The sequence below is a fragment of the Bradyrhizobium sp. SZCCHNR1017 genome (genome assembly GCF_032381375.1).
Lineage (GTDB): Bacteria > Pseudomonadota > Alphaproteobacteria > Rhizobiales > Xanthobacteraceae > Bradyrhizobium.
This window is the reverse complement of the sequence record NZ_JAUHIR010000003.1, coordinates 113,360-226,438: the sequence shown is the minus strand read 5'-3', so window position 1 is coordinate 226,438 and position 113,079 is coordinate 113,360. Positions and strand designations below refer to the sequence as shown.

104 protein-coding genes, 1 tRNA gene and 1 pseudogene (1 of these 106 running past the window's edge) are annotated in these 113,079 nt (G+C 66.5%); 48 read left to right on the top strand and 58 right to left on the bottom strand.

Annotated elements, in window-relative coordinates:
• A protein-coding gene (argG, locus tag QW863_RS09955) for an argininosuccinate synthase (protein WP_315716760.1) crosses the window boundary here: on the top strand, positions 1–173 show its 3' end. It extends 1,165 nt beyond the left edge of the window; 173 of the gene's 1,338 nt are visible here — the last part of the coding sequence; its start codon lies beyond the left edge, outside the window; it ends in the stop codon at positions 171–173.
• Positions 174–363: 190 nt separating this feature from the next.
• Here the strand turns inward: argG and QW863_RS09950 are convergent, their stop codons facing one another.
• From QW863_RS09950 to sdhC, 10 genes are all read right to left on the bottom strand, one after another.
• Positions 364–2,568: an OmpA family protein gene (locus QW863_RS09950; protein WP_315716761.1), complete on the bottom strand. Its 2,205-nt coding sequence runs from the start codon at positions 2,566–2,568 to the stop codon at positions 364–366.
• 244 nt (positions 2,569–2,812) lie between these two features.
• Positions 2,813–3,031 (bottom strand): hypothetical protein, encoded by a 219-nt coding sequence (locus QW863_RS09945; protein WP_315716762.1) that lies wholly within the window; start codon positions 3,029–3,031, stop codon positions 2,813–2,815.
• Positions 3,031–3,516 carry a pyridoxamine 5'-phosphate oxidase family protein gene (locus QW863_RS09940; RefSeq protein ID WP_315767654.1) on the bottom strand — a complete coding sequence of 162 codons (486 nt, stop codon included), beginning with the start codon at positions 3,514–3,516 and terminating at the stop codon, positions 3,031–3,033. Before QW863_RS09940 ends, QW863_RS09945 begins: the two co-directional genes overlap by 1 nt.
• Positions 3,517–3,598: 82 nt before the next feature.
• Positions 3,599–4,426, bottom strand: a complete 828-nt coding sequence (locus QW863_RS09935) for an FkbM family methyltransferase (RefSeq protein ID WP_315716765.1) — start codon at positions 4,424–4,426, stop codon at positions 3,599–3,601.
• A 118-nt stretch (positions 4,427–4,544) separates the two neighbouring features.
• Positions 4,545–6,500, bottom strand: coding sequence for an ABC transporter ATP-binding protein/permease (locus QW863_RS09930; protein WP_315716766.1), 1,956 nt, complete (start codon positions 6,498–6,500; stop codon positions 4,545–4,547).
• A gap of 64 nt (positions 6,501–6,564) precedes the next feature.
• On the bottom strand, positions 6,565–8,715 hold the full coding sequence (locus QW863_RS09925) for an ATP-binding protein (protein WP_315716767.1): 2,151 nt from the start codon (positions 8,713–8,715) through the stop codon (positions 6,565–6,567).
• 121 nt (positions 8,716–8,836) lie between these two features.
• Positions 8,837–9,619, bottom strand: coding sequence for a succinate dehydrogenase iron-sulfur subunit (locus tag QW863_RS09920; RefSeq protein ID WP_315716769.1), 783 nt, complete (start codon positions 9,617–9,619; stop codon positions 8,837–8,839).
• A 48-nt stretch (positions 9,620–9,667) separates the two neighbouring features.
• Positions 9,668–11,506, bottom strand: coding sequence for a succinate dehydrogenase flavoprotein subunit (gene sdhA, locus QW863_RS09915; RefSeq protein ID WP_315716770.1), 1,839 nt, complete (start codon positions 11,504–11,506; stop codon positions 9,668–9,670).
• 3 nt (positions 11,507–11,509) lie between these two features.
• Complete coding sequence (gene sdhD, locus QW863_RS09910) at positions 11,510–11,884, bottom strand: succinate dehydrogenase, hydrophobic membrane anchor protein (RefSeq protein WP_315716954.1); 375 nt, start codon at positions 11,882–11,884, stop codon at positions 11,510–11,512.
• 20 nt (positions 11,885–11,904) lie between these two features.
• Positions 11,905–12,303 (bottom strand): succinate dehydrogenase, cytochrome b556 subunit, encoded by a 399-nt coding sequence (gene sdhC / locus QW863_RS09905; protein ID WP_315716771.1) that lies wholly within the window; start codon positions 12,301–12,303, stop codon positions 11,905–11,907.
• Positions 12,304–12,859: 556 nt separating this feature from the next.
• Between sdhC and QW863_RS09900 the strand changes: the two genes are divergently transcribed.
• On the top strand, positions 12,860–13,117 hold the full coding sequence (locus QW863_RS09900) for a hypothetical protein (protein ID WP_315716772.1): 258 nt from the start codon (positions 12,860–12,862) through the stop codon (positions 13,115–13,117).
• Positions 13,118–13,124: 7 nt separating this feature from the next.
• Here QW863_RS09900 and QW863_RS09895 read toward each other — a convergent pair whose 3' ends face one another.
• A complete protein-coding gene (locus QW863_RS09895) occupies positions 13,125–14,651 on the bottom strand; it encodes a malonyl-CoA synthase (RefSeq protein WP_315716773.1) in 1,527 nt (508 codons plus the stop codon).
• Between the two features lie 186 nt (positions 14,652–14,837).
• On the opposite strand from QW863_RS09895, the gene QW863_RS09890 reads away from it, so the two are divergent.
• Positions 14,838–15,596, top strand: coding sequence for an SDR family oxidoreductase (locus QW863_RS09890; RefSeq protein WP_315716774.1), 759 nt, complete (start codon positions 14,838–14,840; stop codon positions 15,594–15,596).
• A 1,165-nt stretch (positions 15,597–16,761) separates the two neighbouring features.
• Here QW863_RS09890 and bamA read toward each other — a convergent pair.
• Entirely contained in the window at positions 16,762–19,263 is a 2,502-nt protein-coding gene (bamA, locus tag QW863_RS09885; protein ID WP_315716775.1) for an outer membrane protein assembly factor BamA, read from the bottom strand.
• Here bamA and QW863_RS09880 point away from each other — a divergent pair.
• From QW863_RS09880 to QW863_RS09865, 4 genes are all read left to right on the top strand, one after another.
• Positions 19,214–19,402 (top strand): hypothetical protein, encoded by a 189-nt coding sequence (locus tag QW863_RS09880; protein WP_315716967.1) that lies wholly within the window; start codon positions 19,214–19,216, stop codon positions 19,400–19,402. The genes bamA and QW863_RS09880 overlap by 50 nt on opposite strands.
• Positions 19,403–20,072: 670 nt before the next feature.
• The gene (locus tag QW863_RS09875; protein ID WP_315716776.1) at positions 20,073–21,287 is read left to right on the top strand and encodes an aminotransferase class I/II-fold pyridoxal phosphate-dependent enzyme; all 1,215 of its coding nucleotides are present in this window, start codon (positions 20,073–20,075) and stop codon (positions 21,285–21,287) included.
• Between the two features lie 11 nt (positions 21,288–21,298).
• Positions 21,299–23,770 (top strand): DNA translocase FtsK, encoded by a 2,472-nt coding sequence (locus tag QW863_RS09870; RefSeq protein WP_315716777.1) that lies wholly within the window; start codon positions 21,299–21,301, stop codon positions 23,768–23,770.
• Between the two features lie 196 nt (positions 23,771–23,966).
• The gene (locus tag QW863_RS09865; protein ID WP_315716778.1) at positions 23,967–24,728 is read left to right on the top strand and encodes an outer membrane lipoprotein carrier protein LolA; all 762 of its coding nucleotides are present in this window, start codon (positions 23,967–23,969) and stop codon (positions 24,726–24,728) included.
• A gap of 19 nt (positions 24,729–24,747) precedes the next feature.
• Here the strand turns inward: QW863_RS09865 and QW863_RS09860 are convergent, their stop codons facing one another.
• The gene (locus tag QW863_RS09860) at positions 24,748–25,818 is read right to left on the bottom strand and encodes a DUF2336 domain-containing protein (RefSeq protein WP_315716779.1); all 1,071 of its coding nucleotides are present in this window, start codon (positions 25,816–25,818) and stop codon (positions 24,748–24,750) included.
• A 233-nt stretch (positions 25,819–26,051) separates the two neighbouring features.
• Between QW863_RS09860 and QW863_RS09855 the strand changes: the two genes are divergently transcribed.
• The 3 genes from QW863_RS09855 to QW863_RS09845 all read left to right on the top strand — a co-directional run bounded on the left by QW863_RS09855 (position 26,052) and on the right by QW863_RS09845 (position 30,544).
• Complete coding sequence (locus QW863_RS09855) at positions 26,052–27,590, top strand: YifB family Mg chelatase-like AAA ATPase (protein ID WP_315716780.1); 1,539 nt, start codon at positions 26,052–26,054, stop codon at positions 27,588–27,590.
• Positions 27,591–27,693: 103 nt separating this feature from the next.
• The gene (locus QW863_RS09850) at positions 27,694–28,173 is read left to right on the top strand and encodes a hypothetical protein (protein WP_315716781.1); all 480 of its coding nucleotides are present in this window, start codon (positions 27,694–27,696) and stop codon (positions 28,171–28,173) included.
• A gap of 136 nt (positions 28,174–28,309) precedes the next feature.
• A complete protein-coding gene (locus QW863_RS09845; protein WP_315716782.1) occupies positions 28,310–30,544 on the top strand; it encodes a PAS domain-containing hybrid sensor histidine kinase/response regulator in 2,235 nt (744 codons plus the stop codon).
• 48 nt (positions 30,545–30,592) lie between these two features.
• Here QW863_RS09845 and coaA read toward each other — a convergent pair whose 3' ends face one another.
• From coaA to hisB, 7 genes are all read right to left on the bottom strand, one after another.
• A complete protein-coding gene (gene coaA, locus QW863_RS09840) occupies positions 30,593–31,549 on the bottom strand; it encodes a type I pantothenate kinase (protein WP_315716783.1) in 957 nt (318 codons plus the stop codon).
• A gap of 33 nt (positions 31,550–31,582) precedes the next feature.
• Positions 31,583–31,906, bottom strand: coding sequence for a phosphoribosyl-ATP diphosphatase (locus QW863_RS09835; RefSeq protein ID WP_315716784.1), 324 nt, complete (start codon positions 31,904–31,906; stop codon positions 31,583–31,585).
• 77 nt (positions 31,907–31,983) lie between these two features.
• Positions 31,984–32,760, bottom strand: a complete 777-nt coding sequence (gene hisF / locus QW863_RS09830; RefSeq protein ID WP_315716785.1) for an imidazole glycerol phosphate synthase subunit HisF — start codon at positions 32,758–32,760, stop codon at positions 31,984–31,986.
• Positions 32,761–32,771: 11 nt separating this feature from the next.
• On the bottom strand, positions 32,772–33,506 hold the full coding sequence (hisA, locus tag QW863_RS09825; protein ID WP_315716786.1) for a 1-(5-phosphoribosyl)-5-[(5-phosphoribosylamino)methylideneamino]imidazole-4-carboxamide isomerase: 735 nt from the start codon (positions 33,504–33,506) through the stop codon (positions 32,772–32,774).
• 60 nt (positions 33,507–33,566) lie between these two features.
• Complete coding sequence (hisH, locus tag QW863_RS09820) at positions 33,567–34,217, bottom strand: imidazole glycerol phosphate synthase subunit HisH (RefSeq protein ID WP_315716787.1); 651 nt, start codon at positions 34,215–34,217, stop codon at positions 33,567–33,569.
• Positions 34,214–34,738 (bottom strand): DUF2628 domain-containing protein, encoded by a 525-nt coding sequence (locus tag QW863_RS09815; RefSeq protein WP_315716788.1) that lies wholly within the window; start codon positions 34,736–34,738, stop codon positions 34,214–34,216. Before QW863_RS09815 ends, hisH begins: the two co-directional genes overlap by 4 nt.
• Before the next feature lie 27 nt (positions 34,739–34,765).
• Complete coding sequence (gene hisB / locus QW863_RS09810) at positions 34,766–35,359, bottom strand: imidazoleglycerol-phosphate dehydratase HisB (protein ID WP_315716789.1); 594 nt, start codon at positions 35,357–35,359, stop codon at positions 34,766–34,768.
• 195 nt (positions 35,360–35,554) lie between these two features.
• Here hisB and hslV point away from each other — a divergent pair, with 195 nt between their 5' ends.
• From hslV to QW863_RS09790, 4 genes are all read left to right on the top strand, one after another.
• Positions 35,555–36,115: an ATP-dependent protease subunit HslV gene (gene hslV, locus QW863_RS09805; protein ID WP_315716790.1), complete on the top strand. Its 561-nt coding sequence runs from the start codon at positions 35,555–35,557 to the stop codon at positions 36,113–36,115.
• Positions 36,116–36,118: 3 nt separating this feature from the next.
• The gene (locus QW863_RS09800) at positions 36,119–36,718 is read left to right on the top strand and encodes a DUF2585 domain-containing protein (protein ID WP_315716791.1); all 600 of its coding nucleotides are present in this window, start codon (positions 36,119–36,121) and stop codon (positions 36,716–36,718) included.
• A 51-nt stretch (positions 36,719–36,769) separates the two neighbouring features.
• Complete coding sequence (gene hslU / locus QW863_RS09795; RefSeq protein WP_315716792.1) at positions 36,770–38,074, top strand: ATP-dependent protease ATPase subunit HslU; 1,305 nt, start codon at positions 36,770–36,772, stop codon at positions 38,072–38,074.
• A gap of 234 nt (positions 38,075–38,308) precedes the next feature.
• Positions 38,309–39,430, top strand: coding sequence for a hypothetical protein (locus QW863_RS09790; protein WP_315716793.1), 1,122 nt, complete (start codon positions 38,309–38,311; stop codon positions 39,428–39,430).
• Positions 39,431–39,433: 3 nt separating this feature from the next.
• Here the strand turns inward: QW863_RS09790 and QW863_RS09785 are convergent, their stop codons facing one another.
• From QW863_RS09785 to QW863_RS09775, 3 genes are all read right to left on the bottom strand, one after another.
• Entirely contained in the window at positions 39,434–40,009 is a 576-nt protein-coding gene (locus tag QW863_RS09785; protein ID WP_315716794.1) for a Smr/MutS family protein, read from the bottom strand.
• 12 nt (positions 40,010–40,021) lie between these two features.
• The gene (locus QW863_RS09780) at positions 40,022–41,602 is read right to left on the bottom strand and encodes a murein transglycosylase A (protein WP_315716795.1); all 1,581 of its coding nucleotides are present in this window, start codon (positions 41,600–41,602) and stop codon (positions 40,022–40,024) included.
• Positions 41,603–41,771: 169 nt separating this feature from the next.
• On the bottom strand, positions 41,772–42,473 hold the full coding sequence (locus tag QW863_RS09775) for a Tim44/TimA family putative adaptor protein (RefSeq protein WP_315716796.1): 702 nt from the start codon (positions 42,471–42,473) through the stop codon (positions 41,772–41,774).
• A 385-nt stretch (positions 42,474–42,858) separates the two neighbouring features.
• Here QW863_RS09775 and secB point away from each other — a divergent pair, with 385 nt between their 5' ends.
• Positions 42,859–43,347, top strand: coding sequence for a protein-export chaperone SecB (secB, locus tag QW863_RS09770; RefSeq protein WP_315716797.1), 489 nt, complete (start codon positions 42,859–42,861; stop codon positions 43,345–43,347).
• A gap of 57 nt (positions 43,348–43,404) precedes the next feature.
• Here secB and dnaQ read toward each other — a convergent pair whose 3' ends face one another.
• The 4 genes from dnaQ to QW863_RS09750 are packed head-to-tail and all read right to left on the bottom strand — an operon-like array spanning position 43,405 to position 46,243.
• Entirely contained in the window at positions 43,405–44,103 is a 699-nt protein-coding gene (dnaQ, locus tag QW863_RS09765; RefSeq protein WP_315716798.1) for a DNA polymerase III subunit epsilon, read from the bottom strand.
• Positions 44,104–44,145: 42 nt separating this feature from the next.
• Positions 44,146–44,745 carry a dephospho-CoA kinase gene (gene coaE, locus QW863_RS09760; protein WP_315716799.1) on the bottom strand — a complete coding sequence of 200 codons (600 nt, stop codon included), beginning with the start codon at positions 44,743–44,745 and terminating at the stop codon, positions 44,146–44,148.
• A 38-nt stretch (positions 44,746–44,783) separates the two neighbouring features.
• Complete coding sequence (locus QW863_RS09755; protein ID WP_315716800.1) at positions 44,784–45,392, bottom strand: Maf family protein; 609 nt, start codon at positions 45,390–45,392, stop codon at positions 44,784–44,786.
• Positions 45,393–45,403: 11 nt separating this feature from the next.
• On the bottom strand, positions 45,404–46,243 hold the full coding sequence (locus tag QW863_RS09750) for a pyruvate, water dikinase regulatory protein (protein ID WP_315716801.1): 840 nt from the start codon (positions 46,241–46,243) through the stop codon (positions 45,404–45,406).
• Between the two features lie 414 nt (positions 46,244–46,657).
• Here QW863_RS09750 and hemJ point away from each other — a divergent pair, with 414 nt between their 5' ends.
• The 7 genes from hemJ (at position 46,658) to QW863_RS09715 (ending at position 54,821) form a co-directional block, all read left to right on the top strand.
• On the top strand, positions 46,658–47,080 hold the full coding sequence (gene hemJ / locus QW863_RS09745; RefSeq protein ID WP_315716802.1) for a protoporphyrinogen oxidase HemJ: 423 nt from the start codon (positions 46,658–46,660) through the stop codon (positions 47,078–47,080).
• 239 nt (positions 47,081–47,319) lie between these two features.
• Entirely contained in the window at positions 47,320–48,585 is a 1,266-nt protein-coding gene (gene rho, locus QW863_RS09740; RefSeq protein WP_008965552.1) for a transcription termination factor Rho, read from the top strand.
• A 179-nt stretch (positions 48,586–48,764) separates the two neighbouring features.
• Positions 48,765–50,102: a tRNA uridine-5-carboxymethylaminomethyl(34) synthesis GTPase MnmE gene (gene mnmE, locus QW863_RS09735; protein WP_315716803.1), complete on the top strand. Its 1,338-nt coding sequence runs from the start codon at positions 48,765–48,767 to the stop codon at positions 50,100–50,102.
• Positions 50,103–50,331: 229 nt separating this feature from the next.
• Entirely contained in the window at positions 50,332–52,209 is a 1,878-nt protein-coding gene (gene mnmG / locus QW863_RS09730; protein WP_315716804.1) for a tRNA uridine-5-carboxymethylaminomethyl(34) synthesis enzyme MnmG, read from the top strand.
• Between the two features lie 10 nt (positions 52,210–52,219).
• Positions 52,220–52,888: a 16S rRNA (guanine(527)-N(7))-methyltransferase RsmG gene (gene rsmG / locus QW863_RS09725; RefSeq protein ID WP_409977904.1), complete on the top strand. Its 669-nt coding sequence runs from the start codon at positions 52,220–52,222 to the stop codon at positions 52,886–52,888.
• A 34-nt stretch (positions 52,889–52,922) separates the two neighbouring features.
• A complete protein-coding gene (locus tag QW863_RS09720; protein WP_315716805.1) occupies positions 52,923–53,774 on the top strand; it encodes a ParA family protein in 852 nt (283 codons plus the stop codon).
• A 153-nt stretch (positions 53,775–53,927) separates the two neighbouring features.
• Positions 53,928–54,821, top strand: coding sequence for a ParB/RepB/Spo0J family partition protein (locus QW863_RS09715; protein ID WP_315716956.1), 894 nt, complete (start codon positions 53,928–53,930; stop codon positions 54,819–54,821).
• Positions 54,822–55,234: 413 nt separating this feature from the next.
• On the opposite strand, the gene holA is transcribed toward QW863_RS09715, so the two are convergent.
• Genes holA through leuS form a run of 3 tightly spaced genes read right to left on the bottom strand, consistent with a single transcriptional unit; the run spans position 55,235 to position 59,444 of the window.
• Complete coding sequence (holA, locus tag QW863_RS09710) at positions 55,235–56,263, bottom strand: DNA polymerase III subunit delta (RefSeq protein ID WP_315716806.1); 1,029 nt, start codon at positions 56,261–56,263, stop codon at positions 55,235–55,237.
• Positions 56,264–56,281: 18 nt separating this feature from the next.
• Positions 56,282–56,833, bottom strand: coding sequence for an LPS assembly lipoprotein LptE (lptE, locus tag QW863_RS09705; protein ID WP_315716807.1), 552 nt, complete (start codon positions 56,831–56,833; stop codon positions 56,282–56,284).
• Positions 56,820–59,444, bottom strand: a complete 2,625-nt coding sequence (gene leuS / locus QW863_RS09700; RefSeq protein ID WP_315716808.1) for a leucine--tRNA ligase — start codon at positions 59,442–59,444, stop codon at positions 56,820–56,822. The genes lptE and leuS overlap by 14 nt, the downstream gene beginning before the upstream one ends.
• 324 nt (positions 59,445–59,768) lie before the next feature.
• Between leuS and QW863_RS09695 the strand changes: the two genes are divergently transcribed.
• Positions 59,769–60,755, top strand: a complete 987-nt coding sequence (locus tag QW863_RS09695) for a GGDEF domain-containing protein (protein ID WP_315716957.1) — start codon at positions 59,769–59,771, stop codon at positions 60,753–60,755.
• A 21-nt stretch (positions 60,756–60,776) separates the two neighbouring features.
• Here the strand turns inward: QW863_RS09695 and QW863_RS09690 are convergent, their stop codons facing one another.
• Positions 60,777–62,474 carry a diguanylate cyclase domain-containing protein gene (locus QW863_RS09690; protein WP_315716809.1) on the bottom strand — a complete coding sequence of 566 codons (1,698 nt, stop codon included), beginning with the start codon at positions 62,472–62,474 and terminating at the stop codon, positions 60,777–60,779.
• A 109-nt stretch (positions 62,475–62,583) separates the two neighbouring features.
• Here QW863_RS09690 and QW863_RS09685 point away from each other — a divergent pair, with 109 nt between their 5' ends.
• Complete coding sequence (locus tag QW863_RS09685; RefSeq protein ID WP_315716810.1) at positions 62,584–63,270, top strand: YggS family pyridoxal phosphate-dependent enzyme; 687 nt, start codon at positions 62,584–62,586, stop codon at positions 63,268–63,270.
• A gap of 24 nt (positions 63,271–63,294) precedes the next feature.
• Here the strand turns inward: QW863_RS09685 and QW863_RS09680 are convergent, their stop codons facing one another.
• Together QW863_RS09680 and QW863_RS09675 are read right to left on the bottom strand one after the other, a co-directional pair.
• Positions 63,295–64,080 (bottom strand): 2-keto-4-pentenoate hydratase, encoded by a 786-nt coding sequence (locus QW863_RS09680; RefSeq protein WP_315716811.1) that lies wholly within the window; start codon positions 64,078–64,080, stop codon positions 63,295–63,297.
• Between the two features lie 23 nt (positions 64,081–64,103).
• Positions 64,104–64,625 carry a L,D-transpeptidase gene (locus QW863_RS09675; RefSeq protein ID WP_315716812.1) on the bottom strand — a complete coding sequence of 174 codons (522 nt, stop codon included), beginning with the start codon at positions 64,623–64,625 and terminating at the stop codon, positions 64,104–64,106.
• A gap of 274 nt (positions 64,626–64,899) precedes the next feature.
• Here QW863_RS09675 and QW863_RS09670 point away from each other — a divergent pair, with 274 nt between their 5' ends.
• Both QW863_RS09670 and QW863_RS09665 read left to right on the top strand, forming a co-directional pair.
• Complete coding sequence (locus tag QW863_RS09670) at positions 64,900–65,586, top strand: response regulator transcription factor (RefSeq protein ID WP_315716813.1); 687 nt, start codon at positions 64,900–64,902, stop codon at positions 65,584–65,586.
• Positions 65,587–65,652: 66 nt separating this feature from the next.
• Positions 65,653–66,096 (top strand): cyclic nucleotide-binding domain-containing protein, encoded by a 444-nt coding sequence (locus tag QW863_RS09665; protein ID WP_315716814.1) that lies wholly within the window; start codon positions 65,653–65,655, stop codon positions 66,094–66,096.
• Between the two features lie 22 nt (positions 66,097–66,118).
• Here the strand turns inward: QW863_RS09665 and QW863_RS09660 are convergent, their stop codons facing one another.
• The 4 genes from QW863_RS09660 to rsmI form a co-directional block, all read right to left on the bottom strand.
• Positions 66,119–66,937 (bottom strand): exodeoxyribonuclease III, encoded by an 819-nt coding sequence (locus QW863_RS09660; protein WP_315716815.1) that lies wholly within the window; start codon positions 66,935–66,937, stop codon positions 66,119–66,121.
• 115 nt (positions 66,938–67,052) lie between these two features.
• The gene (gene gshB / locus QW863_RS09655; RefSeq protein ID WP_315716816.1) at positions 67,053–67,994 is read right to left on the bottom strand and encodes a glutathione synthase; all 942 of its coding nucleotides are present in this window, start codon (positions 67,992–67,994) and stop codon (positions 67,053–67,055) included.
• 33 nt (positions 67,995–68,027) lie between these two features.
• Entirely contained in the window at positions 68,028–68,438 is a 411-nt protein-coding gene (locus QW863_RS09650; RefSeq protein ID WP_315716817.1) for a YraN family protein, read from the bottom strand.
• Positions 68,425–69,384, bottom strand: a complete 960-nt coding sequence (gene rsmI, locus QW863_RS09645; RefSeq protein WP_315716818.1) for a 16S rRNA (cytidine(1402)-2'-O)-methyltransferase — start codon at positions 69,382–69,384, stop codon at positions 68,425–68,427. Before rsmI ends, QW863_RS09650 begins: the two co-directional genes overlap by 14 nt.
• Before the next feature lie 300 nt (positions 69,385–69,684).
• Here rsmI and QW863_RS09640 point away from each other — a divergent pair, with 300 nt between their 5' ends.
• A complete protein-coding gene (locus QW863_RS09640; RefSeq protein WP_315716819.1) occupies positions 69,685–70,893 on the top strand; it encodes a penicillin-binding protein activator in 1,209 nt (402 codons plus the stop codon).
• A gap of 13 nt (positions 70,894–70,906) precedes the next feature.
• On the opposite strand, the gene hemW is transcribed toward QW863_RS09640, so the two are convergent.
• From hemW to rph, 3 genes are read right to left on the bottom strand one after another with little or no spacing between them, the layout of a single operon-like run.
• Positions 70,907–72,064 carry a radical SAM family heme chaperone HemW gene (hemW, locus tag QW863_RS09635; RefSeq protein WP_315716820.1) on the bottom strand — a complete coding sequence of 386 codons (1,158 nt, stop codon included), beginning with the start codon at positions 72,062–72,064 and terminating at the stop codon, positions 70,907–70,909.
• A complete protein-coding gene (gene rdgB / locus QW863_RS09630) occupies positions 72,051–72,695 on the bottom strand; it encodes an RdgB/HAM1 family non-canonical purine NTP pyrophosphatase (protein ID WP_315716821.1) in 645 nt (214 codons plus the stop codon). Before rdgB ends, hemW begins: the two co-directional genes overlap by 14 nt.
• A complete protein-coding gene (gene rph / locus QW863_RS09625) occupies positions 72,692–73,405 on the bottom strand; it encodes a ribonuclease PH (RefSeq protein WP_315716822.1) in 714 nt (237 codons plus the stop codon). The genes rdgB and rph overlap by 4 nt, the downstream gene beginning before the upstream one ends.
• Before the next feature lie 164 nt (positions 73,406–73,569).
• Between rph and hrcA the strand changes: the two genes are divergently transcribed.
• Positions 73,570–74,658, top strand: a complete 1,089-nt coding sequence (hrcA, locus tag QW863_RS09620; protein WP_315716823.1) for a heat-inducible transcriptional repressor HrcA — start codon at positions 73,570–73,572, stop codon at positions 74,656–74,658.
• 132 nt (positions 74,659–74,790) lie between these two features.
• Positions 74,791–75,411 (top strand): nucleotide exchange factor GrpE, encoded by a 621-nt coding sequence (gene grpE / locus QW863_RS09615; protein ID WP_315716824.1) that lies wholly within the window; start codon positions 74,791–74,793, stop codon positions 75,409–75,411.
• Between the two features lie 156 nt (positions 75,412–75,567).
• Here the strand turns inward: grpE and QW863_RS09610 are convergent, their stop codons facing one another.
• Together QW863_RS09610 and QW863_RS09605 are read right to left on the bottom strand one after the other, a co-directional pair.
• Entirely contained in the window at positions 75,568–76,503 is a 936-nt protein-coding gene (locus QW863_RS09610) for a hypothetical protein (protein ID WP_315716825.1), read from the bottom strand.
• Between the two features lie 208 nt (positions 76,504–76,711).
• Positions 76,712–78,220, bottom strand: coding sequence for a hypothetical protein (locus QW863_RS09605; RefSeq protein WP_315716826.1), 1,509 nt, complete (start codon positions 78,218–78,220; stop codon positions 76,712–76,714).
• Positions 78,221–78,640: 420 nt separating this feature from the next.
• Here QW863_RS09605 and dnaK point away from each other — a divergent pair, with 420 nt between their 5' ends.
• The 8 genes from dnaK to QW863_RS09565 all read left to right on the top strand — a co-directional run bounded on the left by dnaK (position 78,641) and on the right by QW863_RS09565 (position 85,910).
• Positions 78,641–80,536, top strand: coding sequence for a molecular chaperone DnaK (gene dnaK, locus QW863_RS09600; RefSeq protein ID WP_315716827.1), 1,896 nt, complete (start codon positions 78,641–78,643; stop codon positions 80,534–80,536).
• Between the two features lie 145 nt (positions 80,537–80,681).
• Positions 80,682–81,812, top strand: a complete 1,131-nt coding sequence (gene dnaJ, locus QW863_RS09595) for a molecular chaperone DnaJ (protein ID WP_315716828.1) — start codon at positions 80,682–80,684, stop codon at positions 81,810–81,812.
• Positions 81,813–82,048: 236 nt separating this feature from the next.
• Positions 82,049–82,651, top strand: a complete 603-nt coding sequence (locus QW863_RS09590; RefSeq protein WP_315716829.1) for a class I SAM-dependent methyltransferase — start codon at positions 82,049–82,051, stop codon at positions 82,649–82,651.
• Between the two features lie 45 nt (positions 82,652–82,696).
• Positions 82,697–83,275, top strand: a complete 579-nt coding sequence (locus QW863_RS09585; RefSeq protein ID WP_315716830.1) for an NAD(P)H-dependent oxidoreductase — start codon at positions 82,697–82,699, stop codon at positions 83,273–83,275.
• 6 nt (positions 83,276–83,281) lie between these two features.
• Positions 83,282–84,013, top strand: a complete 732-nt coding sequence (pyrF, locus tag QW863_RS09580) for an orotidine-5'-phosphate decarboxylase (RefSeq protein ID WP_315716831.1) — start codon at positions 83,282–83,284, stop codon at positions 84,011–84,013.
• 33 nt (positions 84,014–84,046) lie between these two features.
• Complete coding sequence (locus QW863_RS09575) at positions 84,047–84,349, top strand: DUF1330 domain-containing protein (protein ID WP_315716832.1); 303 nt, start codon at positions 84,047–84,049, stop codon at positions 84,347–84,349.
• A 94-nt stretch (positions 84,350–84,443) separates the two neighbouring features.
• Positions 84,444–85,262 (top strand): 4-hydroxy-tetrahydrodipicolinate reductase, encoded by an 819-nt coding sequence (gene dapB / locus QW863_RS09570; RefSeq protein ID WP_315716833.1) that lies wholly within the window; start codon positions 84,444–84,446, stop codon positions 85,260–85,262.
• A gap of 24 nt (positions 85,263–85,286) precedes the next feature.
• On the top strand, positions 85,287–85,910 hold the full coding sequence (locus tag QW863_RS09565; protein WP_315716834.1) for a 2,3-bisphosphoglycerate-dependent phosphoglycerate mutase: 624 nt from the start codon (positions 85,287–85,289) through the stop codon (positions 85,908–85,910).
• Positions 85,911–86,512: 602 nt separating this feature from the next.
• Here QW863_RS09565 and QW863_RS09560 read toward each other — a convergent pair.
• Together QW863_RS09560 and QW863_RS09555 are read right to left on the bottom strand one after the other, a co-directional pair.
• A pseudogene (locus QW863_RS09560) lies at positions 86,513–87,414 on the bottom strand (bifunctional helix-turn-helix domain-containing protein/methylated-DNA--[protein]-cysteine S-methyltransferase).
• Positions 87,415–87,734: 320 nt separating this feature from the next.
• Complete coding sequence (locus QW863_RS09555; protein WP_315716835.1) at positions 87,735–88,268, bottom strand: DUF2244 domain-containing protein; 534 nt, start codon at positions 88,266–88,268, stop codon at positions 87,735–87,737.
• Positions 88,269–88,290: 22 nt separating this feature from the next.
• Between QW863_RS09555 and nth the strand changes: the two genes are divergently transcribed.
• The 4 genes from nth to QW863_RS09535 all read left to right on the top strand — a co-directional run bounded on the left by nth (position 88,291) and on the right by QW863_RS09535 (position 92,496).
• A complete protein-coding gene (gene nth / locus QW863_RS09550) occupies positions 88,291–89,115 on the top strand; it encodes an endonuclease III (protein WP_315716836.1) in 825 nt (274 codons plus the stop codon).
• A gap of 209 nt (positions 89,116–89,324) precedes the next feature.
• Positions 89,325–90,377 carry a type III polyketide synthase gene (locus tag QW863_RS09545; protein ID WP_315716837.1) on the top strand — a complete coding sequence of 351 codons (1,053 nt, stop codon included), beginning with the start codon at positions 89,325–89,327 and terminating at the stop codon, positions 90,375–90,377.
• Positions 90,374–90,880, top strand: a complete 507-nt coding sequence (locus QW863_RS09540; protein ID WP_315716838.1) for an isoprenylcysteine carboxyl methyltransferase family protein — start codon at positions 90,374–90,376, stop codon at positions 90,878–90,880. Before QW863_RS09545 ends, QW863_RS09540 begins: the two co-directional genes overlap by 4 nt.
• Positions 90,877–92,496 carry a DHA2 family efflux MFS transporter permease subunit gene (locus tag QW863_RS09535; protein ID WP_315716839.1) on the top strand — a complete coding sequence of 540 codons (1,620 nt, stop codon included), beginning with the start codon at positions 90,877–90,879 and terminating at the stop codon, positions 92,494–92,496. Before QW863_RS09540 ends, QW863_RS09535 begins: the two co-directional genes overlap by 4 nt.
• On the opposite strand, the gene QW863_RS09530 is transcribed toward QW863_RS09535, so the two are convergent.
• Positions 92,434–93,186, bottom strand: coding sequence for a sulfate transporter family protein (locus QW863_RS09530; RefSeq protein ID WP_315716840.1), 753 nt, complete (start codon positions 93,184–93,186; stop codon positions 92,434–92,436). The genes QW863_RS09535 and QW863_RS09530 overlap by 63 nt on opposite strands.
• 76 nt (positions 93,187–93,262) lie before the next feature.
• Positions 93,263–95,740, bottom strand: coding sequence for a heavy metal translocating P-type ATPase (locus QW863_RS09525; RefSeq protein WP_315716841.1), 2,478 nt, complete (start codon positions 95,738–95,740; stop codon positions 93,263–93,265).
• Here QW863_RS09525 and QW863_RS09520 point away from each other — a divergent pair.
• Complete coding sequence (locus tag QW863_RS09520) at positions 95,739–95,987, top strand: hypothetical protein (protein WP_315716842.1); 249 nt, start codon at positions 95,739–95,741, stop codon at positions 95,985–95,987. The genes QW863_RS09525 and QW863_RS09520 overlap by 2 nt on opposite strands.
• A 15-nt stretch (positions 95,988–96,002) precedes the next feature.
• Positions 96,003–96,278: a metal-sensitive transcriptional regulator gene (locus tag QW863_RS09515; RefSeq protein ID WP_315716843.1), complete on the top strand. Its 276-nt coding sequence runs from the start codon at positions 96,003–96,005 to the stop codon at positions 96,276–96,278.
• A gap of 12 nt (positions 96,279–96,290) precedes the next feature.
• Here the strand turns inward: QW863_RS09515 and QW863_RS09510 are convergent, their stop codons facing one another.
• Positions 96,291–97,268: a YiiX/YebB-like N1pC/P60 family cysteine hydrolase gene (locus tag QW863_RS09510; RefSeq protein WP_315716844.1), complete on the bottom strand. Its 978-nt coding sequence runs from the start codon at positions 97,266–97,268 to the stop codon at positions 96,291–96,293.
• A 193-nt stretch (positions 97,269–97,461) separates the two neighbouring features.
• On the opposite strand from QW863_RS09510, the gene QW863_RS09505 reads away from it, so the two are divergent.
• A complete protein-coding gene (locus QW863_RS09505) occupies positions 97,462–98,874 on the top strand; it encodes a flavin monoamine oxidase family protein (RefSeq protein ID WP_315716846.1) in 1,413 nt (470 codons plus the stop codon).
• A 139-nt stretch (positions 98,875–99,013) separates the two neighbouring features.
• Here QW863_RS09505 and QW863_RS09500 read toward each other — a convergent pair whose 3' ends face one another.
• The 7 genes from QW863_RS09500 to rpmI all read right to left on the bottom strand — a co-directional run bounded on the left by QW863_RS09500 (position 99,014) and on the right by rpmI (position 105,564).
• Positions 99,014–99,958 (bottom strand): MBL fold metallo-hydrolase, encoded by a 945-nt coding sequence (locus tag QW863_RS09500; protein ID WP_315716847.1) that lies wholly within the window; start codon positions 99,956–99,958, stop codon positions 99,014–99,016.
• Between the two features lie 33 nt (positions 99,959–99,991).
• On the bottom strand, positions 99,992–100,768 hold the full coding sequence (locus QW863_RS09495) for a sulfite exporter TauE/SafE family protein (RefSeq protein ID WP_315716848.1): 777 nt from the start codon (positions 100,766–100,768) through the stop codon (positions 99,992–99,994).
• The gene (gene pheT, locus QW863_RS09490) at positions 100,765–103,173 is read right to left on the bottom strand and encodes a phenylalanine--tRNA ligase subunit beta (protein ID WP_315716849.1); all 2,409 of its coding nucleotides are present in this window, start codon (positions 103,171–103,173) and stop codon (positions 100,765–100,767) included. The genes QW863_RS09495 and pheT overlap by 4 nt, the downstream gene beginning before the upstream one ends.
• 16 nt (positions 103,174–103,189) lie before the next feature.
• Entirely contained in the window at positions 103,190–103,609 is a 420-nt protein-coding gene (locus QW863_RS09485) for an endonuclease domain-containing protein (RefSeq protein WP_315716850.1), read from the bottom strand.
• A gap of 92 nt (positions 103,610–103,701) precedes the next feature.
• Positions 103,702–104,784, bottom strand: a complete 1,083-nt coding sequence (gene pheS / locus QW863_RS09480; RefSeq protein ID WP_315716851.1) for a phenylalanine--tRNA ligase subunit alpha — start codon at positions 104,782–104,784, stop codon at positions 103,702–103,704.
• A 143-nt stretch (positions 104,785–104,927) separates the two neighbouring features.
• The gene (rplT, locus tag QW863_RS09475) at positions 104,928–105,287 is read right to left on the bottom strand and encodes a 50S ribosomal protein L20 (RefSeq protein ID WP_012040570.1); all 360 of its coding nucleotides are present in this window, start codon (positions 105,285–105,287) and stop codon (positions 104,928–104,930) included.
• A gap of 76 nt (positions 105,288–105,363) precedes the next feature.
• Positions 105,364–105,564 (bottom strand): 50S ribosomal protein L35, encoded by a 201-nt coding sequence (gene rpmI / locus QW863_RS09470; protein WP_008539890.1) that lies wholly within the window; start codon positions 105,562–105,564, stop codon positions 105,364–105,366.
• Between the two features lie 261 nt (positions 105,565–105,825).
• On the opposite strand from rpmI, the gene QW863_RS09465 reads away from it, so the two are divergent.
• Positions 105,826–106,197 (top strand): hypothetical protein, encoded by a 372-nt coding sequence (locus tag QW863_RS09465; RefSeq protein WP_315716852.1) that lies wholly within the window; start codon positions 105,826–105,828, stop codon positions 106,195–106,197.
• A gap of 93 nt (positions 106,198–106,290) precedes the next feature.
• Here QW863_RS09465 and infC read toward each other — a convergent pair whose 3' ends face one another.
• Entirely contained in the window at positions 106,291–106,830 is a 540-nt protein-coding gene (infC, locus tag QW863_RS09460) for a translation initiation factor IF-3 (protein ID WP_315716960.1), read from the bottom strand.
• Positions 106,831–107,157: 327 nt separating this feature from the next.
• On the opposite strand from infC, the gene QW863_RS09455 reads away from it, so the two are divergent.
• A complete protein-coding gene (locus tag QW863_RS09455) occupies positions 107,158–107,943 on the top strand; it encodes an alpha/beta hydrolase (RefSeq protein ID WP_315716853.1) in 786 nt (261 codons plus the stop codon).
• 11 nt (positions 107,944–107,954) lie between these two features.
• Here QW863_RS09455 and queG read toward each other — a convergent pair whose 3' ends face one another.
• Positions 107,955–109,139, bottom strand: coding sequence for a tRNA epoxyqueuosine(34) reductase QueG (queG, locus tag QW863_RS09450; RefSeq protein ID WP_315716961.1), 1,185 nt, complete (start codon positions 109,137–109,139; stop codon positions 107,955–107,957).
• On the bottom strand, positions 109,088–109,780 hold the full coding sequence (locus QW863_RS09445) for a glutathione S-transferase family protein (protein WP_315716854.1): 693 nt from the start codon (positions 109,778–109,780) through the stop codon (positions 109,088–109,090). Before QW863_RS09445 ends, queG begins: the two co-directional genes overlap by 52 nt.
• 357 nt (positions 109,781–110,137) lie before the next feature.
• Here QW863_RS09445 and QW863_RS09440 point away from each other — a divergent pair, with 357 nt between their 5' ends.
• On the top strand, positions 110,138–110,944 hold the full coding sequence (locus QW863_RS09440; protein WP_315716855.1) for an undecaprenyl-diphosphate phosphatase: 807 nt from the start codon (positions 110,138–110,140) through the stop codon (positions 110,942–110,944).
• Positions 110,945–111,068: 124 nt separating this feature from the next.
• On the opposite strand, the gene QW863_RS09435 is transcribed toward QW863_RS09440, so the two are convergent.
• Positions 111,069–112,037, bottom strand: coding sequence for a complex I NDUFA9 subunit family protein (locus QW863_RS09435; RefSeq protein WP_315716856.1), 969 nt, complete (start codon positions 112,035–112,037; stop codon positions 111,069–111,071).
• 222 nt (positions 112,038–112,259) lie between these two features.
• On the opposite strand from QW863_RS09435, the gene QW863_RS09430 reads away from it, so the two are divergent.
• Positions 112,260–112,346: transfer RNA gene (locus tag QW863_RS09430), tRNA-Leu, on the top strand.
• Positions 112,347–113,079 lie beyond the last annotated feature (733 nt).

Here is a 113,079-nt window from a genome sequence, read left to right as displayed (position 1 = left end):
TGGAGAAGGTCGAGGACGCCGCGTTCACGCCTGCCGACCGCATCGGCCAGCTGACGATGCGCAATCTCGACATCACCGACACCCGCTCCAAGCTGAAGCTCTATTCGGACACGGGGCTGCTGTCGGGCGCGGACGGCGCTCAGATCTTCCAGCTCGGCCACGACAAGGGCTGAAGCGAGGTCTCTGGGCGAGACGCGCACCCGCTTTCGCCGGTGTCGTCCCTGCAGCTCGCGCAAAACTCGATCCTGTGAGTATGGGTCCCCACGTTCGCGGGCACGAGATCGAGTTGGCCGCGACAGATTGCCACCAACAAAAAATGGCCGGGATCGCTCCCGGCCATTTTCATTTTCGCTCAGTCGCGTCTCACCGCGGCGGCGCGACGCCCGGAGGTGGCGGCGGCAGGGCGGCCTGGCCGCCATTGAGCAGCGGCGTGATGCGGCGGACCGTGACGCGGCGGTTGATGCGGCTCGGCCCCTGCGTCTGCTCCTTCAGGTACTGCGCGCCGTAACCCTGCGAGGTCAGGTTCTCGGCCGGCACGCCGAACTGCTGCGTGAGCAAGGTGGCGGCCGACTCGGCGCGGCGATCCGAGAGCGACAGATTGTCGGTGTCGTTGCCGACCGCGTCGGTGTGGCCCTCGATCAGGAAGACCTCGCGCGGGTTGCGCTGGATCGCCTGGTTGAGGCCGTCGGCGATGACCTGCAGCTTCGCCACCTGGTCGGGACTGATCTCCCACGATCCGGTCTCGAAGGTAATCGTGTTGAGATCGATCGACGGCATCAGCTGTCGCACCGATGGGGAGTAGCGGACCTCGTCGAGCGAGTAGCGGCGCTGGACGCGCTCCACCGGCGGCGCGATCAGCGTGTCGTAGATGACATCCGGCTCGGCCTCATCCGCGTCGACGATGTAGCGGTTGTAGGGGATGCGGATCTCCGGCGGCGGCAGGTCGACGTAGAAGCCGCCGACCGCCTGGGGATCGCGGTAGGTGTTGTCGATGATGATGATCTCGCGGCCACCGATGTCGCGGCGGATGCGGCGCAGCAGCCGGCCGTCCGGCGCGGTGATCGTGACGATCTGGCTACCGTCGGGACGGATCACCACCGTGCGCGTCTCTCCCCGCTCCTGCTGGACGCGGATGTCCCGCGCGCCGTAGCGGAAGCGCTCAAGCTCGTCATGACGCACGAACTCCTGACCGCTCGGATCGCGCACGATGACGCGGCCCGGCTCGTAGATCAGCGTGCGACCGCCCTCCTGGACCTCGCGGCGCTGGCCGCGGAAATCGTCCAGCCGCTGCGGCCCCGCTAACGGCGCGCCGGGCGCGATCGGCGTGAGCTGCTGTGCCGTCGGCGGCGGCGGCGCCGGGATGGGCGCAGTGACCTGCGGCGGCGGCCGATTGGACATGGCCGGAGGGCCGGCGGGCGGCACAGCGCCAGGACCGGCCTGCGGCGCGCCGGCGGGTCCCGGACCGGGTCCGGCAGCACCAGGACCTGCCGCCGGAGGCGGACCACCCGGGGCTCCTGGGGGCGTCCCCGGACGTCCGCCGGGCGGGCTCCCGGCTGCGGGCGGCGTGCCTTGCTGCGACGGCGTCTGGGTGGCCGGAGGCGCGGGTGGCGCCGGCGGAGTTCCCGGAGCAGGCGCGACGGTTCCGGCCGGCGGCGTCGGCGCGCCGCGTGGCGGGGGTGCTCCCTGGGGAGCACCAGGCGGCGGGGCGCCGGCACCTGGCTGTGTCGGCGGCCGCTGCCCGGGGCCAACCGGAGGAGTCGGAGCCGGCGTCGGCTGCGGAGACGGCGCCGCGGACGGAGCCGGCGAGTGCGCAGGCGGCGACGCGTTCCCGGCCGCTGGCGACGAAGGCGGGGGTGTCACGGCTGACGGCGGCGTTCCCGGCCGCAGGTTCGGTGCCGGACTCGGCGGAGGTGGCGGGGCGGGCGTGACCACGGGCGGCGTGGGCGGCGTTGGACGCGCGGGAGCAGCCGTCGGCGGGGACGCAGGCGGAGTCGCAGGACGTGCCGGCTCACGCGGCGGCCCCGGCGGAGGCGCTGGAGGCGGCGGCGTATGCACCGGCGGAGCCGCAACAGGTGGCGCAGGACGCGCCGGCGGAGGTGCAGGCGGCTCGGCCCGTGGAGGCGGCGGCGCCGAATGTGGCGGCTCAGCCCGCGGCGGCGGTGGGGGCGGCGGCGGAGCAGCCGGACGTGGTGGCTCGGCCCGTGGCGGTGGGGGCGCCGGACGCGGCGGCTCGGCCCGCGGCGGAGCAGGCGGTGGTGGAGGGGGTGCGGGACGCGGGGCCGCTGCCGGTGGCGGCGCGGGCGGTGGAGGCGCTGGGCGTGGAGCAGCGGCCGGCGGCGGCGCGGGAGGCGGCGGAGGCGCAGCCTGATGCGGTGGCGGCGCGCCTGGGCCAGGTCGCTGCGGCTGCCCCTGCGGCTGCTGTTTCGGCCGGCCGTCTGGACCGACTTCGCCGCCGCCCGGGCCTTGGGCGACGATCATCGGCGCCCCCTGCGCATGGGAGCCGGAGCTCATTAGTTGCATCGCCGACAGCGCAGTCGTCGCCAGCAGCAGGACGCGAAGTTTGCTCATGTGTCTTGTTTTCCCGGAACGATCTTTTTCAAGCACGGAGAGATCAACAAGTATGCGTTAGGCCGGATTGTGGCGCAGTTCAAATCCGCAGGGGGATTTATTTCGACGCGAAGCCACCCCCGCAGGGCCGCCATTCAGGTTTCATTCAGCCTTGATTTTCAATGGCTTGGCGCGGCCGCAGGGCTGCGGGACCGGCCAGCGACCAAGCCCCTGGCAGGCGATCATCATGACCGTCCAATCGCGGTCAATCCGTGGCCGGATTCGGTGTGGTCGGACCGAGCGGCCCCCGGCCGGGGATTTCGTCCGGCGTCTGCCCCGGCAGCTCGCGCGGCGGCTCCGGCGCATCGGGTTCGTAGACCGGCGGCGGAATGTCGGGCTGCGGATTGCCGACAGGATCCTCCGGTGGCGGTTCGAGCGGGCGGCCCGGCGTCGCCGGCGGAATCTCTGGCGGTTCGATCGGCATCACATCGCGACCTTTCGATTGTCGCCGAGAACGGGACGCGTGCCTGTCACCGCCGCCGCCGCCATCTTGACGTAGCTTACGACCGTGCCGGGGGAATCCCAGAATTCAGCGTCGTCGGGCGTGATCTTCAAGAGGCGGATGTTCGGATCCTCGGCGCTGTCCCACCAGGCCTTGGCCGGCGTCGAGAACAGCTCCCGGATCTTGCCGCGATCGTTGGAAATGGCCGCCGTACCCGTGAGCGACACGTATTTCTGGTTGCCGGCGTCTGCGAACGACAGATTGACCTGCGGCGATCGCGCGATCTCCTCGTCCTTGTGATGCCGCGCGTCGGTGAGAAAATAGATCGTGTTCTCGTCGCGCGCGAAATACGCGCTCATCGGCCGTGCCCGCAGCCTGTCACCATCGCGGGTGACCAGCATCGCAAAGCCGATCTTCTTCATCAGGTCCCAAACGCGGTCCTGGTCGCGCGCGTCGTCATTGCTCATGGTCGGCTCCCTCAATGTCAGGGGCGACAACGCCGCGTGGGGCGCCGATGTTCCGGACGCGCCCGGGGAAAGCGAACGCCGTTCAGCCGCGCAGCAGCAGCGTATTGCTGCGCGTGCGGCCGCTCTCACGGTAACCGCGACCGAGCATGTCGGCGAGACAATCGTTCTGCCATTCGTCGCGCGACAGGTGTTCGATGACGACGGCGCGCGGCCATAACGCGGCAGGCGCATCACGGAAGAAGCCGGTCAGCACGCGGTCCTCAAAACCTTCCACGTCGATCTTCAGCGCATCAACCCTGGCCGCTCCGGCCTGTGCGAGAATGGTCTGCAGCCGCAACGACGGCACCTTGAACGCCTCCGCTCCGGCCTCGCCGGTCACGATGTGACTGGCGCCGAGATTGGCCCCATCGGTCTCGATCATCACCTCGCCATCGCTCTCACCCGCTGCCACCGCGAGCAGCCTGACCTGGGGCAGCGCGGACGCAGCACGGTTGAAGCTAAGCCGCGCATGCGTGACCGGATGCGGCTCCACTGCGATCACGAGGCCATCAGGCCCGACGTGACGGGCAAGCGGCAAGGCGAACGTTCCGACATTGGCGCCGACATCCACCACCACGCCGCCCGGCGGAACGTGGCTGCGCAGGAAATCCAGCTCCTCGCGATTGTAGTCGGGATTGAACAGTGCACCGCGTTCGGTCGCACTGACCTGATGGTAGAAGCGGAAATTGGCGCCCTGATAGCCGACGTCGACAGGCCCTGCTCCGAGCATGTTGACGACACGCGTCAACATCGGCCGGAACGCGCCGCGCTTCAGCCCGGAGCCGTGCGCCATGCGGATCACCAGCGCCTGGGCGGCATTCGGAGCAAAGGCACCAAAGGGGGGCGGAGAAGGATCGTTGTCGGGCGTCAAGGTCGCGTCCTGGGCTGAGGGCGACGTGTGATAGCCGGTTTCGCCGCGATCTCCAATGCAGGCGGCGTGGCCGCATTGTGTCGTCGCCAGGACCGCGCTGAGGCAACGTCCGAGCCGTTCAGGCCGCCTTGCGCTGACGCAGGAAGCGGCCGATGAGGCGACGCTTTCCCTTGCGCGGAATGAGATCGATGTCGCTGACGAGCTTGGCGCCGCCCTTGCGCCGTTCGAGCACGATCTTGCGGCTGTGGAAGGCCTCGAGCTCCGCCCGATGCGCCACGCTGACGATGGTCGCCTTCGGCAGCTCGCTCGTCACCATCTCCATCATCTTGTCCTGGCTCTTCTCGTCGAGCGCGGAGGTGGCTTCATCGAGCACGACGATGTCGGGGCTGTGGAGCAGCAGGCGCGCGAAGGCGAGACGCTGCTTCTCGCCGCCGGAGAGCGTCTGATCCCAGGGCGCGTCCTCCTCGATCTTGTCCTTGAGATGGTCGAGACCGACCTTGTGCAGGGCTTCGCCGACCTGCGCCACGCTCCAATCCTCGGCAGCCCCGGGATAGGCGACGGCCCGGCGCAGGGTGCCCGATGGCACGTAGGGTCGCTGCGGCAGCATGAACAGCTTGCGGTCGGGGTGGAAGTTGATGCTGCCGCCGCCCCACGGCCACAGCCCGGCGATGGCGCGCACGAGCGTGCTCTTCCCGGTGCCGGATTCGCCCGCGACGAGCAGGCGCTCGCCGGGATCGACCACGACCTCGGTCTCGCCGACCACGGCGGTGCCGTCGTCGAGCGTCACCTGCAGATCATTCAGACTGAGCATCGCGTCGCCGGTGGTCTCGCCGCGCTTGATGCGGCCGATGCCGTCGCCTCTCTCGGCACGTTCCAGCGCATCGAGCGACATCATCAGCGAGGCGATGCGGCGGGCACAGGCATTCCAATCCGCGAGCCGCGGATAGTTGTCGACCAGCCAGCCGAACGCGGTCTGCACGATCGTGAACGCGCTCGCCGCCTGCATCACCTGCCCGAGCGTCATGCTGCCGTCGAGGAATTTCGGCGCGCACAGCAGCAGTGGCACGACAGGGGCGATGAGGCTGGAGCCCTGCGACACCAGGGTGGTGCGCATGTGCTGGCCGGCGAGCCGCGCCCATTGCTGCAGCACGTTACCGAACGTCCGGTCGATGCCGGCGCGCTCTTCGGTCTCGCCGCCGAGCAGGGCGATGCTCTCGCCGTTTTCGCGGACGCGGGTCAGGGTGTAGCGGAAATCGGCCTCGGCCTGGTTCTTGTCCTCGGAGACCTGCACGAAGCGGCGGCCGATCGTCATGATCGAGCCCGAGGCGATGGCGGCGTAGGCGATCGCGGCAATGACCAGAAAACCGGGAATGGTGATCTCGGTGGCGCCGAGATGCAGCGTCAGCGCGCCGCCGATGGTCCAGAGCACGACGATGAAGGTCGCAGCCGACAGCAGCGCCGAGGTCACGCCGGCGATGAAGTCGACCGGCGAATCCGTCGCGATGCGCAGGTCCTCGGCGATCCGGTATTCCGGATTCTTGTGGTCGCCGCTGACGAGATTGAGCTGATAGTAGCGCCCGCTGGCCAGCCAGCGGGTGACGACGCTGTTGGTCAGCCACGCCCGCCAGCGCCGCTGGATCGACATGCGCGCATAGACCTGGGCGACGCCGAGAATGACGCTGCCGATCGCGAGCGGGAAGAAGATCGCGGTGAGATGAAAGACGGTCGCCGAATCGCGTTTCTCGATCGCATCGAAGATCGACCGATTCCAGACGTTGATGCCGTACTGAAATCCGACAGTCGCAACGATCAGGAACAGCAGCCCGATCGTGAACGCCCACGCCAGACGGTCGCCGCTCTGGCCCCAATAACCGCGGGCGCTGATCCAGAACCGCGTCAGCAGATAGCGCTTGCGCAGCTGCTCTGCCTCTTCGGGCGACAGCTCCGGATCAGGCTCCACCAGTTCGGGCGGCGGCGGCTCAACCTGGCCGCCATTCTCGGCCGCGATCTCGATGATCGGCGCCTTCTCGGGCGCCTGTGCCGGCGGCCGCGCGGTGTCCTGAACCTGTCCCATCGCGCGATAACAGCAGTGCGAACAGAAGGTTCCCGGCTTGGTTCCCGCGCAATGCGCGCCGGATTCAGGGCACCTGCGTATTCGGCGCCATTGGTGGGGCGCGATACAGCGGCACCGGAACGACCTTGTTCAGCACGCGCGACAATTCCTCGATCGAATAGGGTTTGCGCAGCAGCTCGAAGCCATGCGTGCCCTGCTGCGCCAGCACATGGCTGTAGCCACTCGCGAGCACGACCGGCACGTTGAGCTCGAGCCGCCTGATTTCCTCGGCAAGTTCCAGCCCAGTCATGCCGGGCATCACGACATCGGTGAAGACGACGTCGAACCGGCTGGTGCCGCTGATCAGCTCCTCCAGCGCGTCTCTGGCGTTGTCGACCAGCGTGGTCCGATAGCCGAGCTCGGCCAGCGCTTCGGTCGCCGACCTGCCGACGTCGATGTTGTCCTCGACCACCAGCACCGACATGCCTCGACCGTCGATCGGCTCCGCATGGCTGCCGTCCTCGCCGCGCTGCACCTGGGCTGGAGCGACGCGCGGCAGATAGAGCGTGAACGTCGCGCCGCGGCCCGGCTGGCTCATGACCCCAATTTCGCCGCCGGACTGCTTCGCGAAGCCGAAGACCTGCGAGAGACCGAGGCCGGTGCCCTGGCCGATGGTCTTGGTCGTGAAGAACGGCTCGAAGATGCGTCCGAAATGCTCCGACGGGATGCCGACGCCGGTGTCCTGGACGGTGATGGCGACATAGCCCAGCGGCGGACGGTCGTGCGGCGCCGCCGGCGTCGGCAGCGCCGCTGCAGGGGCGACGGTGATGCTAAGACGTCCCTGGCCGGCCATCGCATCGCGGGCATTGACGGCCAGGTTGATCAGTGCCGTCTCGAACTGGCCAGCGTCGCAATTGACGTAGCACGGCTCGTCGGGAACGGAGACCGCGACCTCGACGCGGGACCCGACCAGGGTCTTGGTCATGTCGCGCAGGGCGACGACGCTGCGGCAGATGTCGAAGACCTCCGGCTTCAGCGTCTGGCGACGGGCGAACGCGAGAAGCTGCGACGTGAGCTTCGATGCGCGCGCCACCGTATCCGAGATCGCGTCGATATAGCGCTGCCGCCGTTCATCAGCCAGATTCGGCCGGCGCAACAGGTCGGCCGAGGCCCGGATCACGGTCAGCAGATTGTTGAAGTCGTGCGCGACGCCGCCGGTCAGTTGTCCCAGCGCCTCCATGCGCTGACCGTGCTTGAGCGCATCCTCGGCCTCGAGGCGGCGGGCGGCCTCGACATGCAGGCGCTCGGTCCGCCGCTGGGCAAGGGCCAGGAAGACGATGAGCAGCGCGGTTGCCGGGATGCCGAAGATGAGATGCCGGCCGATCGTGCCGAGCCAGCGGTTGCGGATGGTCGACGTCGCAAGCCCTGCCGAGACGTAGACCGGATAGCCGCCGAGCCGCTGATACCCGACGAGACGCTCGACGCCATCGACCGGCGAGATCTCGGTGACGAGCTGCTCGGTATCTGCGGCCCGGGCGGGGATGTCGCTGGGCCCCGCAGCCGCGCTTCGCCCGCCGGCCGGGAAGCGCGCCAGAACGAGACCATCGAAGCGGCGCAGCGCGAAGTAGCTGCCGGGCGCCCGGCCGATCCGGGCATAGAAGTGCTCGAAATAATCCGGAAGCACCGAAGCCTGGATGATACCGGTGAAGCTGCCGTCGTCGCTCTGGCGGCGGCGGCTGATGCTGAAGAACGGCGCGCCTTGATAGGGCGGCCGAGGCGTCAACTGCGCGCCGATGAAGGTGCCGATGCTGTCCTTGACGTGGGCGCTGAAGTAGTCGCGGTCGAGGAACGTCATGTCCGGCGCCGGATAGATCATGCTGTTGACCAGCGGCCGGCCATTGGCGTCGAACACCCAGGCGGACTTCATCTGCGGGAGCGCGTCCGACAATTGTCGCAACCGGGCATGCAGCACCTGCTCGCGCGCCTTGATGTCGGCATCCGACAGGTCGCGGACGACCTCGTCGATCTCCGAGAGGCTGCGCTCGATCGTCTCGAACACCTTCAGCGCGTGCTCATGGACGATTTCGAGCGAGCGGCGGATCTCGCGATCGGCCTCCTCATTCGTCGTGCCGTGGGATACGTAGGCCGTGATCACGAACAGCGCGACGGGAAGCGCGAGGGACGCGACCATCATCCAGCGCAGCATCGTCATCGATTTGCGTTGTGCGGTCTGCACGGTCGCTCCGGCTTCAAAGGGCCACGAGCTTAACGCAATCGACGGCAGCTACAAACCAGCCGCGCCCGAAACTTGCACCGGTATCGGGCGCGGAAGGTGAGATCGAAAGCCGCCCGTCAGGCTAGATCTGCCGCTCGACCAGCTTGAACTTGAGTTCCGCGATCGCCTCGGCGGGGTTGAGCCCCTTCGGGCAGGCCTTCGCGCAGTTCATGATGGTGTGGCAGCGGTACAGCCGGAACGGGTCCTCGAGATTGTCGAGCCGCTCGCCGGTGGCTTCGTCCCGGCTGTCCTTGACCCAGCGCGTCGCCTGCAGCAGAGCGGCGGGTCCGAGATAGCGCTCGCTGTTCCACCAGTAGCTCGGGCACGAGGTCGAGCAGCAGGCGCACAGGATGCACTCGTAAAGGCCGTCGAGCTTCTCGCGGTCCTCGTGGCTCTGCCGCCATTCCTTCTGCGGCGTCGGCGAGGTCGTCTTCAGCCACGGCTCGATCGAGGCATACTGCGCGTAGAAATTGGTGAGGTCCGGCACCAGGTCCTTCACGACAGGCTGATGCGGCAGCGGATTGATCTTGACCGCGCCGTCCTTCACGTCGTGCATCGACTTGGTGCAGGCGAGCGTGTTCTGGCCGTCGATATTCATCGCGCAGGAGCCGCACACGCCCTCGCGGCAGGAGCGGCGGAAGGTGAGCGAAGGATCGATGTGGTTCTTGATCCAGATCAGCCCGTCCAGCACCATCGGGCCGCAATCGTTGACGTCGACGTAGAAGGTATCGACGCTCGGATTCTTGCCGTCGTCCGGATTCCAGCGATAGACCTTGAACTCGCGGACCTCGGTGGCGCCGGCCGGCTTGGGCCAGGTCTTGCCGCCGGTGATCTGAGAATTCTTCGGAAGTGCGAACTCAGCCATTTCGGAAGGCCTTTTTGGGTTTGACGGACGGGCTCAGGTCACACGCGATCAGTACACGCGCGCCTTCGGCGGGATGTACTGCACGTCGTTGGTCATGGTGTAGTTGTGCACCGGGCGGTAATCGATCGTGGTTTTGCCGTCCTTGCTGTCGATCCACGCCAGCGTGTGCTTCATCCAGTCCTTGTCGTCGCGATCCGGGAAATCCTCGCGCGCATGGGCGCCGCGGCTCTCGGTGCGATTGACGGCCGAGTCCATCGTCACGACCGCCTGCGCGATCAGATTGTCGAATTCGAGCGTCTCGATCAGGTCGGAATTCCACACCAGCGATCGGTCGGACACCGCGATGTCGCCGATGCCGCCATAGACCTTGTGGATCAGGTTATGGCCTTCCTGCAGCACCTCGCCGGTGCGGAACACGGCACAGTTGGTCTGCATCACGTTCTGCATGCTCTCGCGCAGCTTCGCGGTCGGCGTGCCGCCGGAGGCGTAGCGATAGTGATCGAGCCGGCTCAGCGCCTTGTCGGCGGAGTCCTTCGGCAGGTCCGGCTGCTTGCCGTTCGGCGTCAGCTTCTCGGCCAGCCGCAGCGCCGCCGCGCGGCCGAACACCACGAGGTCGATCAGCGAGTTCGAGCCGAGCCGGTTGGCGCCGTGCACGGACACGCAGGCCGCCTCGCCCACCGCCATCAGGCCGGGCACGATGGCGTTGTCGTCGCCGTCCCTCTTGGTCAGCACCTCGGCGTGATAGTTGGTCGGGATGCCGCCCATGTTGTAGTGCACGGTCGGCACGATCGGGATCGGCTCGCGCGTCACGTCGACATTGGCGAAGATCTTGGCCGATTCGGAGATGCCGGGCAGACGCTCGGCCAGCACCTTCGGATCGAGATGGTCGAGATGCAGGAAGATGTGGTCCTTCTTCCGGCCGACGCCGCGGCCTTCGCGGATCTCGATGGTCATCGCGCGGGAGACGACGTCGCGCGAGGCGAGGTCCTTGGCGGACGGCGCATAGCGCTCCATGAAGCGCTCGCCCTCGGCGTTGACGAGATAGCCGCCCTCGCCGCGCGCGCCTTCGGTCACCAGACAGCCGGAGCCATAGATGCCGGTCGGGTGGAACTGCACGAACTCCATGTCCTGCAGCGGCAGGCCGGCGCGCAGCGCCATGCCGCCGCCGTCGCCGGTGCAGGTATGCGCCGAGGTGCAGGAGGCGTAGGCGCGGCCGTAACCGCCGGTGGCCAGAATCGTGGTCTGGGCACGGAAGCGGTGCAAGGTGCCGTCGTCGAGCTTCAGCGCGATGACGCCACGGCAGACCCCCTGGTCGTCCATGATCAGGTCGATGGCGAAGAATTCGATGAAGAACTCCGCGGCGTGGCGCAGCGACTGGCCGTACATCGTGTGCAGCATCGCGTGGCCGGTGCGGTCGGCGGCGGCGCAGGTGCGCTGCGCCTGTCCCTTGCCGTAGTCCAGGGTCATGCCGCCGAACGGCCGCTGGTAGATCTTGCCGTCCTCGGTGCGCGAGAACGGCACGCCCCAATGCTCGAGCTCGTAGACGGCGTCGGGCGCGTTGCGCACCATGTATTCGATCGCGTCCTGGTCGCCGAGCCAATCCGACCCCTTGACGGTGTCGTACATGTGCCAGCGCCAGTCGTCCTGGTGCATGTTGCCGAGCGAGGCCGAGATGCCGCCCTGCGCCGCCACCGTATGCGAGCGGGTCGGGAACACCTTGGTGATGCAGGCGGTGCGCAGGCCCGCCTCGCTGCAGCCGACGACGGCGCGCAGGCCCGCGCCACCGGCGCCGACCACGACGACGTCATAGGTGTGGTCCTCGATCGGATAGGCTTTTCCGTTCGTCGCGGGCGCGCCATTCGCGCTGCCATTTGCTCCGCCGGCCATAGGCTAGACTCCAGTGGACAGTTTGATGAGGGCGTAGATCGAGGCGAGCGCCACGGTCACCGCGAAGAAGTTGTTGGCCATGATTGCGACGAGCTTGAGCGGCTCGCTGTGCACGTAGTCCTCGATCACGACCTGCATGCCGATCTTCATGTGCCAGCAGCTCGCGATCACGAACAGCAGCATGATCACCGCAATCGGAATCGAGCCGAGGATCTGCGCCGCGCCGGCCTGGTTGCGGCCGAGCAGCATGATCACGACCACGACGACCGGCACGATCAGCAGGGTCATGGCGACGGCGGTGAGCCGCTGGCGCCAGAAATCGCCGGTGCCGGAATGCGCTGCGCCGAGGTTGCGGACCCTGCCGAGCGGGGTGCGCATCGATTTCGCGTGTGCGTTGCTCATCGGCCGCCTCCCACTGCGTAAGCCACGATCCACACCAGGACGGTCAAGGTGATACCGCCGATCAGGGCGCCCCAGGTGAGCGCCTCGCGCTCATTGGCCTTGAAGCCGTAGCCGAGGTCCCAGACGAAGTGGCGGATGCCGGACAGCAGGTGGTGCAGCAGCGCCCAGGTGTAGCCGAACACGATCAGGCGGCCGAGGAAGCTGCCCATGAAGCCCTGGACGTAGGAGTAGGCGCTGGGACCGGACGCGGCGGCGATCAACCACCAGGCCAGCAGCAGCGTCCCGAAATATAATGCAACCCCGGTGGCGCGATGGACGATCGAGAGGATCATCGTCAGCGTCCAGCGGTAGGTTTGCAGATGCGGCGAAAGCGGTCGTTCGATCCTGGCTGTCATTGGTTGCTTTGATGATTTCTTGTGGGCCGTGAACGGAAGGGGCTTGCGGCCGTGTGGATCGGCAAGGCGGGCTTTATTTACGGAGAAGGAACAGGCGTTGCAACGAACAAATCGCCCAAATCCGAACAGCGATTCAGTCCTAGGCGACCGATCGCAAAAGGATCAATGGCCGCCGTGGTATACCAGAAACCGATCGCGCCCGGATGCGGCGAACTATTATTCATTCCTAAGTCCTCACCAAGGCCATGACCAACGCGGCGAGACTGTCAAATAGCGCCGACTGTCGAGCATTGATTCACCGCTTAGCTACGGTCCTGACCAAGCCGGTTTCGCGGCAAGCGCCAGCGCCATCTGTTGATTCTGCAAACCTGCCCGGAGCGATTCGCGGAGCAACAACCTGCGTTGCGACCGCCTGCGCTGCAGCAAATCTCCCTCGATCTCCCGCGTTCCTCGCCGCGCACGGGCCCCTCCGCCGGTCGTTTTTGCCGCATGTCGCCGCCCGGCGAAGCGGCCTAGTCTCAGGCGAGTTGCAACAGACGCGGTGCAGGGAGCCTCGATGCCGCTGCCGACGGTCCGACCGACAACCACTGAACGCCCGGCGGCGCTGCCGGCGCGCAAGGTGTCGTCGCACGAGCCCGTCGAGGAGCCCCTGACCTGCGTGCTCGGCTTCACCGCCGCCGGCCTGTTCGCCGCCTGTCTCGCGCTGGCCATCCAGCATGAGATTGCCTCGCTCGCCGTGCTCGAATTCGTGCTGATCTGCGCCGCGCCGCCGCTCGCCGCGCTTGTAGGACTGGCGATCGGGCGCCGGCGCTAGGCCGCCGTCACTTCGTATAGATGTCCTTGTACTGATCACGCAGCACGTTCTTCTGCACCTTGCTCATCGCATTGCGCGGCAGCTCGTCGACCACGAACACGCGCTTGGGCATCTTGAATTTCGCCAGTCGGCCGTCGAGACCCTTGAGCACGCCGGCCTCGCTGACATCGGCCCCCGGATGTCGCACCACGACCGCCGTGACACCTTCGCCGAAATCAGGATGCGGCACACCGATGACGGCGGACTCGACCACGCCCGGCATCGCGTCGATCTCGCTCTCGATCTCCTTCGGGTAGACGTTGAAGCCGCCGGAGATCACGAGGTCCTTGCCGCGGCCGACGATGTGGACGTAGCCCTGCTTGTCGATCTTGCCGAGATCGCCGGTGATGAAGAAGCCATCGTCGCGGAATTCCGACTTGGTCTTCTCCGGCATGCGCCAATAGCCCTTGAACACGTTCGGGCCCTTCACCTCGATCATGCCGATCTCGTCGCGCGCGAGCTCCTTGGCCGTCTCGGGATCGGTGACGCGCACCGAGACTCCGGGCAGCGGGAAGCCGACCGCGCCTGGCACCCGCTCGCCCTCGTAAGGATTCGACGTGTTCATGTTGGTCTCGGTCATGCCGTAGCGCTCGAGGACGGCATGGCCGGTCCGCGCGAACCATTCGCGATGGGTATCGGCGAGCAGCGGCGCCGAGCCGGAGATGAACAGCCGCATGTGGCTGGTTGTCTCCTTGGACAGCCGCGGGTTCTGCAACAGCCGGGTGTAGAACGTCGGCACACCCATAAGCACGGTGGCGCGCGCCATCAGGTCGATGATCAGGTCCGGATCGAGCTTGGGCAGGAAGATCATCGACGCCCGCGCAAACAGCGTGACGTTGCTGGCCACGAACAGACCATGGGTGTGATAGATCGGCAGCGCGTGGATCAGCACGTCGTCCTTGGTGAAGCGCCAGTAGTCGATCAGGGTCAGCGAGTTCGAGGCGAGATTGTCGTGAGACAGCATCGCGCCCTTGGAGCGACCGGTGGTGCCGGACGTATAGAGAATGGCGGCGAGATCATCGGCGCCGCGTGGCACCGTGGTGAACGCCTTGTCGGCCTTGTCGGCCGCCTCGGTCAGCGAGCCCCTGCCCGACGCATCGAGCGTTTCCACCTTGGCGCCGACCTTGGCCGCCAGCGCGCCGATGCCCTCGGCCTTGGCCGGATCGCAGACGACGACGGTCGGCTCGGCGTCGCCGATGAAATAGTCGAGCTCGTTGAGCGTATAGGCGGTGTTGAGCGGCAGATAGACGCCGCCTGCACGGACCGTGGCGAGATAGAGCACGAGGCCGGACACCGACTTCTCGGTCTGCGCCGCGACCCGGTCGCCCGGCTTGACACCGCGAGCCGCCAGCACATTCGCCATCTGCCCTGCCCGCGCGATCAGGTCGCCGTAGGTGATGCGCTGGCCGTCATGGGTCTCGATCGCCAGGCGGCTGGGATCGTCGAGGCCATCGAACAGGCGGGAGAACAGATTGGCGTTGGCGGCTTGGTTCATGCAACATTCCCCTGGGAGCATGGGCAGGCCGGCAGTGCCAGCCGGCGGAACATCATGCTCGACGAAGACGAAAAGGGCCGGGACAGCGAACAAGACCGGTGACATCGCCATCACCACGGTCGCCATCTCTGATCGAGGCTGCTCTAGCAAAAACGCCCTTTCGAAGGCAACGGGAGACGCTGGGATATGGTCAAGGGAAAACGGATCGCGTGGATCACCGGCGGCGGCACCGGAATCGGCGAGGCCGGCGCACTGGCGCTCGCGGCCGACGGCTGGACGGTGATCGTCTCGGGCCGGCGCACGGCCGCGCTCCAGGCCGTAGTGGCCAAGATTGCCGCGGCGGGCGGCACGGCCGAGGCCGTTGAGCTCGACGTTGCCAAAGCCGCCGACGTGCAGGCCGCGGCCGATGCCATCCTGGCGCGGCATGGCCGCATCGATCTGCTGGTCAACTCGGCCGGCGTCAACGTGCCGAAGCGGCGCTGGGACGACCTGACGATCGAGGGCTGGAACCAGCTGGTCGAGATCAACCTCAACGGTGTGCTCTACTGCATGAAGGCGGTGCTGCCGGCGATGCGGGCGCAGCAGGACGGCACCATCATCAACGTCTCGTCCTGGGCCGGACGTCATGTCTCGAAGATGCCGGGACCGGCCTACACCTCGACCAAGCACGCGGTGCTGGCGCTGACGCACTCGTTCAACATGGAGGAATGCGTCAACGGCCTGCGCGCCTGCTGCCTGATGCCCGGCGAGGTCGCCACGCCGATCCTGCAGCAGCGCCCGGTGGTGCCGAGCGCCGAGGAGCGGGCGCGGATGCTGCAGCCGGAAGACCTCGGCCGCACCATCGCCTTTGTGGCGAACATGCCGCCGCGGGTGTGCGTCAACGAGATCCTGATCAGTCCGACGTGGAATCGGGGATTTATCCAGACGCCGGGGAACCGGGATTGAGCGGGGCTGGATATCGGTTGCGGCAATCGTGTCGGCGCGGGTCATGAAGATCGAGGTGATGCCCAGCTACCGGTGTCGTCCCTGCGAACGCAGGGACCCATACCGCGTGATTGTTGTAGGAGGCAGGCGGCGAGTCCCGTGCAAAACAACTGAACCCTGTGGTTATGGGTCCCTGCGTTCGCAGGGACGACGGCGGAGGTTGGCGTTGGCAGCGTTGCCTTCAAGACAGAGTTGAATACGTATGTGTTCACCCCGCGACGCATCCGCGCCCGAGCTGTGCTGAATTTGGTCGCCCCTCAAACAGAGGGCGCAGGGAAGGCCGGGCGCTGGCCGCGCCCGTGGCCCGCCTGCGAAAGAAAATGCAGGCGGCAGGTACCACAGGTCTGGCCGAGAACGCCCGGCCTTCCCCGCGCAACGGTTTTAACGGCTGCTTCGCGTTCTCCCTGGTGCGCCGGGCTGTCTGGCCACCATCCCCACGCGAAGCAAAGCCTCAACGTGAGTTGACATCAGCATCGGGATGTCAGGACCGCGCGACTTGACCGTGCGTGCATCACCGTTCGTCCGCGCAGACTGATCCACGCTGCGGCGACACACGCCCATCGCATCCCACTGCCAACGATCCGTGACGGTCGCGAAGCGCCCCTCATGCGGCAGCAGGGACGTGCGGAAATGTGCAGGTGATTTGCCCGACGGTGCAAGCCTTATTGCTGCGGCAGACTAACACGACGGGCAATTTGCGCATGGGAGGGATGCTGGCAGCCCCACCGTCATTGCGAGCGAAGCGAAGCAATCCAGAGTCCCGCCGTAGCTCTGGATTGCTTCGTCGCTTGGCTCCTCGCAATGACGGTGGCGAGCAACACGCTATCGACCGCCGGCATGATCCCCAGCCGCCTCATCATTCTGGTCGAGCTATCACCACGACAGCAGTCTGCTCCCTCCCCCTTGCGGGGAGGGGTTGAGGGTCCGCGGGCGTTGAATTCGGTGGCGTGCGTGACCTCGAACAACAAAGTGCGATGAACACGATCGACGGATTATTGGCTGGGGGGCTCGGACTCCGATTGAGAGCGGACTCGTGTACCCGCCCCGCTCCCCACAGGGGGAGGGGAGCGCACCGCCCGCGTGGTGAGCGTCTCGCACCTCTGGGAGAGCGCAGTCGCTATGCGCCTCAGAACGACGTGCCGCCGCCGAACCTGAACTCCTGGACGGTGTCGTATTTGCCCTTGGACAGCGGCACCGCGTAGTCGAAGCGGAGCGGGCCGAACGGCGAGGCCCAGATCAGGCCGACGCCGACGGAGGAGCGCACCACCTTGCTGTCATCGTACAGCAGGCCGCATTTGCAGGTCGCGGTGTTGACCTCGCCGGTCGCCGCCCAGGAGGTCGGGCCCTGATAGCCCCACAGCGAACCGGCATCGGCATAGACGGCGCCCTTCAAGCCCACTTCCTTCGGCAGGAACCAGAACGGCATCTGCAGCTCGGCCGAGGCGCCCCAATATTTGGTGCCGCCGAGCGCATCGCCGGTGGCACCGAGGCTGCGATAGGTGATGTCCCGCGCCCCGATTCCGTTCGAGGCGAAGCCGCGCACCAGGCTCGGTCCCATCTGGAAGTGGTCGAGCATCCGCAGATCCTTGTCGCCGATCTTGTTCAGCATGCCGCCCTGCAGATGGATGATGCCGACGATGTCGGCCACCAGCGGCGAGTAATATTTCGCGTCCACCGCCGACTTGAGGTAGCTGACATTGCCGCCGACGCCGGCGAAATCCTGCTTCCAGTCGATCAACAGGCCATCGGTCGGGTTCTTGTTGTTGTCGAGCGTGTTGTAGCTGAGCGTGTAGCCGAGCGCAGAGGTCAGCGCGGCGCCGTCGCTCAGCTCCTTGCGGACCGGCAGGCTCGACTCGCCATCGCCGTAGCAGCCCCAGCCATAGTAGCCCGAGCTGGTCGAATTGGTCGGATCGACGCCGCCGAGCACGCTCTTGATGTAGGCCGGGGTCGGGTTGAAGGCGAGCAGGCTGTTGGCGGCGTTGTTGTTGCAGTTCTTGTAGTAGGACGGCAGCGATATCTCCTGGCGATACAGCGAGTAGCGCAACTGGAGCGACAGGTCTTCGCGCAACTGGAAGCCGAGCCGCGGACTGAAGCCGATCGTCGTCACACCATAGCTCGTATAGCTGTTCGCCAGCTGCTGCTTGTAGTAGACATCCAGGCCGAGCGCGATCCGGTTGTCGAGCAGATAGGGCTCGACGAAGGACAGCGAGACGCCCCTGCTGTATTGGCCGTAGCTCACGGACGCCTTGGCGTACAGACCGCGGCCGAGGAAGTTGCGCTCCGAAACCGAGACCTCACCCAGCGCGCCATCGGTGGTCGAATAGCCGCCGGAAACGGAGAGGTCGCCGGTCGACTTCTCCTCCAGATTGACCACGAGGATGACGCGGTCGCTCGACGAGCCCGGCTCGGCCGCGATCTTCACGTCCTTGAAGAAGTCGAGATTCTTCAGCCGGCGCTCGGCGCGGTCGACCAGCGCGCGGTTGTAGGCGTCGCCCTCGGACAGATCGAACTCGCGCCGGATCACGTACTCGCGGGTGCGGGTGTTGCCGCGGATGGTGATGCGCTCGATATAGGTGCGCGGGCCCTCGTCGACCTGGAATACGATCGCGACCGTATGCGCTTCCAGATTGCGGTCGCCGCGCGGACGCACGACGGCGAAGGCAAAGCCGCGACGCGAGGCCTCGATCTGCATCTCCTCGACCGACTTCTCGAGCTGCTCGACGTTGTAGAGCGCGCCGACATTGACGCGCGAATAGCCGCGCAGCGTGTTGGCGTCGAGCGCCGCGACGCTCGACTGGAACTGCACCGAGCTGACGCGGTATTGCTGGCCCTCCTCGATCTGGAACGTGACCAGGAAGCCCTTCTGGTCCGGGTCATATTCGCTGAGCGCCGCGACGACCTGAACGTCGGCATAGCCGTTCTTCAGATAGAAGCGGCGGATCAGGTCGCGATCGGCCTCGACGCGGTCGGGGTCGTAGACGTCGTTGTTGCCGAGGAAGCTGAGCCAGTTGGTTGCGTGCGTCTTGATGACGTCGCGCAGCCGCGCGGCGGAATAGGCGTTGTTGCCGACGAAGCTGATCGACTTCACGCCCGTCTTGACGCCCTCTTCGATGGTGAAGACGAGGTCGACGCGGTTGTTGGGCTGCTCGATGATCTCGGGCGTGACGCGGACGTCGTAGCGGCCGGAGCGGCGGTAGATCTCGGCGATGCGCTGCGCGTCCGACTGCACCATCGGACGGGACAGCGTGCCGCGCGGCTTCGATTGCACTTCCGCCGAGAGCTGCTCGTCCTTGACCTTCTTGTTGCCCTCGAAGGCGACGCGGCCGATCACGGGATTCTCGACCACGCGCACGATCAGCCGGCCGCCCTGCCGGTCGATCTTCACGTCGGCGAACAGGCCGGTCTGGACCAGGGCCTTGAGGCCGTCGTCGACCTGGCCGGCATCGAGCGTGCCGGCGGGACCCGGCTTGAAATAGGAGCGGATGGTGTCGGATTCGACGCGCCTGTTACCCTCGACGGTGATCGCGCTGGCGACGGCGGGTGCCGCCGCGGCCATGCGGGGCAGCGAGGAAACGGGCATGGCCAGCAGCATCAGGGCAAGCACGCCCGGCAGTCTCAGACGCATCATCGACGCTCTTTCGAAAGTCAGAGTCCTCGGCGCGCAGACGTTCGTCGGCACGCCACCGGAATCGCTGATGCCCGTCAAAGATGGTCGCGATGCGCCGATCTCGTTTCGTGAAATGTCTGATGATGCTGGATGTGACTGAGTGTTTCCGGTCAGACAAGATTCTCGGGCCAACCGAGCGGCAGAGGGCATGAGCAGCTAATAAGTGCGTCGCCCGCGCTGCGACCGGAAAGCCACGGCTGAGACGGACATCTCCGTTAAGCAATCGGCCCGGCCTCGCCGCATTCGGTGGCTTCCGAAATCAAATTCTACAAATCTTCGGAAATTGGCAATACGAGGGAAAAACGAGGGTGCTAATTGATCGTCATCCGAACTAAGCCCCCAAGTAGTTCGGCCAAGGCCCGGTGCGCGTAGATTCCCATTTATATTCCGGCGCACCGGGCCGCCCGTTTTCCCTCGCGCGCGAGCCGATGGCCCGTAGGATGGGCGGAGGCGGTCGTGCCGCGGCTCCATCCGAGGTCGCGGCAGCGCCATGCCCACGGTCTGAGCGCGAATGCGCGGCGCGGCGGTGTGCAGGCCGCCGCCGTCGGCGGCCGCCTTGCCCTCCTACGGTTCCCGCCGCCCCACCCGAATCACCACAATGTCCGCCGCTGTTGCGAAATTGCCTCTGGATCGGGGCGGGAAAACCGATCAAAACGGGCGGCAGCGCCGATGGTTAATCGCGTCTTAACCTCGCCCCACCTATGGTGACCAGACAGGCACCGGTTCATGGGCGATCGGCGGCTTCCACTGGTTTGGCGCGCGTTTTACGTATGGCAATGACCGCTTCATCCCCCGCGCCCGCTGGCGCCAGCCATTCGGAGAGCGAACGCTCGCCGTTTGCGCGGCTGAACGAGCTGCTCGCCCCTTACAAGCCGGGCAAGCCGATGATCACACTCGCCGTTGGCGAGCCGCAGCATCCGGTGCCGGACTTCGTCGGGCCTGTATTGGCCCAGCACATCGCCGAGTTCGGCCGCTACCCGGCCGCCAAGGGCATCGAGCCGTTCCGCAAGGCGGCCGCCGGCTGGCTGGCGCGGCGATTCGCGCTGCCGCGCGCTGTTGATCCCGAGCACGAGATTCTGGTCCTGAACGGCAGCCGCGAGGGCCTGTTCTTCGCCGCCCATGCGGCGCTCCGCCATGTCGGCCCGCGCCGCGGACGGCCCGCGATCCTGATGCCGAACCCGTTCTATCCGGTGTATGGCGTCGGCGCCCGCACCGCCGGCTGCGACTCCATCTATCTGCCGACCACGCGCGACAACGGCTTCCTGCCCGATCTCGATGCGATCGACGAGGCGACCCTGGCGCGCACGATCGCGTTCTACCTCGCGACGCCGGCCAACCCGCAAGGTTCGGTGGCATCAGCGGACTACATGCGCAAGCTGGTCCAGCTCGCCAACGCTTACGGCTTCCTGATCTTCAGCGACGAATGCTATTCGGAGATCTACACGAAGGCGGCGCCCGGCAGCATGCTCGAGCATGCCGGACCCGACTATACCAACGTGGTCGCGTTCCAGTCGCTGTCGAAGCGCTCCAACGTGCCGGGCATGCGGATCGGCTTCGCCGCCGGCGACCGCCGATTCCTCGCGGGCTTTCACGAGCTGCGCAACGTCGCGGCGCCGCAGGTGCCGGTGCCGCTGCAGCACGTGGCCGTCGCCGCCTATGCCGACGAGGCGCATGTCGAGGAGAACCGGCGGCTGTACCGCGCCAAGTTCGATCTCGCCGACCAGATCATCGGCAACCGCTATGGCTACAAGCGTCCCGATGGCGGCTTCTGCGTCTGGCTCGACGTGGCTGATCGCGGCGGCGACGAGGACGTGACGTTGCGGCTGTATCGCGACGCCGGCGTGCGCGTGGTGCCCGGCAGCTACCTGGCGCGGCCGCAAGCCGACGGGTTCAATCCGGGCCTGGGCTACATCAGGCTGGCGCTGGTGGCGGATGCCGGATCCACCGGTGAGGCGTTGCACCGGCTGGTCGAGGTCCTGGGATAATCGCGGGGCTGATGCAGATGCCGGCGATCGAACGAGTCATCCCTCTGGTCAACCACCTGCCGACGTCGCTGCGCGACGCGCTGGTGCGGCGGCTGCGCGAGCTCGCGGGCCTCTGCCTGATCGCGCTGTGCGGCGTGGCCGCGGCGGCGCTGATGACGTGGTCGGTGCAGGACCCCAGCCTGAGCCACGCCACCTCGCGCGCCATCCGCAACATCGTCGGCTATCCCGGCGCGATCAGCGCCGATCTGCTGATGCAGATCCTCGGTCTCGGCTCGATCATGGCGATCCTGCCGCTTTCGATCCGCGGCTGGCGGATGATGACGCACCGGCCGTTCGACCGCGAGGCGCTGCGCTTCGGCGCCTGGATTCTCGGCGCCGTCATCGCCGCCGGCTTTGCCAGCTGCTGGCCGCGCTCGCACGCCTGGCCGCTGCCGACCGGTCTCGGCGGCGTCGTCGGCGACGCCCTGGTGCGCGCACCGGCCGTGGTGTTCGGTCCGCCCGGTGTGATCTATCGGCTGGTGCTCGGCGCCCTTCTTCTGGTTGCGATGATCGGCTGCCTGCTGGTGGCCGGCGGCATGGGCGCGAAGGAAGCCGATCCGAGCCTGCTCGCGGATGAGGACGACGACACGCCGCTGGCCGACCCCGAGGACGACGACGACCGCAAGGCGATCCGGCTCGGCTGGGTGTTCCACGCCATCATGAGCGCCAAGGCCCAGGTCGTCTGGTTCCTGAGCACGGCCTATCGTGCGCTGGTCTCCTCCGGCCCGCAGCCGCGCGCCGCCGCCGCAGGCCGGCAGGAGCCCAGCCTGGGTCGCGGCAAGCCGACGCTCGCGCCCGAGATGGACGAGGACGGCGGCGACCAGGACGAGGCCGACGAAGGCGAGGACGAAGAAGAGGAGGAGGAGCCCGCTCCCCGCGCCCGCAAGAAGCCCGCGGCCAAGACGCCGGCGCGCAAGGCCAACGACAAATACGACCTGCCCTCGGTCTCGATGCTGGCGGCGCCGAAATCCTCCGACCGCCAGCCGCTGTCGAAGAGCGAGCTGGAGGCCAATTCGCGCGCGCTGGAAGGTGTGCTGCAGGACTTCGGGGTGCGCGGCGAGATCGTCAAGGCGCATCCCGGCCCGGTCGTCACGCTGTACGAGCTGGAGCCGGCGCCGGGCATCAAATCGTCCCGCGTCATCGGTCTTGCCGACGACATCGCCCGCTCGATGAGCGCGCTGTCGGCGCGCGTCGCGGTCGTGCCCGGCCGCAATGCCATCGGCATCGAGCTGCCCAACGCGCATCGCGAGAAGGTGTACCTGCGCGAGCTGCTCGTCGCCAAGGAGGCGACCGAGAGCGTCGCCAAGCTGCCGCTCTGCCTCGGCAAGAACATCGGCGGCGAATCCATCATCATCGATCTCGCCCGCACCCCGCACATGCTGATCGCCGGCACCACCGGCTCGGGCAAATCGGTCGCCATCAACACCATGATCCTGAGCCTGGTCTATCGCCTCAGGCCCGACCAGTGCCGGCTGATCATGGTCGACCCGAAGATGCTCGAACTGTCGGTCTATGACGGCATCCCGCATCTCCTCACGCCGGTCGTGACCGATCCGAAGAAGGCCGTCGTCGCGCTGAAATGGGCCGTGCGCGAGATGGAGGAGCGCTACAAGAAGATGGCCAAGCTCGGCGTGCGCAACATCGACGGCTACAACGCCCGCCTGGGCGAAGCGCGCGCCAAGGGCGAGGAGCTGACGCGCACCGTCCATACCGGCTTCGACAAGGAGACCGGCAAGGCGATCTACGAGGAAGAGAAGCTCGACCTCGATCCCCTGCCCTACATCGTCATCATCGTCGACGAGATGGCCGACCTGATGATGGTCGCCGGCAAGGACATCGAGGGCACGGTGCAGCGCCTCGCGCAGATGGCGCGTGCCGCCGGCCTGCACGTCATCCTGGCAACGCAGCGCCCGTCGGTCGACGTCATCACCGGCACCATCAAGGCGAACTTCCCGACCCGCATCTCCTTCCAGGTCACGTCCAAGATCGACAGCCGCACCATTCTCGGCGAGATGGGCGCCGAGCAACTGCTCGGCCAGGGCGACATGCTCTACATGGCCGGCGGCGGCCGCATCAGCCGCGTACACGGCCCGTTCTGCTCCGACGAGGAGGTCGAGAAGGTCGTCAAGCATCTCAAGGCACAGGGCTCGCCGGAATATCTCGAGGCGGTCACCGCCGAGGAGCCGAGCGAGGAGGATGGCGCCGTGTTCGATGCCACCGGCATGGGCGGCGGTGGCGGCGGCGACGACCTGTTCTCCCAGGCGGTCGCCGTGGTCAAGCGCGACCGCAAGGCCTCCACCAGCTACATTCAACGCCGGCTGCAGATCGGCTATAACAAGGCCGCTTCGCTTATGGAGCGGATGGAACAGGAAGGCATCGTCGGCCAGGCCAACCACGCCGGCAAGCGCGAGATCCTGGTGCCCGAGGAGGAAGGCGGGTTCTGACGGCCCCGATGGCCGCAGAAACGCCGCTTCGGTGCCCGATCTTCACGCGATTACGATCACGCTGCCCGGCCGAACCGGGATAGAACGCGTAAAACCTCAGGACGTCGTTTTGAAAAGCTCCTTGTTGAACAGCACGTTTTCGTATCACGCAGCTTGGCGCGGGCGCCGGATCGGCGCTTGGCTGGTCGCCTGCGCCGTGACGATATGCTCTGTCGCCGGTGCGTCCGGTCACGCCGCCGCGCAGGGCACGCCGGCTCCGAAATCAGGCCCGAAGAGCGGCTCCCAGCTCAGCGCCTCCGACCAGCAGCGGGCCGGCCAGAGCCCCTCGACCACCCAGACGGCCCCGCCCAACCCGGTCATTCCCGATCCCCGGCGCAACGTGCCGGCCAGCATCTTCACCTCGTTCGACGCCAACCAGAAGGCGCAGGCGGCCAAGGTCAGCGCCTATCTGTCGTCGCTGCAGACCCTGGTCGGGAACTTCGTCCAGGTCGGCCCGGACGGCAGCAAGACCAAGGGCGATTTCTACATCCAGAAGCCCGGCAAGGTCCGCTTCGAATACGAGCCGCCGACGCCGATCGACATCATCGCCGACGGCTCTTCCTTGGTGGTGCGCGACCGCAAGCTCGCGACCCAGGACGTCTATCCGCTGTCGCAGACGCCGCTGCGTTATCTGCTGTCCGACCGCATCGACCTGTTGAAGGACACCAACGTGATCGCGGTCGCCGCCGACGACCTCTACGTCACGATCACGATCGAGGAGAAGCAGGCCCTGATCGGGACCAGCCGGCTGATGCTGATGCTCGGCGCCAAGGACGGCCAGCTCAAGCAGTGGACCGTGACCGATCCGCAGGGCTACGACACCACGATTGCCGTCTACAATCTGGATACGACCAAGAAGCTCGATCCGGCGATGTTCAAGATCGACTTCACGGCCTATCCGAGCACGCCGCCGGGCTGACGCCGCTTCTCGCGCTCGCTCAGCGCGATTCGAGCCCGCGCACCTTCCATTGCGCTTCTGACAGTGCGAGCTTCTCGAAGCGCTTGCGCGCCTCCTCGAGGTCATCGGCCGGAAGCGCGTCGCAGCCGGGCCGGTCGCGCAGGATCATCGACGTCGTCGCCCAGCTGAGCCGCGCGGCCTTGCAGGCCAGCAGCAGGTCCGTGATGCGGTCCTCCTCCAGCAGCGATTCGATCGTCTCGATGGTGACGACGCAGAGCAGCGCCAGCGCTGCGATCACGGCAGGGAAATCGCCGGTGGCGCAGAAGCGGTTGACGGCGGAGTCGCCGAGCTTGCCGGTCCGGCTGAGGGCGGCAACCTCGGCCTTGACCTGCTGATAATCCCAGATCGCGCGCATTGCCGCGCCGGGCGAGCGGGTCGGCGTCGCCTGCAGGGTGGCGCGGGTCGCCGGCGGCGCGGCCTTGATGAAGCGGGCGCGGGCGCCCTCGCTGGCCGCGGCGACGAAGGCCCGCGACAGCTTGGCCGGCAGGTCGGTGCGCAGCGCCAGCTTCTCGGCGAGATCCTCGTCGCGCTCGGCGATCTTGAACAGGCTGCGATAGCCGTCCTCGGACAGCCGGGCGGAAAGATTCTGCGCCAGCGCCATGCGCACCGCCGGAAAGCCGCGCGCGATCAGCTGCGTCGTGAGGCTGTCGCCGATGCCCCTGCGGCTGGCGATCGCGACGAGATGCGCCGGGCTGCCGGTGCGGATGAACTCGGCGAGATCGCGCTCGGTCAGCACCGCCGCCTTGGCCAGCATCGGCCCGGCGACGCGCAATTCGGGGTGAACGGCGAGCATCCGCGCCGTCGCGTAAGGCGCGCGCTCGACGCCGGCGAGCGCCATGCTCAGCTCGGCGAGCAACTCGGTCGCGACCTGCGGCATCAGCCGGGCGAACATCTGATCGTAGAGATCGAGCTGCTCGGCGGACGCCGGCCGCGGACCGGCCAGGAACAGGCTGGTGGTCCGGCGCAGCATGTCGGTGGCGAGCTCGGACACCGTCCGCGCATCACCGGCGGGCGTCTTGGCGGTCGGAGCTGCCGCAGGCGCTGGAGGCATCGCACGTCCCTCGTTGGGCGCCTCCCTCGGCTGTGACGGAGGCGCGGGTCGATCATCAATTGAGGAAGAATGCGAAGGCCGGACTAAAGGGGCGTTAAGCGCAGCGGGCGGAGCTGAAACCCCACGCGGCTGTCGTTAATGGATTGCGGCAGAGCGCGGCAACAACGATGTTCCCGTATTGTTCTTGCGAACGATGCCGGCTTCCGCTAGCCTCCTTGTCCGGGAGGGGCATCATGGTCCAGCGCGTTTCCACCGTCGCCTTCGAGGGGATCGAGGCCCGCGCGGTCGACGTGCAGGTCCAGGTCGCGCCGGGGCTGCCGGCGTTTGCGATCGTCGGATTGCCGGACAAGGCCGTGTCCGAGGCGCGCGAGCGGGTCCGTTCGGCGCTGATCGCTTCGGGCCTGGCGCTGCCGGCGCGGCGCATCACCGTCAACCTGGCGCCAGCCGACGTGCCCAAGGAAGGCAGCCATTACGATCTGCCGATCGCGCTCGGCCTGATGGCCGCGATCGGGGCCATTCCGCCGGATGCGCTCGGCGGCTTCACGGTGCTCGGCGAGCTCGGACTCGACGGCTCGATCGCGCCGGTTGCTGGCGTGCTGCCGGCGGCGATCGGCGCCAATGCGCGCGAGGAAGGATTGATCTGCCCGGCCGCCTGCGGCGCCGAGGCGGCGTGGGCGAGCCCGGACCTGCAGATCATCGCGGCGAGCTCGCTGATCCAGATCGCCAACCATTTCAAGGGCACGCAGGTGCTGTCGCGGCCGCAGCCGAAGATCCAGGAGGCACCCGCCAGTCTGCTCGATCTGCGCGACATCAAGGGCCAGGAGAGCGGCAAGCGCGCGCTCGAGATCGCGGCCGCCGGCGGGCATCATCTGCTGATGATCGGCTCGCCCGGCGCCGGCAAGTCGATGCTGGCGGCGCGGCTGCCCTCGATCCTGCCGCCGCTGTCGCCGGCGGAGCTCTTGGAAGTCTCGATGATCGCCTCGGTCGCCGGCGAGATCGAGGGCGGCGCGCTGACGTCGCGACGGCCGTTCCGCAGCCCGCATCATTCCGCGAGCATGGCGGCGCTGACCGGCGGCGGCCTGCGCGCCCGCCCCGGCGAGATCTCGCTGGCGCATCAGGGCGTGCTGTTCCTCGACGAGCTGCCGGAGTTCGATCCGCGCGTGCTGGATTCGCTGCGCCAGCCGCTGGAGAATGGCGAGGTCTCGATCTCGCGCGCCAACCACCGCGTCACCTACCCTGCCCGCTTCATGCTGGTCGCGGCGATGAATCCGTGCCGCTGCGGCAACGCCTTCGAGCCCGGCTACGCCTGCAAGCGCGGCCGCATCGACCGCTGCACCGCCGACTACCAGATGCGCATCTCCGGCCCGCTGATGGACCGCATCGACCTGCGCATCGAGGTCCCCGCCGTCACCGCCGCCGACCTCATCCTGCCGCCCGCCAAGGAAGGCTCGGCCGAGGTCGCCGCCCGCGTCGCCGCTGCACGCGACCTGCAGCGCGAGCGCTATGCCAAGGCCGGCCTGCCACACATCCGGACCAACGCCGAGGCCCCCGCCGCCGTGCTCGACGAGGTCGCCAGGCTGGATGCGCCCGGCCAGAAGCTGCTTCGCGAAGCCGCCGAGACGATGCGGCTGTCCGCCCGCGGCTATCACCGCGTGCTGCGCGTGGCGCGGACGCTCGCCGATCTCGACCACACTGATGCGATCGGCCGGCTGCATCTGGCCGAGGCGCTGTCGTATCGCGCGCTGGCGGAGGACAATCGCCACGCGGCGTAAGGGCGCCCCCTCCCCCTCAACACTCTGGTAACGACTTCTCTTTACGCTCCGACAACCATAAGGCCCGCGTTCCGTCATTAGGCCTGCCCCGTCGGTGCGTATCATGTTGCGTTTCAAGGTCCTTGTCTCGGCCGTGCCGCTGATCGCGGCCGCAGTCATCGCCAGACTCGAATTGGCGCCCTCCCCGCAGCCCTGCATTGCCGTCGGCGCCGACAGCATCTCGCGCGGCTCGGCGCCGTTTACCGCCGATCTCCATGTCGACTTCACCGATGACCCGGCGCTCGCCACTATCAGCGTGGCGCTGGCCGACAGTCCGGAGACGGCCGATTTCGTCGTGGTCGACGATGTGCTCGCCAAGGAGGATCGTGGCTGCGGCATGACTGCCGCGACCGCGGTCGTCGCGATCGCCGCCGATCCGCATCCTGACGTGCCCCGAATCCATCTCGCCAAGGACAGCGCAGCAGATGCTCACGCCGACGATCGCATCCACGTCCGCTCCAGCCACGCCACGGCGCGAGACGCCGCCGCGCTCATCGTCTCGGCCCACGGCCATGACTCACCGCCCGCCGATCCGGTTCTGTGAGTCGGGCTAACGCCCGGTTCACCATCTCAGCACGGCTTCATCGCGCGTGCAGACCTTTCAAAGTCTCAGCAATACCGACGCCGCATGGTGCGGGCCGGCCATGACATTGGGATCGAAATCGTCGGGGGTGATCGAGATGGGACCGATTTTTCACGTCAGGCTGCGCCTGCGCCGGTTCATGCGCCGTCACCGCACCATCTTCGCCATCCTGCGCTCGCTGATGATCTTCTCCGCCGGCTTCGGCGGCGCGTACGGCTTCATCAAGGCCAGCATCTCCGACAACTCCGGCTATAACCCGCACACGTTCGCGATCGGCGCCAGCTTCCTGTTCGCGCTCGCCTGCGTCGGCCTGGCCACGCTCAGCATGCGGCTGCGCTTCGTCGCCAGGAAGATGCACAAGATTGCGCTCCACAACGAGGTGCTGGCCGACCGGAACTGGGAGCTGCAGGAAGCCGAGCAGCGCGCCCGCAATCTGTTCGAGCAGCAGGGCGACCTCATCGTCATGCGCGCGCGCGACGGCAGCATCATCTTCGTCAACGACGCCTATTGCCGGATGGCGGGGATAGATCGCGACAACCTGCTCGGCAGCGCGTTCACCTTTGAGCTGATCGAGCAGGGCGACAGCGCGCTGGAGCCGAACGGCACGCGCGTCCACGACCAGCGTATCGAGAGCGCGATCGGGCCGCGCTGGATCGCGTGGCGCGAGGCGCTGGTGCGTTCCGACGCCGGCCAGCCCGCCGTGCTGCAATGTGTCGGCCGCGACGTCACCGACCGCACCGAGACCGAGCGGGCGCTGGCGGAGGCGCGCGACCAGGCCAATGCCGCGAACCGCGCCAAGTCGCGGTTCCTGGCGATGGCGAGCCATGAGATCCGCACGCCGCTGAACGGCATCCTCGGCATGAGCGGGCTGCTGCTCGAGACGCAACTGACGCCGGAGCAGACGACCTACGCCAAGGCGGTCCGCACCTCGGGTGAGGCCTTGATGTCGCTGATCGACGAGCTGCTCGACTATTCCAAGATCGAAGCGGGCAAGCTGGCGCTCGAGGCGCAGCCGTTCTCGCTGGCGGCGCTGATCGAGGAGATCACCGAGCTGCTGGCGCCACGGGCACAGGCCAAGCAACTGGAGATCGCGGCCTATCTCGACGAGCGGCTGCCGACCTGGGTGACGGGCGACGCCGCGCGGCTGCGCCAGGTGCTGCTCAACCTCGCCGGCAACGCCATCAAATTCACCGCGACGGGCGGCGTTGCCCTGATCGCCGAGCCCGGCATCTGGCCGAACGAGATCAGCTTCCAGGTGTGCGACACCGGCATCGGCATCGCAGCCGACGCGCAGGAGCGCATCTTCCGCGAATTCGAGCAGGCCGACGACAGCGTGGCGCGCAGCTTCGGCGGCACCGGGCTTGGCCTTGCGATCTCGGACCGGATCGTCAAGCGGATGGGCGGCCGCATCGCGCTGCAGAGCGCGCTCGGCGCCGGCTCGACCTTCGAGGTGTCGGTGCCGCTGCCGCCGGCGCTGGAGCGCGGCGAGCAGAACAGCTTCCGCGGCCCCGATCTCGCAGGACGGTCGATCATGCTGGTCGCGCCGGCCGGGCTGCAGGCCGAGCTGATCGAGCGGCGCTTGCAGAACTGGGGCGCGCAGACCTGCCTGGTCGCCGAGGCCGAGGTGGCGGAGGCCCTGCTGCCCGAACGCGCCTGGCACGCCGTGCTGGTCGACGACAGCATCGGCGGCGATGAATCGCTGCGTGTGGGCGGGGTCGCGCGACATCATACGACGCGGCTGATCGTGCTGGTGACACCGGCGAGCCGCCACGAGCTGGCGCCAGGGGCGCCATTCAACGGCTATCTCGTCAAGCCGCTGCGGGCCGCCTCGCTCGCCGCGCGCGTGAGCTTCGACACCGACGGCACGGTCATGGCCGACGATCCGATCCCGACCATCGCGCCGCCGATCGCGGCCCAGGCCGGCGCGGGACTGTCCATCCTGGTCGCCGAGGACAACGACATCAACGCACTGCTGATGCGCTCGCTGCTGAGCAAGCTCGGCCACCACGCCGACATCGCCGTGCATGGCGAAGCCGCGCTGGACTCCTGGCTCGCGGCGCGCTCGGCCGGCGCGCCCTATGATCTGATCCTGATGGACGTGCAGATGCCGAAGCTCGACGGCATTGCCGCCGCCAGGCGCATTCGCGCGATCGAGGCCAGCGAGCCCGGCGGGCGCACCCCGATCCTGGCGCTCACGGCCAATGCCCTGGTCGAGGACCGTTACGCCTGCTTCGAGGCGGGCATGGATGGGTTCCTGGTCAAGCCGATCGATCGCGACAAGCTCGACGAGGCGCTGGCGAATCTGGCGGCGGCGCGACAGGTGCCAGCGTAGGTCATTAGTTGGAGCGGATCAGCTCGGCGCCGCGCTCGCGGGCCCCGCTCACAACCGCCTGAGCGCCACCGTCTCGATCTCGTGATCCGCGCCCTTCTTCAGGATCAGGGTCGCACGCGGCCGTGTCGGGAGGATGTTGTCCTCGAGATTGGCCAGGTTGGTGCGCTCCCAGATCGCGATCGCGGTGGCGATGGCCTCCTCGTCCGACAGCAGCGCGTAGCGGTTGAAGTAGGACCGCGGATCATGGAACGCCGTGTCGCGCAGCGACAGGAAGCGCTTGACGTACCATTTGCGCAGGATCGCCTCGTCGGCGTCGATGTAGACCGAGAAGTCGAAGAAGTCGGAGACGACCGGTACGGCCTGGCCATCGCGCGGCAGCGGTCCGGTCTGCAGCACGTTGACGCCTTCGACGATCAGGATGTCCGGCTGGTCGATCTCGGCCCACTGATTGGGGACGATGTCGTAACTCAGATGGGAATACACCGGTGCGCGCACGGGATGGCGGCCGGCCTTGATGTCGGAGAGAAAACCGAGCAGCCGCGGCAGGTCATAGCTTTCCGGAAAGCCCTTCTTCTGCATCAGGCCCTGCCGCTCCAGCACCGCGTTCGGATACAGGAAGCCGTCGGTGGTGATGAGATCGACCTTGGGCCGCGGCGACCAGCGGGTCAGCAACGCCTGCAGCACGCGCGCAGTGGTCGACTTGCCGACCGCCACCGAGCCGGCGACGCCGATGATGTAGGGCATCTTACGGTCGCGGATGCCGAGAAACTGGCGCTGCGCGTAGTACAGCCGCTGCGCCGCATCGACATACATCGACAGCAATCGCGACAGCGGGAGGTAGATGTCCTCGACCTCCTGAAGGTCGAGACGATCGTGCATCGACCGCAGCTTGGAGAACTCGCCGGGCTCCAAGGTCATCGGCGTGTCGTTGCGCAGCTCGGCCCATTGTTCGCGCGTGAAGACGCGGTACGGATTATATTGTTGTTCGGTGGTGCGCATGTCCATGACGCTGCCCTTCGTTTCCCCCGCCGTCGCGCCCTACTCCGTCTTGCGCGACGCCTTTTCTTCCAGCCCCGATTGGCCGGTCCGCTTGCCAAGCGCCGCCTCGACCTCCTCGAGCCGGACGTCGCGCGACTTCAACAACACCAACAGATGAAACAGCAGGTCGGCGCTTTCGGAGATCAGATGCTCACGGTCGGTGCCAAGTGCGGCGATGACCGTCTCGACCGCCTCCTCGCCCATCTTCTTGGCGCATTGCGGCGGGCCCTTGTCGAGCAGCTTGCGCGTATAGGACGCCTCACCGCCCGCCGCGGCGCGCGCGTCGATGATGGCAGCCAGGTCGTGAAGCGTGAAGCGGGACATCAGCCGGTACTCGGAACGCCTGCCCGACCACGGCGGCCGGACCAGCGTTCATCTAACATTTTTGCGACGCAATGTCGTCAGGGATCGAGCCGCATCGGCAGCCCCTGGCGCACCATGTGCTCCTTGGCCTGCCGGATGGTAAATTCCCCGAAATGGAAGATTGACGCCGCCAGCACCGCGGTCGCGTGGCCCTCGCGGATGCCGTCCACCAGATGATCGAGGTTACCGACACCGCCGGAGGCGATCACCGGCACCGGGACGCTGTCGGCGACTGCCCGGGTCAGCGGCAGGTCGAAGCCCTGGCGGGTGCCGTCGCGGTCCATCGAGGTCAGCAGGATCTCGCCGGCACCGAGCGCGACCACCTCCTGGGCGTATTCCAGGGCATCGATGCCGGTCGATTTGCGGCCGCCATGGGTGAAGATCTCCCAGCGGCTGCCGCCGCCCGGCCGCGACACGGACTTGGCGTCGATCGCCACCACGATGCACTGCTCGCCGAACTTCTCGGCCGCCTCCTTGACGAATTCGCGCCTGCTCACCGCGGCCGAATTGATCGAAACCTTGTCGGCGCCGGAACGCAGCAGGGTCTTGATGTCGTCGATGGTGCGCACGCCGCCGCCGACCGTGACCGGCATGAAGCAGGCCTCCGCCGTGCGCCGGACGACGTCCAGCATGATGCCGCGGTTCTCATGGGTGGCGGTGATGTCGAGGAAGCACAGCTCGTCGGCGCCGGCCGCGTCATAGGCGATCGCGGCTTCGACCGGATCGCCGGCATCGCGCAGATTGACGAAGTTGACGCCCTTGACGACTCGTCCGTCCTTGACGTCGAGGCAGGGAATGACACGGACCTTGAACATCCTGTTTCCTCCTACGCACGCGCCGCGCGGATCAGCGCCAGTGCTTCCGCGGGATCGAGGCGGCCGTCATAGAGCGCGCGGCCGGCGATGGCGCCTTCGAGCTTTTTCGCCCGCGGTGTCAGCATCGCCTTGACGTCCTCGATCGAGGCCAGGCCGCCGGAGGCAATCACGGGAATCGAGATGGCGTCACCTAGCGCGATCGTGGCATCGAGGTTGAGGCCCTTGAGCAGGCCGTCGCGCGCGATGTCGGTGAAGATGATCGCGGCGACGCCGGCGTCCTCGAAACGCTTGGCAATGTCGAGCGCGGTCACTTCGGATGTCTCGGCCCAGCCCTCGACGGCGACCTTGCCGTCGCGCGCATCGAGCCCGACGGCGACGCGGCCGGGGAAGGCCTTGGCTGCGGTCTTCACCAGCTCGGGATCGCGCACCGCCGCGGTGCCGATGATGACACGGGTGATGCCTTTGCTGAGCCAAGCCTCCACCGTCTTGAGATCGCGGATGCCGCCGCCGAGCTGCACCGGCATCTTGACGACTTTCAACATCGCTTCCACGGCGTGCGCATTCATCGGCTTGCCGGCGAAGGCGCCGTCGAGATCCACGACGTGGAGATAGTCGAACCCCTGGTCGGCGAAGCTCTTGGCCTGCGCGGCGGGATCGAGGTTGAACACGGTGGCGCGCGCCATGTCGCCCTGCTCCAGGCGCACGCACTGGCCGTTCTTCAGATCGATGGCGGGAAACAGGATCATGTCAGTTGTCTTTCAAGAGCGCGCCCTGCCCGCCTGTTGCGGCGAACAGGACGAAAGCGCTCACGGCTTCCACTTCAGGAAGTTGGAAATGAGGGCGAGACCGAAACGCTGGCTCTTCTCGGGATGGAATTGGGTGCCGATCGCGGTGTCCTTGCCGACGATCGCGGTGACCGGTCCGCCGTAGTCGGCGCGTGCCAGAACGTCGCTCTCGTTGACGGCATTCAAGTGATAGGAGTGCACGAAATAGGCGTGCAGGCCCTTCGGTCCGAGCGGCAGCCGCTCCAGCACCGGATGCTCCTGCACCATATCGAGCGTGTTCCAGCCCATATGTGGGATCTTCAGGCTCTCGTCACGAGGGGCGATCTTCTCGACGTCGCCGGCGACCCAGTTGAAGCCGTCGGTGGTGACGTGCTCCTTGCCGCGCGTCGCCATCAGCTGCATGCCGACGCAGATGCCGAAGAACGGCCGCGCCTTGTGGCGTACGGCTTCGGTCATCGCCTCCAGCATGCCGTTGACGGAGTCGAGGCCACGACGGCAGTCGGCGAAGGCGCCGACGCCGGGTAACACGATGCGATCGGCGCGATAGACCGTATCGGGATCGCGCGTCACGACGACCTTCTGCGGATCCGCCATGCCGCGCGCGGCGCGCTCGAACGCCTTGGCGGCGGAATGAAGATTGCCAGAGCCGTAATCGATGATCGCAACACTCATCGTCCACCTCCGGGTTCGGGAAACAAGCCAATGATGCTGGCATGCGGCAGCGGCGGCGGGTGCTGCCCATTGCCATTGTCGCGTGTCGGCGGCGCCGCGCCGCGATCGACGGTGTGATTGTCGTAGCCGAGCGTGCTGCGCCGGGCGGCCCAGCGCTCGAAGAAGCGGCGCTCGGCGGCATCGAGATCGTCGGCGACGACGACGTCGATCTGGCGCCAATTGCCGCGCGAGTAGCTCCAGCGCTTCAGGCTCGAGGCTTCGAGCCCGAGCAGGATCGCAAGCAACAGATCGATGCCGGCAATCGCGCCGCCGCTGACGCCGACGCGCGCCAGGATGACGTCGAGCGCGATCATCAGCACGGCCCAGACGAGCATCGCAAGCCAGAGACGATGCCAGGCCAGCCAGACGGCGCCGAGCACGGCGGCCCAGAAATGGAAGCCGTCGCGGATGAAGACAAAGCGATCGGTCGAACGCAGATCGACCCCGGCGGCCAGGGGAGCGTGAACCGTATAGACGGGCATGTCGATAATCCCTTGGGAGGAGGGAGGTCAGCCGCCGAGCTGACCCTTGGTGGATGGCACTTCGCCCTGATTGCGAGGATCGATCGCAAGGGCTGCGCGGAGGGCCCGCGCCAGACCCTTGAAGCAGGATTCGGCGATATGATGGGCGTTCTCGCCGTACAGCGTCTCGACATGCAGGGTGATGCCGGCGTTCATGGCAAAGGCGTTGAACCACTCGCGCACCAGCTCGGTGTCGAACTCGCCGATCTTGTCGCGCGCAAAGGTCGTGCGGAATACCAGCATCGGCCGGCCCGATACGTCGATCACGACGCGCGTCAGGGTCTCGTCCATCGGCATGTGGATCGAGGCGTAACGGGTGATGCCGGCCATGTCGCCGAGCGCCTGACGCACGGCCTGGCCGAGGGCGATGCCGACATCCTCGGTGGTGTGGTGGAAATCGATATGGAGGTCGCCGACCGCCTTGACGGTCATGTCGATGCGGGAATGCCGGGCCAGCAGATCCAGCATGTGATCGAAGAAGCCGATCCCGGTCGCGATGTTCACGACGCCGGTGCCGTCGAGGTTCACGGACACCTCGATCTCGGTCTCTTTGGTCTTGCGCTTGATGGTCGCGCTACGCATGGGGTCAGCTTTCCCTTGAAAACGCGGCCCTTTTATCAGGCGGATGACACCTTAGCTACTGCGGGATGACCCCCATGAGGCCTGATCTCGGGCCATGGTGAGCGGATTTCAAGACCGGGTCGGGCAGGGCAGGGACCCGGTAATTGTATCCCGACGCCTGAGCGCCTAAATCAGGGCATCAACCAGGGATCCCCCATGCACGCATCCTCGAACGAGCCCACCGTCTGGCACGGCACCACGATTCTGACCGTCCGCAAGGGGGGCAGGGTGGTGATCGGTGGCGACGGCCAGGTCTCGATCGGCCAGACCGTGATCAAGTCCAATGCCAAGAAGGTGCGCAAGCTCGGCAAGGGCGACGTCATCGGCGGCTTCGCCGGCGCCACCGCCGACGCGTTCACCCTGTTCGAGCGGCTGGAGAGCAAGCTCGAGCAATATCCGGGTCAGCTGACCCGGGCCGCGGTCGAGCTCGCCAAGGACTGGCGCACCGACCGCTATCTGCGGCGGCTCGAAGCCATGATGATCGTGGCCGACAAGGAGGTCTCGCTGGTGCTGACCGGGACGGGCGACGTCCTGGAACCGGAGGCCGGCGTGATGGCGATCGGCTCCGGCGGCAACTATGCGCTTGCGGCCGCGCGTGCGCTGATCGACACCGACAAGGACGCCGAGAGCATCGTGCGCCGCTCGCTCGACATCGCCGCCGACATCTGCGTCTACACCAACCGCAACATCACCATCGAAGCGCTGTCGGCCGAGTAGACGATGACCGCGGACGAGATCGGCGCCCCGTCCCGGCATTGGTCCGGACCCTGGCTCATCCTGGCGCTCGGTCTGCTGGCGCTGCAGGCCGCACTGTTGTTCGCGATGGGCCGGCTGCCGATCTGCGCCTGCGGCACGGTCAAGCTGTGGCACGGCGTGGTGCAGAGCTCGGAGAACTCCCAGCATCTCGCCGACTGGTACACGTTCTCCCATGTCATTCACGGCTTCCTGTTCTATGCGCTGACCGCGCTGGTTCTGCCGTTTCTGCCGTGGCAGGGGCGGCTGATCATCGCGATGCTGATCGAGGGCGCCTGGGAGCTGGTCGAGAACTCCAGCTTCATCATCGAGCGCTATCGTGCCGCCACGATCTCGCTGGACTATTTCGGCGACAGCATCGTGAACTCGGTCGGCGATACGCTGGCGATGATGACCGGCTTCCTGCTGGCGCGGGTGCTGCCGGTCTGGCTGACCGTCGTGATTGCAGTCGCGTTCGAGATCGGGGTGGGCCTGCACATCCGTGACAACCTGACCCTGAACATCTTGATGCTGATCTATCCAACCGAGGCGATCCGGCAGTGGCAGGCCGGACCGCCGCTCCTGTGACGGCGGAAATCCGGCTTGCCCTCATCCCCGTCCGACCCTAGCTAGAGCCTCATGACCGACTTTTCACCCCGCGAAATCGTCTCCGAACTCGACCGCTACATCGTCGGCCAGGCCGACGCCAAGCGGGCGGTGTCCATTGCCTTGCGCAACCGCTGGCGCCGGCTGCAGCTCGATGCAGGCCTGCGCGAAGAGGTGCTGCCAAAGAACATCCTGATGATCGGGCCGACCGGCGTCGGCAAGACCGAGATCGCCCGGCGGCTGGCCAAGCTTGCGGGCGCACCGTTCCTCAAGGTCGAGGCGACCAAGTTCACCGAGGTCGGCTATGTCGGCCGCGACGTCGAGCAGATCATCCGCGACCTCGTCGAGGTCGCGATCGCCCAGGTCCGGGAGCGCAAGCGCAAGGACGTCGCCGCCCGCGCGCAGCTCGCCGCCGAGGAGCGCGTCCTCGACGCGCTGGTCGGCGCCAATGCGAGTGCTGCGACGCGCGACTCGTTCCGCCGCAAGCTGCGTGCCGGCGAGCTCAACGACAAGGAGATCGAGATCGAGACGCAGTCCTCCGGCGGCGGCTTGCCGATGTTCGAGATCCCCGGCATGCCGGGAGCCCAGATGGGCGCGATCTCGATCGGCGACATCTTCGGCAAGCTCGGCGGCCGCACCAAGACGCGGCGCGTGACGGTCGAGGCCTCGCACGACATCCTGATCGCGGAAGAATCCGACAAGCTGCTCGACAGCGAGCAGTTGGTGCAGGAAGCAATCAGCGTGGTCGAGAACAACGGCATCGTGTTTCTCGACGAGATCGACAAGATCTGCGTGCGCGAGAACCGCGCCGGCGGCGACGTCTCGCGCGAGGGCGTGCAGCGTGACCTGCTGCCGCTGATCGAGGGCACGACGGTCTCGACCAAGCATGGCGCCGTCAAGACCGACCACGTCCTGTTCATTGCCTCCGGCGCGTTCCACATCGCCAAGCCCTCGGACCTCTTGCCGGAGCTGCAGGGACGATTGCCGATCCGGGTCGAGCTGCAGGCGCTGACGCGCGACGACATGCGGCGCATCCTGACCGAGCCGGAGGCATCGCTGATCAAGCAATATGTCGCGCTGATGCAGACCGAGGGCGTGACGCTCGACATCACCGACGATGCGATCGACGCGCTCGCCGACATCGCGGTCGCGGTGAATTCGACGGTCGAGAACATCGGCGCGCGCCGGCTGCAGACGGTGATGGAGCGCGTGCTCGACGAGATCTCCTTCACGGCGTCCGATCGTAACGGCGAAACCATGCGCGTCGACGCTGCGTATGTGCAGCAACACATCGGCGACCTCGCCAAGAACGCGGATCTCAGCCGGTTCATTTTGTAGTCGGCTGCGCCTAGCAAGCGCTGAGCTTCTTCGCTCCGGCGCGGCGTCAAAATCCGCTGTCGTCCCCGCGAACGCGGGGACCCATAACCACCAAAGCTGATTGTGACTCACGATGGCGGCTCCAGCCTTGCCTCACCACGAACGGCGGCGGCTATGGGTCCCGGCTCAAGGCCGGGACGACAGTGGTGGACGGGGCGACGACCTCGTCTCCATCTATCACCGCTCGGACGCCGCATGACCGCCGCCTCCAGCAAACACTGGCGCCTGATGCTCGCCGTCAACGCCGCCGTGATGCTCGGCGTGTTCCTGCACAAGATCACGCTGCCGCCCTACATTCCGTACATCCATCTGCTGGTCGACTATCACTTCGGCTTCATCAAGCGCGCGCTGATCGGTGCCATGGTCGGCCTGTTCGCCGCGAAGGTGCCGGTCTGGCTGGTTTTCGCGCTGGCCGGTTGCGTCTGGCTCATCACCCTCGCACTGTTCGCACAGCTCTTCCGCCGCACGTTCGGCTTTGATCGCGCACGGCTGCCGCTGTTCATCTTCACCGCCTGCTCGCCGTTCGTGTTCAAGAACTTCCTGTTCACGCTCGGCCATTTCGACATCTATGGCTGTCTCGGCGCGATCGTCCTGCTGCTGGTGCCGGCGCGCACGCTGGCCTACGTGCTGCTTGCGGCATTGATCTCGGCTCTGCTCGTGCTGATTCATCACATCCATCTGCTGATGTACGTGCCGACCATCACCGCGATCGTCGTGCTGCGCTACTACCTGACACGTCCCCTCACTCGCCTGGATATTGCAGTCGGCGCTAGCGCGCTGCTCGGCCTCGGCGCGCTGTTCCTCGCGGCGCAATTCCTCGGCACCATGCCGCTGCCCGAGGTCGACTTCATGTCCTACTTGCGCTCCCGCATGGTCGATCCGTCGCGCACTGAGCTCTTGCAGTTCGCCTATGTCTGGTATCAGCCGCTCGCCAAGGAGGTGCAGGACACCTGGGCGCGGCTGCCGTCGAACCTGCTGGGCCTGCCCATCTATGCGCTGCTGCTGTGGCTGCACGCGCCGCTGTGGCGGAATCTCAAGGATCTCATCGGCGCCTTGGCTGACAAGCGCCATCGCCAGATCGTCATCGCCGCGCTGATCGTCATCAGCTCCGCTTACCTCGTCATGTTCGCCATGGTGTTCGACTATTCGCGCTGGATCTCGAGCTGGGTGGTCTGCATGGTACTGATGCTGCACGCGCTGAAGACGCTTCCTGCGACCAAGCCGATCACTCCGATCGACGCCGACGACCGCATGACGACGATCCTGGGCTGGATCGTCACCGCCGTACCGCGGATCGGGATCATCCGCCCGTTCTGACGCTCAGCCGCGGGCGCGCCTGATCCGGACATAGAGCGCGCCGGCGCCGCCATGGCCGACATGAGCCTCCTCGAAGCCGACGATGAGCGAGCGGAATTCCGGCAGGCTAAGCCAATGCGGCACCTGCCGCCGGAGCACGCCGCGTTCGGGATCCGCCCCGATGGTGCCCTTGCCGGTGATGACCAACACGAAGGTGAGACCGTCATGCTGGGCGCGATGCAGGAAATGATGCAGCGCCTGATGCGCCCGACTCTGGGTCATGCCGTGCAGATCGAGCCGCGCATCGATCTCGCTGCGGCCGCGCGACAGCTTCGACCGCTCCTTGCGGCCGAGCGAGACCAGCGGCGGGATCGCCGGCCGGGCCGGCTTGGGCACGACCACCGGCGCGACCGGCCGCGGTGTCATCATCGGCTTGTCCGGCTGCGGCTCGGCCGTCACCATCGGCGGATGCGGCCGCACCGGACGGTGCGTCTTGCGCAGCGGCTTGACCTGGCGCGCCACCGTCTCCCACAGGGTGCGCTCGTCCTCGGAGAGGCCACGCTTGCGACGGCCGCGCGGCGGCTCGGGATCTTCAGACATGGAGACGGCTTGTCATCGGCGGTTGCGATGGCGCCTGCCATAACGCAATCGGCGGATATTGCGATCACTTTCGATACGGGGGCGGGCCTCGGGCAGGGGCACGGGCTGCGGCGCCACAACGTTCTGCGCCACCGTGGTCGCCGGGATTGCGCTCGCGGCGGAAGCAGGGGCCTTCGCATCGTTGACCGAGGAGGCGGCGGCTTTGGCGGCCTCCTTCGGCAGCACCTGCGGAAACAGTTTCGCGATCTTCTCCGACGGGCGTGCATCCGGCAGCGGCATCTTGCGGCCACGCGCGACCGGATCGAGGCTCTTCGGCACCAGCATCACGAACTGGATGCTGTGCTTGAGACGGCCGGAAACCTTGCCGGCGTCCTGGCCGGCGCCGAAATAGAGATCGGCGCGCGCAGGTCCGACGATCGCCGAGCCTGTATCCTGCGCAATCATCAGCCGGTGGAACGCGGTCTTCGACTTCTCGGATTCGATCGGCAGCTCGCCGGTGATGAAGAACGGCGTGCCATAGACGTGCAGCGACTTGTCGACCGCGATCGAACGGCCGGGCGTCAGCGGGATGCCCTGCGCGCCGACCGCCTCGTCCTTCTCCGACAGCTGCACCTCGCGGAAGAAGATGTAGGAGCGGTTCATCCGCCGCAGCTCGTTGGCACCTTCCGGATTCTGCTCCATCCAGTCGCGGATACGCTGCATCGACATCTGCTCGCGCGGAATGATGCCGCGTTCGATCAGGATGCGGCCGACCGGTGTGTAGGGAAGGCCATTATAGGCATCGTAGTTGATGCGGATGGTCGAGCCGTCGTCGAGACTGATGCGCGCCGATCCCTGGATCTGGGCAAACAGCAGGTCAGTCTGATTCCTGAGCCACGCGATCTCCAGGCCGCGGCCCTCGATGGCGCCGTCCTCGATCTCCGCGCGGTCGTAATAGGGGACCAGCTTGCGCCGTCCGATCTTCCGATAGACGGGACCCTTGTTGGGCAGACTCGTCGCGTCCTGCTTAAAGCCACGGACGAACAGATTGGAGGGGCGACGATAGACCGGAACGTTGTAGACCTCGTTCTGGGTCCGCGAGCCCTCGATGACGGGTTCGTAGTAGCCGGTGACGAAGCCATCGGCATCGCCGAGCTTGGAGATCTTCAGCGGCTCGAAGTGCCGTTCGAAAAAGGCCCTTGCCGCAGCATTGTCGGCGAGATCGGTGGCCCGAGCGTCGCGACAGGGATCGCGCAGGGAATCGCCCAGCGGCTTGCCATCCGCCTTGGCATCCGGCGCTGCATCCGTCTTTGCGGCGATCGGCTTGCAGCTGGCGCGGAACGTCCGATAGGCCGCAAGCTGGTCGTCGTCGTTCCAGCCGGGCACGTCGTTCCAGGCCAATGGCAGGTACTGGCTGTTGCTGATCTCGAGCGGCCAGTCGAGTTGCGGGTAGGGCAGGTGGCGCACCGGGGGCGTCGCCGCCCGGTGGCGCGAGCGCACCGCCTCGGCCGCATAAGGGGCGAGCGCCACGGCGGCGACGCTCAGGGCGAGCGCCGGCGTCCAGTATTTCAGGCGATGAGCGGTGAAACCCCGCTTCCAAATTTCGCGAACCATGCTTGCACCATCAAAGTACCACTCAACGCGAAATTCAGAGAAAACGGGATGCTGAAAAGATCCGGGTCAAAAAGCCGAGGATGGACCTCGTCGTCCTCCTTGCAGAACTGGGTCGACATCGAGAGCGGGCGATCTCCCGATGTAGCGCCGGCGGCGGCAACCTATTCCATCAATGGCTGCCGGTGCCGACCAGCTTCCAATTGGGATCGCGCGAGCCGGTATCGCGGGCGAAAGTCCAGATGTCGGTGATGTCGGCGACCTTGTCCGGATTGCCGTCGACGATGTTGCCCCCCTTGTCGCGTGTCACCGAGATCATTTGCGAGACGAAGCGCACCGTCACCTGTGCGGTGCGGTCGCGCAGCTCGGCACCGACCAGTTCGGCGGTATCGATGGAGACGAAGCGGGTTTCGGTCTTCTGCTCCTGCTTCTCACGCTCCTTGATGACGGCGTCGAAACTCTCATAGACCTCGGACGACAACAGGTCGCGCAATGCGCGGCGATCGCCATTGGCGAACGCCAGCACGATCATCTCGTAGGCACTGCGCGCGCCGGTCAGGAAATGGCGCGGATCGAACGACGAGTCGTCGGCGACGATCGCGTCGAGGCCACGGGCGAGCGGTGTGCCCGGCTCGGCTAGGCCGCGCCAGCGATCGCCCGGCGCCGGCATCTCGCCGCCGGGGACCGCAGCCGAGGGATCGATGGGCTTGTTGGGAACCGGCATGACGTGGTTGTCCGGCGCGCCCTGGACCGCGTTTCGGGCGGCATGATCGAACGGCGTCCGCTCGCTCCCGGTGCGCTGCCCGAGCACGGCGCGCAGGCGGATGAAGATGAAGACCGCCAGCGCCAGGAAGATGATGGTATAAATGTCCACTTCGTGTTCGCTTTCTGACTTGTCGAGCCGAACGCGGAGCCCGGCCACCGGGCACCCGTTCTACAGGATCCAGGTAAAGACCCGTGAATCCCTCGGTCGACCCGGATGTAGTCATCGAATTGGGCCCGGCCAATGGCACATTGTGGCCCGGTGATCCTAACCCTTTTCCCTCTCAAGGGGAAATCCGATCGACCTTGGATTGGAACAGAGTAGGACGGTCGCTGGTTCCGCCCCCGGGCCGATGCGACAAATAGAGGCATGGCGGCCCGATCAACCGTCTGCCTCGGCCTTTCGCGGCGTCCGTGCCTCGTCCTTGTGGAACAAGCCGGCCCTATGGTAGCCACGCGCCGCAACGACCCGCCCTTTTTGCCTGGAGAACACTGCGATGACCAACGGTAACGGCGCCACTCCCGAGGCGGCTCCTCCTCCTCAACTGAACGTGCTGGCGCAATACATCAAGGATCTCTCGTTCGAGAATCCGAACGCTCCGCAGTCCCTGGCGCCGCAGGGCCAGCCGCCGCAGATCAACATCCAGATCAATGTCGGCGCCAATGCTCTGAATGACACCGAGTACGAGGTGACGCTGACGATCGAGGGCAAGGCCGAGAGCGGCAGCCAGGTGATGTTCAGCTTCGAGTTGGTCTATGGCGGCGTGTTCCGGCTGGTCAACATTCCGCGCGAGAACCTGTCGCCGATGCTGCTGATCGAATGCCCGCGCCTGCTGTTCCCGTTCGCCCGCGAGATCGTCGCCAATTCGGTGCGCGACGGCGGCTTCCCGCCGCTGATGCTGGACCCGGTCGATTTCGTCGGCCTGTACCGCCAGAACATGGAGCGCCAGGCGGCGGCCCAGGGCGGCCAGGTGCTGTCGAGCTGATCCGGTTCAGCTTACGATTGATGCTTGCCGGGCGTGATCCGCTGCCGATCAGGCGGATCACGTGCCGGCGAGAAACTCCGTCCAGATCGGCTTGTCGCCGAGGGTGGCGATGAAGGCGCGATGCGCCTCTCGCTCCGCATCCGTGACCCGCGGCAACAGCGGCTGCTCGCGCTGACGGCGCGGCGTCTCGCCGGCAGATCCGATGCGGATCTCCTGGCTGTCCTGGGTCAGGATCAGCTGCGACTGCCGCGCCCCGACCAGATCGACATAGACCTCCGCCAGCAGCTCGGCGTCGAGCAACGCGCCGTGCTTGGTGCGGCGTGAGTTGTCGATCGCATAGCGCGAGCAGAGGTCGTCGAGGCGGTTCGACACGCCGGGATGCTTGCGACGTGCCAGCAGCAGCGTGTCGACCAGACGGTCCCTCGGAATGGCCGCGCGCTTGACCCGGTCGAGCTCGGCGTTGATGAAGCCGATGTCGAACGAGGCGTTGTGGATCACCAGCGGGGCATCGCCGATGAATTCCAGGAACTCCTCCACGATCTCGTGAAACAGCGGCTTGTCCGCGAGGAACTCGCTCGACAGTCCGTGAACCGCGAACGCTTCCGCCGGCATGTCACGTTCGGGATTGATGTAGCGGTGGTAGACTTGGCCGGTGGGCATGCGGTTGATGATCTCGACGCAGCCGATCTCGACCAGGCGGTCGCCGCGCAGGGCGTCGAGGCCGGTGGTTTCGGTGTCGAGAACGATCTCACGCATCTGATTTGATCCGTCGAATTCCGCGCGGCCGGCGTTCGCGAATCAGCCCCGGCGCTGTGGCATTCTAACGACCTCCGCCAGGATGTCGCGGATGCGTGCCCGCACCGGATCGAGCCCGTGCGAGGTATCCACGACGAAATCGGCGCGCTTGCGCTTCTCGGCATCCGGCATCTGCCGTGCGAGCAGCGCATCGAGCGCTTCTTCCGTCATCGTGCCGCGCGCCAGAATGCGCTGACGCTGGATCTCGGGCGCGGTCGACACCACCACCACGGCATCGACGCGCTTGTCGCCGCCGGTCTCGAACAGCAAGGGGACATCGACGACGGCAACGGGCACGCCGGACTGCTCGGCGTCGTCGAGAAACTTCTGATGATAGGAGCGCAGCATCGGGTGCACGATCGCTTCGAGCCTGCGGATCGCGTCGGGATCGCCGACGACCTTGGCGGAGAGCCTGGCCCGATCCACCTTGCCGTCCACCGTGGTCCCGGGAAATTCGGCTTCGATCGCCGGCGCGGCTTCGCCCTCATAGACCTTATGAACGGTCGCGTCGGCGTCATAGACCGGGACGCCGGCTTCGGCGAACAGCTTTGCGGTCGTCGACTTGCCCATGCCCATCGAGCCGGTCAGACCCAGCACTCTCATCCGCGGTCACTCCCCCTTGCGCGTGGCTGCGGTCGGCCTCAGATCCTGAGCAGCTTCGCTTCGCGAAAATAGGCGAGCAGCGGCAGCAGCGGCAGGCCGAGGATGGTGAAGTGATCGCCGTCGATGCGGTCGAACAGGTGCACGCCGAGCCCTTCCAGCTGGTAGGCGCCGACGCTGGATGTGACGGTTTCGCCGGCGGCATCGAGATAGGCTGCGATCTCGGTTTCGGTGAGGGCACGCATCGTCATCCAGGCGACGGCGACGTGCGAGAACAGCACCTCGCCATTGCGGACCACGGCGATGGCCGAGTGCAGCGCATGGGTGCGTCCGCCCAGCGCCAACAGTTGCTGCATGGCATGCTGGCGGCCGGCCGGCTTGTTGAACATGCGCTCACCCAATGCCAGCGTCTGATCCGCGCCCACCACATATGAATTGGGCCTGTTTGCCGAGACCGCTGCGGCCTTCGCGTTGGCAAGGTGCAACGCAATCTCGTAGGGCGCGACCAGGCCGGCTTCGGCCTGCACCGCGCGTTCGTCGATATCGGCGGGAAGCGCCTCGCACGCGAGTCCTGCGTTTGCGAGCAGCATTCGCCGCGCGCGGCTCTGCGATGCCAGAATCAGAGGCTCGTCACTGCACCAGATGGACATTGATCCGCTCACTAGTCCGGAAGCCGCTGCCGCTGCCGGTCGGTATAGAGTTTCAGGATCGCGGCGGCCGTCTCCTCGATCGAGCGCCGCGTCACGTCGAGCATGACCCAGTTGAACTTCGCACTCAGCTTGCGTGCATAGGCGACCTCGTCCGTCACCGACTGCTTGTCTACATAGTTCTCATTGCCGGATTCCGCACCCATGCTGAGCAGGCGATTCTGCCGCACCTGGATCAGCCGCTCCGGGGTCGCATGCAGGCTGACCACCAGCGGCTTCTTCAATGTCTCGAGCTGATGCGGGATCGGAATGCCCGGGACCAGCGGCACGTTGGCTGTGCGCACGCCGCGGTTGGCGAGATAGATCGAGGTCGGAGTCTTCGACGTCCGGCTGACGCCCACCAGCACCACTTCGGCGTCTTCGAGGCCGTCGACCATCTGCCCGTCATCGTGGAGCATCGTGTAGTTCAGCGCATCGATGCGGGCGAAATATTCGGCATTGAGTACGTGCTGCGCACCGACGCGGCCGGCGGTCGATGCGCCGAGATAGGCCTCGAACAGCTGCATCACCGGACCGATGATCGACAGGCTCGGGATGTTGATCTGCTGGCACTTGGCTTCGAGCCGGCTGACCAGATCCTTCTCGAGCAGCGTGAACAGCACGATGCCGGGCGCTTCCTCGATCTCGTCGAGCACGCGGTCGAGCTGCTTCTGGCTCCGCACCAGCGGGTACACGTGCTCGACCGGGGTCACGTTGGTGTATTGCGCGGCGACCGCACGCGCGACCGTGATCAGGGTTTCGCCCGTCGAATCGGAAACCAGATGGAGGTGAAAGTAGTTGCCGGTGGTGGGCATCAAATCCTTAACGATCTGTGAATCCCTGTGAAGGATGGGGCCAAAAAGCCGCCTCGGACCGCTCCCTTTGTATAACCCCGATTGTTCTGCACATGGTCGCCGTCCGGGACAACGTCAGGCAGCAGCGCGATGATATCGGGACGAGGCCCATTTGTCTCTGGATAAGCTGTCGAAGGATTTCGACAAGCGTCTGAATCACATCAGACTCTGGGGCGATCCGGCGTGCGCAGCTCGCATGTTGAGGGATGTGAACAAGCTGCGGGCAGACTGCGGATGACATTGCATGAGTCCAATCCACCGCTACCTAGACTCAAACCTTAAGATTCTAAAATTATTTGGTTTGGAGGGGACTGAGCGAGCGGATATGTCTCGACACGCAAGCTGATCGCCAGCCGAGAGGATCACGCGTTTCCGATGTATGAGTGGATCAAGGCCCTTCACGTCATCGCTGTCATCGCGTGGATGGCCGGCATGCTGTATCTGCCGCGGCTGTTCGTCTATCATTGCGACGCCGAGATCGGCTCGAAGCAATCCGAGACGTTCAAGGTCATGGAACGGCGCCTGCTCAAGGCGATCATCAATCCGGCGATCACCGTGACGTGGCTTGCCGGACTCTATCTGGCCTGGGCCGGCCACTGGTATACCAGCGGTTGGTTTCATGCAAAATTTCTGCTGGTGCTGATCATGTCCGGGGTCCACGGACTGTTCACCCGCTGGGTCAGAGAATTCGGCGCCGACAAGAACACCCGCAGCCAGAAATTCTACCGGTATATCAATGAGGTACCAACGGTGCTGATGATCGGCATCGTGATTCTCGTCATCGTCAAGCCGTTCTGACCGCTTCCCACGGAATACCGCTCCGCTGCAGATGCCTTGCAGACGACGGCGCGATTTTCTATATTATGGATATCCCACCCCACGCAGGCGGATGTGGTTGCGTTCCGGCTTGACCGGCCGCCGCATCAGGTCTGGTGCCTCATCGGCGCCAACCTTGCTCAGACCTGCGGACCTCATTTCGTCCGCCTTCCCACAGCCACCTCGCATCCCTCCCAAGTCGCTTCCACAGGACCACCCCAATGCGGGAAATCAAACTACAGGACCTCAAGTCAAAGACGCCGGCCGAGCTCGTCTCCTTCGCGGAGGAAAACGGGGTCGAGAACGCCAGCACGATGCGCAAGCAGGAGCTGATGTTCGCCATCCTCAAGCAGCTCGCGATCCAGGAAACCGACATCATCGGTGAGGGCGTCGTCGAGGTGCTCTCCGACGGCTTCGGCTTCCTGCGCTCGCCGGATGCGAACTACCTGCCCGGTCCCGACGACATCTATGTCTCGCCGTCGCAGATCCGACGCTTCGGCCTGCGCACCGGTGACACGATCGAAGGGCATATCCGCAGCCCGAAAGAAGGCGAACGCTATTTCGCGCTGCTCAAGGTCAACACGCTGAACTTCGAGGATCCCGAGAAGTCCAAGCACAAGGTCAATTTCGACAATCTCACGCCGCTGTTTCCGGACGAGCGCTTCCGGCTCGAGCTGGAGGATCCGACCCGCAAGGATCTGTCGCCACGCGTCATCGACATCGTCGCGCCGATCGGCAAGGGCCAGCGTGCGCTGATCGTCGCGCCGCCGCGCACCGGCAAGACGGTGCTGATGCAGAACATCGCGCACTCGATCACCGCCAATCATCCCGAGTGCTATCTGATCGTGCTGCTGATCGACGAGCGCCCCGAGGAAGTCACGGACATGCAGCGCTCGGTGAAGGGCGAGGTCGTGTCCTCGACCTTCGACGAGCCGGCCGCCCGTCACGTCCAGGTCGCGGAGATGGTGATCGAGAAGGCCAAGCGTCTCGTCGAGCACGGCCGCGACGTCGTCATTCTCCTGGACTCGATCACCCGCCTTGGCCGCGCCTACAACACCGTCGTGCCGTCCTCCGGCAAGGTGCTGACCGGCGGTGTCGACGCGAACGCGCTGCAGCGTCCCAAGCGCTTCTTCGGCGCTGCCCGCAACATTGAGGAAGGCGGCTCGCTCACGATCATCGCGACCGCGCTGGTCGACACCGGCAGCCGCATGGACGAGGTCATCTTCGAGGAGTTCAAGGGCACCGGCAACTCCGAGCTCATCCTCGACCGCAAGGTCGCGGACAAGCGGACCTTCCCGGCGATCGACATCGCCCGCTCCGGCACCCGCAAGGAAGAGCTCATCACCGAGCCGCAGAACCTCAAGAAGATGTACGTGCTCCGCCGCATCCTCAATCCGATGGGCACCATGGACGCGATCGACTTCCTGCTCGACAAGCTCCGCAGCACCAAGAGCAATGCCGAGTTCTTCGAGTCGATGAACACCTGATCGAGGCACTGCTTCAATCTGTAAAGGGCGCTCTCCGGAGCGCCCTTTTTGTTTGACGTGTTTGTCGCTGCGCTCGGCGTGAAGACCTCGATGCTTATCCGCCCGCCATGGTTCGCCGGCGTAAAGCATGCCGCTGCAAACCGATTGTCTTTCGCTGCCGGTGAGCCCAACTGAGGATCATGCATCCACACGACCAGACCATCTTCGCGCTGTCCTCCGGACGCCTGCCGAGTGCGATTGCGATCGTCAGGCTCTCCGGGCCTCACGCCGGCATCGCCCTTCAGATGCTTGCGGGGAAACTGCCGCTGCCGAGGATGGCGACGCGCGCCTTGCTGCGGGATGGTAATGGCGAGCCGATCGACGATGCCGTCGTGCTGTGGTTTCCCGGACCCGCAAGCGCCACCGGCGAAGATGTTGCCGAGCTGCATGTGCACGGCAGTCGAGCCGTCGTGGCGACAATGTTCTCGGTGCTGTCGACGATGCCGCAGATGCGCCCTGCTGAGCCGGGCGAGTTCACGCGGCGCGCGTTCGAGAATGGCAAGATCGATCTGACCGAGGCCGAAGGTCTCGACGACCTCATCCACGCCGACACGGACCGCCAGCGGCGCCAGGCGTTGCGGCAGCTGAAGGGTCTGTTGGGCGACAAGGCGCGGAGCTGGCGTGAGCAGATCATCGAGGCGGCGGCGCTGATCGAGGCCGGGATCGATTTTGCCGATGAAGGCGACGTGCCAATCGAGCTGATGGCGCCGGCGCTCGCCCGGATCGGCCAGCTGTTGACCGAGATCGAGTCGGTGCTGTCGGCCCAGGGCCGGGCCGAACGTCTGCGCGACGGCCTGACGGTCGTCATTGCCGGACTGCCGAACGCGGGCAAGTCGACCCTGATGAACCAGCTTGCGCGTCGCGAGGTCGCGATCGTCTCTCCGCAGGCCGGCACCACGCGCGATCTCATCGAGGTCCAGCTCGATCTCGACGGCTATCCAGTGACGGTGATCGACACCGCGGGCATTCGCGAGACGGACGATCCGGTCGAGCAGGAGGGTGTTCGGCGCGCGCGAGACCGAGCGGCGCAGGCGGATCTGGTGCTGTGGCTGTCGGAGGATGAGCAGGCCGAGGTTGAGCGCCAAAGCGAGGCTCCCGTCTGGCTCGTTCGTAACAAGATCGATCTGAGCAGAGGTCGGGAGGGGAGTCGTCCATCGTCCAGGGGAGATAACCCGGTCTTTCAGATCTCCGCGCGAAGCGGGGCAGGGCTGGTCGAGCTGCTGGATGCGCTGGTTGGCTTTGCCCGGGACTATTTTGGATCAACTGAGAGCGGCCTGATCACACGGCAGCGGCAGCGGACTCTGCTCGCCGACACCGCCGCTGCGCTTCAGCGTAGCATCTCGGCGATCGACCTGGGCGAGGAGCTTGCTGCGGAGGAGCTGCGGATTGCCGCGCTTGCGCTCGGGCGTCTTTTGGGACGAGTGGATGTCGAAGACCTGCTCGACGTGATCTTTCGCGAGTTCTGCATCGGCAAGTAGCCGCGGCCCCACGAACCGGGTCGAATATACTTAATGAAGCGTTGCTTGGTTAATCGATCGTCAATTGTTTCACGTGAAACAGGATGTGCGGACGCCGTCAGGGATGTTTCACGTGAAACACGATGGGACCGCTGGTCGTGTTTCACGTGAAACAACGAGGATTCGACGTCGGCGAATGTTTCACGTGAAACGTCTTCCGAGCATTGTCTGCAGGCGTTAGATAAGCCCCATGATCCAGCATCTGACATCCTACGACGTCGTCGTCATCGGTGGCGGCCACGCCGGCTGTGAAGCCGCGGCGGGCGCGGCGCGCATGGGCGCCCTAACCGCGCTGATCACCCATCAGTTCGCGACGATCGGGGCCATGTCCTGCAATCCGGCCATCGGAGGACTGGGAAAAGGACATCTGGTTCGCGAGGTCGACGCTCTCGACGGCTTGATGGGTCGCGTCGCCGACGCCGGCGGCATCCAGTTTCGCGTTCTGAATCGCCGGAAAGGACCGGCCGTTCGAGGTCCACGCGCCCAGGCCGACCGCAAGCTCTACGCCGCGGCGATGCAGTCGGCGATCCGGGAGACCCCAAACCTCACCGTCATTGAAGGCGAGGCGGACGAACTGATCGCTACCGGCGGACGGGTGGCAGGGGTGCGGTTGGCTGACGGCCGGACCTTCATCTGTGGCGCTGTCGTCATCACGACCGGCACGTTCCTGCGTGGTCTGATCCACCTGGGTGAGAGGACCTGGCCGGCCGGCCGGGTCGGCGAGGCGCCGGCGCTGGGGCTGTCCCAGTCTCTCGAAGCCATCGGATTTCGGCTCGGCCGCCTCAAGACCGGCACGCCGCCGCGCCTGGATGGATCGACGATCGACTGGAGCGCGGTCGAGATGCAGCCCGGCGACGATCCGCCGGAGCCGTTCTCCGTCCTGACCGACAGGATCACCACCCCGCAGATCCAATGCGGCATCACCCGGACGACGACCGCAACCCACGAGGTGATCCGCGCCAACGTCCATCGCTCGCCGATGTACTCCGGGCAGATCAAGTCGACCGGGCCGCGTTACTGTCCCTCGGTCGAGGACAAGATTGTCCGCTTCGGTGACCGCGACGGTCACCAGATCTTCCTGGAGCCCGAAGGGCTCGACGATACGACGGTCTACCCGAACGGCATCTCGACCTCGCTGCCGGAGGAGGTCCAGCTCGCGCTGCTGCCGACCATCCCGGGTCTCGAACGGGTCCGGATGATCCGGCCGGGCTATGCCATCGAGTACGACCACGTCGATCCGCGTGAGCTCGAGCCGACCCTGCAGACCAAGCGGATGAAGGGTCTGTTCCTCGCTGGCCAGATCAACGGCACGACCGGGTATGAGGAGGCCGCAGCTCAAGGTCTGGTCGCGGGCCTCAATGCCGCGCTGGCCGCGGGCGGCGGCGGGCCGGTCGTATTCGATCGCGCCGATGGCTATCTGGGGGTGATGATCGACGACCTCGTCACGCGGGGGATCACCGAGCCGTATCGGATGTTCACCTCGCGCGCCGAGTATCGGCTGACGCTGCGGGCGGACAACGCGGACCAGCGGCTGACCGACAAGGGCATCGCGCTCGGCTGTGTCGGCATTGATCGTGCGCGTTTCCATCGAAGCAAGATGGGCGCGTTGGAGGCTGCCCGCGCGATGGCGAGGTCGCTGACGATCACGCCCAACGAGGCGGCGAAGCATGGCTTCACGCTCAACAAGGATGGCCAGCGCCGCTCGGCCTTCGAACTGATGGCCTATCCGGAGATCGGTTTTTCCGAGGTGAGGGCGATCTGGCCGGAGTTCGGCGCGATCGATCCCGCCATCGTCATCCATCTTGAGATCGATGCCAAATATGATGTCTATGTCCGCCGGCAGAGCCAGGACGTCGACGCCTTCCGGCGCGACGAAAGCCTGGTGCTCGGTGACGTCGACTATGCGCTCGTCCCAGGTCTCTCCAATGAGGCGCGAGCGAAGCTGACGGCGGCCAGGCCGTGGACGATCGGGCAGGCCGGCCGGATCGATGGCATGACGCCGGCGGCGCTCGGGATCCTTGCGGCTTATCTCCGCCGCGAAGCGCGTCGAAGCAAGGCCACGGGTTGAGGCGTTTCACGTGAAACAGGCATCGCCAGCGGTGGCATCCAAGATGATCGAATCGGACAAGGCGGCAGCGCTCGCGCTGACTCCCGTTTCACGTGAAACGGAGCAGCGTCTCGATCGCTACGTCGCACTGCTGCTGGAGTGGCAGGCGAAGACCAATTTGATCGCGCCGTCGACCTTGCCGCATCTCTGGACGCGCCACATCGCCGACTCGCTTCAGCTCCTGGACCTCGCGCCCGACGCCCGGATCTGGATTGATCTCGGCAGCGGCGGCGGCTTCCCGGGCGTCGTCCTCGCCTGCGCCCTGGCCGAGCGGGATGGTGCCCAGGTCCATCTGGTCGAGCGCAACGCCAAGAAGGCCGCCTTCCTGCGCGAAGCAATTCGCGTCACCGGCGCTCCGGGAATCGTGCATTTGTCAGAGATCGGGGATATCGTGGAGAAGTGGAGCGGGCGAGTCGATTGCGTGACCGCACGCGCGCTCGCTCCGCTACATCAACTCATCGGCTTTGCGGAGCCCCTGGTGAAAAAAGGCGCGAGAGCGCTGTTTCTCAAGGGTCAAGATGTAGAAGCGGAATTGACCGAATCTACTAAGTATTGGAAAATTGAGTCGAAACTTCACTCCAGCCGGACGGGCGGGCAGGGCTGGATCGTCGCAATCGATTGCATCGAGCGACAGAGCTGAATTCCGTCAAGACGACAACCAATGGCGATCGCGCATGGCCGTAATTGATCAGATTTATCAAGAAGATAGGGCTCCGCACCCGGAGGGGCATCCGCGCATCCTGGCGCTCGCCAATCAGAAGGGCGGGGTCGGCAAGACCACGACCGCGATCAACCTCGGCACGGCGCTGGCCGCGATCGGCGAGCGGGTGCTGATCGTCGATCTCGATCCGCAGGGCAACGCCTCGACCGGCCTCGGCATCGACCGTGGCAGCCGCAACTGCTCGACCTATGACGTGCTGATCGGCGAGGCCTCGCTGCGCGACGCCGTCGTTGCGACGGCCGTGCCGCGGCTGCACATCGCCTCCTCGACGATGGACCTGTCGGGGCTCGAGCTCGAGCTCGGCTCCACCGCCAACCGCGCCTTCCGTCTGCGCGATGCGATCGCCGGTCTCAACAACAACGTCTCGCCGGAGAACGACTACACCTACGTGCTGGTCGACTGTCCGCCGTCGCTGAACCTGCTGACGGTCAATGCGATGGCGGCGTCGGATGCGATCCTGGTGCCGCTGCAGTGCGAGTTCTTCGCGCTCGAAGGTCTGTCGCAGCTGTTGCAGACCGTGGAGCAGGTGCGCTCGACCTTGAACCCGAACCTCTCGATCCACGGCATCGTGCTGACGATGTTCGACTCGCGCAACAACCTGTCGAACCAGGTGGTCGCCGACGTTCGCCAGTTCATGGGATCGAAGGTCTATAACACGATGATCCCGCGCAACGTGCGCATCTCGGAAGCGCCGTCCTACGGCAAGCCGGTGCTGGTCTACGACTTGAAGTGCGTCGGCAGCGAGGCCTATCTCAAGCTCGCGACCGAAGTCATTCAGCGCGAGCGTGACCTGCGCACGAACTGATTTTGCCTCTGCTCCGGGGGACCTCGTCGCCCGGATCTCATTCGAGGACGGCAGCGGATTCCGAAATGAATCCGCTCCCTCGTTCATTGTGCCGACGGGACCGATCGGCAGCAGACGCAAGCGGAGCGTGACGTGAATCCAAAGGAGAAGGCGATGGCCGACGAGTCGCGATCGCGATTGGGCCGGGGTCTCGCGAGTCTGATCGGTGACGTCGGCCGCGAGGCGGGCGCTCCGCCGGAGCGGCCGCGCAATCAGCGCAAGGTGCCGATCGAATTCCTCAAGCCGAACCCGCGCAACCCGCGTAAGACATTTTCCGACGGCGAGCTCGCCGAGCTCTCGGCCTCGATCAAGCAGCATGGCGTGATCCAGCCGATCGTGGTGCGTCCGGTGAAGGGCCAGCACGACCGCTACGAGATCATCGCCGGCGAGCGGCGCTGGCGCGCCTCGCAGGCCGCCGGTCTGCACGAGGTGCCGATCGTTCCGGTCGATGTCAGCGACAGCGATGCGCTGGAGCTCGCGATCATCGAGAACGTGCAGCGCGAGGATCTCAATCCGATGGAGGAGGCGCAGGGCTATCACGCGCTCGCCAACGAGTTCAAACGCAACCAGGAAGACATCGCCAAGATCGTCGGCAAGAGCCGCAGCCACGTCGCCAACATGATGCGGCTGACCAAGCTGCCGGCCGAGGTGCAGGGCTTCATCGCGACCGGGCAGATCTCGGCCGGCCATGCGCGGGCGCTGATCAACCTGCCGGATCCGATGTCGGCGGCGAAGAAGATCATCGCGGAAGGGCTGAACGTCCGGCAGACCGAGGCGCTCGCGCATGAGGAGGGCGTGCCGGAACGCAAGCCGCAGAAGCCGCGCAGCAGCGGCAGCGCGCCGGCGGAGAAGAAGGACGCCGACACCATCGCGCTGGAGAAGCGCGTCGGCGATGCGCTCGGTCTTTCGGTGTCGATCAGCCACCGCGACCCCGGCGGCACGGTGCAGATCACCTACCGCAGCCTCGAGCAGCTCGACGAGGTGATGCGCCGGCTGGAGCAGGGCTAGGTTGTTAGGTCGTGGCGCTCATTGCGCCGCCGCGGCTGTGCCTCGGGCCTCCATGAGTTCGTTGCTCCGCTCTCACCTACGTCACGGCCGGGCTTGACCCGGCCATCCATTTTTTTGGACGAAGCGGATGGATGCCCGGGTCAAGCCCGGGCATGACGAGCTAATAATTTGGAAGAGCTACGGCTGTGTTTTTCGTCGCGATTGCCAAAGCGAGCACACGACTCTCTCCTCCGTCATTCCGGGGCGTGCGAAGCACGAACCCGGAATCCATCTCTCAGCAGATCCTGTAGCCCGATGGATTCCGGGCTCGCCCTTCGGGCGCCCCGGAATGACGGCTGAGGTTGGAGAGCGATCTCGGGTCCGCTCGGGCTGGAGTTCTCGACGCCGTATTCAGGGAGCCGGCGCACCGACCATCACCCCTTGCGCCGTGCCGCGACCGCGATCGACAGCAGCGTCCGCTGCGCGATCGCTGCCGCCAATCCCGGCTGCTTGCGCATGTCGAGCGCGGCTGTCGCCAGCTGGTCGATGATCGGCAGCAGGCGGGCAGGGGAGAAATTGCGCAGCGCCGTCTCGGCGCTCGGCTTGCGCGAGAAGTGCAGCCGGGGGAAGCCGCCTTCGAGGATGGACGAGACTGGCGTGCCGGAAGCGACGGCGAGCGCCGATTTGTGCAGCCATGCGGCATGTCGCTGCGCGGCGGAGATGATGACGCCGGGATAGGTGCCCGCGATCATCGCCTTGCCGAACTCGGTCTCGACCATTTCCGGCTTGCCGCCGAAGGCGCCGTCGACGATCGGATCGAGCTTCATCTCCGAGGCGTCGGCGACCACGGCCATCACATGGTCGAGCGTCACCTCGCCTTCGCCGTGGGCGAACAGGGTCAGCTTGCGCAGCTCGTTGCGGGAGGCCTGGCGGTCGCCGCCGAGCAGCGCCATCAGATAGGCGCGGGCCTCCGGAGAGATGCGCAGCGAGGCCAAGCGCAATTCGTCGTCGATCAGCTTGGCGAGATCGCGCTCGGTGTCCGGGTAGCAGCCGATCGCCACCGCCGTTCTGGCCTTCTCGCAAATCTTGCGCAGTGGCGAATCGGGGCGGATGTCGCCGGCCTCGATCACGACGCGGCAGTCCCGCACGTTCATCTCGCTGAGCGTCTCGACGCCGCTGGCGAAATTGCGCGAGCCGGCGCGCACCCGGATGGCCCGGCGGCCGCCGAACAGCGGCACGGTCATGGCTTCGTCGACGAGGCGCGACGGCTCCGCGGAGAGCTCGTCACCGTCGAGCCTGACCACGGAGAAGGGATCATCGGGGTTGTCGACGGCCGAAGCGATGAGGGCCTCGGCGCGCTCGCGAACCAGGCCAGTATCCGGACCGTACAACAGGATCAGCGGACGAGCGGCGTCCGGTTTGGCCAGGAAGGCATCGATGTCTCGTCCGCGCAGCGCGACCACGGCGATGTCAGCCGTGCGTCAGGTGCCCGCGGTGAAATAGGCCGCGAGCCGCGTTTTGATCTTTTCGGCGACCTCCTCGGAGGCGCGATCCTCGGCGTCACGGAAGGCCCGCTGCCGGGCGAAGCGCTGGTACGAGCCGGGGATGTCATAGGAGGTGCGTGCGAAGGTCGTTCCGGTCATGACCGATTTGTTGGTCGCCAGCTCGACCAGATTGTACTGCACGTCGAGGCCGACATTCTCGGTGGTCGGCAGGCCGGTGGTCTGCGAGACGATCAGCGAGGACCGGCTGGTCTGCAATCGCAGGACCAGCTTGTGGGTCGGCGCCGTGCCGGTTGCGGTGCCGTACAGCTTGAAGGCGAGCGCGTTGCGGATGCCGACGCCGATGCGCGCCTCGGGCGAGGCGTTCGGCTTGTCGACCGGCGGCAGCTCGATGCCCATCAGCTTTTCGCGCAGGCCGGGCGTGCCGTCGGTATGCTCTGCATACATCGGCTGGAAGCAGCCTGCCGTCAGCGCGGCCAAAGCGGCCACGGCAACAAGCCGAGCAGCGATCCGAAACCTAGCCGACGACATTCACGATCCTCTTGGGAACAATGATCACCTTGCGGACGGGTCTGCCATCCAGCGCCAGTTTTACTGCATCGAGGGCCAAAACGGCAGCCTCAATTTCCGGATTCTGCGCGTTGCTGGCGACTGTGACTTCTCCGCGCTTCTTGCCGTTGACCTGGACGACCAGGGTCATGCTGTCCTCAACCAGCAAATCTCGTTCGATTTGCGGCCAGGAGGCCTCCGAGATCAGCCCGGTCTGGCCCAGCACCTGCCAGCATTCTTCGGCCAGATGCGGCATCATCGGCGAGAACAGCTGCACCAGGATCCCGGCGGCCTCGCGAATCGCCCAGGCCAGGTCGGCCGCCGGCTTGGCCGGCCGCGCCAGGACGTCGGCCAGCGCATTGGCGAACTCGCGGATATGCGCCAGGCAGACGTTGAAGTGCAACCGCTCGATGCCACCGGTCACCTTGTCCAGGGCGCCGTGGGCAGCCTTGCGCAGCGCCAGCGCGTCGGGGCCGAACGCGGCCGGGCGGGAGGAGGGGGCCTCGGCCGCTGCCGCGACCGATTCGTTGACCAGCCGCCACAGCCGCTGGACGAAGCGCGCCGCGCCCTGCACCCTCTCGTCGCTCCAGATCACGTCGCGGTCCGGCGGCGAGTCCGACAGCATGAACCAGCGCGCGACGTCGGCGCCGTAGCTCTCGATGATGTCGTCGGGGTCGACGGTGTTCTTCTTTGACTTCGACATCTTCTCGATCGGGCCGATCGTGATGTCCTCGCCGGTGGCGGCCAGCACGGCGCGGCGGCCGTTGCCGCCGATCTCGATCTTGACCTCCGCCGGGTTGACGTAGGTGCCGTCGGCTTTCTGATAGGTCTCGTGGACCACCATGCCCTGTGTGAACATGCCGGCGAACGGCTCGTCCATCGCGACGTGGCCGGTGGCTTTCATCGCGCGGGTGAAGAACCGGCTGTAGAGCAGATGCAGAATCGCGTGCTCGACGCCGCCGATATACTGATCGACCGGCATCATCCGGTTGGCCACGGCCGGCGTCGTCGGCGCGGTCTCGTTCCATGGATCGGTGAAGCGCGCGAAGTACCAGGACGAATCCACGAAGGTGTCCATGGTGTCGGTCTCACGCTGCGCCTTGCCCCCGCATGCGGGGCAGGTGACGTGCTTCCAGGTCGGATGGTGGTCGAGCGCATTGCCCGGCTTGTCGAAGGTGACGTCGTCCGGCAACACCACGGGCAGGTCCTTGGCCGGCACCGGCACGACATCGCAGGTCGGGCAGTGGATCACCGGGATCGGGCAGCCCCAATAGCGCTGGCGCGAGATGCCCCAATCGCGCAGCCGGAAATTGACCTGGCGCTCGCCGACGGCGGCGCCAGCGCGCTGCTCGGTCTCCAGCCGCCTGGCGACCTCGTCCTTGGCCTGCGCGATCGTCATGCCGTCGAGGAAGCGCGAATTGATCAGGCGGCCGTCGCCGTCGAACGCGGTGTCGGTGATGACGAAGCTCGCCGGGTCTTGACCCTCGGGGCAGACCACCGGCGTGTTGCCGAGATTGTATTTGTTGACGAAGTCGAGGTCGCGCTGGTCATGCGCCGGGCAGCCGAAGATGGCGCCGGTGCCGTACTCCATCAGCACGAAGTTCGCGACATAGACCGGCAAGGTCCAGCTCGGATCGAACGGATGCACGGCGCGGATGCCGGTGTCGAAGCCCTGCTTCTCCGCGGTGTCGATCGCCTCCTGCGCGGTGCCGATCCGCTTGATCTCGGCGATGAACGCGGCGAGCTCCGGGTTCTTGGCGGCCGCGGCTTGCGCCAGCGGATGGTCCGCCGAGATCGCCATGAACTTGGCGCCGAACAGCGTGTCCGGCCGCGTCGTGAAGATCTTCAATTCGGTCTCGCCCGCCGGCGTCGTCTTGGGATCCAGCGCGAAGCGGATCAGCAGGCCTTCGGAGCGGCCGATCCAGTTGCGCTGCATCAGCCGCACCTTGTCGGGCCAGCGGTCGAGACCATCGAGCGCGTCCAGCAGCTCCTGCGAGTACTTCGTGATCTTGAACACCCATTGGTTCATCTCACGCTGTTCGACCACCGCACCGGAGCGCCAGCCGCGACCGTCGATGACCTGCTCGTTGGCGAGCACGGTCATGTCGACCGGATCCCAGTTCACCTTGCGCTTCTCGCGCTCGACCAGCCCTTCTTGCATGAAGTCGAGGAACATCTTCTGCTGGTGCTTGTAGTAGGATGGATCGCAGGTCGCGAACTCGCGCGCCCAGTCGAGCGACAGGCCGATCGAGCGCAGCTGCTTCTTCATCGCCGCGATATTGTCGTAGGTCCACGCCTTCGGCGCGACCTTGCGCTCGATCGCTGCGTTCTCCGCCGGCAGGCCGAACGCGTCCCAACCCATCGGATGCAGCACGTTGAAGCCCTTGGCACGCATGAAGCGCGCCAGCACATCGCCCAGCGTATAATTACGGACATGGCCGATATGGATGCGTCCCGACGGATAGGGAAACATCTCGAGTACGTAGTATTTCGGACGCGGATCGTCGTTCCTGGTGGCGAAGATCGCCTTTTCGTCCCACTGGCGCTGCCAGCGCGGCTCGGCTTCACGGGCGTTGTAGCGTTCGGATGTCATGGAATCGCTTGTAATTTTCGAGGATTCGCGTCGTTTGAAGACGGCGGACTAGGCCACAAAAGCGGCAGCCCGGTCAATGGGGCGACAGATGATGATACCATTTTGGGCATCCGCTAAGCGACGGTAATCGTGAGTTTTTTTGCAGCCTCTGCCGGCAGTGTCGAAGGTCCGATTGAGGCACGGTTAAGACTTGAATGGGAGACTGAGTGCATACATCCAGGCATCAGCCCGCATCTGGGATCACTCCACATCGTGTCCGGCGCTACGTTCGACGAGCTTGACTTCGAGTACGCGACGACGGTCGCGGAAAAGGCCATGAAATCCATGGCTCAACAGCGCGTGCCACCGACGCCTAACAACTTCCATCTGTGGTTCAAGTACTCACTGGGCTCGGCGTCGGATCTCAAGCGCGCCGTCGACATCCTGGTCAGCAACAAGCGCAAGTTCGACAAGACCACCAACCAGGCGCTGTTCGACACGTACATCGGCCAGCAGGGTACGGAAGCGGCTGTCGTCCACAAAGTCTCGCAGCAGTTGCATGGCGTGATGGACTCCGCCAAGCAGTATCTGACGGCCGCGATCGCCGACAACCGCACACACATGGCGGCGATCGATGGCGTCGCCGAACGCAGCGAGCAGGGCGTCGATCCGAAGATCCTGATCGAGAACCTGGTCAGCGAGCTCGCCCAGGCGACCGCGCGTGCGGCGAAACTCGAAGCGAGCTTTGCCGAGAAGTCACGCGAGCTCGACACCATCCGAGACTCGCTCAACAAGTCGGAGCAGCGCGCACGCACGGACACGCTGACCGGATTGCCGAACCGGCGCGCGCTCGAAGAGTTCTTCCGCCATGCGCAGGTCGAGGCGATGGAGCGCGACGAACCGCTCAGCGTCCTCCTGATCGACGTCGACCACTTCAAGAAGTTCAACGACAATTACGGCCATGGCGTCGGCGATCAGGTGCTGCGCCTTGTCGCCAAGGCATTGCGCGAGCGCGTTCGCGACAAGGATCTTCCCGCACGCTACGGCGGCGAGGAACTGATCGCGGTGCTTCCGCAGACCGACCTCGAAGGTTGCACCGTCATCGCCGAACGCATCCGGCGCACCATCGCCGATTGTCAGTTCACGCGGCGCTCGACCGGCGAGGTGTTGCCGCAGATCACGGTGTCAATCGGCGTCGGCCAGTTCCAGTTCGGCGAATCGATGGCTGATCTGATCGACCGTTGCGACCGCTCGTTGTATCTCGCCAAGAAGCTCGGCCGCAACCGCGTGGTCAGCGAGCTCGAGCTCGACCAGAAGCTCGCGGTCGGCTGATCGCAGGCCGCCGCCGCAGCCCTATCCTGCGCGTGCCACGCCGCTCCTGTCATCCGCGACATCCGCGAAGCCATGCGCGATGACCGTGTTGCGGCCGCGATGCTTGGCCGCATAGAGCGCGGCATCGGCGGCTTCGATCAGGTCGGAGGGCGTCAGCGACTCGTTCGGCCGGGTCGAGGCGACACCGACGCTCACGGTGACGCACCGATGCGCCGACGTCGCGTGCGGCAGCTCGAGCTCGAGAACCGTGGCGCGTACCTGCTCGCCGACCGCGAGCGCCTCTCTGGCGCCCATGCCCGGTAACAACAGGCAGAACTCCTCACCGCCATAGCGGCCGGCGAAAGCCGTCATTGCGCCGGCGATCTGCGACAGCGTCTCGCCGAGACGTGACAGGCAGGCGTCACCCTCAGGGTGCCCATACGTGTCGTTGTAGAGCTTGAAGTGGTCGACGTCGATCATCAGCAGCGACAGCTCGGTGCCGGCCTGCTGCGCGCGGCTCCATTCGACGTCGATGCGGTTCTGGAAGCCGCGGCGGTTGGCGAGGCCCGAGAGCATGTCGATCGACGCCATCACCGTCAGCCGGTCATTGGCGGCGACCAGCTCGCGCTCGCGCTGGCCGAGCTTGGCGGCCATCGCATTGAAGGACTTTGCCAGCGGAACGAACTCCGACGGCAGATGCTTGGTGGTGACGCGCGCCGACCAGTGGCCGTGGCCGAAGCGCTTGGCGGTCGCCGCGAGCATGCTGACGGGCTTCACGATCAGCTTCTCGGCGGCGATCAGCGCGCCGAGCAGCACGATCAGGCAGACGAGGCCAGCCTGCAGATAGGCGTTGCGGATCTCGCGGTCGATGGCGGCGGTGACGCGGGTCTCATCGATGCTGACGATCAGCCGCGATCCGGTGTCGGCGATCCGAGTGAAGGTGATCGCGCGCTTGGAGCCATCCGCCGCCGTGAAACTCATCGTCTCGGTCGGCTTCCCCGAACTCAGGGCGGTCTCGGCAACGGCCGACAACAACGGCACGCTGTCGAGCGGCCGGCCGATCAGCTCGTTGCGGTCGGCGGGCGCCGCCAGCACGGTTCCTTCGCTGTCGACCAGCACCGCCGTGATGCCGGGGCGGCCGCCAAGATTGTTCATGATCTTGGACATCCATTCCAGGTTCACGCTCGCCAGCATCACCGCGTCCGGCTCGCCGGTGATCGCGCCGACCGGATAGGCGGCCATGACGATCGGCACGTGCGACGGCTTCGACAGCAGGTAGTCGCTGAACACGAAATCACGTGATTCCTGGGCGCCACGGAAATACGGCCGGTCGCTGAAATCGAGCCCGACATATTGGTTGTTGGTCGAGCACTGGATGCGGCCGTCGCGGCCGGCGATCATCAGGGTGCGGATCCACGGCAGGGTCGCCGGCAGGCTGGCGCGCATCATGTCGCAGCTGCGGCTCACGCCGGTGCTCGACGCCCGGACATAGGCCGTCGACTTCAGTACCGTCTCCACCGACATGATGACCTCGCGCTGCATGTCGGCGCTTTGCCGGGCGAGGCCGGAGAATTCCTCCGATGCGAGTGCGATCTGCCTTGTCCTGGCGCTTTCCAGCGAGCGCGCGCGTTCCAGCATCAGCGGCGCGACCAGGATCAGGGCGAGCAGCGCCAGCCGGGCGCGGATCCCCATCAGCCGGTTCAGCTTCACTCTATTGCGATTGAACCGGATGCTTGGCATTTCTTCCCCCTACCCCCGGCCGTGAAGGGTAAGGAGAAGGGCTCAAGAACCCTTTCTCGAACTCTGTAAAATTGCAGCCAAACCCGTAAATCTACCGACGGACGCCATCGTGCCTGATGAATCGAACGCCTCAACCTCGTCCTCGCCGTCCGCGCTCGCCGCCGTCGAGCAGGAGATTCTGCGCGCCTGCCGCGACGCCAAACGCGATCGCGGCTCGGTCACGCTGATCGCTGTGTCGAAGACCTTCGATGCCGACGCGATCGAGCCGGTGATCGCGGCCGGACAGCGCGTGTTCGGTGAAAATCGCGTTCAGGAAGCCAAAGCCAAGTGGCCGCCGCTGATGGCCGCGCATCCGGGGCTCGCATTGCACCTGATCGGGCCGCTGCAATCCAACAAGGCCAAGGAGGCGGTCGCGCTGTTCGACGCCATCCATTCGGTGGACCGGCCAAGCCTGTGCGTGGCGCTTGCCAAGGAGATTTCCGCCCAGGGCCGGCATCCGCAGCTGTTCGTCCAGATCAATACCGGCGAGGAGCCGCAGAAGGCGGGCATCGCGCCCGGCGACGCCGACGCCTTCATCGCCGCCTGCCGCACGGATTACGGGCTCGCGATTTCAGGGCTGATGTGCATTCCGCCGGTCGACGAAGCACCGGGGCCGCATTTCGCGCTGACCGCCAAGATCGCCGCCCGCAACGGCCTCGCGCATCTGTCGATGGGCATGAGCGCCGATTTCGCCACCGCCATCCAGTTCGGCGCCACGCATGTCCGGGTCGGCTCGGCGATCTTCGGGCATCGCTGAAGGGGGCGCGGTCGCGGCCGCTCCCTACTCGAACCGCACCGATACCTGCCCCAGATCGCCGAAATCGGCCTCCATGTGGTCCCCGCGGCCGATCGGCAGCGGCGGATGACAGGTGCCGGTCGTGACCACCTGCCCTGCCCGCGCGGGCACGCCGAGCGCGCTGAGCTCGTTGACCAGCCAGGCCAGCGCTATCAGCGGATCACCGAGCACGTTGCGGCCGTGGCCGATGAAGGTCTCGCCACGCAGCGCGATGCGCGGCCGCTCCGCGGTCAGGTCGCGGCCGCGCCAGTCGGCGGTGCTGGCCTCGCCCAGCACGAACAGATGCGCGCAGGCATTGTCGGCGATCAGTTGCGCCTCGCCGGCGCTGACGAAGTCGGCGAACCGCGAATCGGGAATTTCGATCGCGGGGTGCAGCGTGTCGACCGCGGCCAGCACCTCCGCGACATCATAAGGTGTCGGTCTGGGCGGCAGATCGCGTCCGAGGCGGAACGCGAATTCCGGCTCGGCGACCCGCATCGCGTTGCCGGCCATCGACGCGGTGCCGCCGACCGGCAGCACCGTTTCGGCCAGGATCCGCCCGGCCATCGGACCGGCGACATTGATATGGCGCTGGCCGGCCTCGCTGGTCGCCGCAATCTTCCAGCCAAATAATGGCTTGGGCGAGTGGCGCTCGAGCTCGGCCTGGATGGCATAGCCTTCGGCGCGGTCTCTCGGACGCAGCTCCGGCGGCAGCTCTGCCAGCTTGCTGCCTTCGCTCCAATGCTGGCGCAGGATGCCCGCGGCGCTGGCTGGCTGATCCGGTGCGCGCATGACGTCCTCCCCCAACTCGCTTCTCATTCGATGACGATTCTGGTGCGCGGACCGATTCTTTGCAACAGACGCAGCATCGCCGGCCGGGTCATGGCCACGCAGCCTGCGGTCGGGCCGAAATTCGGCCGCGCCAGATGCAGGAACACGGCGCTGCCGCGGCTGGCGATCCGCGGCCGCGTGTTGTGGTCGATCTCGATGATGAAATCGTACAGATGGTCCTGGCGCGCCAGCCGGTCTCCGGGATGGTCGCCGTGCAGCCGGATCGCCTGGTTGTAACGCCGGTCGGCCGGGTCCTCGCACCACGCATCCTCCGGGCCAATCGGCCGGACCGGCAGAAAGGTGCGCGGACGCGAATGACGATCGGCCCGCCACCACAGCCGCCGGGGCCGGGAGGTCCCCCGGGGGGTGCCACCATCGCCCTCGCGCTTGTTGGCCAGGATGCCGCCGCGACCGAGCGCCACCGGAATGACATGGCCCCAGACATGGAGCCAGCCGCGCTGCCGCGACCCGGCTTTGGCGCGAATCGAGATCCGCGATGCTGGCATGCCAGGCTTCACCTTCGCTAACGACATGAAACAACGTGCCTTTTCATTGCCATGGATTGCCCGGTAATTGCCTTAATGTCGGCAAATGGTCCGCCGCGAGGGTCGAACAGGACAATCATCTCAATCCCTGCTCAATTCTGGAGTAGAGTCTCGGGCGCTTGTGAATCGGTAACAGCCCCCTACTTCAAGACGGAACAGGGCTGATGAGCCTGTTTGCCCACCGTTGACGGCGCCACCCATCCGATCCCGCCGGCGCCACCTAGAGGATTGTACAATGGCCAATGCCCGCAAGATCCTGATCGTGGATGACGACACCGATCTGCGCGATGCCCTGATGGAGCAGCTCTCGCTGCATGACGAGTTCGAAGCCCAGGCCGTCGATACCGGCGCCAAAGGCGCCACCGCCGCAAAGGCCAATTCACCCGACCTGGTTCTGATGGACGTCGGCCTGCCCGACACCGATGGCCGCGAAGTGGTGCGGTCCCTGCGCAAGGGCGGCTTCAAGGCGCCGATCATCATGCTGACCGGGCACGATACCGATTCCGACACGATTCTCGGGCTCGAATCCGGCGCCAACGACTATGTCGCCAAGCCCTTCCGCTTCGCCGTGCTGCTGGCCCGCATCCGGGCCCAGCTTCGCCAGCACGAGGCCAGCGAGGACGCGGTGTTCTCGGTCGGCCCCTACAGCTTCCGGCCGGGCTCGAAGATGCTGACCGGCGCCAACGCCCGCAAGGTCCGCCTGACGGAGAAGGAAACGGCGATCCTGCGCTTCCTGTACCGCGCCGGCCAGCAGCCGGTGTCGCGCGAGACGCTGTTGCAGGAGGTCTGGGGCTACAATTCCGGCGTCACCACCCACACGCTGGAAACGCACATTTACCGTCTGCGGCAGAAGATCGAGAAAGATGCCGCGAATCCGGAGATTCTGGTGACGGAGGCCGGTGGCTACAAGTTGGTACCGTGATAGGTTCGGGGATGGCGGTTTCGCCATTTATGATATTGGTTCCATTCAGCCTTCCCCGGGCCCTTGATGTCGATCGAAGACGATATTGCGCTATTGGAGCGCGTCCCAACATTGCGCCTGCTGGGAAGCGACTCGCTGCGCATGATCGCCATCGGCTCCGAGCAGCGTAACATCCAGAGCGGAGAGACCCTGTTCCGCGAGGGGGACACCGCCGATTGCGGCTATGTCGTGCAGCGCGGGTCGTTGCGCATCAGCGACGAGGTCGGTGCCGAGATCGTCGCCACGCCGACCATGCTGATCGGCGAGCTGGCGCTGCTGGTCGAGATGCGGCGCCCGGCGACCGCGACGGCCCTGGAATATTCGACCGTGGTGCGGATCTCGCGCAGCCTGTTTCAGCGTGTGCTGGAAAGCGACGCCAAGGCGGCGCGCCGGCTGCGCGACGAGTTCGCCCACCGCGCCAGCCGAATCGCCAACGACATCATGGCGGCCGGGGCCAAGCTCACGTCGTGATCTTCGTGACCGCGCGGGTCCGCTACGACACGTCCAGAGTCACCGTGACCGGCACGTGATCCGACGGCCGCTCCCAGCTGCGGGCGTCGCGCAGGATCCTGAAATCGCTGACCCGGTCCTTCAATGCGCGTGACACCCAGATGTGGTCGAGCCTTCGGCCGCGGTCGCCGACGGTCCAGTCGGCCGCGCGGTAGCTCCACCAGGTGTAGACCTTCTCCGACATCGGGATGCGCTCGCGAGCGACATCGACCCATTCGCCATGGGTCTGCGCCGCCAACAGCTTTTCACATTCGATCGGCGTGTGCGACACCACCTTCAGGAGCTGCTTGTGCGACCAGACATCGTGCTCATGCGGCGCGACGTTGAGATCGCCGACCAGGATATGCCGGTCGTCGCCGCGTGGATGCAGCGGCTCGCACGCCTTCATTTCGTCGAGGAATTGCAGCTTGTGCTCGAATTTCGGATTGAGCGCGGGGTCGGGAATGTCGCCGCCTGCGGGCACATAGAAATTGTGCAGCACCAGCGGCTGCGCGAGCTGCGCCTTTTCGCCGAACGCCACCGTGATGTGGCGCGAATCCACCTTGTCGCAGAAGGTGCGGACGTTGGTCTCCTCGAACGGCCATTTCGAGATCACGGCGACGCCGTGATAGCCCTTCTGCCCGTTCAGCGCGACGTGCTCATAGCCGAGCCGCTTGAAGCGCTTCAGCGGAAAGGCGTCGTCGATGCACTTGGTCTCCTGCAGGCACAGCACATCGGGCCTGACCTGCTTGATGAGCTTGGCGACGAGGTCGATGCGCAGGCGCACCGAGTTGATGTTCCAGGTGGTCAGGACGAGACGCATGAGACCCGCGTCATACCATGAATTGCGGCGATGTCAGCGATTCCGCATCGCCTCGGACGCATCGGACTGACCGCGTTGGTTGGCCTTATCCCCAGCCATGTGGGACGGCGCCTGATCAGCGCCGTTTGCTCTCGATGACGTCCCATACGCGGGCGGCGATGTCGGGTCCGCCGAGCCGCGAGATCGCGCGGATGCCGGTCGGCGACGTCACGTTGATCTCGGTGAGGTTGCCGTCGATCACGTCGATGCCGACCAGCAGCAGGCCGCGCGCGCGCAATTCCGGACCGAGCGTGTCGCAGATCTCGCGCTCGCGTGCGCTGAGATCGGTGGCCTGCGCGGCGCCGCCGCGCACCATGTTGGAGCGCAGATCGTCTGCTGCCGGCACGCGGTTGACGGCGCCGGCGAACTCGCCGTCGACCAGGATGATGCGCTTGTCGCCGTGCTTCACCTCGGGGAGGAAGCGCTGGATCACCCAGGGCTCCTTGAACGTCACCGAGAACATGTCGAACAGCGAGCCGAAATTCATATCCTGCGGCATCACCCGAAACACCGCCGCGCCACCATGGCCATGCAGCGGCTTCATCACGACAGCGCCGTGCTGATCGCGGAAGGCGTTGATCTCGTCGAGATCGCGCGAGATCAAGGTCGGCGGCATCAGTTGCGGGAAGTTCATCACGAACAGCTTTTCCGGCGCGTTGCGGACGCTTGCGGGATCATTGACCACCAGCGTCTTCGGATGGATGCGCTCGAGGAAATGCGTCGAGGTGATGTAGGCGAGATCGAACGGCGGATCCTGCCGCAGCAGCACGACATCAAAGGATGTCAGCGCGGTCGGTTTCGGTTCGCCGAGCGTGAAATGGTCGCCGACCTGGTCGCGCACCGTCAGCGCCTGCACCGGCGCATAGAGCTCGCCGCCGCGCAGCGACAGCTTGTCGGGCGTATAGTAACACAGGCCATGGCCGCGCCGCTGCGCTTCGAGCAGCATCGCGAAGGTCGAGTCGCCGCGGATGTTGATGCGCGCGATCGGGTCCATCTGGACGGCGACGTTCAGTTTCATGGGCAGGTCCCTGCTCTCTGCAATCAGTTCATGTCAGGTGCTGGCGTCGAACGCCGCTACCAGATGGCGCGGCAGGCTGCGCGGCGCAACCAGAATCGCGTCGAAGCGCAGCTCCAATTCGGCATGGTCGGGATGCGCCATCAACCAGGCCTGCGCGGCATCGATGATGCGCTGCTGCTGGCGCGGCGTCACCGCATAGGCGGCATCGTCGAGCGAGGCACGCGCCTTGACCTCGACGAAGGCAACCAGGCCGCGCCTGCGCGCGATGATGTCGATCTCGCCTTGGGGCGTGCGGAAGCGTTTGGCGAGGATGCGATAGCCCTTGGCGATCAGCAGCGCTGCGGCGCGGGCTTCCGCCGATAATCCGGTGCGGAAGGCGGCGACGCGTTCGGGTGCCGCCGTCTTCGCCGGCTTGTCAGGGGAGACGCGCTCAGTCTTCGCCATCGGCCGACCCTGACCGCGCGTCCTTCACCAGCTCGAGCGCGCGCGCATAGACTTCGCGGCGCGGCCGGCCGGACAGCTCGACGGCATGCATCACGGCATCCTTGACGCTCGATCGCTGCAGCAGATCCTTCAACACGGCGTCGAGCGCATCCGGCGTCAGCACCCCGGCGCCGCGCGGCGGCGGACCGATCACCAGCACGAACTCGCCGCGCGTTTCGAGATCGCCGGCCTCCGCAGCGAGATCGCCGATGGCGCCGCGCAGCACCTCCTCGTGCAGCTTGGTGAGCTCGCGGCAGATCGCGGCCTGACGTCCCGCCATGGCATCGGCGAGGTCGGCCAGCGTCTCCTGCACCCGGTTGCCGGCTTCGAACAGCACCAGCGTCGCGTCGATCCGCGCGAGCTCGGACAGCCGCGTACGCCGCGCCTGCTGCCTGGCCGGCAGGAACCCCTCGAAGAAGAAGCGGTCGGTCGGAAGCGCGGCCACGCTGAGCGCCGCGAGCACGGCGGAAGGTCCCGGCAGCGCGGTGACAACATGCCCGGCCTCACACGCCTCGCGCACCAGCTTGTAGCCGGGATCGGAGATCAGCGGCGTGCCGGCGTCGGACACCAGCGCGATGGCCGCGCCTTCGGCGAGGCGCTGCAGGATCCTGGGTCTGACGGCTTCGGCATTGTGCTCATGATAGGCTGCGAGTTCCGCGCTGAGGCCGTAGCGCTCGGTCAGGCGCCGGGTGATTCGCGTGTCCTCGCACAAGATGAGGTCGGCGCCGGCCAGGGTTTCCAGCGCGCGCAGCGTGATGTCGCCGAGATTGCCGATCGGGGTCGCCACCAGATGCAATCCAGGCCGCGCCTTGGGCGCCGCAACGATCTGCCCCGCCACCAGATAGGTCGACGTGGTGGAAGATTTGCCGTCATCCGGCGACGTCTTGGGGATTGCCTTCGCGCCCATCGAGGTAATTTAAAGGGCCTGCCGCGGGATTGCCACAGGGGAACAGCCGCGCAGCGATTTTGAAGTGCCGATCGGCACGGGGGGGCCGTTCATCGCAGCTTCAAGTTCGAAGCTGCACCTCGATGAGGGTGTGTACGAGCAGGGGATAGGCCGTGCAAAACGTCGAATTGATCGGCTGTGTGGCGCTGACAGCCTTTTGTTTTGCTTAACTATTCGTCGACAATATGAGTGAATCTGCACGGCCTGCGGGACGTGCGTTTGGGGAACTTCTGGCCGGACTCGGCCGAACGAAGAGATGCCATGGTGGGCCCGCGTCATCCCAACTCTCTCGGTCCGGGATCCCATGGGGTCGCCCGGCGAACGGCGCTGGGCCTGATCGTCGGCGCGCCGCTGCTGTCGGCGTGCTCCAACGTCCAGCAGGGCTTCAATCCGTTCGAGCAGCCGACCGCGCCGGCGGGACCGCCGCAGCAACCGGCGGTGGCCGGCAACGGCCAGGTCAAGGTCGGGCTGATTCTGCCGCTGTCGGCGTCGGGCAATGCCGGCGTCGCCGCGCAATCGATGAAGAACGCCGCCGAGATGGCGCTGGCCGAGTTTCAGAACCCCAACATCCAGCTCCTGATCAAGGACGACGCCGGCAGCCCGCAAGGGGCGCAGCAGGGCGCGCAGCAGGCCTGCGACGAAGGCGCCGAGATCATTCTCGGCCCCCTGTTCGCGGGCTCAGTGCCGGCGACGGCTCAGGTGGCGCGCGCGCGCAACATCTCGGTCATCGCCTTTTCGACCGATTCGAGTGTGGCGGGGCGCGGCGTCTATCTGCTCAGCTTCCTGCCGGAGTCCGATGCCAGCCGCATCGTCGAATATTCCGCCAGCGTCGGCAAACGCTCGTTCGCGGCGCTGCTGCCCGACAATGCCTACGGCACCGTCGTCGAGGGGGCGTTCAAGACCGCGGTCAGCCGCCGCGGCGGACGCATCGTGGCATTCGAGAAATATTCCGGCGACCGCAACGGGCCTGCGCGCACGGTGGCGCAGGCGCTCGGCGGCGCCGATGCGCTGCTGCTGGCCGATGACGGCGAATCGGTCGCGGCGACGGCCGATGCGCTGACCGCTGCCGGCGCCAATCTGCGCAACATCCAGTTGCTCGGCACAGGGCTGTGGGACAATCCGCGCGTCTATGCCAGCGCCAGCCTGCAGGGCGGCCTCTATGCCGCGCCGGATCCCTCCGGCTTCCGCGCCTTTGCCGGCCGCTACCGGACGCGATTCGGCGGCGATCCCGTACGTACGGCGACCCTCGCCTATGATGCGGTGGCGCTCGTGGCCGCGTTGGCGCGCACCCAGGGCAACCAGCGTTTCGCGCCCGATGTCCTGACCAATGCATCCGGCTTCGCCGGCATCGACGGGCTGTTCCGGTTCCGCAGCGACGGCACCAATGAGCGCGGGCTTGCGGTGATGCGCGTCGGTTCGGGTGGCGGACAGGCGGTCGCCGGCGCGCCGAAGAGTTTCAGCGCGACGTGAGTCGCAGCACTTCTCAGGCGGCGAGGTCGGCGACGACCGCGTCGAGCACCGGAAAGCCGTCCTGGGTCACGCGCAGCCGCCCGTCCGGATCGACCGCGATCGCGCCCTCCTCGCGCAGCAGCGCGATGCGGCGCGGATCGAGCCTGCGGCCGGAGATCCTTGCGTAGCGCTGCGGGTCGATGCCCTCGGCCAGTCGCAGCCCCATCAGCAGGAATTCGTCGGCGCGCTCCTCGCGGTTGAGCTCGTCGTCGGTCATGACACCATGACCGTTGGATTCGACCCGCATCAGCCAGGCTTCCGGCCGCTTGTCGGTCGCTGTCGCGTGCCTGATGCCGCCGATGTCGAGGCGGCCATGGGCGCCCGGGCCGATGCCGGCATATTCCTGGCCGCGCCAGTAGACGAGGTTGTGCCGGCACTCCGCGCCGGGCCGGGCGTGATTGGAAATCTCATAGGCCGGCAGTCCGTGACGGCCACAGATCTCCTGCGTGACGTCGTACAAGGTGCGCGCCAGGCCTTCGTCCGGCGTCTTCAGCTTGCCTGCGGCGTGCAGGCCGAAGAACGGCGTGCCTTCCTCGATGGTCAGTTGATACAGCGACAAATGCTCAGCCGCCTCGCCGATCGCCCGCGTCAGCTCTTCGGTCCACATCTGCGGCGTCTGGTCGGGCCGCGCGTAGATCAGATCGAACGAATAGCGCTCGAATGCATGGCGCGCGATCGCCACCGCCTTCATCGCCTCTTCAGCGGTGTGCAGGCGGCCGAGCATCTTGAGCGACGCATCGTCCATCGCCTGGACGCCGAGCGAGACCCGGTTGACGCCCGCGGCGCGATAGCCGGCAAAGCGGGTCGCCTCGACGCTGGTCGGGTTGGCTTCGAGCGACACCTCGACATCGCCAGCGACGTGCCAGTGCCGGCCGATCGCGTCGAGAATGGCGCCGACCGTCTGCGGCTGCATCAGCGACGGGGTGCCGCCGCCGAGAAAGATCGACGTGACGGTGCGCGGCCCAATGCGGGCGGCCGTGGTCGCGATCTCCTGCGCAAAGGCGCGGGCGAAGCGGTCCTGATCGATGGCGGCATGCCGGACGTGGCTGTTGAAGTCGCAATACGGACATTTCGACAGGCAGAACGGCCAGTGCACATAGACGCCGAACGCTTCGCTGTCAGCGCTGCTCAAGACAGATCTCCGCGAGTTTCACGAAGGCGCGCGCCCGGTGCGACAGGCCGAGCCCGAGCGGCGGCAGGCCATGTTTCTCGATGCTGGTCATCTCGCCGAAGGTCCGGTCGTGGCCCTCGGGCAGGAACATCGGGTCGTAGCCGAAGCCCGCCGTGCCACGCGGCGGCCAGACCAGGGTGCCGTCGACCCGCGCCTCGACCTCCTCGACGTGACCGTCCGGCCACGCCACGCACAGCGCCGAGACGAAATGGGCGCTACGCTTGTCGGCACCAGTCGCGTCCCGCTCCTGCAGGAGGCGCTCGATGCGCGTCATCGCGCCGGCGAAATCCTTGTCCGGTCCTGCCCAGCGCGCCGAATAGATCCCCGGCGCCCCATCGAGCGCATGAACCACGATGCCGGAATCGTCGGCAAAGGCAGGAAGCTGCGCGGCTCTGGCCGCGGCGACCGCCTTGATGCGGGCGTTGGCCTGGAAGGTCTCGCCGGTCTCATCCGGCTCGTCCAGGCCGAGATCGCCGGCCGACACCGCCTCGACGCCATGGGGAGCGAGCAGCTCGCGCATCTCGGCAAGCTTGCCGGGATTGTGGGTCGCAATGATGATGCGACCGGTGAGCTTGCGGTGCGGGCTGCTCACGCGACCGCCATCTTCTGCAGGTCGACCAGCCGCGCGACGCCCTTGCGGGCGAGCGCCATCAGCGCCAGGAATTCGGCCTCGGTGAACGGCGTCTTCTCCGCCGTGCCCTGCACCTCGATGATGCGGCCGTCGCCGGTCATGACGAAATTGGCGTCGGTCTCGGCCTCGGAGTCCTCGGCGTAGTCGAGATCCAGCACCGGCGTGCCGTTGTAGATGCCGCAGGAGATTGCGGCGACGTTGGCGCGCAGCACCTCGGTCTTGATCATGTTGCGCGATTTCATCCACTTGATGCAGTCGGCCAGCGCCACCCAGGCGCCGGTGATCGACGCCGTGCGCGTGCCGCCATCGGCCTGCAGCACGTCGCAATCGACCGTGATCTGGCGCTCGCCGAGCGCTTCCAGGTCGATCGCGGTGCGCAGCGAGCGGCCGATCAGGCGCTGGATCTCGACGGTGCGGCCGGTCTGCTTGCCGGCGGAGGCCTCGCGCCGGGTCCGTTCCAGCGTGGCGCGCGGCAGCATGCCGTATTCGGCGGTGATCCAGCCGCGTCCCTGGCCCTTCAGCCAGGGCGGCAGCCGGTCCTCGAGCGTGGCGGTGACCAGGACATGGGTGTCGCCGAACTTCACCAGGCAGGAGCCCTCGGCGTATTTGACGACGCCGCGTTCCAGGCTCACGGCCCGCAGTTCATCCGGTGCACGGCGGCTCGGCCGCATGATTCTCTCCGTGAAAGCGCGCGAAAGACCGACTTTGACGGGCCTTGTAGGAGCCGGGACCGGCAGCGGCAAGGGTTTATCATGGCTTCGCCCGCGAGCGCCGACCGGCTTGCCACCGAGCCGCCGCATGGACACATTATAGGCAGCTGGGAGGAGTGCATCTGGTGGCCCACCACGATCCGATCAACCTGATGACACCGCCGGCCGGTCTGGCGCACCTGAACGAGCGCTCGCGCGAGATCTTCCGGCAGATCGTCGAAAGCTATCTGGCGACCGGCGAACCGGTCGGCTCGCGCAACATTTCGCGGCTGATCGCGGTTCCGCTGTCGCCGGCCTCGGTGCGCAACGTCATGGCCGATCTCGAGCAGCTCGGCCTCATCTACGCGCCGCACACCTCGGCCGGCCGGCTGCCGACCGAGGCTGGCCTGCGCTTCTTCGTCGACGCCCTGATGCAGGTCGGCGACATGACGGAGGCCGAGCGGCAGTCGATCCAGAGCCAGCTCGCGGCCGTCGGCCAGGCGCAGTCGGTCGAAGCGGCGCTGGACGAAGCGCTGACCCGGCTGTCGGGTCTGACCCGTGCCGCTGCCGTGGTTCTCACCGCCAAATCCAACACCCGCCTGAAGCACATCGAGTTCGTCAGGCTCGAGCCCGAGCGCGCGCTCGTCGTTCTGGTCGGTGAAGACGGACAGGTCGAGAACCGGGTCCTGACCCTGCCGCCGGGCGTGCCGTCGTCGGCGCTGACCGAGGCGTCCAATTTCCTCAATGCCCGCATCAGAGGACGGACGCTGGCGGAAGCGCGGCTCGAGCTCGAGACCGCGCTGGCGCATGACCGTGCCGAGCTCGATCAGTTGACGCAGAAGGTGATCGCCGCCGGAGTCGCGAGCTGGTCCGGAGGGGACAGCGACGAGCGGCAGCTCATCGTGCGCGGCCACGCCAACCTGCTCGAGGACCTGCATGCGCTCGAAGATCTCGAGCGTGTCCGGCGGCTGTTCGACGATCTCGAGACCAAGCGCGGCGTCGTCGATCTGCTCGGACGGGCGGAGAGCGCGGAAGGTGTCCGCATCTTCATCGGCTCGGAGAACAAGCTGTTCTCGCTGTCGGGCTCGTCGACGATCGTGTCGCCCTATTCCGACGCCACGGGGCGCATCGTCGGCGTGCTCGGCGTCATCGGTCCGACCCGGCTCAACTATGCCCGGGTGATTCCGACGGTCGATTATGCCGCGCGTCTGGTCAGCCGGCTGCTGGGTGGCTGACGCGTGACTTGGTTCACCCGCGGACAGCGCCTCCGGGCGCAATGGTCAGGCTGCGCTTGATTTTCGACGCCCAAAGCACGATATCCCGCCCCATATCCCCCAAACCCGTCAGCCGAACTTGCGAGTCTGTCCATGACCGATCCCGACCTGCATAAGAATGATCCGGAAAACCCGGCGCAGGCCAGCGAACCCGTCGTCTCCAAGCCCTACATCATGCCCGATGATCCTGAGGCCGGCTCGGCCGAGGCCCTTGCCAAGGAGGCGGCCGACGCGCGCGACAAGATGCTGCGCACGCTCGCGGAGATGGAGAACCTGCGCAAGCGGACGGCCCGTGAAGTCGCCGATGCGCGCATGTACGGCATCACCGGCTTCGCCCGTGACGTGCTCGATATCGCCGACAATCTGCAGCGCGCGCTCGATGCCGTGCCGGCCGAGACACGCGCCAATGCCGATGCGGGCCTGAAGTCGCTGATCGAGGGCGTCGAGCTCACCGAGCGCTCGCTGCTCAACACGCTGGAGAAGAACGGCGTCAAGAAGTTCGATCCGACGGGACAGAAGTTCGACCCCAACTTCCAGCAGGCGATGTACGAGGTCCCGGATCCGTCGGTGCCGTCCGGTACCGTGGTGCAGGTCGTGCAGGCCGGCTTCATGATCGGCGAGCGCGTGCTGCGCCCCGCGCTGGTCGGCGTGTCCAAGGGTGGCGCGAAGGCGGCGCCGGCGGCGAGCAACGATCAGTCGAACAGCGCCGCCTGACGGCGAGCCTAGGCAGGCGTCCCGCTGCCGTCCTGTCGATCGAATGAACAAGCCACGGGCAACGATGCCCGTGGCTTCTTGTTTGTCGGCGCGACTTTGTAGTCCGTCTCACGGCGAGTGGCCAACGTGATCACGACGTCCGATGCCGGGCTGGTCTCAGCCTCTCGGCTGGATGCCGTCGCGGACGGCGCGGAAGCGCGGGAAGGCCGCCGACCACTGGTCGCGCGGCGCGCTGCCGATGATCCGCAACGTGTTCGGCCCGCCGAAGCGCAGCCACTGCACCACCGTCACCGGCGTATTGTCCTTGCCGCTGGTGGCGTCGATCCGGGTCTCATAGGCCGGCTGGCCGTCGATGCGGATCGGCTCGGACATCGTGATGCGCGCTTCGCGGACGCCCGGAATGGTGGTGGCCGCCTGCTGCGCGACGCGCGCGCGGTCGCCTGCCTCCGGGGCGACGCCGGCCACCAGCCCGATCACCACGAAGGGCGCGGCCTCGAAGCCCTTGTCCTCTTCGCCATCGGCCAGGATCAGGGCGCCCGGCCCGAGCGTGCGGATGGTCTTGAACCCGGAGAGGTCGGTGACCTTGAACGGCATCATCGCGAGCTGCTCGTCGACCGGAACGTCCTTGCGGACGACGGCGGAGGCGAACATCTGGCGCACGGCATCGTCGGTATAGATCCGGCTCGCGGTCTCCGGGATCTGCACGGCCACGTAGCCGGAGAAGCCGTTGCCGGGCAGGATCATCGAGTAGCGCCGCACTGGCGTGGCGCCATCCCGGCCGTTCTCCACCGTGTAGTAGGCGGTGCCGGCAGCGGTCTCGATGCTCTCCGGCTTGACGCTGCCGGTCCCGGCGGGATTGGCGGTAAACGCATTCTTCACCTCGCCATAGGCGGCCGCCGGCAGTTCGGTCAGCAGCACCTTGACGCTCTGGTCCTCGGTTTCGAAGCCGGAGAACGTCTTGGCCTTGGCGAGTCCCACCAGGGGCGCGAGCCCGATGCGGACGCCGGGCGGAAATATGGCGTCGGCGGCCAATGCGGGGTGCAGCAGCGACATCAGCAGGGTGGCCGCGGCGAAAAATCGAACGATCATCATCAACATTGCCTCGTTGACCGAGGCCTCGTGCCGAGGCGGTCGGGATCCTCGCCAGCGTGGTCTTCGGCGGGCACGCTTTTAGCGGCTTTGCGCCCCCCGCAACAGGCCGGGCGCGCGGTTTTGATCGCCTGCGGCGATTGGCGGGACCCCGCAGGGGCGCATTTCGCGGATAATTCGCCTCGAAAGGCGGATTCAGGATGGTCCAGCGCTAGCTGCGTTTCAGGATTTCGACGCCGTCGACGGTCTGTACCAGCACATAGGGCTCGAGCAGAGCCCTGAGTTCGGGGTCGGAACGCGCCCAATCGCCCCAGTCGCTGTTCTGATTGTCGATCAGGACGACGTCGGGCGGCTGTTTCCGGAAGTCGGCGACGATCCCGGCGCGTTCGCGTTCCACGTAGGGCGCGAGCCTCTGCGCCGTCTGTGAATCGATGGTTCCGTCCTGTTGCGAGCGGCGAACGATTTCTCGGACCCAGAACGCCTCCTGGCGCGAGATCCAGGTGCCATCGAGGGTCCGCACCATGGGGTGGCCGATGACCGCAGCCGCGCTGAGCACCAGCATGCTCGGGTGCGGACCGAGCCGCGCCACCTGGGCTTCGATCTGCCGGACGTCGACGCTGCCATTGAACCAGAAGCAGGTCTGCACGAACAGCACGGCGCCGGCGAGAGCGGTGGCGGCACGCGGCCAGCGTCGCGCGTCGCGGCTGCTGTCGATCGCCGACACCGCAAGGCCGGCGGCCAGCAGCGCCAGCGCGACCATGGGGTAGGCGTGATAGCCCCAGCCTTTCTGCTGCGCGACGAACGACACCAGGAAGCCGAGCGATCCGGCCAGCGTGGTGAAGGACGCCGCGTCGCGCTCGTATTGCCGGCGCTGCAGGAGGAGGACGATGATTGCCGCGGCGAGCCACAGGCCCATCGGCAGAGTGACGAGGATGGTCGGTACGGGCGCCTTCAGAAGCAGATAGACGTCGCGGACCAGCGGATAGATGACCGTGAAATATTCGGGAAAGAACAGGTAGATGCACGCCGCGTTGAGCAGCACCAGGGCCGCGGCGATCCAGTTCTCCAGCGCGAACAGCACGCGCCAGTCGCGCGCCTGCGCGGCGGCGGCGAGAATGCAGAAGCCGACGCTGAAGGCGAAATAGGGCTTGAAGCTCATCGTGAGGCCGGCGCTGAGCCCGGCGATGAGCATGGCCGTCGGGGCTATCCGCTCGCCCTCGGCGCGCAGGATATACACCGCGATCGCCGGCAATATCGTGATCAGGGCCAGATGTTCCCGCTGGCCGAAATCATACATCGGCGCGATCAGGAGCAGGGCGGTCGTCCAAGCCGCCAGCCGGCCGTCCGCGAGCCGATGGCGCAGGGCCGATGTCCGCAGCACCAGCCACACCAGCGTCAGGGATGCTGGGGTCAGTGCGAAGATCAGGATATTCGTCGCCAGCTCGGGCCTGAGATGGATCGCACGCGCCAGTGCGACCGCCAGAAGATAGACCGATCCCGCCATGGGCGGATTCGTCTCGAGGATGTCGACGTAGAGTCGCTGGCCATCGAGCATGCGCTCGCTGACGAGGAGCCACCAGCTGACGTCGACATTGAGGGGAAGGACGTACCGCAGCCACGCGGCTGCAACCACGATGGCGCAGATCAGCAGTCTCGGGAACGTGGCCTGGCCGGCTTCACGCGCGCGTTGCGGAAAGCCCCAATCGGTGTCGATGACCATGCCTCATTCCCGTCCCAGGAGTGCGGCAGGCTAGGGCCCGTGGGTTAACAACGCATTTCGGTCATTGGGGCAGATCAGCGGTACCGGGTCTGTCGCACTTGCCGGCGATCGCACACCCTGCATTTCGCACCAGCCGTTCGATGTGCCGACAGGTGGACCCGCGCAGTCGCCTCCGGTCCGAGCCGCCGTTCCGCGTCGCCGCCGGGCCCGATGGGCCGCTCTGATGTCTCCATGATGACCTTGGGCGGCGGCCGTGATTTTCGTGGGGTCGAACCCCTGGTCCGGTCCTTGCGGGCCACTCCCCCCCTCCTATATGACGCTCATCGTCGCAATATCGCGAGCATTTGATCTGAGGGGGTTTTGGATGGGGGCGCCGTCAGGGCCCCACCCAACCTGCCGCAAAAAGAAGGATATGAGACCATGGGAAAGGTCATCGGGATCGATCTCGGCACCACGAATTCGTGCGTGGCCGTCATGGACGGCAAATCGTCGAAAGTCATCGAGAACGCCGAGGGCATGCGCACCACGCCGTCGATCGTCGCCTTCAGTGACGACGGTGAACGTCTGGTCGGTCAGCCGGCCAAGCGCCAGGCCGTGACCAACCCCGAGCGCACCTTCTTTGCGGTCAAGCGCCTCATCGGCCGCCGCTACGACGACCCGATGGTCGAGAAGGACAAGAAGCTCGTCCCCTACAAGATCGTCAAGGCCGGCAACGGCGACGCCTGGGTCGAGGCCGACGGCAAGACCTATTCGCCCTCGCAGGTCTCCGCCTTCATCCTGCAGAAGATGAAGGAGACCGCGGAAGCCCATCTCGGCCAGAAGGTCGACCAGGCCGTCATCACCGTCCCCGCCTATTTCAACGACGCCCAGCGTCAGGCCACCAAGGACGCCGGCAAGATCGCGGGCCTCGAGGTTCTGCGCATCATCAACGAGCCGACCGCGGCCGCGCTCGCCTACGGCCTCGACAAGACCAAGGCCGGCACCATCGCCGTGTACGACCTCGGCGGCGGCACCTTCGACGTCTCGATCCTGGAGATCGGCGACGGCGTGTTCGAGGTGAAGTCGACCAATGGCGACACCTTCCTCGGTGGTGAAGACTTCGACATGCGTCTGGTCAGCTACCTCGCCGACGAATTCCAGAAGGAGCAGGGCATCAACCTGCGCAACGACAAGCTCGCTTTGCAGCGCCTCAAGGAAGCTGCCGAGAAGGCCAAGATCGAGCTGTCGTCGACCACCCAGACCGAGATCAACCTGCCCTTCATCACCGCGGACCAGTCCGGTCCGAAGCATCTGACGATGAAGCTGACCCGCGCCAAGTTCGAGGCGCTGGTGGCCGACCTCGTCGAGAAGACCATCGAGCCGTGCCGCAAGGCGCTGAAGGATGCCGGCCTCACCGCTGGCGAGATCGGCGAAGTGGTGCTGGTCGGCGGCATGACCCGCATGCCGAAGATCCAGGAGATGGTGAAGCAGTTCTTCGGCAAGGAGCCGCACAAGGGCGTCAACCCCGACGAGGTCGTGGCGATCGGTGCGGCCATTCAGGCCGGCGTGCTGCAGGGCGACGTCAAGGACGTGCTGCTGCTCGACGTGACCCCGCTGTCCCTGGGCATCGAGACCTTGGGCGGCGTGTTCACCCGCATCATCGACCGCAACACCACGATCCCCACCAAGAAGAGCCAGGTGTTCTCGACCGCCGAGGACAATCAGAACGCGGTCACCATCCGGGTCTTCCAGGGTGAGCGCGAAATGGCGGCCGACAACAAGATGCTCGGCCAGTTCGACCTGATGGGCATTCCGCCGTCCCCGCGCGGCATGCCGCAGATCGAGGTGACGTTCGACATCGACGCCAACGGCATCGTCAACGTGTCGGCCAAGGACAAGGCCACCGGCAAGGAGCAGCAGATCCGCATCCAGGCCTCGGGTGGTCTGTCGGAGGCCGATATCGACAAGATGGTCAAGGACGCCGAGGCCAACGCTGTGGCGGACAAGAAGCGCCGCGAGGCGGTCGACGCCAAGAACCATGCCGACGCGCTGGTGCACTCGACCGAGAAGGCTCTGGCCGAGCATGGCTCGAAGGTCGCCGACACCGAGCGCCGTGCCATCGAGGATGCCGTCAGCGATCTCAAGGAAGCGCTGAAGGGCGACGATGCCGAGGCGATCAAGGCCAAGACCAATACGCTGGCCCAGGCGTCGATGAAGCTCGGCGAGGCCATGTACAAGCAGCAGGCCGAGAGCGATGCGGCCCGCGACGCCGCCAAGGATGACGTGGTCGACGCGGAGTTCACCGAGGTCGACGACGACAAGAAGAAATCTGCTTAACTGAGGCAGAGGTAGTGACCATGACCCCCATGCCAAAGAGCGCTTTCAGCGGCTCGTTGGATGGGGGTCATTTTCATTGACCCGGAACGCGCGCGGCGATCGCGCCAGCCGTTCCTGTTGGGCGAAGTTCGGGCGGGTTTGATTGATGTCCACCAAGCGCTGCTACTACGAGACCCTGGAAGTCGAGCGCGACGCCGACGAGAGCAAGCTCAAGGCCGCCTTCCGCAAGCTGGCCATGAAGTGGCACCCGGACAAGAATCCGGGCGATGCCTCCAGCGAAGTGAAATTCAAGGAAATCAACGAGGCCTATGAGGTGCTGCGCGACGCCGACAAGCGCGCCGCCTACGACCGCTATGGCCACGCCGCCTTCGAGCAGGGCGGCATGGGCGGGGCGCACGGCTTCGGCGCCGGCTTCGCCTCCTCGTTCTCCGACATCTTCGAAGACCTGTTCGGCATGGCCGGGCAGCGCCGTGGCGGCACCGGACGCGAGCGCGGTGCCGATCTGCGCTACAACATGGAAATCACCTTGGAAGAGGCGTTCCAGGGCAAGACCGCGCAGATCGAAATTCCGGTCTCGGTGACCTGCGAATCCTGCTCCGGCACCGGCGCCAAGGCCGGCACCAAGCCGAAGACATGCGCGATGTGCGGCGGCGCCGGCCGCGTGCGACAGGCGCAGGGCTTCTTCACCCTGGAGCGGACCTGCCCCGGCTGTCACGGCCGCGGCCAGATGATCGAGGACCCCTGTCCGTCATGCTCCGGCTCCGGCCGCGTCACCCGTGACCGCACGCTGTCCGTCAACATTCCCCAGGGCGTCGAGGACGGCACCCGCATCCGTCTCGCCGGCGAGGGCGAGGCGGGCCTGCGCGGCGGGCCGCCGGGCGATCTCTACATCTTCCTGTCGTTGACGGCTCACGAGTTCTTCCAGCGCGACGGCGCCGACCTGCACTGCCGGGTGCCGATCTCGATGGTGACCGCGGCGCTCGGCGGCGAGTTCGAGGTGCCCACGATCGACAAGGGCAAGACCAAGGTGAAGATTCCCGCCGGTGCGCAGTCCGGGCGCCGGTTCCGGATCGCGGCCAAGGGCATGCCGGTGCTGCGCTCGCGCCAGACCGGCGACATGTATGTCCAGATCGTTGTCGAGACGCCGCAGAACCTGACCAAGAAGCAGCAGGAATTGCTGGCCGAGTTCGAGAAGCTGTCCTCGGGAGCGACCCAGCCCGAGGCCGCCGGCTTCTTCACCAAGGTCAAGGACTTCTTCGGCAAGGCGGCGAGCTGAGCCGTGAGTGCAGAACCGCGGGACCTGGTGCTTTCGCTGATTGGCATCGGAATGTCGATTTCGAGCGAATTTGCTGCTCCGCACATGCAAAAAATTATCGAATGCAACTGTAAGAGCGCGGACCCGCCAGCCTTAATCCTACGTTACGGTTCGGCTTGACCGCCCCGCCTGCGCCCTATACGTCTTTGTGACTCTTTTCTGACATCGCCGTGAAGACGGTCCCGTCTGGTACTGAGATGCCCCTGCAAACGTCCGTGCGTGCGTCGAAAAAGCCTCTCCGTCTGGACGACGAAGTGCGCTTCCTCCGCTCATGGATCGAAAAGCCGCTGCACATGGGCGCCGTCATGCCGTCGGGCCGACTGCTGGCCCGCACCATGGCGCAGTACGTCGATCCGCACGGGACAGGCCCCGTCATCGAGCTCGGACCGGGCACCGGCGCGATCACCAATGCGCTGGTCGAACATGGCGTCGATCAGAAGCGGCTGGTGCTGGTCGAGTACAATCCGGGCTTCTGCGCCCTGCTGCGCGACCGCTACCCGCAGGCCAAGGTGGTCCAGGGCGACGCCTATCGCCTTCGCGACACGCTCTGGAACGTGCTCGGCGCCCCGGCCTCGGCCGTCGTCTCCGGCCTGCCGCTCGTGACCAAGCCGATGCTGACCCGCATGAAGCTGATCCGCGATGCGTTCGCGGCGATGTCGCCGAATGCGCCGTTCGTGCAGTTCACCTACTCCGTCGTGCCGCCGATTCCGAAGTCGCTGCCCGGCGTTACCACGCAGGCCTCCGAGCGCATCTGGATGAATCTTCCGCCAGCGCGCGTCTGGGTGTATCGCAAGCCCTGACCGGCGGCCGCGATCCTTCGTGGCGGGTCGTTGACCGACCTCACGATGTCCGCGCTGAAGATGCTCATCATCCCCGGTTCGACGCGGGCCGGCTCGCACAACGCGAAGCTCGCCGCGGCCGCCGCCTATCAGTTCGTGCAGGCCGGCGCCGACATCACCCGCATCTCGCTCGCCGACTTTCCGCTGCCGATCTACGACGCCGACCTAGAGGCGCAATCGGGCATTCCACTTCACGCCGTGAATCTGACGCGCATGATCGGCGTCCATCATGCCGTGCTGCTGGTGACGCCGGAATACAACGCCTCGGTGCCGCCGCTGCTGACCAACGCCATCACCTGGATCTCGCGCGTCGACGAGCCGCCGGGCAGCCGCGGCGCGGTGTTCCGCAGCAGGCCGTTTGCGATCGCCGCCGCCTCCGAGAACCGCTTTGGCGGCGTGCGTGCGCTCTCGGCCTTGCGGCTGATGCTGACGGCCTGCAACGCGACGGTGATCCCGAGCCAGCTTGCGTTGGCCTTCGCAGACAAGGCCTACAACGACATGGACCGGCTCAAACTGCCCGCCGACATCACGGCGCTCGACGCGCTGGTGCGGGAGCTGATCGCAACAGCGCAACATACGATGTGAGGTGACATGCCGACCGAGATTGCTCCCCGCGACCGCCTGATCGTGGCGCTCGATCTGCCGAGCGTGGCGGAGGCCGAAGCCATGATCGCACGGCTCGGCGACGCCGTGACGTTCTACAAGATCGGCATGGAGCTGACCTATGCCGGCGGCCTCGGTCTCGCCGAACGGCTCGCGGCCGAGGGCAAGCACGTGTTCATGGACCTCAAGCTGCACGACATCCCGAACACCGTCGAGCGCGCCACCCGGCAGATCGCCAGGCTCGGCGCGCGCTTCCTCACCGTGCACGGCTTCTCCCAGAGCATGAAGGCGGCGCTCGCCGGCGCTGCCGGCTCCAGCCTCGAGCTGCTCGCCGTCACCGTCATGACCTCCTACGACGATGCTGACCTCTCCGCCGCCGGCTACGCCATGGGTGTCAAGGAACTCGTGGCGCACCGCGCCAGGCAGGCCAAGGAGATCGGCATCCACGGCCTGATCCTGTCGCCGGAGGAGACCCAGCTCATCCGCCCGCTGGTCGGCCCTGATATGCAGCTCGTGACCCCCGGGATCCGCCCGGCGGGATCGGACGTTGGCGACCAGAAGCGCATCATGACCCCGGCGCTGGCGATCGCCGGCGGCGCCGACCGCCTCGTCGTCGGCCGTCCCGTCACCGGCGCCGCCGATCCGGCGGCGGCCGCCGAGAGCATCGTCGCCGACATCGCCAGCGCCGTCGCGCTGGTCGGCAAGACCAACCGAGCTTGAGCAAGCGCGCCAGAGAGCAAGGAGACGACAGGGATGCCCAAGGCCTATTGGATCGCGCGGATCGACGTGCACAACATGGACGGCTACAAGGACTACGTCGCGCAGAACGGCGCCGTGTTCCACCAGTACGGCGCCAAATTCCTGGTCCGCGGCGGCCAGTACGAGACCAAGGAAGGCACCTCGCGCTCGCGCAACGTCGTGATCGAGTTCAAGGACTACGCGACCGCGCTGGCGTGCTACAATTCCCCTGAATACCAGCGGCTGGTGGCGATGCGCGCGCCGCATTCGCAAGGCGATCTGGTGATCATCGAGGGCTATGACGGCCCGCAGCCCTGATCGCCGCCCGCCCCGGCCACCGTCGACGTGGCCTCGCTCGGTTGCCGCCGCTATCAGCCCCGGCTATAGCCCTTGAAGGGGCAGAGGAGTTGACATGTCCAAGATGCGCTTGATCGTTGCCGGAGCCGGCGGCCGCATGGGCCGCGCCCTGGTGCGCGCGATCGCCGAGACCGACGGCGCCGTGCTGGCGGGCGCGCTCGAAGCCCCCGGCTCGGAGCTGATCGGCAAGGACTCCGGCGCCCTCGCCGGCCTGCCCGCCAACGGCATCAAGCTGTCGGGCGACCTCTGGAGCATGTCGGCCGAGGCCGACGGCATCCTCGATTTCACCGTCCCGGCCGCGACCATCGCCAATGTCGCCATCGCCGCCCAGCGCGGCATCGTCCACGTCGTCGGCACCACCGGCCTGTCCGCGTCGGACGACGCCGTCATCAGGAGCGTCACCAAGCGCGCCATCGTCGTGCAGTCCGGCAATATGAGCCTCGGCGTCAACCTGCTGGCGGCGCTGGTCAAGCAGGTGGCGAAGTCGCTCGATGCCGGCTTCGACATCGAGATCCTCGAGATGCACCACAAGCACAAGGTCGACGCGCCCTCGGGCACGGCGCTGATGCTCGGCCGGGCCGCCGCCGAGGGCCGCGGCATCGCGCTCGACGAGCATTCCGCGCGCGGCCGCGACGGCATCACCGGCGAGCGCCGCAGCGGCGACATCGGCTTCGCCTCGCTGCGCGGCGGCACGGCGGCGGGCGATCACAGCGTCATCTTCGCCGGACCCTCGGAGCGGCTGGTGCTGTCGCACCAGGCCGAGGACCGCATGATCTTCGCCCATGGCGCGCTGAAGGCGGCGCTGTGGGCCCATGGCAAGCCGCCGGGCTACTACACGATGGACGACGTGCTCGGCCTCAAGGACCTTTTCTAGTTCAACGTCGATGGAAGCGAACTGATGAGCGAACGTCTCCTGGTGCTGGTGCGCCACGGCCAGAGCGAGTGGAATCTGAAGAACCTGTTCACCGGCTGGAAGGATCCGGACCTGACCGAGCAGGGCGTGGCCGAGGCCAAGGAGGCCGGGCGCAAGCTGAAGGCGCAGGGACTGGTCTTCGACGTCGCCTTCACCTCGGTGCTGACGCGCGCCCAGCACACGCTCGACCTGATCCTGACCGAGCTCGGCCAGACCGGCCTGCCGACAGCCAAGAACCTCGCGCTCAACGAGCGCGACTATGGTGACCTCTCGGGCCTCAACAAGGACGACGCCCGCGCCAGATGGGGCGAGGAGCAGGTCCACATCTGGCGCCGCTCCTACGACGTCCCGCCGCCCGGCGGCGAGAGCCTCAAGGACACGCTCGCCCGCGCGCTGCCCTACTACGTCCAAGAAATTCTTCCCGGCGTCCTCCGCGGCCAGCGCACCCTGGTCGCCGCCCACGGCAACTCGCTGCGCGCCCTGATCATGGTGCTGGAAAAGCTGACGCCCGAAGGCATCCTGAAGCGCGAGCTGGCGACTGGCGTGCCGATCATCTATCGCCTGAACGCGGACTCGACGGTGGAGTCCAAGCTGGACCTGGCGGGCTAGGACCGTCGCAAGATTCCACTTCTCATGGGTGATCGCATCCCCATGAGTTGAAGCCCAGCCCCCGCCGTATCGACGCTGCGCTCCCTCTGCCCGTTCTCAAGGGCAGAGAATTGAGAGCAGCCGAGGTGAGCCCCGCTGTCACCCTCCCCTGGAGGGGAGGGTCGGCTCAGATGCGCGGAGCGCATGTGTGCCGGGGTGGGATGATCTCTCCACTTGCACCGGTTTCCGCGGCTCACCCCACCCCGCTCGCCCGCTTCGCGCGCGATCGACCCTCCCCCTCCAGGGGAGGGTGAGACTGAGATCGCGGCGCCTGCCGTCGGCATCATCGAAAGTTGGCGACGTTCGCGCAGCGCAGCCGCCACGATCTGCCATGCGATGGATTCCGGGCTCGTGTTGCGCACGCCCCGGAATGACGGCGGAGAGAGTGGCGCCTGACTGGAATTCGTGTCGTATGAAAAGCTGCGTAGTTTTACAGTCGTCATGCCCCGCGCAGGCGGGGCATCCAGCACGCCGTGACGGTCGCGAGACTCGAGACGTCGGTGCTTACTGGATCGTCAGCGTTCGCGGACGATGACAGCGAGAGTAGCAGCGGCCTCGCCGCTCTACCCCATCCCCACCTGCCCCGCTTCCCACCCAAGCATCGCCTGCTTGCGCGTGAGCCCCCAATGATAGCCCGTCAGCGCGCCGGTCTTGCCGAGCGCGCGATGGCAGGGCACGACGAACGAGATCGGGTTCTTGCCGACCGCCGCGCCCACCGCGCGCGAGGCTTTCGGCGACTCCAGCCGGGTCGCGATGTCCGAGTAGCAGACGGCGCGGCCCATGGGGATCTTGAGCAGGGTCTCCCAGACGCGGACCTCGAAGTCGGTGCCGATCAGGACGACGCGCAAGGGCTGGTCGGGCCGCCACAGGGTCTTGTCGAAGATGCGCTGGGCGAGGCCGGCGGTGCCGGGGACGTCTTCGATATAGGTGGCGCGGGGCCAGCGGCTCTTCATGTCGGCGAGCGCGCCAGCCTCCTCGCCGGGGTCGGCGAAGGCGAGGCCGGCGAGGCCACGCGGGGTGGCCATCACCAGCGCGATGCCGAACGGGCAGGGGTGGAAGCCGTAACGAAGCGTGGTGCCGGCGCCGCCGGTCTTCCATTCGCCGGGCGACATCGCTTCATGGGTGACGAACAGATCGTGCAGCCGGCCGGGGCCTGAAAGCCCCGAGTCGAGCGCGGCGTCGAGCACGCTGGCTGAGCTCTTCAGCAGGCCCTTGGCGTGATCGAGCGTCAGTGCCTGCATGAACGCCTTCGGCGTCAGCCCGGCCCAGCGCCGGAACAGATGGTGCAACTCGTCGGGCGTGAGTTGCTGGCGGCGTCGGCCATGTCCTCGATGGTCGGCTGCCGGCGCCAGTGCTCGGAGATGAACGCGATCGCGCGGCGCACCGCATCGTAGTCGCGCAGCGCGGCCGATTGTTGCGGGCCCGGCTTGGCCAGGGCGGAATCGTGAATGGCGAGGGTCATCATGATCCGGATGTAGGGCGGCCGGGGCGCGGACTCCACCCGATTTCCGATCGGGAGGCTAGGGGCGTTGCGATCGGCTTCGGCTTGAAACAGGAGTTTCCCGGCTTGCTCCGTCATTCCGGGGCATCGCGCAGCGATGAGCCCGGAATCCATAACCACGAGAAGACGTGTGAGGCGAGATGCCCACTACCCGCGTGCCCCACACAAGGTCCTGTGGGTATGGGTTCCGGGCTCGCGCTGCGCGCGCCCCGGAACGACGCCGGAGGGTGTTAGCGGCGCTTTCGCCTGGGTAGAGCTGCCCGCAGTCAGTGCCCTTGGACGCGCTACAGCGGGTTGTACACCGGCCCGCGCTTCGCGGCCTGCAGCCCGGCCGTGAGGGCCTTCGCAAAACTGGCTTTCTCCTCCGGGCCCAAAAAGCTCGCGATGGCGACGCGCTGGCCGCGCGCCACCAGGTAGAGGCGCTCGATACCGAACTCCTCGTGGGTCTCCTGGTCGAGCCGCACCCAGAGCGGGTTGAAGCGCCATTCCATGACGTGGCCCTTGTGGCTGACGCGGCGCAGGCGCAGCTCGGTCAGGGTGATCGAGACGTCCTCATAGGCGTTGGCGCGGCGGAAGTTGACCTTGAAGGCCCAGTAGATCGCGAGCGCATCCAGGCCGAAGAAGCCGAGCACCGGCCAGGCGCCCATCAAGAGCGAGGCGATGCCGCCGATGAAGCTGATGGCGCAGACCACGACCATCAGCACCAGAAAGCCGGTGCGGTTGAGCGAGCGATGCGGCGTCAGCCGGGCCGAAAACAGCTCGGGATCAGCGGCGTCAGTGCCGGTCTCCTGATACGCAAAAGCATTGCCTGGCGTCATGGGGCCTCAGTATACCCGGATCATGGCCAAAATCACCCGCCCCCAACGCGCCAAGCCGGCGCCGGTTCGCAGCCCCTTGAAGAAGGCCGCTCCCAAGGCCGCTCCCAAGTCAGCCCTCAAGGCCGCCTCGAAACGGGCCGCCAAGAAGGCTCCGACGGCCAAGCTGAAGAGCCCTGCCCGGCCGGTCAAGACAGCGTTGAAGGCGGCCAGGCCCTGGACGCCGGCCGAGATCCGCGAGGCCTTCAGCCGCTTCGCTCAGGCCAATCCCGAGCCGAAGGGCGAGCTCGAGCACCTCAACCCCTACACCTTGCTGGTGGCCGTGGTGCTGTCGGCGCAGGCGACCGACGCCGGCGTCAACAAGGCGACGCGGCCGCTGTTCGCCGTCGCCGACACGCCGCAGAAGATGATCGCGCTCGGCGAGGACAAGCTCCGCGACTACATCAAGACCGTCGGCCTCTACCGCACCAAGGCCAGGAACGTGATCGCGCTGTCGCAGAAGCTGATCAGCGAATTCGGCGGCGAGGTGCCGCGCACGCGCGCCGAGCTCGAGTCGCTGCCCGGTGCCGGCCGCAAGACCGCGAACGTCGTGCTCAACATGGCGTTCGGCGAGCACACGATGGCGGTCGACACCCACGTGTTTCGCGTCGGCAACCGCACCGGGCTGGCACCCGGCAAGACGCCGCTCGAGGTCGAGCTCGGGCTGGAGAAGGCGATCCCGGCCGAGTTCATGCTGCATGCCCATCACTGGCTGATCCTGCACGGCCGCTACACGTGCCTGGCGCGCAAGCCGCGCTGCGAGCTGTGCCTGATCAAGGACCTCTGCCGCTGGCCGGAGAAGACCGCCTGATACGTTGTGTGTGACGAACGGTTTCGCCTGAGAACGCGTTTGACAGTCACTATTGTGTCACGGCGCGACGCCGTCTCACCATGGCCGGGCCACATCGCCGCCCGCATTGGACATAAGATGACACCCGTAATCCGGGGCGATGTGAGTGGCGCGTGACGATTCCCGCGTTCTCGGACCTTTCTGCGCCGGGACGTTGAAGGATCAGCCGCATGGACAACACTGCCGCACTCGTGTCGCTCGCGACCTCGGTGCCACCGCATCAGTTTCGCCAGAACGAAGTGATGGAGGCCGCCCGCGTGGTGCTGGCGCCGCGCTTTCCGCAGTTCGACACGATGGCGAGCCTGTTCGCCAACACCGGCATCCGCCAGCGCTACGGCGTCAAGCCGATCGAATGGTACATGGAGCGGCGCGGCTGGCCGGAGCGCACCGAAGCCTATCTCGAAGGCGCCGAGGCGCTGTTCGTCGACGCGGCGAACAAGGCGCTCGCGCAGGCCGATCTCAACGCCGCCGACATCGACACCATCGTCACCGTGAGCTCGACCGGCATCGCGACGCCGACCCTGGAAGCGCGCGTCGCCGGCCGCCTGGGTTTTCGCGCGGACGTGTCGCGCGTGCCGGTGTTCGGGCTCGGCTGCGCCGGCGGCGTCTCGGGCCTGTCGATCGCCGCGCGCCTGGCGCAGGCCCGGCCCGGCACCAACGTGCTGCTGGTGACCTTCGAACTGTGCACACTGGCTGTCCGCCATGATGAGTTGACGAAGGCCAACATCGTCGCGCTGAGCCTGTTCGGCGATGGCGCGGCGGCCGCGATCCTGCGCGCCGGCGATGGCGGCGCTATCCGCGTCGAGGCGACCGGCGAGAAGCTGTGGCCCGATACGCTCGACATCATGGGCTGGAGCGTCGATCCCGAAGGTTTTGGCGTGATCTTCCAGCGCACCATTCCGGACTTCGTCACCGAGAACATGGGCCCCGCGGTCAACGAGATCCTGGACCGGATGAAGCTCGCGCCTGCCGACGTCGACCGCTTCGTCTGCCATCCCGGCGGCGCCAAGGTGATCACGGCGCTGGAGCGCGCCCTGTCGCTGGATCAGGGCACGCTGGATCATGAGCGCGAGATCATCGCCGACTACGGCAACATGTCCGCGCCGACGGTGCTGTTCGTGCTGGAGCGCGCCCGAGCGCGGGGCTTGCCGCCGCGCTCGGTGCTGACTGCGCTCGGACCTGGGTTCACCGCAAGCTGCGTTTCATTGAGGCACGCCGCATGACCTTCGCCGCCTTCGTCCTCGCCCTCGTCACCATGCAGCGGCTCGGCGAGCTCGTGCTCGCCCGCCACAACACCAAGCGCCTGCGTGCCATGGGCGCGGTCGAGGTCGGGGCGGATCATTATCCGCTGATGATCTCGATGCATGCGGCCTGGCTGGTATCGCTGTGGCTGCTCGGCGCCGACCAGGAGGTCGACCCGTGGCTCTTGAGCGGCTTCGTGCTGCTGCAGGGGCTGCGCTGGTGGGTGCTGGCGACGCTCGGTCCGCGCTGGACGACGCGCATCATCATCCTGCCGGGGGCGCCCCTCGTCACCGATGGTCCCTATCGTTACATCTCGCATCCGAACTATCTGGTGGTCGCAGCCGAGATCGCGCTGCTGCCGCTGGCGCTGCATCTGCCACTGATCGCCCTGATCTTCTCCGGCCTGAATGCGGCGGTGCTGTTCATCCGCATCCGCGCCGAATCGGAAGCACTCACCGGCATCGGCGGCGGCCAGACCGCATGAGCGCATCGGCCGAGCCGCAGGATCGTCCGAGCCTCGCCACCTGGCTCGGCTTCATCCTGATGTGCGTCGGCATGTTCATGGCGATCCTGGACATCCAGGTGGTGGCGACGTCGCTGCCGACCATCCAGGAGGCGCTCGGCATCACGCCGGAGGCGATGAGCTGGATCCAGACGGCGTATCTGATCGCCGAGATCATCGCCATTCCGCTGACCGGGTTGCTCACGCGCGTGTTCACGTTGCGCTGGCTGTTCGTCGGCGCCGTCGGCATCTTCACCGCCGCCTCGCTCGGTTGCGCGTTCAGCGGCGATTTTCACACGCTGCTGGCGTTCCGCGTGCTGCAGGGCTTCTTCGGTGGTCTCTTGATTCCCGTGGTGTTCTCCGCCGTGTTCCTGCTGTTTCCACCGCGCCTGCACGCGGTCGCGACGACGATCGGCGGCGTGGTCGCGGTGCTCGCGCCGACCATCGGCCCGGTCGTCGGCGGCTTCATCACCAACACCTGGTCGTGGCCCTGGCTGTTCCTGATCAACATCGCGCCCGGCCTCGTCGCCGCGCTGGCGACGCCCGGCCTGCTGCCGAAGCAGCGCATGGACCTCGCGGAGCTCGACAAGCTCGACCTGTTTGCGCTGCTGCTGCTCGCAGTGTCCCTGGCCAGCCTCGAGCTCGGGCTGAAGGAGGCGCCGAAGGGCGGCTGGCTGTCGTCGAACTGCATCGCGTTCCTGGTGCTGAGCGCGTCGTGCCTTACCTTGCTCGTCCAGCGCCTGCTGACCTCACCGCATCCGATCCTGCGGCTTGGCAGCTTTCAGCGGCGGACGTTCACGCTCGGCTGCCTGTCGAGCTTCTGTCTCGGCATCGGGCTGTTCGGCTCGGTCTATCTGATGCCGGTGTTCCTCGCTTTCGTGCGCGGTCACGATGCGTTCGAGATCGGCAAGATCATGCTGGTCACCGGCGTGGCGCAACTGATCGCCGCTCCGCTGGTGACGGCGCTGGACGGCAAGGTCGACGCGCGTCTCCTGACGGCGTTCGGTTTCGTGCTGTTCGGCTCCGGTCTGGCCGCGAGCGCGTTCCAGCCGCCGGCCGCAGACTATCAGGAGATGTTCTGGCCGCAGGTGGTGCGCGGCGTCGGCATCATGTTCTGCCTGCTGCCGCCGACGCGGATCGCGCTCGGCGACCTGCCGCAGGCCGAGGTCGCCGATGCCAGCGGGCTGTTCAACCTGATGCGTAATCTCGGCGGCGCCATCGGCATCGCGCTGATCGACACCATCCTCTATGGCCGCGTCGCCATGCATGCCCAGGCGTTTCGCGACCGCCTGCTGGCCGGCGATACCGCGGCAGCCAAGGCGATCGGGCTCGCGCCGGAGCTGCTGCGCAACCGGCCGCGCGGCATCTCGGAGGAGCAGGCGATCGCCTATGTCCGGCCGCTGGTGGAGAAGGCCTCGCTGGCGCTGTGCGTCAACGAGGCCTGGTCGCTGCTCGCTGGTGTCGCGCTGCTCGGCTTCCTGCTGATCCCCTTCGCCCGCAGCAAGGCGACGAGCCTGTCGCCGCGGATGATGGCGCTAGAGGCTGCGCAGCCGGCGCTCCGGCGACGGCTCGATCAGCTCGGGCCGCGGTCCGGATAGGCGCTTGTGCAGGTGGACCATGAACGCCATGCCGAATAGCGGCGTCGCCAGGTTCACGATCGGGATGGTGACGAAGGCCGCGATGATCAGCCCCGCGGTGAACACCGTGATCGCATTGTCGCGCCGCATCGCCTTGGCCTCCGCCGGCGGCCGGAAGCGCATCGCGGCGAGCTCGAAATATTCGCGGCCGAGCAACCACGCGGTGGCGAGGAAGAAGATCACGAAGCCGGCGCCGGCGAGGAACACGAAGGGCAGGGCGACCAGATAGACCAGGATGGTGAGGCCGGCGGCCTTGAGGCCCTCGAGAATGGCGACGCCGAACGGCAGCGCGACGCCGGGGCGCTCGGCCGGATAATGCTCGCGCTCGACGAGGTCGGCGACGTCGTCGACGAACAGGCTCGCGATCACCGAGGTGATCGCCGGCATCAGCATGATGCCGCCGAACACCACGCCGAAGCCGGCGGCGATCGAGATGATCCAGGTCAGCACCTCGAGCGTGCCGTGCGAGTTCGGCCCGAGCATGGCCTCGGCCCAGCCCTCGCCGGCAGTCGCGAGCCAGGTCAGGAGCCGCTGCAGCCCGATCGCGAGCACCGTGACCAGCACCAGCGCCAGCCCGATGGAGCGCCACAGGATCGAGCGCATCGGCGGCGACAGAATTTGCGAAATCGCCTTGATGGCGGCGTCGATCATGGCGGGGTCCCTCGCTGCAAAGCCCGCGGCAGAGGTAGACATGCCGGCGGGCTTCGGCAAGTCCGCCGGCATCGTATCAAAGATCGGTCGCCCGCAGCCGCAGCGCGTTGCCGACCACGCTGACCGACGACAGCGACATCGCCGCGGCTGCGATGATCGGCGACAGCAGGATGCCGAACACGGGGTAGAGGATGCCGGCGGCGATCGGGATGCCGGCGGCGTTGTAGATGAACGCGAAGAACAGGTTCTGGCGGATGTTGCGCATCGTCGCCGCCGACAGTTTTCGCGCCCGCGCGATACCGCCGAGGTCGCCCTGCAGCAGCGTGATGCCGGCGCTCTCCATCGCCACGTCGGTGCCGGTGCCCATGGCGATGCCGACGTCGGCCGCGGCGAGCGCCGGCGCATCGTTGACGCCGTCGCCGGCCATCGCGACGATCTTGCCGCTGGCGCGCAGACGCGCGACCACCGCGCTCTTCTGCTCGGGCAGCACCTCGGCCTCGACCTCGGTGATGCCGATCTTGCGCGCGACCGCGGTGGCGGTGCTGCGGTTGTCGCCGGTCAGCATGATCACCTTGATGCCGTCGGCCGCGAGTGCCTTCAGCGCCTCCGGCGTCGACGCCTTGACCGGATCGGCGACCGCAAACAGCGCTGCCGGCTTGCCGTCGACGGCCATCGTGATCACGGTGGCGCCCTCTTCGCGCAGCCGCTTGCTCTCGACGCCGAGCGTATCGGTGATGATGCCGAGCGAGGCGAGATAGGTCGCATTGCCGAGCACGATGGCCTTGCCATCGACCTCGCCGCGCGCGCCCTTGCCGGTCGGCGCGTCGAAGTTCTTGACGTCGGCGAGCTTGATGTTGCGCTCCGCGGCATGCCGGACGATGGCCTCGGCCAGCGGATGCTCGCTGGCGCGCTCGACGCTGGCGGCCAGCCGCAGCGCGTCGGCCTCGTCGAAGCCCTGAGCGGTGACGATCGCCGTCACCTTCGGCTTGCCCTCGGTCAGGGTGCCGGTCTTGTCGACGACCAGCGTATCGACCTTCTCCATCCGCTCCAGCGCCTCGGCGCTCTTGATCAGCACGCCGGCCTGGGCGCCGCGACCGACCCCGACCATGATCGACATCGGCGTCGCAAGACCGAGCGCGCAGGGACAGGCGATGATCAGCACGCTCACCGCGGCGACGAGGCCGAAGGCGAAGCGCGGCTCGGGACCGAACGCGTACCACGCGACGAAGGCGGCAATGGCAGCAGCGATCACCATCGGCACGAACCAGCCCGCGACCTGGTCGGCGAGGCGCTGGATCGGCGCGCGCGAGCGCTGCGCATCGGCGACCATCTGCACGATCTGCGACAGCAGCGTCTCGCGGCCGACCTTGTCGGCGCGCATCACGAAGCTGCCGGTCTGGTTCAAGGTGCCGGCGATGACGCGCTCGCCCTCGTCCTTGGTCACCGGCATCGACTCGCCGGTGACGAGCGATTCGTCGAGCGACGAGCGGCCTTCGAGAATGATGCCGTCGACCGGCACCTTCTCGCCCGGGCGCACACGCAGGCGATCGCCGACCGCGAGCTCGGCGATCTCCACCTCATGATCGTTGCCGTCGGTGTCGAGCCGCCGCGCCGTCTTCGGCGCCAGCTGCAACAGCGCCTTGATCGCTCCCGACGTTGCCTCGCGCGCGCGCAGCTCCAGCACCTGGCCGAGCAGGACGAGAATGGTGATGACCGAGGCCGCCTCGAAATACACCGCCACCGCGCCGCCATGGCCGCGGAACGCCGGCGGAAACGCCTGCGGCGCGACAGTCGCGATCACGCTGTAGACATAGGCGACGCCCGTGCCCATTGCGATCAAGGTGAACATGTTGAGATTGCGGGTCTGGACCGACTGCCAGCCGCGCACGAAGAACGGCCAGCCGGCCCACAGCACCACCGGTGTCGCCAGCACGAGCTGGATCCAATTCGACAGCATCGGATCGACAAAGCCATGGCCGCCGACGAGGTGGCCGCCCATCTCGAGCACGACGACGGGAGCGGCGAGCAAGGTGCCGATCCAGAATCGCCTGCTCATGTCGGCGAGTTCGGGATTGGGCGCATCGTCGAGGCTGATGACGTCGGGCTCCAGCGCCATGCCGCAGATCGGGCAGGTGCCCGGGCCTTCCTGACGGATCTCGGGATGCATCGGGCAGGTGTAGATCGTGCCTGCCGGCATCTTCGGCGGCGGCTCGCGTTCGCCGAGATATTTGTCCGGCTCGGCCGCGAACTTGGTGCGGCAGCCGGCCGAGCAGAAATGGAAGGTGTGACCCGCGTGTTCAAAGCGATGCTTCGAGGTCGCGGGATCGACACTCATGCCGCAGACGGGATCGATGACCTTTGCCGTCTCGCCATGCTGATGCGCGTGATGATCGTGGCCGCCGCAGCACGACCCCGTGGCTGCCGGTGAAACGGCGGCTGCGAGATACTTGGCCGGATCGGCGGCGAACTTGGCGCGGCAGCCGGCGGAGCAGAAATGGAAGGTCTGTCCCTGATGCTCGAAGCGATGCTTCGAGGTCACGGGATCGACCGACATGCCGCAGACCGGATCCGTTGCCTTCGCTGGTTCAGGCGCGGCGTGGTCCGAGCCGCCGCCCGAAGCGCTGGCAGGCGCCGCGCCGGCACGATCGCTGCAACAACTGTCCGCGGATGCCTGTTCGTGTCCGGTTTCCACCGCGCGCGCGCGCGATCCACAGCCGCATCCGCCCTCGCCGCCCGCCGCGACGCCATGCTCGTGTCTGGTTTCCGACATCGCTCAGCCTCTTGAAACCTATACCCTGTAGGGGTATATAGGCTCCATGCGCGAGGACATCAAGACATCCTGTCAGAAACGTTTGAGTCGGATCGAAGGGCAGGTCAGGGGCCTGTCGAAAATGGTCGAGGACAACCGCTACTGCATCGACATCGTCACCCAGATCTCCGCTGTGCGGGCGGCGTTGCGCCGGGTCGAGGAGGAGATTCTGCGCGACCACGTCGCGCATTGCGTCGAGCATGCCATCGCATCCGGCGACAAGGCCGATCAACGGCAGAAGATCGCGGAGTTGATGGATGTGATCGGCCGGTCGGATCGCTGAGGTCAGCCCAGCTCAGACCGCCACCTTGTTGCGGCGGCGTGCGGTCGGACGTGGCGCGACGTTTCGTACCGGCTCGGCGACGAGAAAATGCTCGTTGACCACGAGCCGTTCGCCGAGCTTCGCAACTATTTCCTCAGCCGCAGCCTGCTGCGTCGCCTCTTCGTCAGCCGTCTCAGGAACGAGCGGCGGCGCTGTGATGGCTCCTGGAAACACGGCGAACTCGCCCGCTACCTCCGCGAGCGGCTTCTGCTTGTCGGCCCAATGCAGGGTCGTGTAGTCGAATCCATTGACGATGGTCGGCTTGACGATCTCGAAATAGGGCGAGATGTCGAAGTCGCGCGGCATGTAGAGCGAGGAATCACGGATGTGCAGGATCTCGCGCTTGGCGCGCCGCGATGGCGCCCGCGTGATCTTGGGCAGGATCGGGTAGCGCACCGCATCGAAGGCCTGCGCGATCAGCGCCGAGCAGATCATCTTGGTCGGATCACCCGAGCCCAGCGCGATCATGCGCCGCCGCCAGCGTTGCGGAATCGGCATCGGGATCAGATAGCGCATCAGGTCGATGATGTTCTTGGTGTCGTAGCCGAAGCCGATGCGATTGATGGCGTAGCGGCACACCGTGTGCCGGTCCTCATAGGTCAGGCCGACCGGACGGCACACACGGGTGTGATAGGCGAAATATTTCGACAGCGGCGCCGAGATCACGCCGTCGCCGACATAGGCCTCGACCAGCACGTGCGGCTCGCCGTCGGGCTCGACGGCGCCGTCGATCGGTCCGACATAGAGCGCGGCGTGCGACCAGGTCGACTGCGTGAGGTATTTGATGATGCCGGAGATGCGGCTGTTGCCCTCGACGAGCAGCACGTCGCCGGGCTGGACGTCCTTGCGCAGATAGTCCGGATCGCTCGGCGTGAACGGCTCATAGCCGGGGATCTCCTTCTGGAGATAGGCGGCAATCAGCTTGCCGATCTGATCAAGCACGATACCCATAACGCTCCCCGGGCGACCTTGGCCGGTCGCCGGTTTTTTCCCTTCTTCCATGATGGTCGATTGCGGTTGCAATTTGGTTCATAGTGGACGCGTTCTGCACGGTATCACGTTTACCATCCCGGTTGCCGCAGCGCGGCAGATGCGGCAAATTCGGCGGATATTCGTTTGGTTCAAAGCTTTCGGAAACCATGTCATGAATGTCACGCGCCGCGGCTTCCTCTCCGCTTCCGCGGCGCTGGCCGTGCTGCCCATCGCCGGCCGCGCCGCGCAGGCGGCTGTTCCACGAGAGGCTGACATTGTCGTGATCGGGGCGGGTGCGGCGGGAATCGCCGCGGCCCGCCGCATCGTCGCGGCCAATCGCAAGGTCGTGGTGCTGGAGGCCGCGCCACAGCTCGGCGGCCGTTGCCGCACGGATGCAGCCACCTTCGGCGTGCCGTTCGATCGCGGCGCCCGCTGGCTGCTCAACGCCGACGGCAATCCCATCAGCAGGCTCGCGCGCGGTCTCGGACTCGATCTCGTCGCGGCTCCCGTCGGGCAGAAGATCCGCGTCGGCCGGCGCAACGCGCGGCCCGGCGAGACCGAGCAGTTCCTGGCGGGGCTGGTGCGCGCCAATCGCGCCATCGACGAGGCGGCGCGCGGCAAGCTCGATACCTCCTGCGCCGCGGCGCTGCCGAAAGATCTGGGCGACTGGACCAGCACCACCGCATTCGTGCTCGGCGCCAGCGCGACCGGGAAGGATCTCGCCGATCTCTCCGCGATGGACAAGGCGCGTGCGCAGGACCGCAGCGCGCCGCTGGCCTGCCGCCAGGGGCTGGGCACGTTCATCGCCAGGCTCGGCGAATCGTTGCCGTTGTCGCTGTCGACTCCAGCAACGCGCGTCGTGTGGGCCAACCGCGACGTCGCGGTGGAAACGCCGGCGGGGCGAATCGCGGCGCGCGCCGTCATCCTCACGGTGTCGACCAACGTGCTGACATCAGGCGCCATCAAGTTCGCGCCCGAGCTGCCCAAGCGGCAGCTCGACGCCGCCGCGAAGCTCAGCCTCGGCAGCTATGATCACATCGCGCTGATGCTGGCGGGCAATCCGCTCGGCCTGTCGCGGGACGAGGTCATCATCGAGCAGAGCAATTCCAGTCGCACAGGTCTGCTGCTTGCCAATATCGGCGGATCGTCGCTTTGTACCGTCGATGTTGCCGGCGCCTTCGGCCGCGAACTATCAGCGCAGGGCGAGGCGGCGATGGTCGACTTCGCCAGGGAGTGGATCGGCAAGCTGTTTGGAAGTGAGGCCGCCGCAGCGGTGAAGTCGTCCGCAGCGACGCGCTGGAACCTGGCGCCGGGCGTGCTCGGCGCGATGTCGGCGGCCACGCCCGGCAGCCAGGGCGCCCGCAAAATATTGGGCGAGCCCTTGGGTCCGCTGTTTCTTGCGGGAGAGGCCACGCACGAAACGCTGTGGGGCACGGTCGACGGCGCCTGGGACTCCGGCGAGCGCGCCGCGGAAGCCGCGCTGCGCAGGATCGGCGCGATCAAGGACGCTGAGCCGGAGCCGAGCAGTGAGCGGCAACGACCGCGCCGTCGCGGCAAGGTGCGCTCGGCATCGCCGGAGGATTGACGGTCGATCCGCAAGCTCATCAGCAAGAGGGTGGGCACGGCGCAACTGCGATCTCAAGCGTTGAAATGGCACGGCTGCGCCTTTGCCCACCCTACGGCTGATGCAGGCGAGCTGCCGATTGAAGCACGCCCAGCCTTGGCTACACCGGCAGCTTCAATTCCATCAGGTCTTTCGCGACCACGATGCGGCCCGTGTAGTTCTTCTTCACGTCCCGCGTCCAGTCCTCGTCCGTCACTTCGGGATCATCACCGGGCACGAAGTGGCTGAGCACCAGCACCTTCACGCCTGCAGCCGCGGCGATGCGTCCGACGTCTTCCGTGGTCGTGTGACTGTCGAGCAGGTGCTTCTTCAGCGTCGAGCCGTTCTTCGTCTTGGCGACCAGCCGATCCACCGCGGGCACATAGAGGCATTCATGCACGAGCACGTCGGCGCCCTTGGCAAACTCTGCAAGCTTCGGGTTATAGGCCGTGTCGCTCGAGAACACGATCGTGCCGTCGGGCGTCTCGAACTTGTACGCGAAGTTGTCGGTGATCGGCGGATGTGGCGTGCGGAACGCGGTCACCGTCACGTCCGCCGTCTTCAGCACGACGCCGTCCGCGTCGATATCCTTCGCGACCAGGAGTGGCCGCGGATCTGGCCGGCCTTCGTCCGCGATGCGGGTGTCGACGTCGAACTTGTTGGTTTCCCAGAAGCTCCTGGTCATCGCCTCCAGGCCCTTCGGTCCGAACGACTGGATCGGCGTCGACAATCCTGCGGCCCAGGCGTTGTAGAACAGATTGCCGTATTCGAGATTGTGATCGGAATGGTGATGGCTGATCAGGATGTACTTGACCGAAGGGATCGGAACGCCCGCATTGACGAGCTGACGGCTGACGCCCGTGCCGCAATCGATCACGAACGGCGTGCCGTTGACGACGACGAGATTGGCCGGATTCGAAGCGCCGACGCCGACGCGCGGGCCGCCCTTGGTGCCGAGGAAGACCATCCGCGTGCCGGTCTTCGTGCCTTGCGCGAACGCCGCGGGCGCCGCGATGGCGCCGGCCGCTCCCAGCGCAAGCTTGAGCATTGTTCGCCGATGGATCACGGCGGCCTCCCTGTCTGCTTCGTTGCAGGAAGGCTAACCCCGCCCGAGCACGCCGTCGAGGGCCGGCAGGCCGGCGATCACGGCGATTGCGATCAGCGCATAGCAGATGGCGCGGAACACCTGCTCGCTGGCGCGGCCGAACAGCGACGCGCCGAACGCGACGCCGAGCGCGTAGACCGGCCCGATCAGCAGCGAAAGCTTCAGCGAATCCCAGGTGATCAGCCCGCTCATTGCGTAGCTCACCATCGCGAAGAAGTCCGATGCGCCGAAAAACAGCACGATGTTCGCCCGTGCGATCTTTGGCGGGATCGGGCGTCCCAGCCAGTAGCCGACGATCGGCGGGCCCCCGGTCTGCGCCAGTCCGCTGCAGAATCCGGAGATGCAGCCGACGGCGACCGACAGCGCGGTGTACTCCCTGCCGCGATAGCGCCAGCCGGACAGCAGCAGCGCAAGCAGCCCGATCACGAAGCCCGTGATGATCCAGCGGACGGTGACCGGGTCGAGCCGGCTGAGGAAATAGGTGCCCACGGGCACGCCGACCAACGCACCCGCGACGATCACCGCCGTGGACTTGCGGTCGGCCTCGCGCCAGGCCGGCGCCACCATCGGGGCCATCGAGACGAAATCGATCACCAGCAGCAGCGGCGCGACCAGACGGGGCGTCGCAAAGCTGCTCGCGAGCGGCATGAAGATCAGCGCTGCGCCGAAGCCGGAGAAGCCGCGCGCGGTTGCGGCAATGAAGGCGACGATCGCCAGCGCGATCGTCGCGAACAGGCTGAGATCGGCAGGGATGAGCCCGGAGAGGCTCATCCGCGCAACGTGCCGCCGGTCTTCTTGCCGACGTCTGCGGTGATCTTTGCCGCGACGGCGTCGATCTCCTCGTCGGTCATGGTCTTGTCGCGTGGCTGCAGGGTCACGGCGATCGCGATCGACTTCTTGCCGTCCTCGATGCCCTTGCCCTCGTAGACGTCGAACACGGTGACATCGGTGATCAGCTTCTTGTCGACGCCCTGCGCGGCGCGGACGATGTCGCCGGCCTTGACCTTGCGGTCGACGATGAAGGCGAAGTCGCGCGACACGGGCTGGAATGCGGACAGCTCCAGCACCGGCTTGGCGCGCGTCGGCTTCGCCTTGGCGGCCGGAATGCGATCCAGGATCACCTCGAAGGCGACGAGCGGCCCGTCGGCTTTCAGCGCCTCCAGCGTGCGCGGATGCAGCTCGCCGAAATGGCCGAGCACGTTCTGCGGTCCCATCTGGATCGTGCCGGAGCGTCCCGGATGCATCCAGGTGGGGCCGCCGGCGACGATCTGCAGCGACGCCATCGGCGCGCCGGCCGCCGCCAGCACGGCGAGTGCATCGGCCTTCGCGTCGTAAGCGCTCGCCGCCTGCGATCCCGTCCAATGTCGGCCGAGACCCTTCGCCGACGCGACGCCACGGCGGATGCCGCTTGCCGCCATGAGCTGGTCCGCGGGGCCATCGCCCTTGAAGATCTGCCCGACCTCGAAGATCGCGGCATCGCCGAAGCCACGATCGGCGTTGGCCTGCACGGTTGCGATCAGTCCCGGCAGCAGGCTCGGCCGCATGTCGGAGAGATCGGCGGCAATCGGGTTCGCAAGCGCGAGCTCGGCCTTGCCGCCGCCGAACAGCTCGGCCGCCGCCTTGGAGATGAACGACCAGGTCACGGCCTCGACCATGCCGCGCGCCGCCAGCGCGCGCTTGGCGCGCCGCGTGCGCAATTGCAGCGGCGTCAGCACCGGCTTGCGCGGGGCGTCGCCGCGCTCGAACGGCGTCATCGGCACCTTGTCGACGCCGACGATGCGCACGACTTCCTCGACGATATCGGCCTTGCCGTGCACGTCGCTGCGCCAGGACGGCACCGCGACCTTCACGACGGGGCCGTTGCCGGCGACCACGAAGCCGAGATGCGTCAGGATCCGCCGCATCTCGGTCAGCGGCACCTCGATGCCCGCCAGCCGCTTCACCTCGGTCAACGGGAAGTCGACGATGCGGTCATCGCCGAACGGATTGCCGACGACGACAGTCTCCGATGGCGTGCCGCCGCACAGGTCGAGCACGAGCTTGGTCGCCATCTCCAGGCCCGGCACCATGAAGGCCGGATCGACGCCGCGCTCGAAACGGTAGCGCGCGTCGGAATTGATGCCGAGCTTGCGGCCGGTCTGGGCGATGTTGATCTCGTTCCACAGCGCCGATTCGATCAGCACGTCGGTGGTGCCTTCATCGCAGCCCGAAGCCTCGCCGCCCATGATGCCGGCGAGCGATTCGACGCCGGAATCGTCGGCGATGACGCACATCGAATGGTCGAGCGTGTAGGTACGGCCGTCGAGCGCGAGCAGGGTCTCGCCGTCACGCGCGCGGCGGACGACCAGATTGCCCTTCACCTTCTTGGCGTCGAACACGTGCAGCGGACGCGCGCGGTCGAAGGTCATGTAGTTGGTGATGTCGACCAGCGCGTTGATCGGGCGTAGGCCGATCGATGTGAGGCGCTGCTGCAGCCACTTCGGCGACGGGCCGTTCTTGACGCCGCGCACGAGTCGCAGCGCGAAGCCGGGACATAGCTTCTCGTCTTCGACCTTGACCTTCACGGGGCAAGGGAATTCGCCTCTGATCGGCTTGATGCCGGGATCTTTCAGCTTGCCCATGTCGGCGGCGGCGAGGTCGCGGGCGATGCCGTGCACGCCGGTGCAGTCCTGGCGGTTCGGCGTCAGGTTGATCTCGAATTGGGGATCGCCGAGCCCGGCCCATTCGGCGTAGGGGGTGCCGATCGGCGCATCCGCCGGCAGCTCCATGATGCCGTCGTGATCGTCGGAGATCTGCAGCTCGGCCGCCGAGCACAGCATGCCGCGGCTCTCGACGCCGCGGATCGTGCCGACCGACAGCGTGATGTTCTTGCCGGGGATGTAGGTGCCCGGCGGCGAGAACACCGACACCAGTCCCGCGCGCGCATTCGGCGCGCCGCACACCACCTGCACCGGCGCGCCACCGTCGCCGGTGTCAACCATGCAGACGCGCAGCCGGTCGGCGTTCGGGTGCTGCTCGGCGGAGACGACGCGCGCGATTTTGTACGGCGCGAGCAGCTTCGCCTTGTCCTCGAGATGCTCGACCTCGAGGCCGATCATCGTGAGCTTGTTGGCGAGCGTCTCGACCGACTCGTCGGTGTCGAGATGGTCCTTCAGCCAGGACAGCGTGAATTTCATGGCTCTTTCCGCTGATTCAGTCCCGTTCCCTCCCCCGCTTGCGGGGGAGGGTCAGGGTGGGGGCTCTCGCCGCAATGGCAGCGGCAATGGTTTCAAGAACGCCGGCGCGATTGGCCAGGACGTCGTTATTGGCAAAGCGCAGGATGTGAAATCCTTTGGCTTCGATCGCAGCTGAGCGTGAAGCGTCGCGCTGTTCGCCTTCAGTTGAGAAGTGCTGTCCGCCATCGAGCTCGATGACGAGACGTGCGGTGTGGCAGACGAAGTCGACGATGTAGCGGTCGATCGGGACCTGACGGCGAAAGCCCGCGCCGAGCAGGCGATGGCCGCGCAGCTCGGACCATAATATTCTCTCGGCATCCGTCGAGTTTTGGCGGAGGGCGCGCGCATTCGTTCGAAGCTTCGGCGAGACTGTCCAGATGGGCTTCTCGTCGTCCATCGACACCTCCTGCGCGGAGAGACCCCCACCCCAGCCCTCCCCCGCAAGCGGGAGAGGGAGTTCGAGCGTTTGCTGAGAGAGGGCGAGGCTCATCACGAGCTCAGCCCTCCGGCCAAGGTCGGCACCTCCAGCGGCTTGAAGCCGTAGTGCGACAGCCAGCGGACATCGCCCTCGAACAGCTGGCGCAGGTCGCTCATGCCGTATTTCAGCATCGCGATGCGGTCGATGCCCATGCCCCAGGCAAAACCCTGGTACTCGTCGGGATCGATGCCGCAGGCGCGCAGCACGTTCGGATGCACCATGCCGCAGCCGAGAATCTCCAGCCAGTCCTCGCCCTCGCCGAAGCGGATCTCGCCCTTGTCGCGGCGGCACTGGATGTCGACCTCGAGCGACGGCTCGGTGAACGGGAAGAACGACGGCCGGAATTTCATGTTGATGTGGTCGACCTCGAAGAACGCCTTGCAGAACTCGTGCAGGATCCATTTGAGGTGGCCGAGATGCGAGCCCTTGTCGATGACGAGGCCCTCGACCTGGTGGAATTGCGGCGTGTGGGTCGCGTCCGAATCGATGCGGTAGGTGCGGCCCGGGCAGATCACGCGGATCGGCGGCTTCTGGTTCAGCATCGTCCGCACCTGCACCGGCGAGGTGTGGGTTCGCAGCAGCATGCGCGAGCCGTCCGGCTTCGGATTGAAGAAGAACGTGTCGTGCATCTCCCGCGCCGGATGGCCTTCCGGGAAGTTCAGCTTGGTGAAGTTGTAGTCGTCGGTCTCGACATCCGGGCCTTCCGCGATCGAGAAGCCCATGTCGGCGAAGATCGTGGTCAGCTCGTCCATCACCTGGCTGAGCGGATGGATGCGGCCGGTCTCGGCCGGCGAATCCTGCAGCGGCAGCGTGACGTCGATGGTCTCGGCCGCGAGCCTCGCGTCGAGCGCCGCGGCCTTGAGCACCTCGCGGCGCGCGGTCAGTGCCTGCGTGACCTTGTCCTTGGCGAGGTTGATCGCGGCGCCTTGCGTCTTGCGCTCGTCCGGCGACATCTTGCCGAGCGTCGCCAGCAGCGCCGAGATCGAGCCCTTCTTGCCGAGCGCCGAGACGCGGACGGCTTCCAGTGCGGCCTCATCGCCGGCGGCGGCGATCTGGTCGAGGATCGAGGTTTCGAGCGAGGCGAGGTCGGACACGGTCAAAATCTCCGCGGGACAAAAGGCGGCTGGGTTGTCGCCGCGCGGGCGACACGGGTCAAGCGAAAGCAGGCATGTTGCCGGATAGCAAAAAGCGGCCGAGAGCATCGGCCGCTTTTGAAATCCTCACGATGCGGAGGCGATCAGGCGGCGAGCGCCGCCTTGGCCTTCTCAACGATCGCCTGGAACGCGGCGGGCTCGTTGATCGCGAGATCCGACAGCACCTTGCGGTCGACGGTGATGCCGGACTTCGACAGGCCGTCGATAAATCGGCTGTAGGTGAGCTCGAAGGGACGCACGGCGGCGTTCAGGCGCTGGATCCAGAGCGCGCGGAAGGTGCGCTTCTTGCGCTTGCGATCGCGGAACGCATACTGGCCGGCCTTCTCGACGGCCTGCTTGGCGGTGCGGATCGTGTTCTTGCGGCGGCCGTAATAGCCCTTGGCGGCCTTGAAGACTTTCTTGTGCTTGGCGTGGGCGGTCACACCGCGTTTGACGCGAGACATGCCGGAAATCCTTGGATTCAGAGATGACGATCAGCCGCGGCTTTGAGGCGGCCAGGGTTCGGAAGCGAGAGGCCGGTCAGGCGTTCGGCAAGAAGTACTTCTTGACGTTGTCGCCGTCGGTCTTGAACAGCACGCGGGTGCCGCGCAGCTGCCGGATCTGCTTCTTCGTCCGCTTGATCATGCCGTGGCGCTTGCCGCGCTGGGCGTGCATCACTTTGCCGGTGGCAGTCACCTTGAAGCGCTTTTTGGCGCCGGATTTGGTCTTCAGCTTGGGCATTTGGCTCTCCTTGATGCCAACGGCAAGCCGCCCGCAAAAGCGGCGCCATCCGGCGAAAATGCTCGTTAGAGCGTTGGTTGTGCTCAGGTTTCGGGTCCAAACGAGGACCCACCCGCACAGAAACATCGCCACGGCAGCCCTTGATCAGCCGGGCGACGAAGGCCGCGCTTATGCCAGAGACAAAGCCCGTTGGCAACGTCGAACCACGGAATCGGCTATTCCGACCCATGATCAGCCGACCATGACAGTCGAGGATCGACCATGACCCGCCGCGCCATCTCCGCCGCCTTCACGACCGCGCTGCTGACGGGCCTCGCGGGCCTGACGGCAAGGCCGGCGCACGCTGCCGGCTTCGATGGCGCCTGGACCGTGCTCATCATCACCGAGGCCGGCAGTTGCGACCAGGGTTACAGCTTCCCGATCCGGATCAGCGGCGGCCGGGTCCTCTCGAACAGCACCGCCAACATTACCGGCTCGGTTGGCCGCGGCGGCGCCGTCACCGTGCGGGTATCCCAGGGTGGTGCCTCTGCCAGCGGCACCGGCCGGCTTGGCGCCACGTCCGGCGTCGGCCGCTGGAGCGGCAAAGGCTCGTCCGGGACCTGCAGGGGGCGGTGGCAGGCGACGCGGTCCTGACCCGGGCCCGCAAAAGCGGTCCTGACGGGCGCCCCAAGAGAAAAGCCCGCCAAACGCGTGGCGGGCCCGGCTTCAGGTGTCGGCGTGCTGGACTTAGCGCGGCGCCAGAACCATGACCACCTGACGTCCCTCGAACCTGGCGTCCTGCTCGACCTTGGCGAACGCCGCCACGTCGGACTTCACCTTGTCGAGCAGCTTGGTGCCGATCTCCTGGTGCGCCATTTCGCGGCCGCGATAGCGCAGCGTGATCTTGACCTTGTCGCCCTCTTCGAAGAACCGCTGCATCGCGCGCATCTTCACGTCGTAGTCGTGGTCGTCGATCATCGGGCGGAGCTTGATCTCCTTGATCTCGACGACCTTCTGCTTCTTGCGGGCCTCGGCGGCCTTCTTCTGCGCCGAATATTTGTACTTCCCGTAGTCCATGATCTTACAGACGGGAGGCGAGTTGTTCGGCGAAATCTCGACCAGATCCATGCCGGCATCAGCGGCCATCTTGATCGCGACAACGGTCTCGACGACACCACGGTTGGTGCCTTCGGCATCGATCAGCTGGATCTGCGCATTGCGAATCTCATCATTGGTACGCGGCCCGTCTTTGACGGCAGCGGGCGGGGCTCGATTGGGGCGGCGAATGGGTAGTGCTCCAAGGTTGTGGAAGAAGGCGGCTAGTTTGAAGGAAGATGCTTTCGCGGGCAAGGTCGCAACGGTCCGGTGCGTCGAAATTCCGCCCGGTCGTCGCGGCTCCTGCGTCGCATGCGCGAGACTTGCGCGTCGATGCATTCCCCCAAGGAAGCCACACGGCCGAGAATTGCGATCAAACTCGCGCTTTTTCGGGCCCTCGTGGTTCCGCCGGGGGACATAGAGTGCGCGGCGCGCTTTCGCAAGCGGCTGCGTCGGGCCGCGCCGATTGACGGAAACGGCCGGTTCGCCCACACAACACCCGACAGCGAGTAACGATCCATGAACCCTGCTGCAGAAAATGCCGATCCGCCCGTCTTCGTCGCCGTCGGCGCGGGCGAATCGTCGCGCCGGATCGCGGTGCGGGCGCGGCCAGGCCGTCCGCCCGGGCTGTTCTGGCTCGGTGGCTTCAATTCCGACATGAAAGGCACCAAGGCCCTGGCCCTCGACGCCTGGGCCGCCGAGCGCGGCCGCGCCTGCGTCCGCTTCGACTATTCCGGGCACGGCGAATCCGGCGGGCGCTTCGTCGACGGCACCATCAGCCGCTGGCTCGAGGAGAGCGTCGCGGTGTTCCGGCAATTCTGCCGCGGACCCCAGGTCGTGATCGGTTCCTCGATGGGCGGCTGGATGGCGCTGCTGCTGGCGCGCGAGCTGCTCAAGGACCCGGCCGAAGCAACGCTGGCGGGCCTGGTCCTGATCGCCCCGGCGCCCGATTTCACCGAGGAGCTGATGTGGAAGGGCTTTGCGCCGGCGGTCCGGACCGAGATCGAGACCAACGGCGTCTGGATGCGTCCGTCGGAGTACGGCGAGCCCTATCCCATCACCCGGGCGTTGATCGAGGACGGGCGCAACCATCTCCTGCTCGGCGCTGCCATCAAGGTCGGCTGCCCGGTGCGCATCCTGCAGGGCGCGCAGGACCGCGACGTCCCCTGGCAGCATGCGTTCGCACTGACCCACCGCCTGCCGGCCGAAGACGTGGTGCTGACCATGATCCAGGACGGGGACCACCGGCTGTCGCGTCCGCAGGACATCACGCGTATGCTGGCCGCCGTCGGCGAGATGGGCTGACGCGGCCCGCTTCAGCATCGCGCCTGCCATTCCGCGCGGACGCTCTCGTCGGTCTCCGACGTCAGCGCGGCCTCCGCACGTCGCGCGTAAGCAGCCTCGTCGAGCAGCCAAGCGAGCGCCCAGGCGGCGGCACCGCGCACCAGCGGACTCGGATCGGCGGCCAGCCGCTCGGCTGACGGCGTCAGCGCCGCATCGCCGGAGTTGCCGATCGCGATCAGCACGTTGCGCAGGAAGCGGTCGCGGCCGATGCGCTTGATCGGCGATTTCGCGAACAACGCGCGGAACGCGGCATCGTCGAGCGCCGCCAGCTCCGCCAGCGAAGGCGCGCGCAACGCGTCGCGCGCCGCCAGCTTCGCCTCGCGTCCCGCCTGCGCGAACTTGTTCCAGGGGCAGGCGGCGAGGCAGTCGTCGCAGCCATAGATGCGGTTGCCCAGCGCCTTGCGGAACTCGCGCGGGATCGGCCCCTTGTTCTCGATCGTCAGATACGAGATGCAGCGCCGTGCATCGAGGCTGTAAGGCTCCGGAAACGCCGCGGTCGGGCAGCTGTCGAGGCAGGCCCGGCACGAGCCGCAATGATCCTGCTCCGGCGCGTCCGCCGGCAGCGCCAGCGTGGTGTAGATGGCGCCGAGGAACAGCCAGGAGCCGAAGCCGCGCGACACCAGGTTGGTGTGCTTGCCCTGCCAGCCGAGCCCGGCCGCTTCGGCCAGCGGCTTCTCCATCACGGCCGCGGTGTCGACGAACACCTTCACATCACAGCCGGCCTGCGCGACCAGCCAGCGGGCGAGCGCCTTGAGGTTCTTCTTGATGACGTCGTGATAGTCGTCGCCGCGGGCATAGACCGAAATCGCAGCATTGCTGCGCCGGGACAGGACCGCGCGAGGGTCCTCGTCGGGGCCGTAATTGACGCCGAGCATGATGATGCTGCGGACCTCGCGCCACAGCGTGGTGGGATCGGTGCGGCGGGACGGCTCGCGCGCCAGCCAGTCCATGTCGCCGTACTGGCCGGCGGCGAGGAAGCGTTCGAACGCGGCGATCCGTTCGGCGCTCACGACCGGGGCGGTGACACCGACGACATCGAAGCCCAGCCGTTGCGCCTCGGCGGCCAGCGCCGCCTTCAACGTCTCCGGCGTGGGCCTATCGGCGCTCAGAAGTCCAGATCCACATAGGTCCGCGACGCCGGCACGCCCGCCAGCCAGTCGGAGAGCAGCGGCCGGAACGACGGCCGCGACTTCACCCGCGCGTACCACGCCTTCGCGGCGTCGTCCTCGATCCATGGCACGTCGCCCAGATAGTCGATCGCCGACAGATGCGCGGCGGCGGCGAGGTCGGCATAGGTCAGGCGGTCGCCGGCCAGGAAATTGCGCCGCTGCGCCAGCCAGCCGATATAGGCGAGATGATAGCGCACATTGGTCTTGGCGGCGCGAATCACGTCGGTCGACGGCGGCCCGCCGCCATCCTCCTCGCTCATGAAGCGCTTGTAGATGCGCTCGGTGACCAGCAGGTTCGAGGCCTCCTCGAAGAACTTGGTGTTGAACCAGTCCATCAGTCGGCGCACCTCGATGCGCTCGGCCGCCGAGGCCGGCATCAGCCGGCGATCACCCATCTCGGGCCCACAGGTCTCGTCGATGAATTCGGCGATCACGCCGACACCGGGCACCGGCGGCAGGCCTTCGACCGACAGCACCGGCGTGGTGGCCGCGGGATTGAGCACGAGAAACGCCTCGCGGCGCTCCCAGGCGCGTTCCTCCACCAGGCGCAGATCGAGCCCGTATTCGCCGAGCACCAGCCGGACGAAGCGTGAATGCGGGCAGAAGGGATGGTGGTAGAGCGTGTACATGGAGCCTTTCGACGATTCCGCGGCTACGGCGCTTAACGAACAATCAACCATCGGTTCGCACCGACGCCTCGTCCCGATACCGGCGCGCGGGTGCGCTCGCGAATCGGACCATTAGCGCATGGTCGGCGAAAGTGTAAGCAGTAGGGCGACGGGCGGTCATGCGGGAAACGGCGCTTTCGGGAACAGCGATCAGCGCGCCCGATCCGCTGTCCGGCATTGCCTCGTTCCGATTCGCATGGCCGATCACACGCCGGTTCATTCATCGGATGTGGCCGGTTCGAGCGCTTTTTGCAATTGCGGGCGGGGGCCGAATAGGCGAGAAGGGCGGCGTTTTGCCGGCCATCCAGGATCCGATCAATGATGTCAGATACGCTGCGGGCGGTGCTTCTCGGCATCGTCGAGGGCGTCACCGAGTTTCTTCCCGTATCCTCGACGGGCCATCTGCTGCTCGCCGAGCGCTTTTTCGGGCTCGGCGACGAGGGGTTCTGGAAGAGCTTTGCGATCCTGATCCAGCTCGGCGCCATCCTCGCCATCGTTGCGCTGTACTTCTTCAAGCTGTACCGCGTCGCGATCGGCGCGCTGACGAACCCTGACGACCGCCGCTTCATCATCGGCGTGCTGATCGCCTTCCTGCCCGCGGTCATCATCGGCCTCATCGCCGGCAAGTACATCAAGGCGCTCCTGTTCGATCCCTGGGTCGTGTGCTTCTCGCTGATCGTCGGCGGCGCCATCCTGCTGTGGGTCGATCAGATCGATCTCAAGCCGCGGGAGCACGACGCCACGCGCTATCCGCTGATGATGTATCTGTGGATCGGCGTCGCGCAGTGCGTCGCGATGATCCCCGGCGTGTCGCGCTCCGGCGCCACCATCGTGGCGGCGATGCTGCTCGGCGGCGACAAGCGCTCGGCCGCGGAGTTCTCCTTCTTCCTGGCGATCCCGACCATGGTCGGCGCCTTCGTCTACGACTTCTACAAGAGCCGCGCCGAGATGACGGCGGACCATCTCGGTCTGATCGCCATCGGCTTCGTCGTCTCCTTCATCACCGCGATGATCGTGGTGAAGGCCTTCCTCGGCTACGTCACCCGCCACGGCTTCGTGCTGTTCGCCTGGTGGCGCGTCATCGTCGGCACCCTCGGCCTGATCGCGCTGGCGCTGGGGAAGTGAGCTGAGCCCCAGCTCCATCCACCGTCATTGCGAGCGTAAGCGAAGCAATCCAGTGTGGTGTCCGGGACTCTGGATTGCTTCGTCGCTTCGCTCCTCGCAATGACGTGGAGAGGCCGGGGGCCCCTCACGCGTTCTTACGCTGGAACTGTCCTGAGGGACGGAAGCGCCAGAGATATTGCGGAGCGACCGCCTCGAGCGAGTCAGGCGTGATGCCGAGGCCCTGCAAGGTCAGCCCGGCCGCCTTTGCCGCCTCCGACACCACGTTGTCGTGGCGCAAGAGCTCGACCTGGTCCGGCGTCAGCTTCAGCGGGCCCGGCGCGAACTGCAGGATTGCGGCCTGCAGTTTGGCGAGCCCGAACGGCAGCGGCAGCAGCGCGCGGTCGCGGTCGGTGATGTCGAGGATGATTTTCAGGATTTCCCGGAAGCTCAGCACCTCGGGCCCGCCGAGCTCGTAGGTCGCGCCCGGCTGCGCCTTGCCGTCGACCGCGTCGGCCACCGCGGTGGCGACGTCGCCGACATAGACCGGCTGCATCTTCGTCTCGCCGCCGCCGATCAGCGGCAGGAACGGCGAGATCCGGGCGAGCCCCGCAAAGCGGTTGGTGAACTGGTCCTCGGGGCCGAACACGACCGAGGGGCGCATGATCACGGCCTCGGGCACCGCAGCCAGCACGGCGGCCTCGCCGGCCGCCTTGGCGCGGGCATAGCTCGACGCCGACTCTGCGTCGGCGCCGATCGCCGAGACGTGCACCATGCGGGCGCCAGCGGCGGCCGCCGCCTTGGCGACGGTGGCGGCGCCCTCGGCCTGCACGGCCTCGAAGGTCTGCGCGCCGCTCTCGGTCAGGACGCCGACGAGGTTGATCGCGACATGGCTGTCACGCAGCGCCGATGCGACCGAGTCGGGATAGCGCAGATTGGCCTGTACGGCGTGGATCTGGCCGACCCGGCCGAGCGGCTGCAGGTGGCCGGCGAGCTCCGGCCGGCGCACCGCGACGCGGATGCGATAGTCGCGCTTGGCCAGCGCCCGGACCACGTTGCGCCCGACGAAGCCGGAGCCGCCGAAGACGGTAACCAATGTGTCCAGATTCGATGCCATGGAATGAGTCCTGGGATTGCCGGGCGGTCGGTCCGCCCCGGACGAGATAGCTGTCAGCGGCGATTCGCACCCCGCGGCCCGCCATCCTGGGCCGCTGTATAGCCCATCGCCCGCACCGCGGAAAAGGGAGCCGTGTTTTTGCGCATGGGGTGAGAAAAATTGTCATCTTGGGCGTTCAGCGGTTTGACAAGCGCCCGTTCGATCCGTACACAGCGCCCCCATGCCCAGGTGGCGGAATTGGTAGACGCGCTGGCTTCAGGTGCCAGTGGCTTAACGGCCGTGAAGGTTCGAGTCCTTTCCTGGGCACCATTTTTGGTGGTGACCTCCCCCGCACAGAACTCTGTGACAGACGACGGCGCTGATGCGCCTCGCGATCTGATTGGGTGGCATCGATTTAGCTGATGTCTTCGCGACATCAGCGACACGCTCGTCCCCGAGCCAGCCGATAATCCTCCTTTCAACGCCCGTGATGTAGCCGCTGCTGCCGGCTGCGAGCCTCCACCCTCCCCTGGAGGGGGAGGGTCGATCGCACGCGAAGCGGGCGAGCGGGGTGGGGCGATCTCTCCACGCACGCCAGCGCCAGAGGAGAGATCACCCCACCCCGCCTCACGTTTCGCTTCGCTCTCCGTGAGGCGACCCTCCCCCTCCAGGGGAGGGTGGGCACCGCCTTCGTGTCGAGTGATCACCATGACCGCCGTGGTCTTTCTCGTTTAGGGCAAGACCTATCAGCCTCGCGGCGCGCTTTGCGCCCGAGCCATGCCGATCGTCTCGCCCTCGAAATCATGAGGGCGCAGGGAAGGCCGGGTGCCGACCGCACCCATGGCCCGCCAGCGAAGGAAAATGCTGGCGGCAGGAACCACAGGTACGCGCCGGATCATCCGGCCCTCCCTGCGCGATTGGTTTTAACGGCTGCTTCGCGTTCTCCCTGGTGCGCCGGGCTTGGTGGCCACCATCCCCACGCGAAGCGAAAGCTTCGTCATGAGTTGATATCAGCGTCGGGATATCAGGACCGCGCGACTTGACCGTGCGTGCATCCTTGTTC

Excerpts from the sequence above, each read along its gene's own strand:
- QW863_RS09590 (WP_315716829.1), top strand. The coding sequence starts at position 82,049 with ATGCCCCTGCAAACGTCCGTGCGTGCGTCGAAAAAGCCTCTCCGTCTG.
- QW863_RS09465 (WP_315716852.1), top strand. The coding sequence starts at position 105,826 with ATGACCCGCCGCGCCATCTCCGCCGCCTTCACGACCGCGCTGCTGACG.
- QW863_RS09640 (WP_315716819.1), top strand. The coding sequence starts at position 69,685 with ATGGTGGGCCCGCGTCATCCCAACTCTCTCGGTCCGGGATCCCATGGG.
- QW863_RS09800 (WP_315716791.1), top strand. The coding sequence starts at position 36,119 with ATGACCGCGGACGAGATCGGCGCCCCGTCCCGGCATTGGTCCGGACCC.
- QW863_RS09495 (WP_315716848.1), bottom strand. The coding sequence starts at position 100,768 with ATGAGCCTCTCCGGGCTCATCCCTGCCGATCTCAGCCTGTTCGCGACG.
- QW863_RS09900 (WP_315716772.1), top strand. The coding sequence starts at position 12,860 with ATGCCGCTGCCGACGGTCCGACCGACAACCACTGAACGCCCGGCGGCG.
- QW863_RS09445 (WP_315716854.1), bottom strand. The coding sequence starts at position 109,780 with ATGTACACGCTCTACCACCATCCCTTCTGCCCGCATTCACGCTTCGTC.
- QW863_RS09930 (WP_315716766.1), bottom strand. The coding sequence starts at position 6,500 with ATGGGACAGGTTCAGGACACCGCGCGGCCGCCGGCACAGGCGCCCGAG.
- QW863_RS09505 (WP_315716846.1), top strand. The coding sequence starts at position 97,462 with ATGAATGTCACGCGCCGCGGCTTCCTCTCCGCTTCCGCGGCGCTGGCC.
- QW863_RS09585 (WP_315716830.1), top strand. The coding sequence starts at position 82,697 with ATGTCCGCGCTGAAGATGCTCATCATCCCCGGTTCGACGCGGGCCGGC.
- dapB (WP_315716833.1), top strand. The coding sequence starts at position 84,444 with ATGTCCAAGATGCGCTTGATCGTTGCCGGAGCCGGCGGCCGCATGGGC.
- QW863_RS09605 (WP_315716826.1), bottom strand. The coding sequence starts at position 78,220 with ATGGTCATCGACACCGATTGGGGCTTTCCGCAACGCGCGCGTGAAGCC.
- rho (WP_008965552.1), top strand. The coding sequence starts at position 47,320 with ATGCGGGAAATCAAACTACAGGACCTCAAGTCAAAGACGCCGGCCGAG.
- hslV (WP_315716790.1), top strand. The coding sequence starts at position 35,555 with ATGCACGCATCCTCGAACGAGCCCACCGTCTGGCACGGCACCACGATT.
- rph (WP_315716822.1), bottom strand. The coding sequence starts at position 73,405 with ATGCGGCCGAGCCGCCGTGCACCGGATGAACTGCGGGCCGTGAGCCTG.
- secB (WP_315716797.1), top strand. The coding sequence starts at position 42,859 with ATGACCAACGGTAACGGCGCCACTCCCGAGGCGGCTCCTCCTCCTCAA.
- QW863_RS09565 (WP_315716834.1), top strand. The coding sequence starts at position 85,287 with ATGAGCGAACGTCTCCTGGTGCTGGTGCGCCACGGCCAGAGCGAGTGG.
- bamA (WP_315716775.1), bottom strand. The coding sequence starts at position 19,263 with ATGATGCGTCTGAGACTGCCGGGCGTGCTTGCCCTGATGCTGCTGGCC.
- QW863_RS09610 (WP_315716825.1), bottom strand. The coding sequence starts at position 76,503 with ATGATGATCGTTCGATTTTTCGCCGCGGCCACCCTGCTGATGTCGCTG.
- QW863_RS09845 (WP_315716782.1), top strand. The coding sequence starts at position 28,310 with ATGGGACCGATTTTTCACGTCAGGCTGCGCCTGCGCCGGTTCATGCGC.
- QW863_RS09715 (WP_315716956.1), top strand. The coding sequence starts at position 53,928 with ATGGCCGACGAGTCGCGATCGCGATTGGGCCGGGGTCTCGCGAGTCTG.
- sdhC (WP_315716771.1), bottom strand. The coding sequence starts at position 12,303 with ATGACAGCCAGGATCGAACGACCGCTTTCGCCGCATCTGCAAACCTAC.
- QW863_RS09750 (WP_315716801.1), bottom strand. The coding sequence starts at position 46,243 with ATGCCCACCACCGGCAACTACTTTCACCTCCATCTGGTTTCCGATTCG.
- QW863_RS09485 (WP_315716850.1), bottom strand. The coding sequence starts at position 103,609 with ATGGACGACGAGAAGCCCATCTGGACAGTCTCGCCGAAGCTTCGAACG.
- QW863_RS09880 (WP_315716967.1), top strand. The coding sequence starts at position 19,214 with ATGGCCAGCAGCATCAGGGCAAGCACGCCCGGCAGTCTCAGACGCATC.
- pyrF (WP_315716831.1), top strand. The coding sequence starts at position 83,282 with ATGCCGACCGAGATTGCTCCCCGCGACCGCCTGATCGTGGCGCTCGAT.
- QW863_RS09530 (WP_315716840.1), bottom strand. The coding sequence starts at position 93,186 with ATGATCGACGCCGCCATCAAGGCGATTTCGCAAATTCTGTCGCCGCCG.
- QW863_RS09875 (WP_315716776.1), top strand. The coding sequence starts at position 20,073 with ATGGCAATGACCGCTTCATCCCCCGCGCCCGCTGGCGCCAGCCATTCG.
- rpmI (WP_008539890.1), bottom strand. The coding sequence starts at position 105,564 with ATGCCCAAGCTGAAGACCAAATCCGGCGCCAAAAAGCGCTTCAAGGTG.
- QW863_RS09785 (WP_315716794.1), bottom strand. The coding sequence starts at position 40,009 with ATGTCTGAAGATCCCGAGCCGCCGCGCGGCCGTCGCAAGCGTGGCCTC.
- QW863_RS09435 (WP_315716856.1), bottom strand. The coding sequence starts at position 112,037 with ATGGCATCGAATCTGGACACATTGGTTACCGTCTTCGGCGGCTCCGGC.
- QW863_RS09555 (WP_315716835.1), bottom strand. The coding sequence starts at position 88,268 with ATGACGCCAGGCAATGCTTTTGCGTATCAGGAGACCGGCACTGACGCC.
- QW863_RS09520 (WP_315716842.1), top strand. The coding sequence starts at position 95,739 with ATGCCGCAGACCGGATCCGTTGCCTTCGCTGGTTCAGGCGCGGCGTGG.
- QW863_RS09670 (WP_315716813.1), top strand. The coding sequence starts at position 64,900 with ATGGCCAATGCCCGCAAGATCCTGATCGTGGATGACGACACCGATCTG.
- QW863_RS09895 (WP_315716773.1), bottom strand. The coding sequence starts at position 14,651 with ATGAACCAAGCCGCCAACGCCAATCTGTTCTCCCGCCTGTTCGATGGC.
- QW863_RS09455 (WP_315716853.1), top strand. The coding sequence starts at position 107,158 with ATGAACCCTGCTGCAGAAAATGCCGATCCGCCCGTCTTCGTCGCCGTC.
- QW863_RS09870 (WP_315716777.1), top strand. The coding sequence starts at position 21,299 with ATGCAGATGCCGGCGATCGAACGAGTCATCCCTCTGGTCAACCACCTG.
- mnmE (WP_315716803.1), top strand. The coding sequence starts at position 48,765 with ATGCATCCACACGACCAGACCATCTTCGCGCTGTCCTCCGGACGCCTG.
- QW863_RS09510 (WP_315716844.1), bottom strand. The coding sequence starts at position 97,268 with ATGGGTATCGTGCTTGATCAGATCGGCAAGCTGATTGCCGCCTATCTC.
- lptE (WP_315716807.1), bottom strand. The coding sequence starts at position 56,833 with ATGTCGTCGGCTAGGTTTCGGATCGCTGCTCGGCTTGTTGCCGTGGCC.
- QW863_RS09690 (WP_315716809.1), bottom strand. The coding sequence starts at position 62,474 with ATGCCAAGCATCCGGTTCAATCGCAATAGAGTGAAGCTGAACCGGCTG.
- QW863_RS09755 (WP_315716800.1), bottom strand. The coding sequence starts at position 45,392 with ATGTCCATCTGGTGCAGTGACGAGCCTCTGATTCTGGCATCGCAGAGC.
- QW863_RS09835 (WP_315716784.1), bottom strand. The coding sequence starts at position 31,906 with ATGTCCCGCTTCACGCTTCACGACCTGGCTGCCATCATCGACGCGCGC.
- QW863_RS09650 (WP_315716817.1), bottom strand. The coding sequence starts at position 68,438 with ATGGCGAAGACTGAGCGCGTCTCCCCTGACAAGCCGGCGAAGACGGCG.
- dnaQ (WP_315716798.1), bottom strand. The coding sequence starts at position 44,103 with ATGCGTGAGATCGTTCTCGACACCGAAACCACCGGCCTCGACGCCCTG.
- coaE (WP_315716799.1), bottom strand. The coding sequence starts at position 44,745 with ATGAGAGTGCTGGGTCTGACCGGCTCGATGGGCATGGGCAAGTCGACG.
- QW863_RS09695 (WP_315716957.1), top strand. The coding sequence starts at position 59,769 with ATGGCTCAACAGCGCGTGCCACCGACGCCTAACAACTTCCATCTGTGG.
- QW863_RS09860 (WP_315716779.1), bottom strand. The coding sequence starts at position 25,818 with ATGCCTCCAGCGCCTGCGGCAGCTCCGACCGCCAAGACGCCCGCCGGT.
- QW863_RS09545 (WP_315716837.1), top strand. The coding sequence starts at position 89,325 with ATGGACAACACTGCCGCACTCGTGTCGCTCGCGACCTCGGTGCCACCG.
- QW863_RS09815 (WP_315716788.1), bottom strand. The coding sequence starts at position 34,738 with ATGCCCGTCTATACGGTTCACGCTCCCCTGGCCGCCGGGGTCGATCTG.
- hemJ (WP_315716802.1), top strand. The coding sequence starts at position 46,658 with ATGTATGAGTGGATCAAGGCCCTTCACGTCATCGCTGTCATCGCGTGG.
- nth (WP_315716836.1), top strand. The coding sequence starts at position 88,291 with ATGGCCAAAATCACCCGCCCCCAACGCGCCAAGCCGGCGCCGGTTCGC.
- QW863_RS09575 (WP_315716832.1), top strand. The coding sequence starts at position 84,047 with ATGCCCAAGGCCTATTGGATCGCGCGGATCGACGTGCACAACATGGAC.
- QW863_RS09665 (WP_315716814.1), top strand. The coding sequence starts at position 65,653 with ATGTCGATCGAAGACGATATTGCGCTATTGGAGCGCGTCCCAACATTG.
- QW863_RS09660 (WP_315716815.1), bottom strand. The coding sequence starts at position 66,937 with ATGCGTCTCGTCCTGACCACCTGGAACATCAACTCGGTGCGCCTGCGC.
- QW863_RS09945 (WP_315716762.1), bottom strand. The coding sequence starts at position 3,031 with ATGCCGATCGAACCGCCAGAGATTCCGCCGGCGACGCCGGGCCGCCCG.
- rsmI (WP_315716818.1), bottom strand. The coding sequence starts at position 69,384 with ATGGGCGCGAAGGCAATCCCCAAGACGTCGCCGGATGACGGCAAATCT.
- hslU (WP_315716792.1), top strand. The coding sequence starts at position 36,770 with ATGACCGACTTTTCACCCCGCGAAATCGTCTCCGAACTCGACCGCTAC.
- QW863_RS09940 (WP_315767654.1), bottom strand. The coding sequence starts at position 3,516 with ATGAGCAATGACGACGCGCGCGACCAGGACCGCGTTTGGGACCTGATG.
- hisA (WP_315716786.1), bottom strand. The coding sequence starts at position 33,506 with ATGATCCTGTTTCCCGCCATCGATCTGAAGAACGGCCAGTGCGTGCGC.
- QW863_RS09855 (WP_315716780.1), top strand. The coding sequence starts at position 26,052 with ATGGTCCAGCGCGTTTCCACCGTCGCCTTCGAGGGGATCGAGGCCCGC.
- grpE (WP_315716824.1), top strand. The coding sequence starts at position 74,791 with ATGACCGATCCCGACCTGCATAAGAATGATCCGGAAAACCCGGCGCAG.
- QW863_RS09540 (WP_315716838.1), top strand. The coding sequence starts at position 90,374 with ATGACCTTCGCCGCCTTCGTCCTCGCCCTCGTCACCATGCAGCGGCTC.
- hisB (WP_315716789.1), bottom strand. The coding sequence starts at position 35,359 with ATGCGTAGCGCGACCATCAAGCGCAAGACCAAAGAGACCGAGATCGAG.
- sdhA (WP_315716770.1), bottom strand. The coding sequence starts at position 11,506 with ATGGCCGGCGGAGCAAATGGCAGCGCGAATGGCGCGCCCGCGACGAAC.
- leuS (WP_315716808.1), bottom strand. The coding sequence starts at position 59,444 with ATGACATCCGAACGCTACAACGCCCGTGAAGCCGAGCCGCGCTGGCAG.
- QW863_RS09440 (WP_315716855.1), top strand. The coding sequence starts at position 110,138 with ATGATGTCAGATACGCTGCGGGCGGTGCTTCTCGGCATCGTCGAGGGC.
- gshB (WP_315716816.1), bottom strand. The coding sequence starts at position 67,994 with ATGAAACTGAACGTCGCCGTCCAGATGGACCCGATCGCGCGCATCAAC.
- QW863_RS09790 (WP_315716793.1), top strand. The coding sequence starts at position 38,309 with ATGACCGCCGCCTCCAGCAAACACTGGCGCCTGATGCTCGCCGTCAAC.
- dnaJ (WP_315716828.1), top strand. The coding sequence starts at position 80,682 with ATGTCCACCAAGCGCTGCTACTACGAGACCCTGGAAGTCGAGCGCGAC.
- QW863_RS09950 (WP_315716761.1), bottom strand. The coding sequence starts at position 2,568 with ATGAGCAAACTTCGCGTCCTGCTGCTGGCGACGACTGCGCTGTCGGCG.
- hisH (WP_315716787.1), bottom strand. The coding sequence starts at position 34,217 with ATGAGTGTTGCGATCATCGATTACGGCTCTGGCAATCTTCATTCCGCC.
- sdhD (WP_315716954.1), bottom strand. The coding sequence starts at position 11,884 with ATGCGCACCCCGCTCGGCAGGGTCCGCAACCTCGGCGCAGCGCATTCC.
- QW863_RS09780 (WP_315716795.1), bottom strand. The coding sequence starts at position 41,602 with ATGGTTCGCGAAATTTGGAAGCGGGGTTTCACCGCTCATCGCCTGAAA.
- QW863_RS09515 (WP_315716843.1), top strand. The coding sequence starts at position 96,003 with ATGCGCGAGGACATCAAGACATCCTGTCAGAAACGTTTGAGTCGGATC.
- QW863_RS09680 (WP_315716811.1), bottom strand. The coding sequence starts at position 64,080 with ATGCGCGCACCGGATCAGCCAGCCAGCGCCGCGGGCATCCTGCGCCAG.
- QW863_RS09720 (WP_315716805.1), top strand. The coding sequence starts at position 52,923 with ATGGCCGTAATTGATCAGATTTATCAAGAAGATAGGGCTCCGCACCCG.
- rplT (WP_012040570.1), bottom strand. The coding sequence starts at position 105,287 with ATGTCTCGCGTCAAACGCGGTGTGACCGCCCACGCCAAGCACAAGAAA.
- QW863_RS09525 (WP_315716841.1), bottom strand. The coding sequence starts at position 95,740 with ATGTCGGTCGATCCCGTGACCTCGAAGCATCGCTTCGAGCATCAGGGA.
- QW863_RS09890 (WP_315716774.1), top strand. The coding sequence starts at position 14,838 with ATGGTCAAGGGAAAACGGATCGCGTGGATCACCGGCGGCGGCACCGGA.
- QW863_RS09850 (WP_315716781.1), top strand. The coding sequence starts at position 27,694 with ATGTTGCGTTTCAAGGTCCTTGTCTCGGCCGTGCCGCTGATCGCGGCC.
- hisF (WP_315716785.1), bottom strand. The coding sequence starts at position 32,760 with ATGTTCAAGGTCCGTGTCATTCCCTGCCTCGACGTCAAGGACGGACGA.
- QW863_RS09920 (WP_315716769.1), bottom strand. The coding sequence starts at position 9,619 with ATGGCTGAGTTCGCACTTCCGAAGAATTCTCAGATCACCGGCGGCAAG.
- pheT (WP_315716849.1), bottom strand. The coding sequence starts at position 103,173 with ATGAAATTCACGCTGTCCTGGCTGAAGGACCATCTCGACACCGACGAG.
- dnaK (WP_315716827.1), top strand. The coding sequence starts at position 78,641 with ATGGGAAAGGTCATCGGGATCGATCTCGGCACCACGAATTCGTGCGTG.
- QW863_RS09535 (WP_315716839.1), top strand. The coding sequence starts at position 90,877 with ATGAGCGCATCGGCCGAGCCGCAGGATCGTCCGAGCCTCGCCACCTGG.
- QW863_RS09675 (WP_315716812.1), bottom strand. The coding sequence starts at position 64,625 with ATGCCAGCATCGCGGATCTCGATTCGCGCCAAAGCCGGGTCGCGGCAG.
- mnmG (WP_315716804.1), top strand. The coding sequence starts at position 50,332 with ATGATCCAGCATCTGACATCCTACGACGTCGTCGTCATCGGTGGCGGC.
- coaA (WP_315716783.1), bottom strand. The coding sequence starts at position 31,549 with ATGGACATGCGCACCACCGAACAACAATATAATCCGTACCGCGTCTTC.